Origin of the sequence: Adhaeribacter rhizoryzae (assembly GCF_008629685.1) — a bacterium.
Lineage (GTDB): Bacteria > Bacteroidota > Bacteroidia > Cytophagales > Hymenobacteraceae > Adhaeribacter > Adhaeribacter rhizoryzae.
In genome coordinates, this window is sequence record NZ_VWSF01000003.1 from 160,795 (window position 1) to 276,137 (window position 115,343).

Here is a 115,343-nt window from a genome sequence, read left to right on the forward strand (position 1 = left end):
GGCTTTAATGTAATAGGTACCACTAACACTTACCGCAGCCGGATTCACCAATGCTGTAGTCGCAGCCGCATTCGTCCAATAAGTAAGTGTTGTATTGGCTGGTAAAGTACTGCCCGCCGTTACTGCTGCCAACGTTAGGTTCACTGTGCCTGGTGCACAGACTGCCGCCGGATTCGTAATTACCAATACAGGCGTTGGATTGACCGTAACTGTAACCGGTTCAATGTCAACACAAGCTGGGCTGCTGTTGGTAGCGGCTTTGATATAATAGGTACCACTGGTGGTTACCGCACCAGGATTAGCTAGCGCTGTAGTCGCGGCCGCATTTGTCCAGTAACTCAATGTTGTACCTGTGGGCAAGGTGCTGCCCGCTGTTACCGCTGCTAACGTCAGGTTCACGGTGCCTGGTGCACAAACCGCCGCCGGACTGGTGACAATTAAGGAAGGTGCGGGATTGATCGTAACCGTAACAGGTTTGATGTCGGTGCAAGCCGGAGTACTGTTGGTAGCGGCTTTAATGTAATAGGTACCACTAACACTTACCGCAGCCGGATTCACCAATGCTGTAGTCGCAGCCGCATTCGTCCAATAAGTAAGTGTTGTATTGGCTGGTAAAGTACTGCCCGCCGTTACTGCTGCCAACGTTAGGTTCACTGTGCCTGGTGCACAGACTGCCGCCGGATTCGTAATTACCAATACAGGCGTTGGATTGACCGTAACTGTAACCGGTTCAATGTCAACACAAGCTGGGCTGCTGTTGGTAGCGGCTTTGATATAATAGGTACCACTGGTGGTTACCGCACCAGGATTAGCTAGCGCTGTAGTCGCGGCCGCATTTGTCCAGTAACTCAATGTTGTACCTGTGGGCAAGGTGCTGCCCGCTGTTACCGCTGCTAACGTCAGGTTCACGGTGCCTGGTGCACAAACCGCTGTTGGGTTCGTAATTACCAGAGTTGGCGACGGATTAAAGGAGACCGTACTAGATCCTGAATTCGAGCAGGTACCTCCCCCAATGCCCTGGCCAGACACCACAACAGAATAGGTACCGGTAACATTTACCGTAATACTAGATGTTCCTTGCCCTGAAACAATGCCGGGTCCGGACCATACGTAACTTAAGGGAGCAATGCCACCTTGTACTGCGGCAGTTAAGGAGGCACTTCCGCAGGCACTCGAAGGAGTTACTGTTACCTGTGGTCGTACGTTAAAGGCGCCGCTACTAAAATCTTCCAGCACAGAAGTAACTGAAAAAGAAGCCCGGGTCTCGACGATAAAAGATGAAAAGCAAGCATTGGTCTGACCGAGCCCCGCCAAGTCTATAAAGCCCTCAAAAAAGGTGATAGGCGGCATGGTGTTGGCTGGAGAGCTTTTTGCCTGGTGCGTCCACGGAGTAGTTTCGGCATTCGCATTCACAACGGCACCTAAGTTAGTATTAGATTGAGTAGCAAGTGTTTGCAGGGTTCTGCCGCTGCTGGGCACATCGCCTTGGTTCGTACCTACCCACTTGTAGGCGGCAATGTTACCTACAGCACCTCCTTGTGATATTTCGGCCACCACTAAAATATCACCCACTGCATGATTTCCTGTAAACTTGCCCGCAGCTGGGGCTACCTGATCCTGCAAAAACCAGAACCCAATGTTGGTAGAACCATCTGCCGAAAACCGGTTGCCAAAAAAGTAAATCTTGCTGCCAATTAAGATCGCGCCAGCCTGTTGAATATTGGTTTTATCGCTGGATGTGCCGGGTTTATTTAACCAACTGGGTATATCAATGTGGTCTTTGGTGTTCCCACCCGAGTAAATCAGCTCGGTGCCGGTATCATCCCGAATCAAGGTGGTGGAGATGCTGTTGGCCGGCAGGTTGGTGCCATTATAAATATCTACCCAGTCTAAGTTGCTGGTGGTATTAGTTGGGTTGAGCACATTGCCATCTAAAAAGCCGTAAGGATGCTGCCCTAGTACGGTAACATTCGCTAGCAACATTAATATCCCTACTATCCAGGCGGACCGCAACAATGGATGGCTGCTCCAGGTTTCCTTTGCTTGGTTTGTATATTTAGAATTGTTTAGGCTTAAAATAATTAAGCTTGGATTAAAGGGTAAATATTTATCCTTTAATCTATTAAATAGAACCTTTAACACCTTTTTACAATGCTCGCTTGCATTTAGGCCCATGATTTGGTTTAAATAAAAGAAGAACTGCTTCATAAATGGATTTTGTTTGAGTGGGTAGAACTGGAAAGAAACTGTAATGGACAGAGGAACTACTTAATTAAAAAAGCAACCAATTAGGTATTTAGACCAACAACAGACACAGGTGGTATTTACACCAGCCGAAAATACATCACCAACATATTTACTTAAACCCAAATAGGCACGCGTAATAATTAAATCAGTGGAGCGTCAGAAGAAATATTACTTTTAGTTGGTAGTAAAAGGCTTTTAACCTTTAAGCAGATAGAAAACAATGATTTAAACAGCCTAAATTCTAATTTTAGGGTTGGCTGCTTCTGAGAAAATGAAATGCTAAGCCTTGATGCTTTAAAACAATCTTAAATAAATATACAAAAATATTTTACTGAAAGCAACAGAATTCTAATAATTTTTATCAGATTTATCTAATTAATTATTTATAAATTTATAAAAATTGGACTTTATAACTAATACTAAAAAACGTGGCAACTTGGTTTAAACCTGCATTGGTTAAAAACCTGTTGTGTAAGCGCAAAAACGATATTATTTTAATTATATAAGTTGCCATAGAGCTTCCTTAGTAGCAGCTAATAGTTGCCCATAAAAAAGAGAATAGAACTTTTTAAATAAACTATTAATTTAAGGCAATCAAATATTTAGGAATAGTTGCTTCTAATTAAGAAATTTAAGGTAAGCCGTATTGCCAAAGAATATTTCTAGCAATACCCCATTAATTTATAAATAATAAAGCCGCTAATCTCGTGCAACAATTTATGCCAGCCAGCTAAGGCACTTTCGTCGGGAATAAAAGCTTCGGGGCGCAGCCGGCGATCAGTGGAGTTGAAGTCGGAGGGAAAAACATCGTGGGCAACGCCGGCCTTGATAAAGCAACCCGTGGAGCGCCGCATGTGAAAAGCTGAAGTAATAACGATAAAACGCTGGAGACTGGGATACTGCGCTAACATTTTTTTGGTATACTGCGCGTTTTCGTAAGTATTGCGGCTTTTATCTTCCAGCAAAATATCCGCCGCAGGTACGCCCGATAATAGCAGCAGATTCTTTACTGCTTGGGCCTCGGAAGTATACGTTTTGCGCAAAGCACCCGAGCCGCCGGTTACCAGCACCTTATTTATATAACCTTTTTTGTACAGCATTACCGTGTGCAAAAGGCGGTCGGCACCTTTGTTTGTGTAAACCCGGTCGTGCGGTGATTTTTCGAGCGATGTAAAACCGGTTAATAAAATGCCGGCGTCGTACTGTTTAATATTTTTTAGCGGCACCGGCTCGTATTCCCATAATAGCCAGGCCTCGTTTACCAATAACGGGTTAGAGAATAACAGCAACAAACTTAAACTCAGCCACAAGCTAATACGCCCCCTTTTCTGATTTTTAGTAAGCAGCCCAAATAAAAACAGCCCCAAAATCCAGATAATTGGCATAATGAGGTAAAATAATATTTTTGATAAAATAAAAAACATAAAGCGTTAAGAAAACCGATAAAGTACCAGCAGCAATACAGCCATTACTAAAAAAGCCATAATAGCTTTATAGCGCTTCACTTGCGTGGGTAATATTTAAAAACCGGCGGCAAGTTAAAAACTTATGTGCTTGCATGAAATCGTTTAGTTTTCTTCCAGCATCATTTGCTTAATATATTTTACGGGAGCACTGCCGAAGCTCAAAAACTGCTCATGAAAGGCTTTTAAATTAAAATCTGCGCCTTGGTCTTTTTTCAGCTCTTCGCGCAAATCATAAATTTCGGTGTAACCGGTAAAGTAACTCGATAGTTGTACCTGGGTTAATGTAGCTCTTTTCCATTTTTCGCGGGCTTCTGCTTCTTCCTGAAATCCTTCTGTTGTTAATAATTTCAGGGCATCGGCCTGGCTCATATTTAAGGCGTGCACGCTGTAATCCAGAATGGCATTAAGGGTTACCCGTAAATTCCACTTGTACCACATCAGCCACATTTCGGGGCTGTTTTGGCCGTAGCCGTTTTCCAGCATCATGCGCTCGGCGTAAACGGCCCAGCCTTCAACGGTAGCGCCGTTGCCCAAAATGGCTTTAATTATTGAGGGGGACCGATTGCTGTAAATTAATTGGGTATAATGCCCCGGTATGGCTTCATGAATATTTAATATCTGAAGCATATACCGGTTATATTCCCGCAGGTAACTTTCGGCTTGTTCAGGGGTATATTTATCTAAAGGTATAACATTATAATACGTGGGCGCGGCTTTGTCGTAAGGGCCAGGCGACGAAATAGAGGCAATGGCTATTCCTTGCATATAAGCGGGCGTGGGCCGAACCACTAAGGGCTTGGTTGGATCTTGCGTGAGCAAATTTTTAGCATCCACAAATTTTATGAGGGCAGGAATTTGGCTTCGAATGGCAGTTAAGAAAGAATCGCGGGGTACGTGGTTTTCCGAAAGGCGGCCAATCAGTTGTTTAACGGCGGTTAAACCTTCGGGCATGGCTTGGTCCGGGAAATATTTCGGCCACAACTGGCGCGTTACCTGCTGCATTTGCTTATGCAACTCTTGTTTGCGCAATTGGGCTTTTTGGTAGACTTCCTGAGCGGTATAACCCGATTCAATATCGTACCGGAATTTTTGCTCAAATTGCTCGCGGCCAATCCGGAAAGTGCGCCCTTTGCCCCTTTGCAACTTAGGTAGTTCGGTATCTTGTAAATATTGTACGTAACTTTCTATAGCCAGGCGGGTGGTTTCGATGCGCTGCTGCAAAAGCATTTTTTCGGTATCCGGCAAACCCGATTTTGCTACCGAATCGGCCAGGGCCGGCTGAAATACCGAAAGCGCGCCTAAATTCTGGGCAATTGCCAATTGGGTATGTTCCAGCGTTGGCTGGCGCAAGTTTTTAATAGCCGCTTCGTAATAATCTACGCTGCCCGCTAATTTTTCAGATATAGACTGCAAACGTTTGTTTAAATTGGTGTAGCGCCCGTTCAGGATTTCGGCAACACTATTACCCAAATTATATTCCGAAGGGTCCCACTCATAAGATTTAAATTCCTGCAGGCGCCAAATACCCCCCGCTAAAAAGTTTTGCAGCATGAGGTAATCAGTCTGATTATTTTGGGATAGCTGCTGCAGCGGAAATGATTCTAATTCTTTGGTAAAAGCTTTGTAAGACCGGATTTCGGCTTCGCGGCGCTCCGGCGTAGGAATAATTAAAACGTGATCGTATTTATGAAAACCTTGGGTACTGGCCCAATCAGGGTGCAGTTTCCAGAATTTTAAGACCAGGCGATCTTTAAACGCCTGAAACCGGGTATCTTCTGCCGAAAGTTGTTGCTTGGTTTTTTCCTGATTTCGGCAGGCAGAAGTGGAAAATAAGAGTAAAGCAAGGAGGCAATTTAAAAAGAGTAAATATTTTCTCATATTGGGCTGGCGTGGCATAACTTACTTAGCCCGATACGGAAACCCCCTAGGAAAGATTAGCTTAAAATAAACGCCGGATTACCCACCACAACACACTCATAAAAATGCTCACCAACAGCATACTCACAATAGGCGCGTAAAATTTAAAATTGCTCCGTTCTATCCGGATATCGCCGGGCAAATTGCCAAACCAGTTTAGCTTATTGCCGAACAGCCATATAATTAAACCTACCAATGCCATTCCTATGCCGGCTATCACTAATATTTTCCCGATTATTTGCATAAAAAATAAAGCAATTTTAAATATTGCACTAATTACCTGCTAATAAGCCAAAACTTATCTATCAGCTGCCCACGCTTTTTCACTTATTTTTCCTTTGTTCCGGATGTTCAAAATAATTTCCATCTTTTTATTGAATAACTGTTCTTCCAGGCCAACCGGATACAAATGCGGATTAAGAAGACGCCGAATTGACTCGTGTAATTGCGTTACTTGTTGCCGGGCACGCGTCTGAATGGCGGGCAAATCCGGTTCTTCGTAAACAGGTTTACCATCCCGGAAAATAGGTACTAATAAATTCTCGAAAGTTTCGTTGGCCGAGAGCGTTTTACGGCGGGTTACATCGGCCGGGTCTATAATGGTGGCAGCGCCGGATATGGGTTGTTCTTCGGAATAAATCATATCGGCTACAAACCCTTGCGTATTTGTATACCGCCGAACCTGCAGAATGCCCGGCGTAGATATTTTTACCAGTTGCTCCGATAATTTAAGTTTATATTCCCATTGGCCATCGGTTTTGCGCAGGGCAGCTAGTTTGTAAACCCCACCCAAAGCGGGTTGGTCGTAAGCCGTAACCAGCTTGGTACCAATGCCCCAGGTATCAATGCGGGCACCTTGCAATTTTAAGCTTTGAATTAAATATTCGTCTAGGTCGTTACTAGCCAGAATCGAAACATCGGGTAAACCTGCCTCGTCCAACAGCCGTCTAGCTTCTTTGCTCAGGTAAGCCAAATCGCCGGAATCGAGCCGGATGCCAAGCAATTCCGTTCCTTTTTCCCGAAGCTGTTTTGCGACCGCAATGGCTTTCCGGACGCCTTGCAAAGTATTATAGGTATCGACCAGGAAAACCGAATCGTAAGGAAAAACACTGGCGTAAGCGGCAAATGCATCTTGTTCTTCCGGAAACGACATAACCCAGCTATGCGCGTGGGTACCCTTAACCGGAATATTAAAATAGCGCCCCGCCAGCATGTTGGAGGTAGCGCCAATGCCGCCAATAAAGGCGGCCCGGGCAGCCGATAAAGCACCATCTGCGCCCTGTGCCCGGCGCATCCCAAATTCAATAATGCGGTCGCCCTGCGCAGCATCGGTCAGGCGGGCGGCTTTGGTGGCAATTAAGGTTTGAAAATTCAGGATGGTGAGCAAAGGCGTTTCGAGTAGCTGGCATTGCAATATTGGGCCCTGAATCCGGAGTAAAGGCTCATTCGGAAAAACCACGGTACCTTCGGGTATGGCATCTATCTGGCAGGTTAAAGTTAAATCTTGTAAATAAGTCAGGAAGTCTTTTTCGAATAATGGCTGCTGTTGGCTACCTTTCAGGCTGCCCAGGTAAGCAATATCTTCTTCAGAAAAACTAAATTCTTTTATATAATCAATGGCATCGGCCAAACCGGCACAAACGGTATAACCGCCGTTAAACGGGTGCTTCCGGAAATACAAATGAAATACCGCTTCCTGTTCGGCCATGTTATTTTTCCAGTAAGCCTGGGCCATGGTAAGTTGGTACATATCGGTAAATAAGGCGAGCGAAGTAGCGTAACGGCTGGTAAATTTCATAGTAATAATATTTGTATCGGACCGAAAGTAATATTTTAAAACTGGTTGCTGGCTAAAATAATCAATCCTTTATTCGGTGCACAAACGAAAAAAGCCCGGTTTAAGATGTGTTTTCTACAAACCAAGCCTTTACGAAATACCTGATACCCGGAAACACATAAAAAAAACCTCTCCAATTAGGTGGAGAGGTTTTAATCCCAAACTATTCAAAACTAATTATTGCTCTTTAAAGAAATTTGCCTGGGCATTGTTTTCGAAAGTGTTAACGGTAGCTACATTCGCGTTAATGGTACTGCCTCTTTTAACAAATATTCCGTAGCCGGCACTATTTTTAATAATAGAGTTCGTAACGGTAGCCGTACCGCGCACGCCCACGCTGGTTAAATCGCCGTAACCATTTAAGTTGCTGCTGCCGGCCCGGTTTATTCCCACAAAATTAAGTTGGTTTTGGGTGCTGTTCGATTCTATGCTAATGCCTTTCCAAGGTCCGGTTTTGCCACTAAAAACCAATAAACCAGGATTGCCGCTGCCCTGGGCGTTGAGGTAGCCATTATTTTTCACGTACAATCCTTTATCGGCCGCAAAAGCAAAACCCGCCAGGTTGTTCCGGTGATTACGTATTTTAACCCCGGATTGAAATATTAAATCATCATTTACCTGGTAATTTGCGCCATCGTTAAAAATTGGCCAGGTTACTTCTGCGCTTTGCGAAACCGTACCCGCTGTTTCCAGGCCATTATAGCCGTTGTTATCGTTTAACCGGGAAGCAGCATCGAGTTTATGTACCTGATTGGCATAGACAAAAAGCGCAGCGCCGGTGTTCTGACTAAAACTGTTATTGGCAAAGCTTTGTAAATGGGCTAAATTCGCATCGACGTACAGGCCGTAGCCGCCGCTGTGGGAAAAAGTAGAATTAGTAACTTTTAAATAACCGGGTACACCGTTTCCAAACTTGCCGTAAACCAGCACATTGGTTTTTAAGTTAGCCGGCATATTAGTTAGAGAACTACTACCGCCGTAAGATACATCTACATAATCTAGTTGGTTTTCGTATTTAGAGGCCGCAAACAATATACCTTTCCAGTAACCTTTGGTTTTGTTTAAGCCCGTAAAGGTAATTCTTTGGCCAGGAGTTCCTTTAGCCGCTAAGTAGCCACTATTACCCCGCACGTACAAACCTTTATCGGCTACAAAATTAATAGTAACGCCCGGCGAAATGGTTACGCCGCCTTCAAATATTAAATTGTCTAAAGCCAGGTAGTGGGTACCATCGGCCAAAGCTGGCCAGGTAACTTCGTAATTATAAGGAATAGAGCCTCCAATGCCAATAGCTTTCCGGATTTCACCAGAATTGTAAGAAGAGGCGGCATCCAGTTTATGTACTTGCGTGGCGGTAATATATAGCGGCAAAGAGGCATTATCGCGGAAAGTATTTTGAGCGAACGCCATTAAATTGCCGGACACATACATACCGTAACCACCCCCACCTACAAAAGACGAATTGGTAATTTTTGTAACCGCCAAGCCTCCCACCCCTACGTTGGTTTTAACATTAGGATGAAATTGCTGCATTGGGCTGCTGCCGGCATAAGCTACTTCTACGTAATCCAGTTCGTTCGTCTGGTGTCCCGAGCCGATCAGCAATCCTTTCCAAAAGCCCCTTTGCTTGGTTTTGCCGGTAAATACAATTTTTTGCATAGCGGTACCTTTGGCAATAATGGCACCTCGCAGGTATAATTCGGTATCTGCCTCAAACTCGATTACCACACCGGGTTCAATGGTTAATTTCCCGAATACCTCGGTATTATGCGGCACAAAGTAATCAGGCTGGTTCGGGTCAGCCACAATATTGGTCAGGGTTCGGTCATTAGGAATATATCTTTCCAGCACCACCGGAGCCGCATTGTTGGTAACCGTAACCATAATTTTATCTTTGCTTTGCCCGTTTTCACTGGAAACAGTAACTTCTAGCTCGTACGCCCCTACCACATCTACATTAAAAGTTGGTTTTACCTGGTTTGGATTTGTTAAGTAGCTTGCATGGCTGTTTTCAGGTTGCCGGATAAGTGCCCACGCAAAAGTTAGCGGTTTATTTTGGCTGTCTTTAGAAGCGCTGGCATCCAGGTTCAGGACTCCCTGGCTCAACGGAATGGTTACATCGGGCCCGGCCTGAGCCGTAACAGAACCTTTCTCCGGAAGCGGCTTAGGAATTTCGGTTTCGGGTTCTTCGCAACTGGCCAGGGTTATACAAAATGCCAGGAAAAGGAACCAAAGCTTTCGGGTAAGATCTAGTGGAATATTAAATTTAAAGGCCGGTAGCCCGGTAGCCGGTTTTGGTTTGGCTGATAAACCAGATAAAAAGGTTGATTTTGGTGTTTTCATAGTTTTATTAGGTTAGGATGTGGTTTGGTTCGGAACTTAAATTTTAAGCTGCGGAGGTTTTAATGGTACTCCTGCGGAATTGTTTACCTGCTGCGGGTTATGATTTTGTCTTAAAGTTTTATGTTGCGCCATTGTATTTTTGCTGAATTTAATCTTTGCCGCTAAGACAAGGTGGCTTACTGAAGGGTTGCCCGGAGAAGAAAATATTTTATAAATATTAGTGGAATTTTCCGAATGAATATTAAGATGGGTTGGCAATATCCAGAAAAGGGAAAAGCAGCAATATTTATCTGAAATGCTATGAATATTTTTTAACTAAATATTGCCGGTCTAATTTGAGAAAGAGAGGGGAAGGCGAAATAGGTAGATTAAAAAACTTTACTTTATTCCAGAATCCGGCAGATTCCTTTATTTAGAAGCTTATTAATATTTCTGCTTCGAACAATCTGGTGCCGATGAAGATATTATCACCATGAGCATGCAGGCTAAGAAATATTTTATGTTTGCTCGCGCCAGCTTGTAGCTGGTTTGTTTTGATGAGAGGAAGTTTCCAACTTCCGGCCAGTTGAAAACTGGCCTCTATTAATAGGCACAAGTTACGCTTCGCTAAACTTGCGCCAGCACACTGGTAGCCTACCAGCAAGGGCAACCTTTTCATCCATTTTATAGAATGTTAAGCAGCTTCTTGTTTTAAACAGAATCACAAAGTTTGTAGGTAATATTTAAAGAAGTTCAGTAAATCAGGCAGAATTATTCAGCAACCTGTTTACCAACCCAGTCTTTTTCTTCCAACGCTATTAAATCAGCTAACAAATTAAGCGTAACCGCACCCGGTTTGCCAGTGCCAATATTTTTGTCATCGATCTGCACAATGGGCAATATTCTTTTGGTGGTACTGGTCAGAAAAGCTTCTTTCGCTGCGAAAATATCAGTTAACGTAACTGGCCCTTCCACTGCTTTATATTTTTCTTTAGCTAGATGGAGTACATTTTTACGGGTTATACCCAGTAACACATTATTCAGCGGGGTTACAACCGTATTATCCTGCTTTACAATAAAGAAATTACAGCGTGGGAATTCTGAAACTATGCCCTCCTGGTGGTACAAAACATCTTCGGCCAGGCTGTCTTTTATTCTCTGAATTAATCGGATTCCTATGGTGTAGTTAATGGTTTTGGCAGTTGGCAATTCCCGCACGTATTCGTGGGTAATTATTTTAATTCCGGTATTGTACTGCGCCTGGGTAGGTAGCGAAAATGGTTGCTGGGTAATTATTAAGTTAGGTGTTCCGGGCTGATAACCATCCGCAGAATAGCCGCCGGTCAGAATCATTTTTATGCCTGATTCTACTAAATTATTTTTTGCTATTAATTCCCGGATAACTGTTTTTAAAGCTTCCGGCGCTAACGGAATATTTAATTGCATTTGTGCCGCTGAATTGTCAAAACGCTTTAAATAATCGTCTAAAAAATAGGCATGTTCGTTATTAACTTTAAAAAAATCAAAAATGCCGTAACCTCTTTGTATGGCCAAATCGCTGATATGCAAATAAGCTTCTGATACAGGAACAATCTGGCTATTTACAAAAGCAAACAAATCTTTATTAACGGGCAATTGGTTATTAGTGGGCATAGCAGGACGATTTATAAACTGGTAAACTTGTGTTACGAAAAATAGTTTGGGTTCTTGCCAATAGTGATAATAACTGATGTTAACCAAATATTAAAAAAACAGGTTTAAGCAATTCACTCGTGTCATTCAGGAGGAACCTATTTAGCAGGTAGCCAAATAGTTTCCTCCCGGAATACTTTTATTCCCAGAATGATAGTTGTGGGCTCCTTAGCCTTCTTTATAAACTGTTTACAAGAAAATTTACGTAACATCAGTAATAGATAAAGTTTAAGTGCCGGCTAATTATTCTATCAAGTCCGGCTTAATAAAGGTAAAAGTGCTTTATACTTTTTTTATTGCCAGCCGGTTTAAAAATGAAAAAGCCCGCAGTAAATATACTGCGGGCTTTTTGCTGTTCGCTATATCGTTTAAGAAATTCCTTTAAAAGGCTCTTGCTCGCTAAACGGCTGATTGCGCAATCGTTTTTTAGTGGCTTTAAATATAGCATTGGCTACGGCCGCTCCGGTTGGTGGCAAAGCTGGCTCGCCTAAGCCGGTTGGGTCTATGCCGTTATCTACAAAATGAACTTCAATTTCGGGCACTTCTTTTAACCGAATCAGGCGGTAATTATGGAAATTATTTTGTTGCGGCGCACCTTCTTTAAAAGTTAGGTTACCATACATGGCGTGGCCAATTCCATCTACAATGCCACCCATCATTTGCTGGCGGGCACCGCTTAAATTTACCACCACGCCGCAATCGCCGGCGGCGTATATTTTGCTTAGCACCGGTTTGCCTTTGGTCATAACCACCTCGCCAATTTGGGCTACATAAGAAGCATGAGAAAAATAAACACTAAAGCCTTGGAATACGCCTTTCTTTTTACCCCATCCGGCTTTTTCAGCGGCTAAAGTAATAACACCTTTCATGCGGTCAATGTCGTACTTAATATCACCCACGGGCGCTTTTTTAGCTTTATCCAGCAATTCTAACCGGAATTGTACGGGGTCTTTGCCGGCGGCCTGGGCTACTTCATCCAGGAATGATTGCTCGGCAAAAGCTAAAAAGTTGGTAATGGGGGCGCGCCACGGCGCGGTGCTAATCGGCGATTTATATTCTACTGAGTCTATTAATAAGTTATCGACGGCACCCGACGGGAAATTATGTTCGCGGGTAGAGTTGCCGGTATTCATACCTACGCCGCGCAACTTATAACCAATTAAATTGCCTTTCGCATCCAGGGCGGCCTCGAAGCGGTAACGCACGGCTGGCCTATAATAACCGCCGGTTAGGTCGTCTTCGCGGGTCCAGATAAGCTTTACGGGGGCTTTTACCAGTTTAGAAACTTCTACGGCTTCAGCTACATAATCGGCCATTAACCTACGACCAAACGCACCGCCCATCCGGGTTAGCTGCACCGTAATTTTATCGTTCGGAATGCCGGTAATTTTAGAAGCGGTATTGCGGGCCTGGTCCGGGGTTTGCGTAGGTCCTACTAGTTCCACACTATCTTCTTTTACGTGCGCAAAAAAGTTCATGGGTTCCAGCGGGCTGTGCGGTAAAAACGGACATTGGTATTCGCTCTTAATTACCTTAGCGGCATTTTTAAAAGCAGTCTCCACGTCGCCGTCTTTGCGGCGCACGGTGGCATCCGGTTTGTTCATTAACTTCAGAAACACCCGATCGTGATCCGAGGTGCTCTCAATATTGCCGTCTTTTTCGTATTCTATTTTTAAAGCGTCTTTGGCTTTTTTAACCTGCCAGGTAGATTTTCCGACTACGGCCACGTTATTGTTAAACGTAACCACATCTACTATTCCGGGCATATTTTTAATGGCAGCCGTATCTACAGATTTCAGCTTCATGCCGAAAGCTTTGGGACGCTGCACCATGGCAAACAACATGCCTTCGCGGTAAAAATCAATACCATAAAGCGGTTTGCCGGTTAATATTTCTTTGTTGTCTACGTTCCGGACGGCTTTGCCAATCAGTTTAAAATCTTTGCGATCTTTTAGTTTTACTTCGGCCGGAGCCTTCAACTTAGAGGCATCTACCGCTAAATCGCCGTAGCTAATTTTTTTACCGCTTGCGGCGTGTATAACCGTGCCTTTATCGGTGGTTAATTCCGAAGCCGGTACTTTTAAGCGGTTAGCCGCCGCTTCTATTAATAAATGGCGCGCTGTGGCGCCAGCGTTGCGCAGGCGTTTCCAGGAATGCGGCACGGCTCCACTCCCACCGGTTAGTTGCCGCTCAAACTTTTTATTATCTAAAGCCGCCTGCACTACTTTTATCTTCGACCAGTCGGCATCCAATTCCTCCGCTACAATCATCGGGAAAGAGGTTTTAATATTCTGGCCAATTTCGGGGTTAGGCGAAAAAATCGTGATTACGCCATCAGCACCAATAGATAAGTAGCTGTTAAAATCTACGCCACCGGCGGCTGCCGTAGCAGCACTATCCAACACGGCGGTTCCGGCTGCTTGGGCGCTGGTCCAGTTAAAACCCAGCAATAAACCACCACCCGCTAAGGCACCTATTTTCAGGAAACTTCGTCTGCTGTTATTCTTTATCGTAGACATAGCTTAAGACATTTTAGTGGAGGCTAATTTTACAGCTTCGCGGATACGGTGGTAAGTACCGCAACGGCAAATATTCCCATTCATAGCGTTATCAATTTCGGCTGCACTTGGTTTTGGGTTCTTTTTGAGTAAAGCCGCCGCCGTCATCATCTGGCCGGCCTGGCAATAGCCGCATTGGGCTACATCCACTTCGTCCCAGGCAACCTGTACCGGGTGCGTGCCTTTTTCCGATAAACCTTCTACGGTAGTAATTTTAGCAGCCGCTACTGCCGATACGGGCAATACACAGGAACGGGTAGCTTCGCCGTTTATATGCACGGTACAAGCGCCGCACTGGGCTATACCGCAACCGTATTTGGTTCCAACCAAACCAAGGTTATCGCGCAATACCCACAACAGCGGGGTATCGGGCTCTACATCGGCCTGGTAAGTCCGGCCATTGATTTGTAATTTATACTGGGCCATAATTTATGAGGTGGTTTTGTTTTAGCTAAATTATAAAAAAATATAAATAAAATGCGGTTTTACAGATTAAAATAGATGATAAGTAGTAAATAATTAAATTAGTTAAAAATACTGAACTCCTACTTATTGTCCAAACAACAATAAACCAAGTAATTAAATTTAGCTAAATTAAATTTTTAGCTACTTTTTTTTAAAGCTACTAAGTTGAAGCTATTGAATAGGCCTGTTTTTTACATCATGTGGTGCCATTGGTGTTATTATCAACACCAAAACAAAAGCTGGTTTCTTCTTAAATAATACCATTAAATGCATACTGCGCTTTTAAATAAAGTAAATGCTAAACCTCCCACCGTGGTCATTCTGCAGAATTCGAAGAATTCCAAAAGAATCTAACCAGCAAGTAGCCAATAAGATTCTTCCAGAATGACCCTGGTGAGTGGATATTTGGTTATAATTAATTTATTGCTTTTAAAACGCTATTCCTATCTAATAAACTAATTAAAATTAAAAATTCTGCCCCGAAAAGTTAATTTTGGCAGATAAATGAACAACTTGTGGCGGTTTATCTTTAGCTTTTAAGTTTAAATATTATATCTCTTTTATGCACCTCAAAAAATTAATTCCGGCATTAGGATTATCGGTATTATTAACCGGCCTGGCTTTGCTCCCAAGCTACGGACAGGCTACGAAAGAATTAAAAAAAGAAAAAGCTAGTACCAAGAAAAGCTTTTCCGGCAACCCGGTTTTCCCGGGCTGGTACGCCGACCCCGAAGGTATTATATTTAAGAAGCAATATTGGATTTACCCCACCTACTCGGCACCTTATAAACAGCAGGTTTTTATGGATGCTTTTTCGTCGCCGGACTTGGTTAACTGGACCAAGCACAGCCGGATTATTGATACCACCCAAGTAAAATGGGCCAAAATAGCCATGTGGGCTCCGTCCATTATAGAAAAAGACAAAAAATATTATTTATTTTTCGGGGCTAACGATATTCAGAACGACCAGCAACTGGGCGGTATTGGCGTTGCAGTGGCCGATAATCCGGCCGGGCCTTTTAAAGATTTGCTGGGTAAACCGCTCGTCGATAAATTTCACAACGGGGCGCAGCCCATCGATCAGTTTGTGTTTAAAGACAAAGACGGGCAATATTATTTAATTTACGGCGGCTGGCGGCACTGCAATATTGCCAAACTGAAAAACGATTTTACTGGCTTTGTGCCGTTTGAAGACGGTAAAATCTTCAAGGAAATTACCCCAGCTAATTATGTAGAAGGCCCAATAATGTTTATCCGCAATAATAAATATTATTTTATGTGGTCGGAAGGCGGCTGGACCGGGCCTAATTACTCGGTGGCTTATGCCGTAGCCGATTCACCATTTGGCCCTTTCGAGCGGGTTGGCAAAGTATTGCAGCAAGATCCGCAGATTGCTACCGGCGCGGGCCACCACTCGGTTATTCAAACACCCGGCAAAGACGACTGGTATATGGTGTACCACCGGCGGCCCCTCGGCGAAACCGACGCTAATCACCGGGTTACCTGCATCGATAAAATGTATTTTGATGAAAAAGGCTTGATTAAACCTATTAAAATAACCAACGAAGGCGTTGCCCGGAAGCCTTTGAAGTAAATTGACTAGTGTTTACTTGCTTACAAAAGCACCAGCTTTGCTTAATTCAGTAATTAAAAATACGGCGGCCGTTTAGCCGGCAATATTTTATAAATATTGCCGGCTAAACGGCCGCCGTGTTAAATTAATGCCGTGTTAAACTAATTCTATTCTCCTAGTAATTAGTATTCTAAGCTGCCAAATAATTATTTAAAAGCAATAACCGCACTGGTAGAGCCCGCTAGCGGCAATTTAGCCGTAATCCGGAAACCAGCTTCGGTAACCCATTCTTTAAAATCGGCAAAACTGTAATCAAAGCCACCGTCGGTTTCAATGAGCATATTCAAAGACATGAGCAGCCCGGTCGCATTGGTTCTGCGCTCGTCGTCGATGATGTTTTCGATTACGATAAAAGCGCCATTGGGCGGCAAAGCCTCATAAGCCTTCCAGATTAAAAGTTTCTTGGTTTTTAAGTCCCAGTCGTGCAAGATATTGCCCATGGTAATAATATCTACTTTAGGAAAATCATCAAACATAAAATCTAGGTTAGCCACCTGAATTTGGTTTGCTAAACCATGGCGTTTAATATTTTCTTCGGCTACTGGCGCTACTACGGGTAAATCGGCGGAAGTAATTGCCAGGTGCGGATGCTGACGTGCTACCGAAATAGCCAGCATGCCACTCGCGCCACCAATATCGCACAATGAATTATAATCCTGAAAATCGAACCGCTTGGCTAAAGCCATAAAGTTTCCCATTTGAATGCCGGCCATTGCATTTAGAAATTGTTTTAACCGGTCCGGATCGGCATAAACGGCATCGAACAAAGATTTGCCGGTATATTTTGCTTCGTTCTGCGGCTTGCCGGTAATCAGCGCTTCGTCTAAATCGGCCCAGAAACGGTAAAGCCGGTCGTTGCACATTTCCAGAATGCCGCCCATGTAAGAGGGTTTGTTTTTATTCAGGTAGAAGGTTGTTTCGGGGGTATTGGCATAAACGGCGGTTTCTTTAATGCCTTCTCGTTCCAGAAAACCTAAACTTACCAGCGCATCTAAAAAATCGTACAAGCTTCGGGGGTGTAAATTTAAATGGCGGCCAATATTTTCGCCGCTTAAGAAATTATCGCCTAACAAAGTAAATAATTCGAGTTTTACGGCGGCTAAAACGGTTCGGGAAGCCCAAAAACCAGAGCCAACCTGCACAATGTGGTCGGGGGTTAAGGCTTTTTCCTGGGTAATTTCGAGTGTTTCCATTTTTATTAGGTTAGGTATTTTTCAGAAATTAAACAGTAACAGATTCGGGTTGAAAAACTGGCGCATATTCCCGCACAAAAGCAGCATAACTCCGGGGAGCCCGGCCTAATACGTGGGTGAGTAGTTGTAAATCGCTGGCGGTAGCAACCAGGCCTTTTTCCTGGAAAAACTGATACATCTGAACCCAATCATCCACTATCCAGGCGGGCAATATTAATTTGGCCTGAGCGGCCCAGGCTGCCAAATCGTTACCGCCATAATTTACTTTAAAGCCTAATTCTTCGCTCAGAATAGCTGCTGTATCCTCGCCAGTCAGGGCTTCGGGGCCGGCTAACGGAATAGACAAACCATCGTACTCGGAATTAAACAGGGCTTTTACGGCAGCTTCGGCAATATCGCGCACATCTACCCGGCTCAGGCCCGCCTCTCCATAAGGCTGCGGATAAATTCCGTAAGCCGAAACAGCATCTTTAAACCAGAAATCATTCTGATAAAAATTGTTCGGACAAACAAACGTATAATTCAGGCCAGAGGCCATAATAGCTTCTTCAATGGCAATTTTGGTTTGGAAATGCGGAATGTGGGCGCCTTGCCTAACCCGATGAATGCTTTGGTACACAATTTTACTTACGCCTGCCTTTTGGGCCGCATTTACCGCATTAATAGCTTGTTCTACTTCGGTGTGGCCCTGCGGATTTAAAAGGAAAACTTTATCAATACCTACAAAAGCTTTAGTCAGCGTTTCCGGCTCATCCAGGTTTGCGACATAAGGATCTACATAAACCGGTAGTCGGGCCGCTTTATGCACCGATGTGGTAAGTAAGCGAATGGGCTGTTTGGCTTGCAGCATATATTTTACAACTTGAGTGCCTACGGTTCCGGTGCCGCCAATAATTAATGTTTTCATAGTTTTAATAATATTTGTTTATACAATAAAGATATAGTGGCATGAAAGTGAATGGCGGTAAATAAAAATGAATGCCAGAAAATAGGGCTTGAAGCAGGATAATTTCGGCCTGAACAAATATCTTAATCACCAGATAATCAACGCAAAACCAATAATACAACTGAATAAATTCTGGCAAGCCGGTAAAAGCGGGTTTATTTTATAGCTTGTAAATTCCTGCTTTTTAGTGGCTAAAGATTATAGAAGAAGCCGAATGGATTATTAACTGGATTTTGGTAAAATAAAAAAACTAAAAACCGGCTAGAATGCGCAGTTTTATCTTAAACCTTTGGCTGCAATAACCATCCAATAGCCAAATACCACGCTCATTAATCTTAATTCTATGCGCACCAAAATTCTACCCTTGTTTTGCTTATTTAACCTTTGGGCAGCTGTTACTTTTGCCCAATCGGGTAAATCTGGACACAACCGGTTTAACCGCGAAATGCGCGCGGAACTGAAAGCTTATGTTCAGAAAAATATTACGCCGGTAATGCAGCAGCAACGCCAGAAACTGGAGCAACAGCTTTCCTCCCAGGATAAAACCAAAATACGAGAACTAAGAATAGCGGCAGCAACGGCCCGGAAACAAGCCGCAATATTCCGGCAAAACTTGCGGGCGCAGCCACAACCCGGCAACCGCCACCTAACCGAAGAACAGAAAACGCAACTGCAAAACCTTCGGGCCGAAAACCAGAAAATCAGAACAGAAGCCCGCACTCTAGCCCAGCAATACAATACTCAAATTCAGGCTTTGTATAAAGAAGTAGCTGCGCCTGCTCAAACCTGGCGGCAGGAAATGGCGGCCATTGTGCGTAAATACACCCAAAATACGGCACCGGCGGCACCACCAAAGCAGGCGCGCCAAAGAATGTTGCACGGAGCTAACCGTTATTTAAGCGAATATTTCCGGCCGGTAGCTTTCTTACTTTGGGAAGTAAACCAACCCATCAACAACAATTTTACGGATTCAGCTATTGAAAACCGTTTGTATCCTAACCCAGTTACGGCAAAAGCTACCCTGGAATACGTAGTAAAAGAAAAAGGCAAGGTTACCATTGATTTACTGGACGAACAAGGAAAAATTATCCGGAACCTGCTGACCAGCAACCAGGAGCTGGGGCAATATTTTTTAGATTTAGATTTAAGTACGTTCAAGAACGGCCTTTATATTTATAAAATTACGACCGATTCTGGCACCGTAACCGCGCGTTTCCTGAAAAAATAATAATTCCTGTTTTCTTAATTGTTTAAAGCCGGTTGCTTAAGTAGCCGGCTTTTTTCGTGGCGTAAGCCCCAAAACGAACCACCCGGTTTAGCGTTTAAGTATAACTGGCAGGTTACAGCGCCTATTGGTCCTGTTTAGCGCAGTAGCATACCCCCAAATAAGTCTAAAAAACGCTTTAAGAGTGTTATTTTCTTTCTGAGGGCATTAACTAATTTGCTCATAACTTGTTGTTCTGAATACTTTTAAAACCCTTATGAAAAACCCGGAAACCCGTTTACCTTTTAAAACTTTTCCCTTTCAGACTTCTTTAAGTTTTGTACCGTTAATCCGGTATTGGGAAACCAAAATAAACGACGATAACCGGGGTATTTCGCTTTTTGCCAAAGCCATTACCAAGCAACTCGAAAAATCGCCGGAGTTACGCAAGCCTATTCAGGACCCAAGCTTCCTGAAAGACCACGAAGATTTAATCGAAATAATAATGACTGCGGTATTCCCGCCGGCAACCTGGGAAACTGATATTAGCGGGGCGCTGACACCTTTTTTAAATTCTAGTTTTTACCAAACCCCCAAGTTCCGCGAAATATTTATCAGCGAAAACGATAAGTTAAAACGCCCGCTTAACCTGGATAAGCAAAAAATGCTGTATCTGAATATCCGGCAGGCTTTTTTATTTATTTTAAATAAATGCTACCACATTCCTGTTCCTGTAGAAGAAGCTTTAATTTTTACCGTTCCGGATTACGCGCTGGGTTTATACCGCCATTACCGGGTATCGTTAAACAACAGCTTTTTACAGGTAAAGCATAACGGCCCGCTCCCACCGCTTTCCGCAACCGACATCCGGCTTTTATTAACCAACATGGAAAACCTGGAATTGTGGCGGCAATATATTCTGCCGGACAATTTTGCGTTTGAAGGTTTTTACGTGATGGAACTGGTAGATGTAACCGAGCAGGAAACCTTATCGTCGATTAAACTGGACTTGCTGGAAAAAGATGTTTTAACCGCGCCCGACCGGTTTGAGCAGTTGCAGGAAAAAATAAGAATATTTTTTAACCGGCCGCACTTGCAATTAGGTTTAGCGGCCTTTAATAACCGGAAAAAAACCTTTGTTAATTTCGGCCGGAAAATAAATCACAGCTTTTTAATTCCGCAAACCGATGCCTCCACCAATTCAGTAACTTTTAAAGCTGTTTACGATAAGCTGCTGGAAGACGGCGACCCGTTAGTGGTGGAAGATGTAGAAACGGCCTCGTTGCCGGAAGGAGTAGGTGCCGAAATATCGAATATTGGCATCCGCAGCATTATTCTGGCTTTATTGCGCTACCAAAACCAGGTATTTGGTATTATTGAATTGGGTTCGCCTTTTGCCGGCGATTTAAACAGTTTTTCCTTAGCCAGAATGCAGCAATTTCTACCCCATTTCGAGGCGGCCGTAAAACGCAACGCTGAAGATTTGGAAAGCCGCATTCAGGGCGTTATAAAAGAAAAATTTACGGCGATTCACCCGGTAATGGAATGGCGCTTTAAAGAGGCGGCTTTAAATTTACTGGAACTACAGGAAAGCGGCCTTCAACCCGAAATAGAGCCTATTGTGTTTCAGGATGTTTACCCTCTGTTTGCGGTTTCGGATATCCGGAGTTCTTCTACCGAACGCAACAAAGCCATTCAGGGCGATTTAATAGAACACCTGCGCATGGTAGAAAAAGTGCTGAAGAAAGCCATTGATTTGCAGGCGCTGCCCATTCTGGAAGAACTCAAATTTTACATTACCAAAAGTCTGCGGAAACTGCGCCGGGGCGTTTTATCGGAAGACGAAGCCGCCATTTTTGAAGTAATAAAAACCCACGTAGAGCCTATTTTTGAATATTTAAAAAGTCATAATCCGTCGCTGCAGTCGGTTATTCAGGCTTACTACGCAGCCATGGACCCGCAGTTAGGCGTGTTGTACAAGCGCCGGAAAGATTTTGAAACCAGCTTAACGCTCATTAACGAAACTATTTCGGATTATTTGGAGGCCGAAGAAGCCAAAGCCCAGCAAATGTACCCGCATTATTTCGAGAAATATAAAACCGATGGCGTAGAATTTAATATTTACGTAGGCGCTTCTATAGCCGAAAACCGGCCTTTCGATTTGGTATTTCTCCGGAATTTGCGCTTGTGGCAACTCATGACTGTTTGCGGCATTGCCCGCAAAGCCGCCGAGTTAAAACCTTCGCTGCCCATGCCCCTGGAAACCACCCAACTCATCCTGATTTACAGCCAACCGTTGGCTATTCGGTTCCGGCGCGATGAGCGAAAATTTGATGTGGACGGCGCCTATAATATTCGCTATGAGATTATTAAAAAACGCATCGATAAAGCCACCGTAGTGGGTACCCGCGAACGCCTGACCCAGCCCGGCACCATTGCTATTGTATATTCCCAGGGTCGTGAAGCCAACGAATACAAAGATTATATTGATTACCTCCAGAATATTAACCTGCTAACCCGCGAAGTAGAATATTTAGATCTGGAAGAAATGCAAGGTGTAAGCGGCCTGAAAGCCATTCGGGTTAAGGTAAAATTTGATGAGAGCAATTAGTGGTTAGTTATTAGTGTAAAATAATATTTAAGGTTAAACATCTTTCCGGCTATTATTTTCTTCGGTAGTATCTTCCTGCATTACTTCGGTGGCTTTGCGGGCATAGGCGGGCTCAAACTTGCGTAAAACCAGTAATGCAATAATTAAAAATATTAGCCCCGCCGACCACCCGGCCAGTACATCGCTGGCGTAGTGCACGTTCAGGTAAACCCGGCTGTAGCCAATTAAAATTATCCAAAAGCAAAGCAACAAGGTAAAAACCCACCGCCATAAAACCGATTTTACATTGGTCCAGACGAGGTAAATAAAAAGGCCGTAAAAGGCGCCGCCAATCATGGCGTGGCCGCTCGGAAAGCTAAAACCGGATTGTTCGTAAAAGGCAGTTTCGGGTCGGGGCCGGTCGAACCAGAATTTGAGAACTTGGTTTAAAAGCGAACTGCCAGCGGCAATAACCGGAATTTTAACGGCATACCAGCGGTGCTTTTTTATGAAAAAGAAAATAAACGCCAGGGTTAAAGAACCGTAAATCAGGAAATCTTTGGAAGCAAAAAAGGTAACAAACTGCATAAAAGCCGTAACGGCCGGCGATGTTTGTTTTTTGGCAAAAGCAAAAGCGGCCATATCAAAGGTTTGATTCTGGTCTAGAAAAACCAGCTTGGCCATTAGCAAAAACAAGAAGATACAAACAAACGCAATCCCGCCCAGCATTATTAGTTCGGCCCCAATCAGGGCAAAGAGCGCCAATATTTTTTTCACCAGATTAGACATTCCTGCAAAACTAACAGTTTAGCCTAATACTTAATTTGTAACAATTTTGATTTAATTGTAAAAATGCACGATGGTTTAGGTAGCCTATCTTTGTAAATTATACCAAATAGTAAACAGCAGTTTGCATAGCAGAAAAGAATAGCTAATCTCACCTATCTGGGTCATTCGGGAAGAATTTTCTGATTAGGTAACGCAGAAGATTCTTTTGGAATTCTTCGAATTCTATAGAATGACCGAGTTGAGCAGGAGGCAAAAATATCCTTTATCTATGGCAGGTTGTTCATGCTATTGGGTATTATAGCCTAATATTTTCTACCTAAAACCTTGAATATTTAATATTTAAGAAAATAATTTACCGGCATTTCAGCGCTTTATTGCTGCTAGCGGACGCTTTTTGTTTGCGCCATGTCTTGGTGCCCACCCCGTAACACTCAGGCTAAGGAATATTTTAGAATATTTACGTTTGCTCGCGCTAGCTTGTAGCTGGTGTGTTTTTAGGAAAGGAATTTTTGGACAGCCGGCCAGTTGAAAACTGGCCGTTAATAGTAAGCACAAGTTACGCTTCGCTGAACTTGCGCCAGCTAAAGCTTATTTATGGTTTAAGGCATTAGTGTTTGGTGCGTGCCAATTCCTGATTTTGTTTTTTCAGGTACTCTACCACTGCTTTGGTGAGGTGTTTTAATTCGGTGGCTTCAGCAGTGCCCGGAATAGCTCCGGCTATTATTTCGAGCCTGGCTGCGGCAGTTTTATATTCATCCTCCGATTCAATTTCACAACTTTTCATCACACTAAACTTAATGCATAACTATTTTATTCTAAATTATTTACCGAAGATGAAGATTAAATGAAATTAGGGGCGGCAATTATACTTTAATCAGATTATCAGATAAAATATGGCGCTTCTTTCCTAGTATTTGCTTTGAAGATAATTCTCTGGGGTAACTAAGTAAAACAACCAAGTAAGCAGCAGCCTGGTTAACAGAACAGATAAATTAAAGGCGGGTTAGAGCAAATGAGGTTGATTAAATAAAATTTTTATAATGCGTTGAATTTTCATTTAACTCCAACATGCGTTTGCGCAAGAGTTCCATGCGGGCATTAATCAAATTCTTTTCTATGGTTCGGTCTTCTCTAAATTGCAGATACCGGAAAATAAGCAACAACTCATAACATTCGTCAAAAGTCATGTTTTCCAGTTCCTTCTCGTCGAAATTTTTAGCTTTTTTATATAGGGGCATATTGTAATTTAATTTACGTGAGATATTTAAATTATCGCAGCCTCAAGTGCATTCGGCGCAAGCTACTAAATAGCTTTATAAGCTTACTAATAAAATAAAATTTACCGCTAATAAATAAGAACTTTTATAACAACGATAATATAATTAAATCGTTGCCCATTCTGAAACCTGGTAACCGCTTGAGCTAAATTTTACCCAAAACAAACCCTTTGAATACTGGCTTCCTAAATAAAATAGCCCCTTTACAAGCTGCAAAGGGGCTATCTTGTTGGTAAAGTGCGCACGGGGAGACTCGAACTCCCACGGGACAACTCCCACAGGCTTCTGAGACCTGCACGTCTACCAGTTCCGCCACGTGCGCATTTTCTGGTAAAATCAAACCCGGCATACCGCGTCTGACAATCGGGACACAAATGTAGCAGAATAAGTTTTAATATTACAACTCCGCTATCAATATTTTTTCAGGTGGATTCCTCTACTATGGGGGCAATATTGCGGCGGGAATAGCGCTCGATGCGGCGTAAAACGTATACCGCTATAATAACCCACAACAAGCCGGCGGCAAAACCCGCCAATACATCGCTGGCATAGTGCACGTGCAAATACACCCGGCTAAAACCAATAAGCAAAATAAATAAAGCCAGCGCCACCACCAAGGCCCAGCGCCCCAGCGGGTTCTTTACGTTTACCCATACCAGGTAAATTAATAAGCCGTAAAAAGAAGCGCTAATCATGGCGTGCCCGCTCGGGAAACTTAACCCATACGATTTTACCAGGTGCGGAATAATAGGTCGCTCGCGATCGAAAAGAAATTTAAGAATAAGGTTTAACGAAATACTGCCTAAGGCAATTACCGGCACTTTAATAGAATACCACTTGTGCCGGCGAATAAATAAAAAATAAAATATTAACATGAGCGAGGCACCGGTAATAAAATCGCGGGAGGCGAAAAAAGTAATATTTTTCATAAAGCCATCGAAAGCCGGATTATACAGGCTATCGGCAAAGGCAAAAGCGCGCATGTCAAAGTTTATTTCCTGACCCTGCAGAATTTCACGGGCTAAAAACAAAAATAACAGTAAACAACTAATAAAAACCGTCCAGATAAACAGTAGTTCTACCGTAAATAAGGCAAAAAATGCCAGCGCTTTCTTAAATATCCTCTTCATACAGAAATTCCTATACGCATAAATATTGTTCTCAGATATTCTGGTGATCTGCTTTTGGCTTAAATCATTTTTTACCTGATTCGCGTTAAAAATTACTGACATAAGCAGCAGAAAAGATATGCGGTTATTTATTGCGGCACCTTTACCCGAAAATGTACTAACGGCTTTACAAACCCAACAGGCGCTTTACGCCCAAGATGGCGTGCGTTTGGTGCCCGCTGCTAACCTGCACCTCACCTTGCATTTTTTAGGCGAAACCCCGGCAGCCTTATTACCCACTTTAAGCCAGACTTTAGAAAATATTGCCGCAGAATTACCGGCTTTTACGCTTACGTTTAAAGAAATTGCCCCCGGCCCCAAACCTAAATCGCCCCGATTAATTTGGGCGCGCTTTCACCAACATCCGGCCTTTACCCAGTTAGCCCGCATTATTCAGGAAAAACTAAATTCTTCTTCGGATCATCCCGGCGAATATATTCCGCACATAACAATAGCCCGCTTAAAGAAAGACCTAACTCAACGCTTAGCGCTTCCTACTATTCAGAACATTAATTTTCCGGAATATTTGGTTAGTAGTTTTTGTATCTGGCAATCGGAACTGGCCAGCCCGCACCCGCGCTATAATATTGTAAAAGAATTTGCCTTGCAGCCGGCTAACGATTAAGAAACAACCCTGTTGTTAAAACCAGAGTAAAAGCAAGGAGTTTAACAAAACCAAATTCTTACATGAACGAATCTGATTTATCGCGGCTGGCCTTTAAACTAAAAGATAAAAACATGACCATTGCCTTTGCCGAAAGCATTACCGGCGGCATGTTAATATCGGAATTTGTGAAAGCCAAAGGCACCAGCGATGTATTGCTGGGCAGCATTGTAACTTATGCCGAAGAAGTAAAACAAAAAGTGCTGGGCGTTAAAAAACAAACATTAAAATTATATACGGCCGAGTCGCAGCAGGTAACCAACGAGATGGTAATGGGTTTGTATAAATTACTGAAAGCCGATATTTGTGTGGCGGTTACGGGTTTGTGCGGTGCCGGCGCTTCGGAGAACAAAGAAAAACCCGTAGGAACCGTGTTCTTTTCTATTTTGTGCCGGAATAAAGTAGAAGAATACCGGGAATTATTCGACGGCAACAGCGAGGGCATTCGTAAAAAAGCGGCCGAGTTTATCTTCCAGAAAATAGAAGCTACCCTCGACCGCCATTTTGAACACGCTTAATATTTTAGCGGGCTATTAGCTGGGCTGCTGCTCTTTCAGAAACAGGTAAAGCGCTTTAATTTCAGTTTCGGTAAATTCTTTAGCCATAGGCCAGGGCATATATTTCGGGTCCAGTTTTTTTCCTTCGGGCGTAACGCCGGTCCGTAAGGTATTAATAAATTGGGCTTCGGTCCATTTAGCCAAGCTACCTTTACCTGTAATATTTGGCACATCCGGCGAGCCCGGAATTATTGGTTTACCACCCTGATAATTATTTCCGTGGCAACCCTGGCAAGAAACAGCCATGTATTTGCCGTAAGTTACCGAAACTGCCGGGTGTACTTCTTCTTCCAGCGGAGCCGTGTGGTTAACTTTTTCGGCCACAATTAAGGGCAATTTATCGAAATTAGCCAACGCGTAACCTACTGGTCCTAAGGTAACTCCCGGCATTTCTTTATCTACAGCCGGGCGGGTTTTTAAGTAAGCAATTAAAGCGGCTAAATCTTTTTTAGATAAAGGCTGATACTCATAAGACGGCATTAATTTAAGTGATTTTCCTTCTTTGTCCAGGCCATGCCGAATGGCGCGTACATAGTCTTCGTCGGTAAAATTGCCGCGGCGGGAGCTTAAACCGCCCTTGCCCATGGTAATATTAGGGGCAGGCAGCAACCCAAGGGCCGGATCGTCGATAACAATATTGCCGCCAAAATCTTTTCCGTGACAATCTGTACAGCCCTTAATGGCTGCGATGTGCTCGCCCAAGGCAATAGAAGCTGAATCGGTGGGGATAGTAATTGATTGGACGGCTACTTCGTACTTTTTGTTAAATCGGCTTTGCACACTAAAATAAATAATAGCGAAGCCAATGAGTAAAAGTACAATTACAGAACCCAGGACAATGCCTGTCCACTTAAAAAATTTTTTCATAATTAAAATGGTGTGTGTGTGGTTGGAATATAAACCCTTAACAATCAAGGGGAATCGGATTAAATGTAAAAAAAAATTATTAAAGTAAATATATTACAGGTTAAATATTTTGAGGTATAATTTTAAATTTTTTAATGGTAAAATTATATATAATATAATTTAATCTTTTTTAACTAGTATTTACAGGCGGCAAATGGCGTTTTAAGTATAATTTTATTTAGGTATAAAATTCAGGATTAAAGCTACTCCTGCTAAACTTTAAGCAGGTAAACTTTTCAGATAGAGGTAGATAGCTTTTAACTCATCGTCGGTCATGTCTTTGGTCATGGTCCAGGGCATAAATTTAGGATTCAGCTTTTTACCTTCGGGGGTAACGCCAGTGCGCAACACTTGCTTAAATTGTGCTTCCGACCATTTACCTAAATTTCCGCCAGGGGTAATATTCGCAATGCGCGGCGAGCCCTCGCCATGCGGTTCGCCGCCTTTAAAATTAGTGCCATGGCAACCGCTGCACGTGGTAGTCAGGTATTTACCGTACTCCGCCGATACACTCGGCAACACTACTTCCTGGATGGGAGCCTGGTGATCAATTCTTTCGAAAGGCAGTAACGGAATTACATTAAACGTTAGCAGGGTGCGGGCGAGTGGTTTTAAATTAGACTCGGGTAAATTGCTGTTCACCTTTGGCAATGCTTTCAGGTAAGCAATCATGTTTCCTAAATCCTGGTTAGAGATAGAATAAAATACCTCCGATGGCATAATTTTCAGGGGTTTACCTTCTTTGTTCAGGCCATGCCGAATGGCGCGCACCCAATCCAGATTGGTATAGGTAGCTGTGGGGCTTCCCTTACCGCCCGTTAAGTTAGGCGCTACTACCCGCCCCAAAGCCGGATCTTCAATAAAAACCTTGCCTTCAAAATGCTCGTTGTGGCAGCCCGTACAATCCCGCATTTTAACTACTCTTTCGCCGGCAGCAACCGCTTCCGGTCCGCTAGGAACTTTAACCGGCTTTACAGCAAGCACATGGGTGGTATTTAAACGGCTTTCTGACATAAAATAAATTACCACATAAGCCAGCAGCAGCACCACTGCCAGTGAGCCCAGCACAATCCCGAACCATTTAATAACTTTTTTCATATTTTTAGCTTTTATAAGGTATTTAGGTCTTAGAGAACAAAACAAAATTACATCAGAATCCTATAAATTATCATTATAGTTCAATATAAACTATTGAATGGCTGTTTTCGGGGAGTGAATGACTTAAATTGATGCTTAAACCCGGCTTTGATCTGATAGCGCCTTACTATGACTTTTTAGCCGGACTGGTTTTTGGCCGAACGCTTAAAAAGGCGCAGCTTACTTTTCTGGATAATATTCCGGAGCAGGCCCGCATTTTAATTATTGGCGGCGGCAGCGGCTGGTTGTTACCCGAAATATTTGCCCGGACTTCGACCTGCCAGATTGTATATTTAGAAGCTTCGGCCAACATGTTAAACCAGGCCAAACAAAAAATCAAAGACCCGGCCCAGGCAGCGTGTGTTGAATTCCGGTTTGGTACCGAAAATAATATACAACCGGAAGAAGAATTTGAAGTAGTAATAAGTTTTTTCTTTTTAGACCTATTTCTGCCGGCAGAATTAGAAAATATTACCCATATTCTGTTCCGGCACCTGCAACCCGGCGGTTTATGGCTGGTAACCGATTTTGTACAAACGCACAATGCAGGCCTTTGGCAAATCTGGACGAAAATATTAACCCAGAGTATGTACCGGTTCTTCCGGGTGGTAAGTGGTATTAGCGCTACTACCCTACCCGATTGGCAAAATATCCTCGCCCACTATAACCTGGCTCCCCAAAAATCAGCTTATTTTTACCACAACCTGATAAAATCTGTTCTTTATCAGAAAAAGTAAGTAAACTTATTTGCTTGTTGCCTTAGTTAAAATAACCAGTATAAATTCCCGATGCTTTTACCTCGTTTCTTTTTTGCTTTAATATTTTCTTTACTGCAACTGGCGGCTGCGGCCCAGCAACCTATTACATATACTTTATCGTTCCCGAACGCGGTACACCACGAAGCCGACATAAAAGTAGTTTTCGCAGAATTGCCGGCCGGCCTTTTTTCTGTGCGCATGGCCCGATCTTCGCCGGGCCGTTATGCTTTGCACGAGTTTGCCAAAAATATTTACAAAGTAAAGGCTTACAACAGTGTTGGTCAGGAAATAACCTTAACCCGACCCAATCCGCACCAATGGGATATTCCCAGCCACGACGGTACGGTTACCATTACCTACACTTTATTCGGCGACCGGGCCGATGGCACGTATAATGGCATTAGCGAAGAACACGTGCATTTAAATATGCCGGCCACTTTAATGTATGGCTTAGGGTTAGATAATCGGGCGCGTTTGGTGCAGTTTAATTTACCGGCCGGTAAAAACTGGCAGATAGCCACGCAGCTTAAAAAAGAAACTACCCCAAACACGTACACGGCCCCGCACCTGCAATACCTCATGGATAGCCCGGTGGAAATTAGTGATTTAAAATTTTCGGAATGGCAACTGCCGGCGCAAAACAAAACAATCCGGATTGCGCTGCACACCCAAGCAGGTGATAAAGCTTTTGCCGACTACACCACCAAAGCTAAAAAAGTGGTAGCCGAGGCCGGTGCGGTTTTCGGGCAATTTCCGGATTATGATTTTAACAGCTACACCTTTCTGGCCTGTTACGGTCCGCAAGCCGTTGGCGACGGCATGGAACACCGCAACTCCACTTTTATTACCAGCAGCCAACCCTTGGAAAATAATGTAAACACGCACCTCAGCACCTTTTCGCACGAATATTTTCATTCCTGGAACGTAGAGCGCATCCGCCCTAAATCGCTGGAGCCGTTTAATTATGCCGAAGCCAATATGTCGGGGGAGTTATGGTTTGCCGAAGGTTTTACCAATTATTACGGCGATTTGGTGCTATGCCGGAGCGGGGTAAATACCGTAACTGAGTATGCCCAAAATATTTCGGCGGAGCTAAACCACGTACTTAACTCGCCAGGGCACCAATATTTTTCGCCGGTGCAAATGAGTTACCAAGCGCCTTTTGTAGATGCCGCCCAATCCATCGACCCGGTAAACCGCGTGAACACGTATATTTCTTATTATCCTTTCGGCAGTGTTATTGGGCTGGCTTTAGACCTTACGTTACGTACCCGGTTCAAAATTATTACCCTCGATACGTATATGCAGGCTATCTGGCGCAAGCACGGGCAACCCGAAATTCCTTATACCCTAACAGATTTAGAAAATATACTAGGCAGTGTTACCCGCGATCCTGAATTTGCGCAAGCTTTTTTTCAGCAGCATATTTACGGGCTAAAATTGGCCGATTACAAGTTCTTGCTGGCGCAGGCCGGCTTTTTATTACGGCCCGTTAACCCCAATAAAGCCAGCCTGGGTTTAACGCTCCTAAATTTCCGCAACAACGCGGCCGTTATTCAAACAGGTACCTTAGTTGGCAGCCCTTTGTACCAGGCCGGCCTCGACCGCGAAGATGTAATCCAGACTATTGCGGGCAAAAAAATAAATTCTTACAACGATTTAGCGGCTGCTTTAGCTGCCCACAAACCCGGCGATCGGGTAAATATTACGTATACGCCACGGGTAGGCGCCAGTAAAGAAACAATCGTTACCTTAATTCCCGATCCGCAACTCGAAGCGGTTCCTTACGAAACGGCCGGCTTACCCTTAACCAAACAAATGAAGGCTTTCCGGGCAAGTTGGCTAAGTTCAAAAGTAAAATCCGGCAGAAAATAGCATAAATTAAAATAATTAGGCTATCGCAGTTTACCATTATTTAACTAATCGCGTAATATTTAAAAAAGAATTTTTCGTGCGCCAAAATACTATTGCAGCAAATTAAAGGTTTAATATTTAGTCTTAACCAGCACAATTTTGTAAATTTAACCGGCTACCCAATGGGGCGGTACAATTTTAGCTTTAGATAAATTATGATAAAAAATATATTGGCAATGGCTTTTCTGCTGAGCGTTGGTTTTAGCAGTATGGCCCAAACTACCGACGGAACGGCCGGCGAACTAAGCAGCACGCCCCCGGCGTTGGCTCCGGGTACCGCCATAACCCCGCAAACACCGGCTTCAGACGTAACTACCCCAAAAGCACCCCGAAAAATCAGTTACGGATTATCGGCCGGCACGCAATTTAGCCGGCTGTATGGCACCGCCACTTTTTTAGAGCCCAGCGTTATGTTTCCGGTTACCAAACGGTTTAGCGGGTTTGCCAGCGTAAATATGATTACTACTTTTGGCTCTAACCCTTACTTGTTTGGCAACGATAATTTTAATTCTAGCTACGCGCCCATGCGCAACCAGCGGTTTATTTTAAATGCCGGCGGTAATTATCTGGTTACCGATCGGCTGAATGTAACCGGTAGTGTGTGGCGCGATTTATCGAAAAACCCGCTGCCTTTAAACTTATACATGCCGGGCGGCACCAATGGCATGTCGTTACGGGCCAATTACAAAGTAACCGAAAACTTCTCGGTATCGGGTGGTATCCGGTACTCCAACGGTAACGCTTATAATAATATGTATTACAATCCGGGCTCGTCGTGGGGCTATTAATATTTAGGAAGTATAAAAACAAAACGGCCTGGTTATTTTAATAGCCGGGCCGTTTTGTTTGGGGACAATTTTCACTTATGCCATTATTAAACAGGCCCTGCGCTTAAGTGTACATTATTGGTCATCCTGAGCTTGTCGAAGGATCTATTAAAACTATGAAAAAGTAGATTCAGCTATTTCGAAAGGCTCAACAGGACCGCTATATTTTAAGCATAGTACCCTACTAATAGTGGTAATATAATGCTGTTATAGATCCTTCGACAAGCTCAGGATGACCGTAATATTTTAAGCGCAATACCCCAATAATATTGGTATAAATATTTCTTCTGAACTGGGATAACCCAAATGCGTATGAAGCACCAAAAAGAAACCACCGTGCAAGCAGAATATTTGCAGAACCCCCAACTGAAAACCCTAAAAGAAAACTGGCCCGGCAATAAAATTATAAATGGCATGTTTGCCAACGGCGACGAATTATACCTGCCTTCGTTTTTAAATGTGCTAAAATGGAAATTGGCCGAAAATCCGCAGAAAAAAGAAAAAGAAGCTGATACTTATGCCCCGCCGGTAAACGAAAACCAGGATTTATTTAACTCAGATAAAGATGCCTTGGTTTGGCTTGGGCACGCTACGTTTTTGCTCCGGCTAAATAATTTTACTTTTATAATCGACCCGGTTTTCTTTGATTTACCGCTGCTTAAAAGAAGAACCGCTTTGCCTTTTCCGACCAGCCGATTGCGCAACTTGGATTTTTTGCTTTTGTCGCACGGCCACCGCGACCACTTCGACGAAAAATCAATTAAACTGGTTTGGCAGCAAAACCCTGGTTTACAAGCCATGATTCCGCTGCGCATGGGCAAATTATTAAACAAAATGGCGCCCGGCTTAACTTACCAGGAAGCCGGCTGGTACCAGCAATTTACCTTGCCCAACGAGGCGGGTGCAGAAATTATTTATTTACCGGCCGGCCACTGGCACCGCCGCGGCCTAAACGACATGAACAAAGTTTTGTGGGGCAGTTTTTTAATCCGGACGCCTGAAAAAAGCATTTACTTTGCCGGTGACTCCGGCTATAAAGAACATTTTGCCGAAATACAGGCGCTTTTGGGCGCACCCGATTTTTGCATCTTGCCCATTGGTGCCTACAAACCCGCCTTTATGATGGAGCAAAGCCACCTGAACCCCGGCGAAGCCGTGCAAGCTTTTAACGATTTAGGCGGCCGGTTTCTGCTACCCATGCATTTTGGCACCTTCGATTTATCGGATGAACCTGCCGGCGAACCCATCCGGTTGTTACAACAGTACGCGGCCGCCGGTAAAGTAAACGGCCAATTAATTACACCCGCCATTGGCGAAGTGCTTTATATGTGAGTGCTACACGGCCATTTCGAGCACCGGATTATATTTGCTGCGATATTGCACCGGCGAAAGCCCGGTAATACGTTTAAAAGTAGTCCGGAACGCTTTGGGGTCGGTGTAGCCTACGTTGTACATTACTTCATTTACGTTTTCGCGCGAGCTTTCCAGGCTCATTTTAGCGGCTTCAATTTTTACCCGCTGTACGTATTCCACTATAGAATTAGAAGTAGCTTTTTTAAAGCGGCGCTCCAGGTTCCGGCGACTCAAAGCCAAATTATCGGCTAACTGGTCTACGGTTATTTTTTCCTGCACATTGTTCTCAATAAATTCCTGCGCTTTTTTAACCAGCTCGTCGTCGTGGTCTTTCTGGCCGTTAAAAATTACAAACGGCGACTGGCTGCGGCGCTCAATATCTATCTGAAAAGCTTTGGACATAAATACTGCTACCTCACGCCCGGCATATTTTTCGATTATATATAATATTAAATTCAGGTAAGAAAAAGCCCCTCCGCTGGAATAAATGCCGTGTTCGTCGGTAATAATCCGGTCTTCTACCAATTGTACCTCCGGATACATTTTCCGGAAATCGTTAGCGGCCATCCAGTGGGTAGCGCATTTGCGGCCAGTTACCAGCCCTGTGGCGGCCAGCAGAAAAGCCCCTACGCACAGGCTCCCTACTTCTGCACCGGCTTTATATTGTTTTACAATCCAGGGCACAAACGCCTGGTTATTCTCCAAAACCTTGGTCATTTCTCCGTCCAGGGCCGGTATAATAATTAAATCGGTTTTAGCAATGGCGCTAATGTCGTTATCGGTAAATACAGTATAAAGACCGCCAGCTACGGGAACCTCTTTGGTTAGGCCGGCCAACTGCACTTTAAACAAAGCTGGTTTACCCATACTTTTAAGCAATTTGTTTACTTCGGTAAATACCTGGCGGGGGCCTTCTATGCTGCCTAAGATAGCTCCTTTGGGAACCAGAATGGTGATGTTTTTCATAGTAATATAAGGTTATAAGTTACTAAATGGACTTACGCATGCGCATTTTACTAAAAATATTGGGTATATTGATTTAAAAATTTAGCATTTTTTTCTTTCATATATTCTAATTGCCAATATAATTAGAAAAATTGTCGTAATTAACCCCTTTTTTTGCCGGAAATACACCCGCTTTGTTTTTGTATTTACCTGTATGTTTGCATAGTACAAGGCTTAAAACGCAAAAGGCTTAATACCTTTATTACTTTATTTCGCCGGAAAACTTAATACCGGCTAATCATATACAAACCAATTAATTAAAAGGCTTTAGGCAACCAAAAGCAAAGTAGCCTGGCCGGCTGGTTAAAAAAATATTATTTTACTGCATCCGCTTAAATTTATGTTTAACCTTAAAAATTTACTAACATGAACGCAGAAATTCAAACCTTAAAAAAATCAATTCAGATTAATGCACCTAAAGAAAAAGTTTGGGAAGTATTGCTCCAGGATAATTATACCCGCATTTGGTACGCCGAATTTAGCGAAGGCACCCACGGTGAAACAGACTGGCAACTGGGCAGCAAAGCAAAGTTTATGGATAGTAATAATGATGGGTTAGTAGGCACCGTAGTCGTAAACCGGCCCAACGAGGTTATTTCGATAAAATACGATGGCTTTATAAGCGGCGGTAAAGAAGATTACGAGAGCGAAGGCGCCCAAGCCATGAAAGGAACCCGCGAAACTTACCGGCTAACCGAAAATAATGGCATAACGCAACTAGCCATTGAACTAGACACCGCCGAAGAATATTACCTGTATATGTCGTCGGCTTGGAATAAGGCTTTAGAAAAAATTAAAGTACTGGCCGAACAGAACTAAAAAATTACTACAACCTAAATATTAAAACCTAACAAAAATGAAAGTACTGGCAAAAATATTAATAGGTATAGCCGGCTTTATTGCCTTAATACTAATTGTGGCCTTGTTTGTAAAAAAAGAATATACCGTGGAACGGGAAATTACCATAAATAAACCCCGCACCGAAGTATTTAACTACATCAGGCACCTGAAAAACCAGGATAATTACAGCAAATGGGTAAGAACCGACCCTAATATGAAAAAAGCTTACCGGGGCACCGATGGCAACGTGGGCTTTGTATATGCCTGGGACGGCAACGAGAAAGCCGGCCAGGGCGAACAGGAAATTAAAAACCTGACCGAAGGTGAGAAACTAGAAATAGAGGTACGGTTTATACGGCCTTTTGCCAGTACCGCCTACGCCCCCATGTCTACGGAAGCGGTATCTCCTACCCAAACCAAAGTAAAATGGGGCATGACGGGCGGCAATCCTTACCCGCTTAACCTGATGCATTTATTTATAGATGCTGTATTGGGCCCGGATTTAGAAACCAGCTTGGGTACCTTAAAAAATATTCTGGAGAAAAGCTAAGTTGGCGCCCTTAGCTCCCGCCAGCCTAATATTCTGTTGCGTTAGAAAACTTTGCGGCCCGGCTTATATTTCCGGCTATATTTTACCGCACCAGGAGGCAATAAGCGCAATATCAAACAATAATAAAATATAAAATAATTATTACTAACCTTTAAATATAAAAAAATGGCTACTAAAATATTCGTGAATTTACCGGTTAAAGACCTTAACAAATCTGTTGAATTTTTTACCAAACTCGGTTTTAGTTTTAACGCGCAGTTTACCAACGAAGACGCTACCTGCATGATTATTAGCGAGGATATTTATGTAATGCTGCTGGTAGAACCATTCTTCAGAACGTTTACTAAAAAAGATATTGCCGATACCAGCCGGACTACCGAAGTAATTACTTGCTTATCGGCAGATAGCCGGGCGCAGGTAGATGAACTGGTTGACAAAGCGTTTGCCGCCGGTGCCACCGAATCTAATTTTACTACCGACCAAGGCTTTATGTACGGCCGGAGTTTTCAGGATATAGACGGCCACTTGTGGGAAATAATGTACATGGATATGACCGCCATGCAGCAAGGCTAAACCCCACCAAATATTTTATTATACTTAAGAAAAGGTACCAAAATGGTAGAAGTTTTTAAAACAAATGTGGAAAATCCGAACCAGGCCAATATGCTGCTCGACCAGATTCACCGCCATTTTAGAAATTACAAAGCCAATTTCGACCTGGACGATTGTGATAAAATATTGCGGGTAAAAAGCGATTTGGAATTTATTCAACCGGCTGCTTTAATAAATTTATTGCAGGACTTGGGCTTTAAAGCCGAAGTCCTGCCTGATGAATAATACCAAGTAATATATTATGTTCTATTGCTCATAGCGGCAATATTTATTAAAGACCGAACTTACTTACCTTTAGTGTTCAGTCGTCTAAACCTTTTCCTGCCAATATTTTGGGAATGTATTTTTCAATTCTGCTTTCTCTTGTTTTGGGTTGTTTGGCCGCTGAAAAATATAACAAATAGCCCCTTTGCCGGCCTGGAGTTAAGCTGTTGAAAGCTAATTCTATTTCTTTATCGGTTTGGAGCAGTTTCTCAAATTCTTCGGGCCTATTAAATTCTGCGGTGTTTTTAAACGCTACTTTTACACCAGATTGCTCAATTTTAATAGCTTCTTTAACGTAGTCTTTAATTAACGTTTTAAGTTTTACAATATCATCCAGGCTTGTAAACCTCATTTGCCGCCGGTCTTGCACATTTTCGGTTTGCTGAATTAATAGGCCAGCTTTATCAGTAATTAAAACCCCTTTAAAGAAAAGAAGCGCACAATAATCTTTAAAGCCGTGAATTAATACTATGTTATTATTCTGGTAAGTATAGCATGGATGCATCCATTTAATTTGTTCATTTAGTTTACAGTCGAGCACAATTTCCCGCAGCAAAAACATTTCTTCGCGCCATTTTTTGGCTTTACTTAAGAACATATCAACTTCCGGATTCATAAATATTGCATTAATAACTTAACATAACTTTCCGGCTATCTGGTCTGAAATACCAGGAAACAACTGTTAAAACGAGTAATAATGTTGGTCCAAAATATTCCGCAATATTATCTCTAACGGCCAGGTGGGTAAAGATGGCGCCGGACATTAAAAAGAAGAAACCGGCATAAGCCCATTCTTTTATTAAAGGTAATTTAGGAATTAGAATAGCCACTACGCCTAATATTTTCCATACCCCAATAATTGTCAGAAAATACATAGGATAACCCAAGGCGTTCATTTTTTGCGCTTCTTCTTCCAGATGAATTAGTTGCACTACTCCGGTAGAAATCATTCCCAAAGAAAGCCAACTGGTAGCAACCCAATAAATAATTTTGTTTCGTTTTGCCATAATGGTAATTATTTTAACTGAAGTAGAATTTCCTGGAGCCGGTTATGCGCCATGTTAATGCCCTGGGCAAAAGGTAGTTTAAGCATATTATCGCGGTCATTTACCGACTTGTACACAATGTGCATGGTTAGTTTACTCTGCTCTTTGGTGAGTGGCTCAAAGGTTAAGAATTCAAGCTGCACCGGAAACGGGGTGTTTTCCATTTCAAAAGTCCGGGTAATTTTTTGGTTGGGTTCAAACTCGTGAATGGTGCCGTTAAAAAAGTGTTTATTGCCTTTGGGGTCGGTGGTTTCAAACAAATAACTACCGTGTTTCTTTGATTCCAGTTTAAGCACCTTGGTACCCATCCATTGTTCCAGAATTTCGGGTTCGGTATAGGCTTTAAACAACAGGGCTACCGGCAGTTCAAACGTTCGGGTTACTACAATTTCTTGTTTACCGTTTTCGGCTGAAACTTTTGTTTTTTGTTACACAGCTTTCTATTCTTTTGGTTTGTACGATTGCATTATTTGTTCCAGTTTATTAAACCTGCTCTCCCAAAGGTTACGGAACGGTTCCAGAAAGTCGGCTACTTCTTTCATTTTAACAGCATTCAGGTGATAATATATTTCTCTGCCGTTCTGTTCTTGTTTAAGCAATTCACATGCGGTAAGTATTTGTAAATGCTTGGAAACGGTGGGCCGGGCGGTATCGAAGTTTGCCGCAATGGCTCCGGCCGTCATTGATTGTGCGGCAACCAACAGCAGAATAGCCCTTCTGGTTGGGTCGGCAATGGCCTGGAATACGTCACGTCTTAAATTCATTATGTAGCTAATTGGCTTCAAATATAAATGTAGTTATTTAGCTACGCAATATTTTTCTTAAATATTATTTACAAAACGCTCACCATAATTGGGGATGGAGCAAAAAACCTGTATTGCATAACTTTGGGTAACTAGCAACCAGAGACTTATGTTAACTTTTCTACTAACCCTCGGCCTTATCTTTCTCTCCATTTCGGCTTATGGCCAGATAATTATTAAGGGCAGTGTGCAAGCTACTGACGGGCAACCCTTAGCTTATGCGAATGCGCTATTACTAAACCCCAACGATTCGTCATTGGTGAAAGGAGCGGTAGTTAATGCGTCGGGCTATTACACCTTTGAACAGGTAAGCCCTGGCTATTACCTGATTGCTGCCAGTATGGTGGGGTATGAAACAAGCTACTCTAAACCTTTTAACCTCATTTCCGCTACCACCGGTACGCACCACATGCAGCTATTAGTAGTAGCAACCAACGAAAAGCAACTGCAAGAAATAACGGTTACAGCTAGTAAGCCGCTTTATGAACAGCAAATAGATAAGCTGGTAATAAATGTGCAGAGCAGCATTACCGCTGCCGGATCAACTGCCTTGGAAGTATTAGAACGCTCGCCGGGAATTGGTATAAACCGACAAGAAAATAGTTTAACAATGAGTGGCAAGGAAGGCGTAGTAGTGATGCTGAACGGAAAAACAAGCAGAATACCAATGGCTACCCTAATGCAAATGCTTTCTGGGATGAATACCAATACCATAGAAAGAATAGAGCTTGTTTCTACGCCTTCTGCTAAGTATGATGCGGAAGGAAATGCCGGTGTAATTAATATTGTTTTGAAAAAAAGCTCAGCTATAGGTACCAATGGTTCTTATTCGGCAACGCTGGGGTATGGTTGGTATGAAAAGCCAGGTACTTCCTTTAATCTAAATCATCGGAGGCAAAAATTAAACCTATATGGCAATGGCTCTTTTCTGTGGGATCATGGCAGGAGTGAGATTACCAGCAATCGCAGCGTGGTTAATCAACCGGATGTTATACACACAGCTACTACCACAAACCGGGAATTACACAATATTAATTATACTGCTCGCCTTGGATTTGATTATTTACTTAATGAACATACTACCATAAGCGGGCTTTTAAATGGTTTTAATAATAGATCCGAACAGTTTGCTCGCAATCAAACTCAAATTCATCGTTCAGACCAGTTAGATAAGCGTATTCAAATGACGGATCATGAAGTAAATCAATGGCGCAACTTTATGGCGAATATTAATTTGAATCATATTTTCAGTAACAAAGGAGAATTAAATATTGATGCAGATTATTTATTTTATCACCACAACAATCCGCACGCTTATAAAATTAATTATTTTTTTGAGGAGGACACTCCTGATAAGCAAGAACAAATGCATAATACTAAAAGCACGCCTATTCAAATCTGGATTGGTAAAGTTGATTATAGTAAAAATGTAAGTGCGCAAACAAGGCTGGAAACTGGCATAAAAAGAACTAAATTCAATTTGAACAATGATGTTCTTTTTGAAAGATTTATTGGAGAAACATGGAAAGCTGATGAAGAATTTAATCAGAATGTAACAATGCAAGAAAACATAAGTGCCGCCTTCTTCAATGTAAACCATCAGTTTAACAGCAAAACCAACCTACAGACAGGATTACGCTGGGAATTTACAAGCACCAGTCTTAACGCTAGGCAAGGTGCCAATATATTAAACCGTAACTATCATAATTTATTTCCAAGCGTATTTATTTCGAGGGAATTGGCTAACCAGAATAAAGCACAGTTTTCTTATAGCCGCCGGATTACCAGGCCAACTTATACCGATCTTGCGCCGGCATTTACCTTTTTAGATCCTTATACCTACGGTTATGGCAATTCTGCTTTGCTGGCTACCCTTACGCATGCATTGCAAGCAGCCTACCAATTCAAAAAAAGCTACATGCTTACCTTACAATACAGCCACGACAAGAATGCTGTTTCCAGGCTTCCTGTTGTAACGCCTCAGACGAACAGGCAAATTTTAATTAAGGCTAATATAGCCAGTACAAACACCTTGGCTTTAGTACTGAATATTCCGCTCACAATAACTTACTGGTGGCAAATACAAAATAACCTGATTGGAAGCTGGCAGCAATCAAAAGCTGATTATTCAGGAGAAAAAATGGCTGCGGATGCCCGGTTTACCCAAATTAATTCTATCCATAATTTTAAACTTCCGGACAATTATTTTATTGAACTATCGGGCTTTTACAAGTCAAGGGCACTACATGGAATTTGGGAACTGCATCCAAGTGGTTCTCTTAACATAGGCATACAAAAGAAATTAAACCAGGAGAAAGGAACGCTGGCTTTTAATATAACCGATGTTTTCTGGACAAGCCAGTTTAAAGTTAGTGCCAACTACCCTGCTTCAAATCTTGATGCATTATTATTATTTAAGTATGAGCCCAGAGTAGTGCGGCTTACCTATTCGCGCAATTTTGGCAATAAAAATGTGAAAGCAATTAAACAACGGGTAACTGGTTCAGAAGAAGAGCGTAAGCGGGTCGGGAATTAATGCTTGAACTTAACCAATAGCAGTAAACGGCAAACTTGCGTTTTATTATAATAGAAATAAAAGCTGTTTCGTATTTCTGTTTCCAGAAGAATTCCGCGCCATTGGTGGTGTTTGCTGCCAACGCTAAAGCTTTGGCCAGACTACTTGCTGGTGCCTCCACACCAAAGGCAGCGGTTTTGGCCATTTTATAAAATGCTAAACAGCTTCATCTTTAAGGCTCCCTATATTTAAACACAGAAAATTAAGGTTTTTAATTAACCGTTTAACCTTGCAATTGTTGAAAGCAGTAAGTAAACGTCGATTTGCTATTCACAAATAATACTTATAATCTTTTGATAATCAATAGCATTTGCTTATTTTTCTTTACCTAATTCTTCCTTTTTTGTCAAGCTGATGCGCTACCTTTTCTTCGTTGTACTTTGGTGTGTATGGTTGCCGGCATTGAGCGAGCCGGTACTGACAATTACAGATACCCGAGAACCTATCCGGATAGCTCCTTACAGCTATGTTCTGGAAGACTTTGGCGGGAAACTCACCTATGCGCAAGTTTTACAAATGCCAAGAAGCTCTTTCGGGCTATTATTAAAAGAAGGTGTAAAAGGGCTTTTAAACCCACCAAAAACAATCTGGTTGCGATTAGAGCTAAAAAATAAAACAAGCAGCGAATTATTTTTGCTTTCTAAACAGCGGAGTTATCAGCGTTTAGATGTTTACGTGCTGGATGAAACAGGTAAGCTGACTATACAGCAGGTAGGCAATGCGCATCCCATGCGTAACCGGCTGGCACCTTTAGCCAATCCATTTATTTCGTTGGGTCATCATCCCAAAAAAATTCATGTGGCTATGTATCCTAATGATGTATACCGAGATTATATGGAGATTGCTGACCTGGGAAAATCTATTCAACATCAAAAACACCTGGGCTTTTGGCAAGGCATTGTGCTGGGTATTTATCTGCTGCTGCTGGTTTATGCAATTATTTTTGGTATTCGGTTGCGTTTGCCCATTTTAGGTTGGTATGCCCTTTTCCTGTTTACCAACACCCATTGGTTTCTGCATAGGAGCGGCTACTTCGATGAGTTTTGGGGTAATTCATCGCTTTACACACAGTTTATTAAATATTATCCTTTACGTTTCATGGTAGTTTCTTGCTGGGCTATTTTTCATATCAAGTTCCTGCATCTTAAGCAATATAGTAAGTTCCTGTACTACTTGCTTGTGGGCTGGCTTGGGCTGGAACTCATAAACCACCTGTGTTTAGTTATTTCTCAATATTTTGGGGCGGCCTTTGCCCCCCTCGATATGCCACTCTCCTGGCTGGGGCTCGACTGGGCAGCTAAAATTATTATTGCGCTTTTATTCATGCTGATTAGTGTAATATACGTATGGCGCAAAAACTTTCAGGAGGTACGTTTATACGCACTAGGTTTGGGCATAGGTATTACCGCTATGTTACTCAGTATAGTTACGCTCTATCATATATCCTGGCTTCCTTTTTATCCTTACAATTATACTTTCGTTTTTGGGTCGGTGGCTGAAATAATTATTTTTGCCTATGCCGTGGCCGAACAACACTGGCGGCGACAAACGCAAACCCAGCGCGAGCTTATTGCACAGCTAAGAGAGAACGTGCACCAGCGGGACAAATTACTGCGCATCCGCGACGAGATTGCCCGTGACCTGCACGACGAAGTAGGCGCCACCCTCACCAGTATTTCCATATCAACTAAACTCGTACAAAAGAAAGTAGGACTTCAACAAACCGATATTGAACCAATTCTGGCCCAGATAAACGCTGACTCGGAAGATACCATTCACAGCATACGCGACACCATCTGGGCATTAAATTCAGACAACGATGCGCCCGCAAAATTCCAGGAGCGGCTACGCACAGTAGCGCTGCAAATGCTAGCCAACCAGAACATAACGCTAACTTTCGACAGTGATGTAGCATTGGAAACTTTGCCCCCGTTTTCGATGGAACTGCGCCGCAATATTTACTTAGTTTACAAAGAAGCGCTGCACAATATTGTTAAACACGCGCAGGCGAATAAGGTAAGCATTCAAATCAGGCAGGCAGCGGGGCACTTACAAATTAATATTTCCGATAACGGAAGCGGCTTCGATACTGCGTCTCCTACCGAAGGTAATGGCCTGTTAAACTTTAAAAAACGAGCGCAAGAGGGTGGGTTTAAGGTTGGAGTACAATCAAAAGCCGGTACCGGTACAACCATATCCTTACAAGTATCTATTCAGGAGGCCGCTGCTATCACCATAAATCAGCCAATTAACTTATGATTTCGGTTTTGCTCTTTGAAGATAACAAAAGTCTGTGCCAAAGCTTAACCAGATATTTTAACAGCACCGACCGGGTAACAGTATTGGGTGCCTACCAAAATGCCAATGATGCGGTGGCCAAAGTGCGCAACCACAAGCCCGATGTAGTTCTAATGGATATTCAAATGCCGGGCTTGTCGGGTATTGAGGCGCTGCAAGGCATAAAAGCGGTTTACCCGCAAACCAAAGTACTCATTCATACGGTTTTTGAAGATGAACACCGCATTTTCTCGGCTATCTGTGCGGGAGCGTCTGGGTACGTGCTGAAGAGTCCGGACCCAGATGAAATATTGCAGGCTATTGAGGAGGTAAATAGCGGCGGAGCCCACATGTCGCCGAGCATTGCGGTTAAAGTATTGCAGATGTTTCAAAATCAGTTTGTACAGGCTCAACCGGTTTACGTGGCGCTTACGGCCCGCGAGCGGGAAATACTCACCTGCATGGTAAAAGGTATGAGCTACAAAATGATTGCGGACGCTTGTGTAATTAGTTTCAACACCGTTCATTCCCACATTAAAAACATTTACGAAAAACTGCACGTCAATTCGGCCCCGGAAGCGGTAGCCAAAGCAATAGCGCAAAAGTTGGTATAATGTAATTTATTAGGGAGCGAAATGCCGCCGGTTCCCCATCAGGTAAAATCTCACTTAAATATTCAGCCCACACACACACCTGACCTTAGGAAAATATTGAGAGTAAAGATAGGTAGACAAATTTAACGGCTAGGCTAAAAAGCGTGCAAGGCCGTCGGCCGTAGCATGCTGTTTATACAATATTAGGCGGCGTTTTTCTCAAATCTCCTTATGTTTTCCAACTCATGCTGCTTGTTATTTTTTTCTTCTTCTAAGTCGTAGTCGTCCTGCAGCCCGAGCCAAAACTTAGGAGAGTTTCCGAAGTAATAACTTAGCCTGAGTGCGGTGTCTGCCGTGATTCTTCTGTTCCCCTTTAATATCTCTGATATTCTGGTTTGCGGAATACTAATGTCTTTGGCAAGTCGATAAGCTGTAATGCTTAGAGGTACAAGAAATTCTTCCTGTAGAATTTCTCCCGGGTGTATATTAGGTAGTTTTTCCATATTCTTTAGTGGTAGTCAATAATTTCTACTTCTGAGGCCTGTCCGTTGTTCCATTGGAAGATGATTCTCCATTGGTCGTTTATCCGGATGCTGTAGAATGCTTTTAAGTTCCCGGATAGCTTTTCCAATCGGTTTGAGGGAGGAATCCGCAAGTCGGCTATGTTCTGCGAGTTGTTAAGCATCCTCAACTTACGCCTGCCAATCGTCTGCATTTCCCTTGGGAGCTTAGCGACCATCTCACCGTTCCAAATCTTTTCTGTTTCTTTTGAGCCAAAAGATATTATCATACTCCTGATTTACGGTAGTAACGCCAAAAGTAAGCAAATTGTTTGATTTTTAATATCTTGGGGAGAAGTTTTTTAAATGCCGCCTAACGGTCTCGTATAAACACCGTGCTAGGCCGTCGGCCGTAGCATGGTGTTTATGCAATGTTGGCTGTTGGCTTTTTATTTTCCAGGATTGTCTTTCACTAAGGTTAATGCTCTTGGATTACGTCTATCTAATATGTTTTGGATTCTTTTTTCAGCATTTCCTTGTCTCCCATCACCATCATTTATTTCCCTTCCATGAACTACATCAATAGTAGTCATTATATTAACGCAGGCATAATGTTGCTCAACTCCAGTATCTTTTTCAAGTTTGCCAAAGTTTCTTTCAGCTGTTTTTTTATAACCATAGTTTAGAAAAGTTTCAATTGTAGCCTCTGGAAATTTGTTCTTCAAGTTTAACAAAGATGTTTCAATCAATTGCATTACAGTATCAGCAAAGGCAATAGTCTCTTGTCTATTGGGTATATAGCCTTTATGAATGACCGAATTCCTGAATGGAACCTCTTTATTGGTATTTAGCAATAAAGGCTCTTCTCCAAATGCTTGGCTATATAAAAATATATAAGCACCAAGTTGTCTTTCAGATTGATTGGATACATTTTTCCAAATTTTATCAATTTTATCAAACTCATTACTAGATGACTTTAATATGGACTTGATAAAGAATTCATAATACCTTTCCATTGAAGCAGTTAAAGTAGAAACTGCTTCCCTAAAGTAACCGTCAGCAATAGCATTAAGTCCATATTCATAAAGTATTTCAAAGTCAATATTGTCTATAACAGTTTTGGATTTATGACCTTTACTACAATTAACTTCATAAACACCTGTATTATTAACCTGCTCGAATGGTGTCATAATTGGCTCTCCTATATTTGACTCTGGAGCACCATTTTTAACTTGTTCCATTATACAATCAAAGCATATTAGGTCTAAAAGCATCATTGTTTTATAGTTTTAAGCTTGCAGCCAACTAGCTGCTAAACGGAGTTCGTTCCGGTTATCACACCCCCGTTAGCTGGCTAAACGGAACTAGACTAACGAATATACTATATATAAATATAATTATAAATTAAATTAAAATTATTGCTGATATTCCTTATCTGAGGCGTTATGCTCAACAGCTTTCTTGCTATTGCTAAATAATTCATGTTTTAAAATATTTAAACTACCAGTAAATCTAACAACGGGAAAGTTTGCGGGATAAAAGTACCTAAGGCATTTTAACTATATTTGTACATTAAGTATAGTTACCTAACGCTGCTGTATGTCGCCTACTTTAGTTATTAGCATAATTGCCGTTTATTTTTGTTTGCTGGTGTTTATTTCTTTTTTAACCAGCAGCAAAAAAGATAATACCGAAAGCTTTTTTTTGGCTAACCGCAAGTCGCCGTGGTTTGTGGTGGCCTTTGGCATGATTGGCACTTCGCTTTCCGGGGTTACGTTTATTTCTATTCCGGGCATGGTAGCCAAAGCCCAGTTCTCGTATCTGCAATTGGTTTTCGGGTATTTATTAGGTTACTTGGTTATTGCCACTATTTTAATGCCGCTGTATTACCGGCTCAACCTGGTTTCTATTTATACTTACCTGGAGCAGCGGTTTGGCTTTTGGTCGTATAAAACGGGGGCTTTTTACTTTTTGCTGGCCCGCACCATTGGCGCGGCTTTGCGTTTGTACGTGGTAGCGGGCGTATTGCAGTTAGCGGTTTTCGATGCACTGGGCGTGCCGTTCTGGGCTTCGGTATTTATTACCATTCTGTTAATTTGGGTGTATACGTTCCGGGGCGGCATGAAAACCATTATCTGGACCGATACTTTCCAGACGCTGGCTATGCTGGTTTGCGTAGGCTGCAGCATTGTAATGATATCGCAGGAGTTAAACCTTTCTTTCCAGGGCTTAGTCGATACCATCGACCAAAGTGCTTACTCACAGGTATTTTTCTGGGATTTTAAAGATTCCCGTTATTTTGTAAAACAATTTTTCTCGGGCGCTTTTATTGCCATTGTCATGACTGGGCTGGACCAGGACATGATGCAAAAAAACTTAACTTGTAAGACCCTGGGCGATGCGCAGAAAAATATGTTCTGGTTTAGCATTATCCTGGTTTTTGTAAATATTTTGTTTTTATCGCTAGGGGCGCTGCTTTACATTTATGCTAATTCTAAAGGCATTGCCCTACCCGAAAAAGGCGACGACGTTTTCCCGTTCCTGGCACTTAATTATTTTTCATCGTTTTTGGGTATTGTGTTTATTCTGGGCATTGTGGCCATTACGTATGCCAGCGCCGATTCGGCTTTAACCGCCCTTACCACTTCTTTCTGCGTCGATTTTCTGGATTTTGACAAACGCACCGAGCAGGAACGCAGCCGCTACCGCTACTTCGTGCACATTGGCTTTTCGTTGCTGCTCATGCTGGTTATTATTATTTTCCGGATTATTAACGACGAAAGTGTGGTAACCGCGGTATTTAAAATTGCCGGCTATACCTACGGTCCGCTGCTGGGGTTGTATACTTTTGGGGTATTTTTTAAACGCCAGGTGCGCGATAACCTGGTGCCTTTTATTTGCATTTTGTCGCCGCTGGTTACCTATATGTTTAACCTTAACTCCAAAGACTGGTTCTGGGGCTACGAGTTTGGTTTTGAAGTTTTAATCCTGAACGGATTCTTAACCCTGCTGGGCTTACTGGCCATTTCGGTAAGTAAAAACAGGAAACCCATACCAGCCATTTAATTTAAAGCCACCGGCTAATACCGGGTGGTTTTTCTTTGGGCAACCCTACTATAAAATAACCGCCGATAAACTTATCTGCGATTGGGTTTGTTTAAAATTTAGCTATCGCAAAAGAATCATCCTTTAATTTCCAGGATTACGTAACTTTGCCGGTAGTAATAAAAGCCCGGGAACCGGGTTTTTTCATCAAGACTTAGAGAATATTCGTTAATGGCAAGACGCGGATCCGGCATTAATACCGAAACCACTCCCGGAACAGAAACAAAAAAACGCATCAGCAAAGAAAGCTTTAAACAAGGAAGCCGCATTTTCAGTTACGTTAAACCTTACCGGTTTAAATTTATTATCGGCCTTATTTTCCTGGCCCTCTCCAGCAGCACTTTCATGGTTTTCCCGGCCCTAACCGGCCAACTCGTCGATAGTGCTACCGGCCAAGCCTCCCGGTTACTGAAAGATATTAACCTGATTGCCCTGGGATTATTTGGGGTGATATTATTACAGGGTATATTTTCGTTTTTCCGGATTTACTTTTTTGCCCAGGTCAGCGAAAATGCGGTGGCCGATATTAGGCGGTCGCTTTACGCCAAATTTGTGGTATTACCCATTCCTTTTTATGAGCAACGCCGGGTTGGCGAAATTACCAGCCGCATTACTTCCGATGTAGCGCAACTGCAAGATACCCTTTCGATTACCCTGGCCGAGCTTTTCCGGCAATTAGTTACCTTAATTGTGGGGGTTATTATTATAATGGTTACCTCGGTTAAGCTTTCGCTGTTTATGCTGGCTACTTTTCCGGTGCTGGTATTAATGGCCTTTATTTTTGGCAAAAGAATTAAAAAACTTTCCAGAGCTACCCAGGAAGAAATTGCCAAAACCAACGTAATTGTAGAAGAAACGCTGCAAGCCATAAACGTGGTAAAAGCTTTTACGAACGAATTATTCGAGATTGGCCGGTACAACCGTTCGCTTTCTAACGCTGTGCGCAACGCCTTGCAGGCTTCTTATTTCCGGGGGGCTTTTGTGTCGTTTATTATTGTGGGCTTGTTTGGCGGCATTATTCTGGTGCTTTGGTACGGGGCTTCCCTCGTAGAAGCCGGCGAACTGACCATCGGCGATCTGGTACAATTTATTATTTATACTACTTTTATTGGCGCTTCGGTAGGCGGTTTAGGCGATATGTACGGCAAAGTGCAATCGTCGTTGGGTGCTGCCGATCGGGTACTGGAAATATTAGACGAGCCGGTAGAACCCACGCACCTGCCCACTAACCCAGCCGAGCAGAACCTTACTATTGCCGGCAATATTGCATACCAAAACGTGGCTTTCTCCTACCCTACCCGCCCCGATATTGCGGTGTTAAAAGATATTTCGTTTGGGATTAGAGCTGGCGAAAAAATTGCCTTGGTTGGGCCCAGCGGTGCTGGTAAATCTACCATTGTATCGTTGCTGATGAAGTTCTACGAGCTGAGTTCGGGCAAAATATTAGTAGATGGCCGCGATATAAATACCTTAAACTTAACCCAGTTGCGCCAGCACATTGGCATTGTGCCGCAGGAAGTATTGTTGTTTGGCGGTTCTATCCGCGAAAATATTGCCTACGGCCGGCCCAACGCTACCGACGAAGAAATAGTTACCGCTGCCCGTAAAGCCAATGCTTACGATTTTATTCAATCTTTCCCCGAAGGGCTGGATACTTTGGTAGGGGAACGCGGAATTAAATTATCGGGTGGTCAGCGCCAGCGCATTGCCATTGCCCGAGCCATTCTCAAAAACCCGGCAATTCTTATCCTCGATGAAGCAACGAGTTCTTTGGACTCTGAATCGGAAAAGCTGGTGCAGGCGGCCATGGACGAGCTCATGAAAAACCGGACCAGCATTATTATTGCGCACCGCTTATCTACCATCCGGAAAGCCGATAAAATATTGGTTATCGAAAACGGCCGGATTGTAGAACAAGGCACCCACGAAGATTTATCTTTAAACGAAAACGGCTTATACGCGCACTTATTAAAGCTACAGTTTGAGCTAAGTTAAATAGTTAAGTAACTAACAGCAAGGTAATTATATTGCCTGATGCGTAAAGCAGCAGTTTTTCCGGACGGAAAGCTTCTTTTTACGTATCAGGCAATATTTATTTTGTGCTAACTTTACCCGTATTCCAAAACCAACCCAATGCGAATTCCGGCTCTTGCTTTTTTATTTACATTGCTTTTCCCTTCCCTGCTGCTGGCCCAGGAACCCCGGATGCGTTACCGGGCAAAAAAAGCTATTTATTTAGACGTTGGTGGCAGCGGCGGCATTACCGCTAACTTCGATTACCTCACCATGGAGATCGATAATATTAAAACCAGTATTCGGTTAGGCGGCGGATTATACCCTTACAAAGTAAACGGCGAAAGTAAATTAATGCCGGTCGTGCCACTCGAATTTTTAGGGTTTGTAGGCCAGAAAGCCGGCAACCTGGAACTGGGCCTGGGTTATACCCACCGCTTTTCAAATGAACCCTCGCAACCCGATTACCACCTAACGGGCCGGGTTGGCTTCCGGTACCAGCAGCCCCGCGGCGGGTTGGTTTTCCGGCTGGGCTACATTCCGTTGCTGTACAAAGATCCCGAAAGTATCCGGCGCAATTATGTACTATCGCCGGCTTTTGCCTTAAGTGTTGGGGCCAGCTTTTAATTTTCTTTTATTGGGGTTTTCAGGTAGCTTTTCCTAATTTTACAACTGATTCTGGTTTAAATAAAAGAACAGTAAATTACGTATTATGAGAAGAAGAGGAACCATTTTTACCTTTGTAATAGCCCTGGCAATATTTTGTAGCCAGCAGGTTATGGCCCAGTTAACTATTCCGGCCGCTAGCTCCCCAGCAACCGTAACCCAGCGGGTTGGTCTAACCGACATTACCGTTAAATATTCCCGCCCGAGTTTGAAAGGCCGCAAAATGTTCGGCGAAACCTTGCCTTACGGCCAGCCTTGGCGGGCCGGTGCTAATAATTCTACCGTTATTGAGTTTAAAGACCCGGTAACTTTACAAGGCACACCCGTACCCGCCGGCGAATACGCTATTTACACCATACCCGGCGAAACCGAATGGACGGTAATTTTTAACAAAAACACCAAACTGGGCGGTAATACCAAAGATTACAAAAAAGAAGAAGACGTAGCCCGGTTTAAAGTAAAACCTTTAAAAACACCAACCAAAACTGAAACCCTGACCATTAATTTTGCCGATGTAACCCCCTCTACCGCTAACCTGGAAATATTATGGGAGAACACCTCGGTTAAAGTAAAAATTATTGCCGAAGTAGAAAGCAAAGTAATGGCCCAGATTCAGGAGCAGGTAATTAATGGCAAAGATGTGAAGCCGGATTTATACGCCGCCGCTGCCGTTTATTACCTCGACACGAACAAAGATCCTAAATTGGCGCTGGAATGGATTAAAAAAGCCAACGAGAAAGATCCTAAATTCTGGAACATGCACACCCAGGCCAAACTACACGCCAAAAATAAAGATTACAAAGGTGCTATTGCCTCTGCCGAAAAGTCGATTGCCCTGGCCAAAGAAGCCAAAAACGACGACTATGTGCGTATGAACGAGAAAGCTATTGCCGAGTGGAAGAAAATGTAAGCTGATTTACTAAAAATAAATATTAAATAAAAAAGCCACCTACACGGTGGCTTTTTTATTTAGTGGCTGAAGTCTTTTTTAGCTCCACTTTCTCCAACTTTGTTCAACCAACGCAATTATGTCTTGTGGCGGTTTAGAGCATAATTTTCCGTAGGCTAGATAAAAAGCTTATCAATCATGTCGCCAAGATCGCTCACTTCTAACGTAAACATGATTATAATTATGCCCAGTACAATTTTTACCAATATTTGAATAGAGAAACCTGTCTTTTTTGGAGAAGTACATTTACTGACGGAAAATAAACAAAATAAAGCAGCAGCAGAAAGGCGCCAAAACCAGGGTTGTTCCCCATTTAAGCAATATTCCGTGATTTCCATTTTGTTGCAAATAAATTATAATAGAAGCTGTTTAGTATTTCGGTTTTAAACAGAATAAGCTGCCATTGGTGGTGTTATCACCGCCAATTCTAAAACTTACGGCAACTACTTGCTGGTGACAACACGCAGCAAGGGCACCAGTTTTCTCCAATTATCCAAATGCTAAACAGCTGCATATTAAAACTTGTGGATTTAATATTTTGCTCTTGAAAATTAAGATTAGCATATTTAAAAACAAACTATCAGAAATTATTCTATAGATACTTTCACCATCCCCACCATAAGCACCTAATAGAAGCTAATTTATTAATTTCAGGAAAAATTCGGCTAATTCTTAAAGATAGAAGTCCGGTAGGACAGGTTTATCTGGAGGCTATACGATTTTATGGTTCCGGTAGAGGTATAAGCTCCCGGTTCAGAAACCTTTTCGCCGGTTAGCTTCTTAAAAGGCATGGCATACGCGGCAGATAAAGCAAATTGCTTATATTTTAAGCCAATTTCCGGCACGATACCTAATCCGCTGGATTTATAATCGGGAAACAGTTCACTTTCCACATTATTGGTTAACCTCAACGGAATATCGCCCAGTTCCAGTTCCGATATAAAAAATCCAGCGCCTAATTTGGCATAAGGCTGTAAACCATTCCTGGCAGGCGCATACGTTATGTTCAATAACAAATTTGTGTTTTCCAGCGCTCCTGCCTTCAGGTACCCGTTTATTTGTTCGCCGTTTATGATGGCGTTTTTTATAAAACGGGCTTTGCCATAGCTGCCATTAAAACCTACCCCTGCATATAAATCTGGTGTGAGGGCATAATCAAGGGAAACAAAATAACTGAAGCCCAAGCCAAATTCCGGGCTGTATTCTGCCTGTGAATAAGAAACATTTTTTTCAGCTAAGACTGGCAAATAATACCCTAACCCAGCCGAAATGCTGTATTTATTGTTTCGTGCAACGAGCGCTGTTGGTGCAGGTTGGTTGTTATTTGTGCCGGTTGCCATGCTGTTTTCTGTTTGCGCGTGCGCAGCAAAGGCCAGCAGGAACAAAATTCCGGTTAAAGTAAGTCTTGATCTCATCTTTTGCTTTTTAAACAAACCACTGTATTGTAGCAGTACGCCGAAATTTTACAAGCGATACAAATTTTGAGATTACTGTACGGAAAAAAAAGAAAGTGACGTTTGTGTAAAGCCCTAAAACAGCCCGAATTGTGGTATTAAAGCACATATGCCTTGCCCCAACATCATCTTTCCCGGTATGCATTATAACCCCGACAGCCACACTTAACAGAATTCCGGTTTGCCGTGAACCTGATTTAAAGATGCGATGCATTTACAGCAAAATTCGGGTATTCATTTAGTAGTAGATACAGGAAAAAACTGCTATTTCAAGCGTAAATTGGTCAGGCACCGGCTGTTACCTCTTCTGCGGCAGTACAACCTGAAAGAAATAACCAAATCCGATTACCAGTAAACAACCAATTGGGTTAAGCCATAAAAAGCCAACTTCAGTAGTTGTATAGGTTAAAATAACCAATGCCTCGGCTACCACGGCCGCCCAGAAAACCGCATTAGCTTTAATATATTTAAGGTAAAACCCGACGACAAATATTCCCAAGATGGTACCATAAAAAAGCGAACCCAGAATATTTACTGCTTGAATCAGGTTATCGAGCTGCGAGGCCAGCGTGGCAAAAAGAATGGCAAATAAACCCCAGCCAATGGTAAACAGCTTGGAAGCTTGCAAATAATGGGTATCCGAAGCCTGGGTGCGGAAAGACCGCTTGTACATATCAATAACCGTAGTTGAGGCCAGCGCATTTAACTCCGAAGAGGTAGACGACATGGAAGCGCAAAATATTACCGCCAGCAGCAACCCAATAATACCGGTAGGCATGTACTGCATTACAAAAGAAATAAATACGTAATCGGTGTCCTTTACTTCGGCCTTGGGGTTGGCTTTTTGCAACAAGCTTTTTACTTCGTTACGAATAGCTTTTCCTTCGGCTTCAATGCCGTTAAGTTCTGCGCGGGCGCTGTTAATGGCCGTTTGGTCTTCGGCCTGAATGCCGCGCAGCATGTCTTTTACAACCCTGGTTTTCTCTTTAAAGTTGGCATTGTGCTCGGTTTCGAGTTGTATTAAGTTGCCGGCGTAAGAGGTTTCGTAGAGTCTTTCTTTTACTACTTTGTTAAAAAATACCGGCGGCTGCACAAACTGGTAAAACACAAAAACCATTACCCCAATAAACAAAATAATAAACTGCATGGGTATTTTCAGGAGCCCGTTAAAGAGCAATCCCAGGCGGCTTTCGGTAATAGACTTACCAGATAAATACCGGGCCACCTGCGATTGGTCGGTACCGAAATAAGACATAAATAAAAACAAGCCGCCCGTTACCCCCGACCACACATTGTACCGATCGTTCCAGTCGAAGGAAAAATTAATCAGGTTGAGTTTATCCATTTTGCCGGCTACCTGCACAGCATCGTAAAACGAAACATCTGGTGGCAGCATGTTAATTACAATAATGCCGGCCACAATCATGCCGCCCATCATTACGGCCATTTGCTGCTTTTGGGTAACACTTACCGCCCGGGTACCGCCCGTAACCGTATATAAAACAACTACCAGGCCCAATATTATATTGGTGGTATTTACATTCCAGCCCAGAATAGAAGATAAAATAATAGCCGGCGCGTAAATGGTAATACCCGCAGCCAAACCCCGTTGCACCAGAAACAAAAAAGCGGCCAGCGACCGGGTTTTTAAATCAAAGCGGCTTTCTAAAAATTCGTAGGCCGTATAAACCTTCAGGCGGTAATAAATGGGAATAAACGATACGGAAATAATTACCATGGCAATGGGCAGGCCAAAGTAAAACTGCAAAAAGCGCATGCCATCTTCGTAAGCCTGGCCCGGCGTAGACAAAAAAGTAATGGCGCTGGCTTGGGTAGCCATAATCGACAAACAGATCGTCCACCATTTTTCGGAATTATTGCCTTTTAAATAGCCTTCAATATTCTGGCTGCCCCGCGTTTTCCACATGCCATACAGGGCAATAAAAGCCAGGGTACCTACCAAAACCCCCCAATCGAGATAACTCATTCGAAATATTGGGTTATGGCGTAAAACACAACAATCTGCAAAATAAGCGTGCCGATTACCATATAATAAAACGGACGCCAGGATTTAAAAAAAGGAGGTTTATGATTATCAGTTGAACTTTCTTGATCCATGAATTATTTGTTTTTACCAGTAGAAATCAGGTTGGTAAACAGGCGGTAAGCGCCCGGAACCCCTGCCGGTAATTGCCTAAAAAAAGCGTACCCGGTATAAATGTAATAGCCTTTGCCGTGTTTGGCTACCAGCAAACCGCCTTCCCGGGCTGGCTCGCCGGGGTCGTTAGAAGATAAAATTGCTTCGTATTGGTTATCCCATTTATTTGCAAAATACAAGCCCCGCTCCTGCACCCAGTTGTTAAAATCGGCAGCAGTTATTTTGTTAGGATAACTAAGTACCGGGTGATTAGGTTTTAAAAACTTGACCGGTGCATCTTCTACAGCTACCCGGTCGCGGGAAAGTTGGAATGGGTAAGGCCCAAGTTTATCGGTAACCAACCCGGAATTAACGTTGTATTGCACCACCAGCGTACCGCCTTGTGCTACATAATCGAGTAAAGCGGCCTGGGCAAATTTTAAATAATTATCGGTATTGTAAGCCCGTACGCCAATTACCACCGCATCAAAGCGTTTTAATTCTGAGGTAGTTAAGTTGTGATCGCTTAATAACGTAACCTGGTACCCAATCTGGCTCAGGCTGGCGGGCACCTCGTCACCGGGGCCCATTAAATAACCAATCTGAGAGCCGCTTTTTTTCAGGTCGAGGCGGGTAACTTTGGCAGTAGCTTCCGGAAATAATTGCAAAGCCGGAATATGGCGGTAATCAATATTTACCAAACTTTGGTTATACGATTGTCCGTTGGCTTGTACCACGGCGCGCAAAGTACCTTCGCTTTGGGTACTGGTTGGGTAAACCTGGAAAACAAAGCTTTTTTCTTCTTCTTTCACCGGCAAGGTAAAAGCGGCCGAAGCGGGTTCAACGCGCCAACCCATTGGTACTTCCAGCGTAACCCGGCCGCTGGTATTTTCCTTGCCAGCTTTAACGGTTACCGTCATTTGCTTGGGTTTATCATCAGCAAACACCAAAACCTTATCGGTCAGGTTTACGAAAACCGGCGGTGTAACCGAAAAGGGCTTGTATATTTCTCCTTCTACGGGGTCAACGCGCTTGTAAACCACTGGTACGGTAAAGGTAAAAGGCTCCTGGTTAATTAACACGGTGTATTCAGCCGCTAAAGCCGATGGGTTTTCAGGCAAGCCAATCAGTTGCTGGTCGTTTACCGCGTACATACCCAAAGTGCCTTCTTGTTTTAACCAGTAAGGCTGCGAAGTTGGCATTTGGGCCGGTAAGGTTAGCGCCACTTTAGCCGAAACCAGGTTTTGCTGCAAAGATTTATTCTGGTTTATTACTTGGCCAGTTACCGGAAAAGTTATTTTCTGAAGTTCTACGGGCACCGTTGAGCGGCTAACCGCGATGGCATTAACGCTAATTTGTTCGCCGGGGGTAGCAGAACTTTGGGCCGCGGTAGCTTCTAAAAACAGGCCGAGGCAAGATTTTATTAATTCCTGCAAATCGGCTTGCTTCTGGGCTTTGTACGGGTTTTCGGGTAAATTATTGATGGCCGATTTTACCTGCAATAATAAGGGAACACTGGCCGACGGATTAGCCGGATTATATTGGGCAATGGTTTGCTGCAGCAATTTAGCTACTTTCTCTCCGCCTTTTACCCGGTTCCAGGTAAGGTTAATGCCCTCGAATAAATCGGTTTTGGTTTCAGTACCTTTGGTGTGCACTAAATATTCGGTTACTTTGCCGTAATTGCTGCCGCTGCCGAAACCCTGGCTTTTGTGCATACTACGGCTGGCGGCGGCTATTTCGGGGTAAGATTTGCCAAGAATGGGGTTAAAAGTACTTATTTCAATGGCTAGTTTGCCAGTGGGGTCGAACTGGTTTTCGCCGCCGTAAAAAAACGAGGAAGTATTCCACAACAACCGTTTGGGTTGCCACACCGCAACAAATTTTAATTGCTCCGGATAACGTTTAGGGTCGGCGGCCGCTTCAAAAGCTTCGGAAGCCAGAATGGCCGAGGTGGTATGGTGGCCGTGCGTGCCACCGGGTTCCGGCGAAAAACGGGTAACCATTACATCGGGCTTAAATTTCCGGATGGTCCAAACCATGTCGGCCAAAACTTTTTCTTTATCCCATATTTTAAGGGTTTCCTGGTAATCTTTCGAAAAACCAAAGTCATTGGCGCGGGTAAAAAATTGCTGGCCACCATCGAGTCGCCGAGCTTGTAATAATTCGTGTGTCCGGATTAGGCCCAGCCGCTCGCGTATTTCCGGACCAATCAGGTTTTGCCCTCCATCGCCGCGGGTCAGCGATAAATAACCGGTTTGCACCATTTTTTCGTTCGCCAGCCAGGCAATCAGCGCCGTATTTTCATCATCGGGGTGCGCAGCCACGTAAAGGGCGCTGCCCACCACATTTAATTTTTTTAACCGGAGCAGAATATCGGCAGCATCGGGCTTAACGGGGGCCTGGGCTTTTAAGTCCGGCTTATGAATAGCTAAAAAAAAGAGGAATAACCCAGAAAAAAGAAAAAGCTTCCGCATTTGTTAAAATTAATCGGCTGTTAATTTGCCCTTACAACGAATAATAAATATTGCTGGTATTTAGGTACCCTGGCGAATTCTATAAACTTGATGAAAGCCCTAAAATAGACAAATATTTTTATTCTGTAGCTTAATAAAACCAGCTGGCTTTTAATATATATACTTATTGACAGATTGGATTATGCGACGGCTGAGTTGCCGTATAGATGTGGTTAGACCAATATTATTCTAAACTATTCATAATTTCTTCCTTAACAGGAGGTAGAATTTGATATTCAGCTATTATTAACCGCTTTTCCAGCATTATATTGGAATAGTTTTCTAAGAAACTACTAAACAGATTATTAATTTCTTTTTCTCTTTCTAATTCTGACAACTTGCTTTCTAGGTTAAATAGATTTTCAAATTCTTTAGGTTCTCTTCTGAAAATATCGCCAATATCTCTAACAAGTTCTTTTGAGATAGAATGACTTTGACCAAAGATGTCCTTGATATATGTTTTAATATTTAAATAATAAAAGTTGCTAAAATTGGATTTTTGAAGGCTTAGAACTAAAATGGAATCCTCAGACTCTTTAAACCAAGCAGAATAAACATACTTGAACCCATTTGCCTTAGCTACCTTGTTAAAAATATTTTTAAATTGTTTATTGTCCATAATTTCGTCTATCTAATAAATAAATACACCTGTCTCATACAGGCATTCATTAGCATTATCAGATTATTCCCAAGCTACATTTTCTTTTAGCACCCGGGCAGGTACACCGCCGGCGAGGCACCGGGCTGGAATATTTTTATTAACTACCGCTCCGGCCGCAATAATGGCACCATCACCAATGGTAACGCCTTTCAGAATAGTTACATTCATGCCAATCCAGACGTGGTTACCAATGGTTATGGGCAGGGTGGGCTGATGTCCGGCGGCTAATATTTGGTGATCATCTGAATCTCTAATGGTAACGTTTTCCGAAATAGCTACATCATGCCCAATCTCGATGCGTTCGAAACAATTTAAATTAAGGCTATGGTTAATGTAGCCGCTTCCTAATACCAGTCGTGCATTTTTGTTTACCACCAACCGGGTTCCTGAATAAATTTTAAATTCGCCGTTAACCTGTAAAGTGGCGTTCTCATGAATACTCAACATACCCGGAAAATTATCTTTGTGCCACCAATATTCATTAAAATGGAACGAAGCACCGTTTTGCACCTGCAGGTTACCGGTTGGTTTTAACAATAAAGTCGAATTTCGATTAATAAAAACAAACCCATTGCCTTTGTTTTTTAACTGAGCTTTAATTGAATTGCCTACGCTTAAATGATTTATATTTTTTACTAAGCTTTTAAAATAACCAATACTCAACCTCCCGTACATATACTTTCTTTTAACCCGATAACTCTTTTGTAAATTATAGCCTAGCCGACTTAATGACTTAGCGGCTCCAAATCCAAAAAACCGCTTTCAAATATATTAAATATTTAATATAAAATTAAAGATTAAAAAGACAGAAAGTAGGTTATTGGATAAACGCCCCTTACCAATTGCAAAAAGCTTAATATTCAGGAGGGGAATTGGAGAATTTTACTGATGGGGATTAAACACAAGTAAATATTTAATTACTTATTGACTGCTATTTGGCAGGGCTTAAAAAAGAAGTTTAAGCAAACCACCTTTGTTATTCAGGTGGAACCTATTTGGCAGGTAACTAAATAGGTTCCTCCTGAATGACAGGGATGAGTTCCTTAGACTAACAAACTGATTTTGTATTGCATCTGCTTAATATTTGTATTTCATCTGCTAAATAAAAAACCCACCTTGATTGTACCAAAGTGGGTTTTCTGTAGGGGAAAAGTTTAGGTTAATTATCGGCTTATTATTCCGAAGGTGTTTAGCAAAGCAGGAGAACTTCCAATCTGGGTTACTTGCTCTTGCGGATATAAATATTACCGTTAAAGTTTTTGAACAGGATTTCGGGGCCGCCGCCGTTTATTTTACCGGTAAGCCACTTATCGAGGTAAATGCGGGTGCCGGGCCGGGCATCGTTGCCCCGGAAATTATTGGGCGGTACTACGCCTTCGGTTTTGCCGCCTTTTTCCAGCGCCATGTCAAAATCGGTAAAAACTTCGCCGTTATCAGATTTTAGCTTGGCGTTAAACTTGGCCGATGGCGGCAGCGTAACATCTATTTTGCCGTTGAGGCTGCTAAAGGCCATGGGCATATTGGGGGTAACTTTTTTAAAGCTAGCTATAATATCGCCGTTTAAGGTAGAGGCCGAGGCGCTGCCCGCTACGTTGCGCAAGGTAATATTGCCGTTCAGGTTATCTACGTCCAGTTCGCCGTTTACATCTTCTACCAGTAATACGCCATCGTTCAGCGTTTTTAATTTCACCGAAAAATCGTAAGGCACCTGAATTTGCAAGTCTACGGCGCGGTTAAAAGCATCGGTTTTAACGGTAACGGTATTATTCTCTTCCCGAACTTCTAATCCGGTAGTGGAGGTTTGTATCCGGCGCATGCCTTGTGATTCGTCGTTGTCGCGCGGTTTGTTTTTGCTTTTACCATCGCGGGCGCTGTAAGTAACCACTACATCTTTGCCTTTGTGCCCCGTAACCATTATAGAGCCATTGAGCAGGTTGGCCCGCAGGGTACCGGGTTTGTTGGGTTGGCTAAGCGGTATTTGTATTTTTTCGGAATCGTTGTTTTGCGCTATAGCTGCCGTTAGGGTATTCATCAGCAGGCAAACCACTACCGGCAAACTCTTTAAATAAGTTTTCATATTTATAATCAGTAAAAATATTTCAGGATTTAATTTAAGCTTAGGATTCTTTTTTCTTCAGGTAAATATTGCCGTTCAGGGTTTCGAAGCGCAAGGCCGGTCCACCTTTGCCTACTTGGTAATTTTGCTTTTTATCTATTTTGTATACCGTGCCGGAGCCCCGTCCTTCGCTATTTTTAATTACTTGCACCGGCATCATTTCTACGTCGTTCAGGTCGGTGTAAAATTGACCGTTCAACGATTTAAAAGAAACCGTAGCGTTCAGGTTAGGCGCATAATGCACATTAATATTGCCGTTAACGGTTTTAAACTCTGAATCGGCAGGAGGATTGCCGGCGTAAAATATATCGATACGGCCGTTTACGGTACTGGCATCGGTTTTACCCGCCACGTTGGTAAGTTTAAGCGGGCCGTTTACGTTCCGAATTTTCAAATCGCCGGTAACACCCGTAACCGTTACGTCGCCCTCCGTTACTGTAGATAACGCTAGGTTAATTTTGGCCGGTACACGCAACGTCATATCTACCTGGTATTTATATTTAATATCATCCAGGTTAATATTCATGTTCCGGCCCCGGCTTTTTTTCCGGAAAATAAATGGGGCATCGAGGTACACGTAAATGCTGTCGGCAGTTTCTATTAATTTTACTTGTACCTCTTGCATGCCTTTGGCCACTTCCTGCTGGTTATTGGCTTTAATTTCTTTTTCGGCTACCAGCTCTACGGTATTGCCGTTGTAAGCCTCTACGTGCACAAAGCCATGAATATTTTCGACGGATAACACCTTAGCGCCGCCGGCATTTTTAAAGCCGGCAGTTTTATTAATGGTTTCGGTTTGGGATTGCGCCCAAGCTAAGGTGGCCAGGCTCCACAACATTATTAGTAATAGATGCTTTTTCATAAGTTTTACATTTTATCAGATCAAAACCTGGATGCTTTCTTTCACTTTGGCCTTAACAGATTCGTTTAAATCTTCCTGCTCTAAAAGCTGTTTTAGTTGTTTCACCGCATTTTTATCCTGCATTGCCACCACCACATCGGCCAGGGCCAGTTGCACCAGCGGCGAATCTTGCTTGGTAATAGCGCTCACCAGACCTTCTCGGGCAACCGGGTTACCCGCATGCTGGTAAAGCGCTTCGATGGCGGCCAGCCGCACGTTCACGCTGGGGTCCGCGTTTAGGGTTTGTAGCAACGATTTTATTACTTTGTCGTCGGCTTGTTCCATGTCGCTGGTCAGGTTTACCGCCTTTAGCCGGTCGGTTGCCGAAGGTTGCTCCAGCAGCGTGAGCATCATCATTTTTTTCATTTGCTGCATTTCAGTGGTTAAAGCCACCAGTTTTTCGTCACCGGCGCTTTGTTTCCGGCTAAACTGCAGCCCCAGCATAACGCCCAACGCCAGTATTACAAAGCTGTAAGCTAATTGGCCCAGGGTAAATTCCTGCCGCAAACGATCGGTTAAATTGGTAAGCCATTGCGGCATTTTTACCCCGGCTTTTTCTTTCCGTTTCTCCTCGGCCAGCATCTGGTAAAAGTTGCTCCGCAAACATTCACTCGGTTCGGGCAAGGTTACTGCGGTCAGCCGGTTAGTAAATTGCGTGAGCTCGTTTACTTTGTCCAGGTTCAGTTCGCCGGCCGTAATTGCCGCTTCCATTTCGGCTTTTTCAGCTTCGGTCTGGTTCTGGGCCAGAAAACCCGCAATTAATTTTTCAAATTTCTCGTCCATTAAGCTATCTCCTGCTTTTCCAGTTTTAAATAAATGGCTTTTAGTTCATCCAGAGCCCGGAAGGCCCGCACCTTTATAGCACCCTCGGTGCAGCCGTACAACTCGGCTATTTCTTTGTACTTTAACCCCTGAAACCGGCTCAACACCAACACTTCCCGTTTTTCTACATCCAGGCAATTTAAAGCGGTTTGCAGCAACTGCATTTCTTCGTTTTGCCGCGTTTGTTCTTCCACCGTAAAATCATCGCGCAGTTTGTTCTCCAAATTTGTAAAGTCATCGGCAAAGCCTAAGCGCTTGTTTTTTTGGTAATGGTCGGCGTGTACGTTGCGGGCCAAGTGGTACATCCAGGTTTTAAATTCCCCTTCGCCCGTGTAAGTATGCCGGTATTTCAGCATCCGCAGAAAAACATTTTGCACTAAATCTTCGCTCACCTCACTGCTGCTGGTAAGCCGGTAAAAAAAACTGTACAAGGCCCGGTGGTAGCGTTCGAACAACAAACCTAACCGGTCGGTATCGCCGGCTTTTACTTTCAGCATCAGGGCATTATCGGTAACTGCTTCCAAGCGTTCAGGTGGTTAGGATTTCTAAAAGCAAACAGGGAAACTGCGGGTTGGTAGAATAGTTACAGTAATTTAATATTATTTTTTAGAAAATGCATGATGGAGGTTTGCGTGGCAGTTAGCAAACTCGTAAGCGTCTTTTTTATGATAACATTTTTGGCACTGGAAAGAGAGATAAACTAGAAAGTAAAATTTATACCTTTTGTGTATACTTACATCTATATATAGTATATAGGTTAGTCCTGTTCTAATTATCTGCAACTCTCCGTATAATGCAGATAATTAGATTGCCTCAACATATTTTGTATTTATTTCCATTCAATTTTATCCCTATAGAAAAATATAGAATGCATGAGATTTTGATTAATTCATTTGAAGACTATCATAATGAAGTATCATCATGGCCCTCTCAGACTAGATATTATTTTAGAGGAATGTCAAGAAGTTATTATGAATTACGTCCATCTTTAGGAAGAAGCGTTGATAGCACAGGTTATTATGACGAGAAAAGATTGCTTACTGAATTTAAGAATCAAAGCTTGGCTTATAATAAAAATATACCAGATAACGATTGGGAATGGCTAGCATTAGCCCAACATCATGGTCTTCCAACAAGATTGTTAGATTGGACTACAAACCCTTTAGTAGCATTATACTTTGCAGTAAAAGACAATTTATACTTAGAAGAAGAGAAGAAAATTAGGCCTGATTATGATGGAAGTAGTGTTGTGTACTTTTTAATATTTAAATCTCTCCCAATTAATATAATAGAAGCTAACTCCCCATTTGAATATTCTGAACCTACTATTTTTTGGCCTCCTCATACAACTCCAAGAATCAAAGCACAGTCAGGAGTATTAACAATACAACCAGATCCTTATATGAATTTTAATTTTGGAAGCAGATTAACAAAGCTTGTAATCCCCTATGGCATTCGCTTAAAATTAAGAAGCATTTTAAATAGTTATGGAATTCACGACTCGTCAATGTTTCCTGATTTAGATGGATTAGCTAAGCATTTGAAAAATATAAGAGAAGGCCATTATTGTTCATGGGATAGGGAATGAGATAAAGCTAAAACTAAATTTGAATTCCAATTGGCTTGTTTTCTAAGTTTACCAACTTACCCTTCATAATCTATAATAAGTATTCACCCCCTATAAGTAAATATTCCGGCCACTGTTTAGCCGTTAACGGGCATTGCTAAATACGGCACTACAACGACAGACCAGACAAAATGAAAATTGAACCCCATATTTTTAACAACATACAAATTGCCGAAGTAACTTCGGATAGCATAATCATAAACAAAAACGAAGACGGCTTAGACTTATTAGGGAATTTATACTACCAGGGGTTCGACAAGATTGTGCTTTACGAAAAAGACATCACGCCTGATTTTTTTGACCTTAAAACTGGTATGGCGGGCGAAATACTGCAAAAATTTTCAACTTATCGGGTGCGGCTGGCTATAGTCGGAGATTTTTCGAAGTACCAAAGCAAGAGTTTAAACCATTTCATATACGAAAGCAACAAAAGCAGGAATATCAATTTTGTAGCTTCAACTACAGAAGCATTAGAAATTTTTGCGGGAGAATAAATTAGCGTAAAAATCAAATCTTAAATATTACCATTTCCCACTTCTAGAATGTTTGCAATGCCTTATTAAGTTGGCTGGCAGAAAGTTTAGTATTGGTGGTGATAACACCACCTATGGCTCTAATACCCTTATCAAATGAATACTGCGATTTTAAATAAAGCTAAGGCTATACCTCCCATCGCGGTCATTCTGAAAGAATCTTACCAGCAAGTAGCCAATAAGATTCTTTCAGAATGACCGCGATGAGGGGATATTTGGTTGTAATTATTTTATTGTTTTTAAAACGCAATTTCTGTTTAATATGGTTCTAAGTTCTTTTATATATTTAAATACGAAACAGTTTCAGGAATAAAAAAAAGCCACTACTGGAGAGTGGCTTGGTAACAGGTTTATTTATACGGAAGCAGTTCTGGTCCGGTAATATTTAGCTTAAAGTAAAAAGCTTTCAATCAAAATAAAGTTGTATAAATATACTATTCGGGGTATTAGTTTTCGAGAACTTTAACCGGGTCGTGGCCCAGGTTCATGAGGGCATAGCGCCAGGTAGATACCAAAATATCATCGGTGGGTTTATGGCTATACAGCTTGCTTACATGATTTACCACTTTATCCATAAACTCGTAATCGCCTTTGGTAAGCATAAATTTACGCTTCAGTAATATTTTAATCAGCTTACGCGAAAACTTTTTATCAATTACCAGTTCCGATTCGCACGTATCCTGCGCAGGCGTTTGGGAAGTTTTGGTTTCGAGCCAGTTTTCCAGTTCCAACGGCGACATATTAACCAAGGTACTAAATTCAGCGTAAATATCTTCACGGGTTCTTACCCCTGTCTGGGCCTTTTTTAATAAATGAAGCATAGTAATCGTAAATTTAAGGTCAAACGGGTAATTAATATTTAGTTGCTATTAAGCTTTACTGCTTCTGGCTTATTTTGTTTAAGCAATATTGGCTTATTCAAATATTTTATACCCTAAAACGTAAAATAAAAGGGTTTATAGCTGATTTTGGCTTTAAAAGTACTATTTTACTTTGGTAACAGTGCCTTTAAATTCTTTATCGGTGTAAGTAATTACGTAATAGTACACCCCTTCGCTTACGCTGTTACCGTCCCATTTAAAGGTGCGGTCGGTGCTTTTGTAAACCAGGCTGCCCCAGCGGTTGTAAATTTTAATATCCGAGAAAATACTTTCGCAAAAGTCGGGCGGCAAGGTAGGCATTTGAAAATAATCGTTCAGGCCATCGTTGTTAGGCGTAAAAATATTGGCCGGAATAAAAGCTACGGGCACTTCATAGCCAATATTTATTTCGATGGTGGTGGTACTGGTTACGGGTACGCCGCATTTAATGGTAGTGGCCGTAAAATCCAAAATATAGGTGGGCTGACTTAGCGCGGCGCAATCGATGCGCCAGGAAAAAGGACTCGTGACATTGCCGTTACCGGTTTTAGGCGCAAATGTTATAGGCAGCGTTGCCAGGTCAAAATTACGGCCTTTCAGGTTTAGTTTTATTTCGTCGTTTTCGGCATCGGTGCCTGTTACGTCAAAGGCAATTAAATCGCCTACTTTGGGCGTAAGTTGGCTGGCGGGGGCGGTGGTAGCAATTAACGGCGGGGTATCCGGCTCGGGTACAAACACAAACGATACCCGCACGGTATCTTTCTTGGGCAAACTACAGCCGTCATCCGAAACAATAAAATCTACAATAAATGGTTTGCCCTGCGAATCGAGGCAGGTTTTAAAACAGGCCGAAGAAGTTAAGGTATCTAGGAGACCGTTCCGGTTAACTATGCCGCTGGAAACGCTTAATATTTTTTCGGTTAATTTAAAGTTTACGCCTTTAGCTTCTACCGTTAAATTTTCGTTGGCATCCGGGTCGGTCATAAAAAAGTCGAAACACCGGTTGTCGTTGGGGCGAATGGTAATAACATCGCCTTCCTGGTAATACGTAGTGGCGCCGCCGGCTTTCATTTTTATACCGGGTTTTTCGTTGCGCGGACAATTTAAAACCAGCAGTTGGTAATCGCGCCTTACTTCGCCAATTTTTACTTTATTCCGGTATTCAGAACAACGAATGCCAAAAACAAACAAACCTAGCTGCGTAGGTTGCACCTGAATTTGGCCGGTATGCTGGTTAATGGTTAAGGTAGGACTGCCGGGAATCTGGTTGCTGGTACTTAAACCGGCCGTCCATTGCACCGGTACGTAAGGCCCCGGCAAAGCCATAGGCGCCGGATCTAGTTGGTTGCTGTAACCGTTTAAAGGCGTAACAACTTCGTAAACCAGCGAATCGCCATCGGGGTCTTGCCCGCCAAATTCGTAGTAAAATAATTCGTTTATACAGGCATAGTCGCTTACCGGCTGAAATAATTCGGCCGAGGAATTAACAAACGCCTGGTTGTTGCGGGTTACGGCCGGAAACTCCAGGTAAAAAGTTTGCCCGGCGGCCCCCGGATTAATAATATTATTGATAACGCCGTTACGGCAGCACCTTTCCCAAACCAAATAATACCCGTTGGGGTTGTTAAAAACCGAAGGCGAAAGCGTAATATCTTCTACGTACACAATTTTATCGGTGCTGAGCGAACCGCTTGTGCACACAATAGAGGTATACTTAACCGGCGTTATCTTCGGGCTGCTCATGTTAATATTTACCATGCGCCGATTGGTAACTTTTTCGAAAATACTAACCGTAATAACCGGGTCTATAGCTCCCGGATTACCGTTTATCTTATCGAAATACATATTAAGGGTTATCTGGTAATCGGCGCCGGCAATGTGCCTTAACTGGAACTCCCCTCCTACAATATGCGTGGCCCAACCAGGTAAAAGCCACAAAAAGAACAGCAAGAAAAGTAAAAGTTTTTTCATATTACGTTGGCAGCAGTAAAGTATTAACCGGCGAAACAAAGTTCTTATCCTTTAAATTATCCTGAATATAATAAATATTTCAATAAACTTTAACTACTAACATAATCTGGTTAATTACCGAAATATTGCTTTAAATTTCAGCATAAAAGCCTGGCATTTGCAGAAAATAAATATTGCGGATTTACAAAAATTTACGTACCCTTAGCTTTTTTGCCTTGCCTGCGTTCCTGCTTAATATTTTTAAATATTGCGAATGCAGCAATATTAATTTAACCAATATTTGGCAGCTTAACTACTACCAATTAAGCTTAATTTTTACCCAAATTACTTTTGCCGGAATATTGTGCCGGAAAATGCAGAAAAAAATTTAATTTGATTACTGATTTCTAAGCCCAGCGTAAATTTCTACTCTTATTTGGTATGCGCCCTGTATTCCTTTTTATGTTGCTGTTATTCTTTTTTACCAGCGTTAAGGCCAATGAGCCGGTAAAAGGTAAGGCTATAGCATTTATTCAGAATAAAAATCAGTGGCAGCAGCAAATATTGTTTACCGCTAATTTGCCGCAGGGCTGGTTATTTCTGGAGCAAAACCAACTCACCTACAACTTTTTAGAGCCCGCCTATTTTAATATAGAAGATAACCCTGCTGAAATTTCTGCTAAAAAAGAGTCATTTAAAGGCCACGCTTTCAGAATTAAGTTTGTGGGTGCAAATCCGCAGGCAAAGGTTACGGCAGCAAGCAAACTACCGGGTTACCGCAATTATTTTATTGGTCGGGAGGCCGCAACCTGGGCCACCGGGGTACCAGCCTTCGAAGAAATTACTTACGCGGGTTTGTTCCCGAATATTGATTTGCACCTTTACCAGGCCGGCAATAATTTAAAATATGATTACGTGGTGGCGCCCCGGGGGCAAATTTCCTTAATCCGAATGCAGTACGACGGTGTAAATAAACTGGCTTTACAAAACGGCCGCCTAAATATCCAGACCTCGGTTAACGAAATAATAGAAGAAAAGCCTTATGCGTACCAAATAATCAATGGCATTAAAAAGGAGATACCCTGCGTATTTACCTTAGCCCAAAACACCGTTGGGTTTAAAGTTACCGGCCCTTACAACCCAAATCTGCCTTTAATTATTGATCCGGAAGTAATATTTGTGACTTATGCCGGCGCCAGCAGCGGCTTATCGGCGAACTGCGCTACCGGCGATGCGGCAGGTAATGTTTATTTTGCGAGCCGTACCCTGGGGCTCATTTATCCGGTATCGCCGGGCGCTTACCAGACCCAAAGGCGGGGTAACAACAACGCTATTACTAAATTAACCCCCGATGGTAAAACCCTGGTTTACGCCACGTATTTGGGCGGTTCCGGCAACGACGAGTACCCGCTCTCGCTGGTTGTTAATCCGCAAAACGAATTAATTATTTTGGGCCACACCAGTTCTTTTGATTTTCCGGTTTCAGCTACGGCTTTAGATAAAACTTTAGGCGGAGCCCGTGATTATTTTGTATCTAGGTTATCGGCCGATGGTACAACCTTAGTAGCCAGCACCTTATTAGGCGGCGGCGAAGAAGAAGGCGGCGTGATTGGCAGTACTCCCGCTAAATTAGCCTTAGACGGAACCGGTAATATTTACGTGGGCGGGTGCACCCAATCTTTCGATTTCCGGATTGTGAACGGGTTCCAGAGTGCCCGCAAGGGCGGCGTAGACGGCATTGTTTGTAAATTAAACAGTTCTTTAACTACGCTTATATGGTCTACGTTTATTGGCGGCGAAGCCGAAGATTTAATATACGATATTAAAGTGGGCAGCGCGGGTAATATTTACGTGGCCGGCGGTACTACCAGCGCCGAATTCCCGACCACCAACGGGGTAGTACAAAAAACCCGGCTGAGCCAGCGCGACGGATTTCTGGCTATAATTGGGCCTACCGGTAATCAGTTGCAAGCGGCCACTTATTTAGGCACCCGGCAAAACGATTTCGTGAAAGCTTTGGATATTGATAAAGATGGCAATATTTACGCCGCCGGTTATACAAACGGTTCTTACCCGATTACGCCCGGCACCTACGGCACGGCCAACAGCACGGGCGGGTATTTTATTCATAAACTAAACGGCACGCTTACCGGCACCGCTTTTTCTACCCACCTGGGCAGCAATAATACTTTCGTCGAGAAAGCCCCGACCGCTTTCCGGGTAAATGCCTGCGGTAATATTTACCTGGCCGGCTACGGCTTAACGGCTGCTCCTTTATCCGCCGATGCCCTGGAACAAACCAGCAAAACCATGTCCGTTTGTCACCTCGATACCGACGCGAAAAGACTGGTTTACGGCAGTTACCTGGGCGGCACCGAAACCCAGGCCCACACCCATTTGGCCAATTCCAGCTTAATTACCGAAGACGGCGTGCTTTACCAGATAGAATGCACCTATTCCCGCGATCAGCCGGTTACGGCCGGCGCCTACGATGGTACTTATTTTAGCTCGCCGGATGGTGCCGTTACTAAATTTAAGTTTACGCCGGTTTTAATTAACCAGGTAAAAGCGCTGGCTGAGGCACCGCCGGTTTCGTGTGCGCCGTACACCGTTTCTTTTAAAAATAACTCTGAGCACGGCCTTACCTACACCTGGAATTTTAACGATAACAGCCCCAATAGCAACGAGGCAAATCCTTCCCATACCTTTCAACAACCGGGCAATTACCGGGTTAAGCTCCTGGCTCTTAACCCGGCCAGTTGTATTCCCCGGGATTCTGTTTTTATAAATGTGGTGGTGGCAGAACCGCTTACCCCCGCCCTACCCCAAGAAGTACTTTACTTGTGTAACCAACAACTTACCTTAGATGCAGGCAATCCTGGTTTTAATTATTTATGGTCTACGGGGGCAACTACCCAAAATATTACCGTAGCCGAACCTGGTACTTACACAGTTAAAATTAGTTTGGGCGCGTGCCAAATAACCGATAGCATTACCGTAGCCAGCCCTTTACCAAAGTTAGAAGTACCTACTATTTTTACCCCTAACCAAGATGGCCGGAACGATTATTTTGTAATCCGGAACAGTGGGGTAAATACCAAACTTAAAATATATAACCGCTGGGGGCACCTGGTTTACCAAAGCAATAATTACCAGAACGATTGGGATGGGCGCAATGTAACCCAAGGCACTTACTTTTACCACGTTGAAAGCGCCGAAAACTGTACCACTAAAAAAGGATGGCTCGAAATTGTGTGGTAAATCACAAAAATCAGCCCTTAAACTAAGTATCTAGACAAATTAAAGTAAGTATGAGGACATAATTAGTTCAAATAATCTTTATTTATATCAGGCTGTATATCATGACATTGTCTCAATGATATTATAAGATAAATTTGTCACTATACTTATATATAATTAAAGGTGCTGGAAACTCCCCGCCTGTTTTAGGAGGGGCAGGGGTGGTAAATATTTACTTGTTAATTTTTTGCATCCATATTTTTGTCCTGGTACTTACTTGAAATTAAAGTTACGCCTATAACACAAATCCGGCTGCAGCGGTTAAATTTGCAGCTACACCAAAACAAACACTATGAAAACCCGCATTACTGTTAACGATAATGGTTCGCTTAAAATAGAAGGCGATTTTGAAATTGTAGATAAAACCGGCAACCCTTACGACTTAGGCGGCCGCACTGTGGTATCTTTATGTCGTTGCGGCATGTCGAAGAATAAACCCTTTTGCGATGCTTCGCACAAAGGCCACTTCGAACACAACGCCGTAGCTTTTGCTTTACCTCCCAAAAAAGCTTAACAGCAAACCTGATTATTTTGCTTTGTTTTAATAGCACACCTGTTATGCTGCCTATATAATTATTATCCAGGATGACAGGTGTTGCTAACAAAGTCTAAATATGTAAGTTCTTATACCATTATTTAACGGAACTTGCGCTTAAGGGCAAATTATTGGTCATCCTGAGCTTGCCGAAGGATCTAATACCGTTATGAAAAATTAAATTCAGCTATTTCGACAGGCCCAACATGATCGCAATATTTTAAGCTAAGCAATAGCACCCTGATAACTGATAACCCCTCCCTCCTTTTTACTTTTAAAATCAAAAGATAGCCAGACAATCCAGATGTTGCCTTAATTCATGGAAAACTTGTTAAAAATTAGCCAGATTAATATTTACCCCATAAAATCATTAGGTGGAATTTCGGTGGAAGCCGCTACGGTGGAGCCCCGCGGCCTGCAACACGACCGCAGGTGGTTGCTGGTAGACGAAAACGGTAAATTTTTAACCCAACGTACTTTTGCCGAAATGGCTTTGCTCCAGGTTTCGCTGGTTCCGGATGGGTTGGCCGTAAAACACAAAACCAACAATATTGCGCCACTGTTTATTCCGTTTAAACCCACTACCAATAATATTCTGGAGGTTCAGATTTGGGATGATAGCTGCCAGGCCGTAGAAGTTAGCCCTGCGGCCAACAAGTGGTTTTCGGCAACACTCGGTCGGTTTTGCCGCCTGGTTTACATGCCCGATACTACCCAAAGGCAAGCCGATCTGGATTATGCCCATCCGGGTGATATTGTAAGTTTTGCCGATAGTTACCCGCTGTTATTTATTGGGGAAAGTTCTTTAAACGATTTAAATAGCCGGCTTCCCGAAGCAGTACCCATGAACCGTTTTCGGCCCAGTGTGGTATTTACCGGCGGGCTGCCCTTTGCTGAAGATACCTGGGCGCACTTTCAAATCGGCAACCTTTCGTTCCGAGGCGTAAAGCCTTGTGCCCGCTGTGTTCTTACCACCATCGATCAGGCTTCGGCTCAGAAAAGCCCGGAACCTTTGCGGACATTGGCTACTTACCGCACAGCGCCGGGTAAAAACAAGGTATTATTTGGCCAGAATGTTATTCCGGATAATTTTTATAGTCAGCTAAAAGTTGGCGATTATATAACGGTTAAAAAAATTGTTTCGGCACCTGTTTAAATTGCGCACCCATGCATCTATTTAACATAAAACCCGCAACACCAGACAATATACCAGCTATTCAGGAAATAATTGCGGAAACCTGGGAGCCTGCTTACCGGGAAATATTATCGCTGGAGCAAATCCGGTTTATGCAGGCAGAAATTTACCAGACCGAAGCCTTGCAACAACAAATGGCCGCCGGTCAGCAATTTTTTATATTATACGAAAATGAAATACCGTCCGGCTTTGCTTCCTACTCGCCCTACCAGGACCACACTTTTAAATTAAATAAATTATACGTAAAGCCTGCTTACCAAGGAAAAGGTTACGGCAGTTTGCTTATTCGCCACATAGAGCAGGAAGTTCTAGACCAAGGCGGCGAATATTTAATCTTAAATGTAAACCGCTACAACCAAGCCCGTCAAAAATATGAACGCGTTGGTTTTATAGTTATAAAAGAAGAAGATATCCCCATTGGCCCTTACTGGATGAACGATTATGTCATGCAGAAAGCCTTAACAGCCAGGAAATAATACCATATTCCTTGAAGGTGGTGTTAGTACCATAACCATCAGGCTAAGAAATATTTGAGAATAATTTCCATCTGCTCGCGCCAGCTAAAGTATTCGTCTAATCTAAAGTTTTTACCAGACTAAATGCTGGAACCTCTGCAGCAAGGGTAACAGTTTCAGCCATTATAGAAAACGCTAAACAGCTTCGCACTTAAAACTTATAGAGCAGTGGCTGGAATAATAAACTGCTAATAAACTAAATTGGGATATCGCTAATTAAGTTGCGTTTGGGCACGCGTACGTATTTCCGGAAAATTGGCAGGGTAATAAAATAAACCAACGCGGTTATGGGAATACTTAAAAGCAGCCACACTGCCACACCCAATAAATTAGCGAGCCAAACCTTTTCTAAAGCGTCCAGCCAGTCTTCCTTAAACATAATTAATAATTGTTCAAAAGTCATCCGGAATTCATCAGCGCCAAAAATTAAGATACCCATCCGGATGAATGGCAGGTAAAGCAGCAGATGAATTGGCGCTACTAAATAACAAATAAGCAATAGCGCCGGAATATTTAACCGGAACCGTAAACCCAATAACGTACAAAGCAAGGTTGCCAGGCCAAACAACGGCATAATACCCACCACAACCCCAAAGGCCACTGTTAAAGCTAATTTTTGCGGCGTTATGCCCATCGTAAGCAAAGCCAGCAACGGGTTAATTATTCTGCGTCGGAAATAAGAATGGGGACGGGGGTGTTTCAAAATACCATTTTTAAAAGGGCATTACGTTGGCTATTTACTTAAAATATACCCGTATAAACCCAACACTGCCGGCTTCTATGCCGATAATACTTAATATTATAAGTTTCTGAATTAAAGCTACTAAAATAAATAAAAAAAGGCTGCATTTTAAAATGCAGCCTTTTTAAATAATGGTTAGTATTCTTTATAAATGAGCAATCGGGTCTTTTTGGCCATCCGGATCATTATTTACATAGCCCAGAATGGTAAAACTTTTCCCTTTCAGCAACAAAACGCCAGCCATGTGCGGCGTAGCCATAGACGTACCGCTAATAGTATTATAGGCGCCATTTAGCCAGGTAGAATTTATATAAACGCCAGGCATGCAATAATCTACCGGCGGATTGCCGTAGTTAGAAAAAGAAGCCCAGTTATTGTAGCTATCCATAGCCGAAACAGTAAAAATATTAGCACCATTTACACGGGCCGGTGAGGAATAAGCAGCATTAGATCCAGAATTTCCGGCTGCAATGGCAAACAGAATACCTGCATTCGAAGCACGCAATACCGCATCATCAATGGCTTGCATGGCGCTGCCGCCTAAACTCATATTAGCCACATCGCCAGGTTTTCCATTAGCTGCTACGTAATCTATACCGGCAATTACACCCGACGCGGTTCCGTTACCAGATGCATCCAATACGCGCACTGCCACCACAGAAGCATTAGCGGCAACGCCAACTACGCCATAAGTATTATTTTTAGCGGCAATAGTGCCGGCTACGTGGGTACCGTGTCCGTTGGCATCATCGGCTGAATAAGAACCTGATATAAAAGACCGGCTACGCGTAACATCTACGTTTAAATCCGGGTGGTCTAAATCAATACCAGAATCTATAACCCAGGCAGTTTTGCCGGTACCGTCGCCGTAGCCCACCCGGTAAATGCCGTACGGAATTACTTGGGTGCTATTAACAGGATCTGGCGTAGGTTCTGGCGTAGGTGCCGGCTCGGTTGGCTTAGGGCCTTTCGGGCTTTTAAGGGGCTTTCCTAAAGAAATAATCTGATCTTGTTCTACGTAAGCCACCCGTTCGTCTTTCCGCAGCAAAGCGGCTTCGGCCGGAGTAAATGCGCCGGCAAATCCTTTAATGGCCTTACCGTAGGCTACTTTAATTTTTTCAGAACCAATACCTTTTCTTTTGAGTAAGGCCTGTCCGTAATTTTTAACCTTCCCGGTACGCTCTTCATAAGTAGTACCAGGCGTAAAACCTAAAGAAGCATCTTCTTCTTTTAAAACTACAATATACTGGCCGGTAATTCCCTGTTCCGCTCGCGCTTCGTTGGTGGCGTTCAGGTTTTCGGTAGGTGCTATTGTATCAGTAGCTTTGTCGGAGCAGGCTACAAACAAGCCGGAAGATGCTCCGAGAAAGGTAGTAAAGGCCGCCACACGGGCGGTGCTAAGAAAGTTTTTGTTCTTCATTTTAAATAATAAATATCCTAAATATTTAATAGTGAGATAGTTAAACCGGCGCAAAACTATAAATAACTTTTAGGATTGCAAATCGCTTAGTACAATGGCAGAACCCTTTAAGAAGGTAATTTATAAATTAAATTAAATCAGTTATTATACTATATTCAGACTACCCATATTTTATAATTTCAAATTATAACCTGAATATTTATAAGATTATACCTATATAAGCAGAAAACAAGCTGTTTTCTTATCTTTACCCAAAACTTTACCGGAGCCTTATGTTGCGTAAAAAACCTGTATATATTCCATTATTTTTTTTGCTGATTTTTTTTTCGTTAGGAGCTTGTAACAATAAAAAGGCCGTGGCACCTTTACCACCGCTCACAAACGAAAACGTACGCGAAGAGCTATTAAAATATGGTAAAGAAAACCCCGAAACTGTGGTTTTGCTAAGTACCAGCGTGGGCGAAATTAAATTGAAATTATATAAAGAAACGCCGCTGCACCGCGCTAATTTTATTCGTTTGGCCAATGCCGGCTATTACAATGGCACCGTTTTTCACCGGGTAATTAAAGGCCACATGGTACAAGGCGGCGACTCCCGCGAGCCCAAAAGAGATATTGGAAAATACGGCGTACCCACGGAAGTAAACCCGGCTTTTATTCACGTGCGCGGCGCACTAGCCATGGCCCGCTACGACGATGAATTTAACCCGACCAAAGCTTCCTCGCCGGACAATTTTTACATGGTGCAGGGCTCTAAAGTTTCGGAAGCCGAATTGCAGCAGGTTGGTCAGAAAAATAATATAAATTATACGCCTGAGCAGAGAAAAACCTACTTAACCAAAGGGGGCGTACCTACCCTTGATATGAAATATACCGTTTTTGGCGAAGTGCTGGAAGGCATGGACGTAGTAGATAAAATTGCCCGGGTACCGGTAGATACCCACGATTGGCCCAGTCAGGAAATATATATTACCATGCAGGTACTCGAATAATATTCTCCTGATTTATACGCAATCACCTCCGAAAAATAAATTTTAGCGGAGTAAAGCAAAATATTAAAACCTTATTTACCAATACTTTTTGTTATGGTAACTTTACGTAACCCGCATTTACTAAAATACGGTACACGTTAATTTTAAACAGTAACTTAATTTTGACAGAAACTTTAGATATAATAATAGTAGGTGCCGGGCCCATTGGTTTAGCCTGCGGCATTGCCGCCCAAAATGCCGGTTTAAGTTACCTGATTCTGGAAAAGGGTTGTTTGGTAAATTCGCTGTACAATTATCCGCTGAATATGACGTTTTTTTCCACGGCCGATCGCCTGGAAATTGGGGGCTTACCTTTTCCGTCTATTCACCCCAAACCCAATCGTTCCGAAGCGTTGGAATATTACCGCCGGGTAGCAGATGCCAAACATTTAAATATTAATTTATTTGAAGAAGTTAGTGGCATTACTTCCGCAGGTGAATTGTACCGGGTGCAAACCAATAAAGGAACGTACCAGGCCTACCACGTAATTATTGCGGTGGGTTTTTACGATATTCCTAATTTGCTTAATGTTCCGGGCGAGGAACTGCCCAAAGTAAGGCATTATTATTTCGACCCGCATTATTATTACCGCCAGAAGGTTTTGGTAGTGGGCGCCAACAACTCTTCCGCGGATGTTGCCCTGGAAACCTGGCGCAAAGGCGCTGAAGTAACCATGGTTATCCGGGAAGCGGACCTCGGCCGCATTAAATACTGGACCAAACCCGATTTACAAAACCGCATTGCCGAAGGCTCGATTAAAGCTTATTTCAACGCCAAGCTTACCGCCATCCGGGAAACAGAAGCAGATATTCTTACGCCCGAAGGTGCGCTAACGATTGATAACGATTACGTTATGGCCATGACCGGGTACCAGCCTAACTTTAACTTTCTGCGGAAAATTGGGGTAGACCTAAGTCCGGATTTTAAACGCTACCCTTTTTACAACTCCGAAACCATGGAAACTAACCTGAAAAATATTTTTCTGGCGGGTGTTATTTGCGGTGGTATGGATACCCACGTTTGGTTCATTGAAAACTCCCGCGTACACGCCGACCAGATAATTACTACCATTATGGCCCGCCGGACTGCTCTAGTTTAGATTTTAAGTAAGTGGAAAGTAATAAGTTATAAGTTTTAAGTGTATAGACTATTGAAATATTCCATGCTATTGAAATTTGTATATCAAAGTAATTATGTCCTCTTGCTTATACTTAAATACCAGACTATTGATTGTTTAAATATTCAAACTTGTACCAAATAGTAAAAAACAGTTTGCCTAGCGGAAAAGAATAGCTAATCTCACCTATCTGGGTCATTCTGGAAGAATCTTCTGATTAGGTAACGCAGAAGATTCTTTCAGAATGACCGAGTTGAGCAGGAGGCAAAAATATCCTGCATCTATGGCAGATTGTTCATGCTATTGGCTATTAATATTTATAAAAAATAAACCCGACGGAAAGTAATTTCCGTTGAGTTTATTTTTGTAAGTTTTAATAATCCTGATATTCAACCAAATTTCATTAATTACAAAATAGCGGTTTAATACCTATATTAAGTGGATAATGCGCCAGCTACAGGCGTCATGTTGAGCTTGTCGAAATAGCTGAATCTTTTTTTACATAACTGTGATAGATCCTTCGGGAAGCTCAGGATGACCAATAGTGTACACTTATGCGCAATAACTAATTAATAATAGTATTTTATATTTACTGCAGCACAATTTTCCGTTGAATTATTCCTTGCTGGGTCTGGAGGTGCAATACATGTACCCCCTTTAGCTGATTTGCCAGGTTTAACTTTTCGGCAACGCGTCCGTTCCGGACCGGCAGCATTTGCCGGAATACCACCTGCCCCAGGTTATTATAAAGAACAGCGGCTACGCTTTGCTCCTGGTTTAAACCGTTTAAACTAACCTGCAAAAATCCTTTTACCGGATTAGGATAAACCGCTACTGTATTTGCTGCTTCTTTTACCGAAATATTATCTGGCGTAAAATGGATAAAAAAGCGGTTAGTAGTCTCCGGGCTGCTCAGGTTAAAGTTATAAACCGGATTCTCCCGCAAATTCTGAAAGATGCCGGTTTCGCGGTCCTCCAGGAAAATAAATAAGTTTGGAGCAAAGTTTAATAACAGCCTGGCCTGTAACGTAATCTCCTCGCCTTCCTTCCCGCTTACTCCCATTGGAATTACAACCGCCTGACCAGCCTCTAAATTAGCCAACCCGTTAATTGCTAACTTTTCGTTCTCAGACTGAGAGTACACCATTGGGTCGGTTGCATTAACGGCAGGTAATTTATAGGCATCGTAACGGCTATCCGGCTGCGCAGTAGCACCGGCTTCGAAATAAATAATAGTAACATCTTTTTTAGCACCGGCCGCAATTTGTAAATGTAGCTGCGACCGGTTTTCAGTCTGAACTGGCGTTGGGCTTTCCACGGCATTTGCTAACTGGTTTGGATTGAAGCGGAAATTAACGGGGCCTTCCTGTACCCGCACAAAAAAACCGTTCATGGGTTGAATTAAGGGTTCTTGCGCATTGGTACTGAACCCATTTACATAACTGTTGTAATTTCCGGATTCACCTAGGGTATACAGCGCGTGGCCCATGCCGGCGGGCACTTCTATCCGGCGCCAATCGAGTGGTGCTGCGTAAGGGTTACCCAATAAATGCCAGCCACTTTGCCGACCAGTGCTCCGGGTTAAACCACTAACTTCTACTGCCTGGTTTTGGAGCGTACCTGTAATCATGATGGTTTGGCCTTGTTCACTTTTCGCCCGAATGGCCAGACCAGCCTGCAAAGGGGCATTAAAGTTTGTAATTGGCTGCCAACCTTGTTCAAAATTGTTTACCGAGTTATCGGCAGTACGAACTTCATTATATGCAAATGGCTGCACCAATGCCTGGTTCTCGGGTAATTCAGCCCCAAAAAAATCCTGCATAGAAGCACTGGTAAAAGGCGTAGCTAATATTTCGTAGCCCGTAGTAGGGGAAGTTTCGGCAGCAAATTTGCGCTGCATGGTTACCAACCCTGCTATATTACCTTTATCTAAGCCAGTTACCTGAGCGGTTCCTGCCGGACCAGCCAAAAGAATGAGCGGGAAATTATTGGTATACAGGGTACCGTTTAGCGAAAGTTTATTTTTAATATTTATTGGTCCGGCTAACTCCAGGCCCGCTGCCCCAACTTGCAGGTTCTGAACTTCCAGGGTTTTAGTACCACCTAAGGTTTGCCGCTGCACCCCAGTAAAAGTTAATTCACCAACATTGCTTTGAATTAAAGTACCTTCATTCCTTAAATAGCCTTGTAATTGTAAAGCCCCTTCCTGTACCGCTAAGCTGGCGCCTTCGGCAATTTTTATATTATTTACAGCTTGAACATCGGTAATAATTGGGTCATGAGGCGTACCAGCCGGAATAATAACATCCGAAGTAGCAGTAGGCACGGCCTCTTCCTGCCAGTTACTTGCTTCTCCCCACTCCGCAGATAAAGTTCCTATCCAGGTGCGGTCAAATTCGGGCGGAGCCGGTAAACCAACGTAACGGGTATCGGTGATATTTCCGTCAAAAATATTATCCCGAATCACGCCTGAACTGCCCGGCGTGTTGCCCCGGCCAAAATATTCATCGGTTAAATTGCCCTGGTCGCCGTCGGTGGTGGTAAGGGCATTATAAGGCAAGTGGCCAGCCTGCATTTGTATAGCCACATCGCAGCCCGACACTGTGTTATTTAGCACCTGCATATTGTTACCTTCTACCACAATGCCGAAACCATCGCTGGCACTGGCTTGCCGGTAACCCAATACGGTATTTTGTTTTAACACCACGCCTTGCGGAATATCTAAGTTAGCCGCCGTCCAGTTGCGGCGGTAAACCGCAATACCAGCCAAATCGCGCAGTTCGGTAGCGGCAATGGGCAGAGTACGTTCTACCCGGTTATTCATCAGCAAAATACTGCCGTCGCCGGTTTCCTGGCCATTACCCGCTGGCAATTTTACTTCAATGCCAAACCGGCCATTGTTGGTTAAGGTGTTGCCGGTTATCAGGTTAGCCCCGGCCCCAGCCGATAAACCCACCAGCGACATACCCGAATCTTTGTTATTCTGAATAATATTATCTGTAATGGTAATTCCGGAAGCGGTTCCGTCTTGGAGTTCTAAGCCGGCCAGGTTGTTGTTACTAATGGTGCAGTTCGAAATAGTTATGCGTTCTTTTAACCCGTTCCAGATAACAATGCCGCGGGTGCTGTTGTATTGCGCATCAATATTCTGTAACGTTATATCGGCAATTGGCCCGTTCAGGTGAATACCGGCTTCGGCACTGGAACCGCCTAAATTCTGATAAACCTGTACCTGCTGGATGCGTAGGTTATTGTTTCTGCCGCTGCCGTAAATACCGCTTCCTCCCCCAAAGGCCTGCACCCGCAAATCTTTAATAGTAATATTGGCAACGCCTGCGGCCAACGTAATGCCCCGGCCACTTAAAGCCGGCGCGTTACCGGTAATAATGCTGTGCACATTTGGGTTAGTACCGGCACCAGCGCCTTGTAAGGTAATGGGTTTGTTAATAGTCGCTTTTTGGTTGTAAGTACCTGGTGCCAACTGCACTACATCGCCGGCACTAGCTACTTGTATGGCATAATTTAAGGTAGCACAAGGGCTGCCCACCGGACAGTTTCCCGCATCGGTACCAGCAGGAGCTACATAGCGGACGGTTTGCGCCTGTGATTCAAGGGTAGCATTTATCAGTAAACTTAAAAAAAGCACCGGTAAAAACTGGTGTAAATGTATTTTCATACAGGGTTAATTAAACTTTAATATAATTTTATAAATAAGGCTTAAACAATAATATTAAAACAATTCTTGTTTGATGACATAAATATATTATAATTTTATTTGTTTAAATCAACTCGCCAAAATATTATTTTTCACAATGAATTATCTTATCAATAAATATTACTTTACCGGTATAAAGTAAGCAATAAAGCCAATAATATTTAGTCATGCACTACTATATCTTAAGAATATTATTCCGCATTTATGTGCTATACATAATTTATATCTCATAATATTAACAAATATTCAATAGTTTACATATTATAAGTCCACAAAGAAAATCAAGATTAACCTAACTATACTATTTACAAATAATATGATTAATCGTCTCTTATCAATAAAAATGCACAATATTTGAGAGCAAAATTTAATATTCATAAATATGGAATTAATTATAAATATCATTATTAATAATACTAAACATTAAATTCCCACAAATATTGCATTACCAATTTATTATTCATTCTGCTTACTGAAATGCTGATTAAAACCAAATCGTTAATCCATCCGGATTTTATTCTTAATCGAAAACGATTTTTTACCTGGAGATTAATAATTATAAATGATTAAAATTTTTCTGGTAATTATTGTAACTTAAAACATTAGTTTACAATAGCTTAATTAATAGCTGCTATGATAACTGTAAGCCCTAGAAAATCGACACCAACGTTCCGGGTACCTGTATTGGAAAACCCCAATCGCATTAGTTCTATTGATTTTTTGCGCGGATTGGTTATGATAATTATGGTTTTGGATCATGTGCGGGCTTTCTTTCATGCAGATGCCCATGGAGCAGACCCCATGAATATGGAAACAACTACCCCTCTTTTGTTTTTTACACGGTGGATTACCCACTTTTGTGCCCCAACTTTTGTGTTTCTCTCGGGTATTTCGGCGTATAAAGCCGGGGAAAAGCTCCAGACTACAAAAGCACTTTCTTTGTTTTTACTATCGCGGGGGCTTTGGCTTATCTTCCTGGAAGTTACCTTAATCACCTTTGGCTTAACTTTCGATATTTATTACCGCATGATGGTTTTGCAGGTAATTTGGGCCATTGGAGTAAGTATGGTGGTGTTGGCGGGCTTAGTATTTTTGCCGCGGGCTGCTATTCTAACTTTTGGAATATTGCTGGTAATCGGTCATAATCTTCTCGATTCGGTTCAGGTAACTGCTCCACCTTTAAACTTTTTATGGTCGGCTTTGCACGTACCGGGTATGCTGCATCCAGACCCGGATTTTACAATTTTTATGATTTACCCGGTTTTGCCTTGGATAGGATTAATGGCGCTGGGATTTTACGCGGGCAAATTATACCGGAATAATTTTGAAGCAACTACTCGTAGGAGCATATTGGTACTGGCGGGGCTTGGTTGTATAGCGCTTTTTCTGTCGCTAAGGTTTACGCAGGCTTACGGCGATGGTCAGTTGTTTGAACACCAATCCGTTATCTGGAAATCAGTATATGATTTTTTAAACACCACCAAGTACCCACCTTCGTTTCATTTTTTATTGATGACGATTGGTCCGGCTTTGTTGCTCCTGGCCATTTCGGAGAACTTTCGATTTGAAGTGGCTTCAGTGCTGGTTACGGTGGGGCGGGTACCTTTATTCTTTTACGTGCTGCATATTTACCTTATTCATGCAACGGCCTATTTTGCGGCTTTAGCTTTGGGGTACACGTGGCACGATATTCAAACTTCGCAAAATTTTGGCTCATTGCCGACTGGTTTTGGTTTTAGCCTGGGCGTAGTTTATGTGTTCTGGATATTGGTACTTTTAATATTGTATCCGCTCTGTAAATGGTTTGCGCAGTATAAAGCCCGGCACCGGAATAACCCTTTTCTGAGTTACTTGTAAAATATTAAATATTAATAAAGTTCTTTCAAACGCGACTTAAAGTTCTAAATATCCCGGTATTCTCAAGAATACAGGCTGTTGTTTTCGGAATCAGGCCAATATTTAAACCAAATAGTATAAAAAGCTTTCCCTAGATACGCTCTCTGTCATTTTGAAAAAATCTATTGTTTAGATGTTCTTACAGGCAACTAGCGTTAAAAGGTATATTACCTTCTTGATTTTCTAACCAAAAGGTCCTTCCAGGATGACAAAAATAAAGGTGTGTTTTATGGAAGGTAATATTTACTATTTGGTATTAAGCCTGGTTTAATTAAAGACTTTAATCAGCAAGGTTAAGCAGTTAATAATATTGGGGCGAAATATAAAGGATAAAATATACAAGGTAGCAGTAGCTACAAAAGCTCTTTGGCTGGGTCCCAGAAAAGTTTATCGAAATTTACTACCCGATCGTCTTTTACCTCAATGCCTTCCTGCTCCAGACTTTCCTGCATAGCGGTAGGAGTGGCAAAATGCTGCTTGCCGGTAAGCAAGCCATTGCGGTTTACTACGCGGTAAGCCGGCACATTTACATTTTGCTGGTGCGAGCTTATAAGGGCCCACCCTACCATCCGGGCCGAACCTTTGCTGCCCAGGTAAGCTGCAATTGCTCCGTAAGAGGTAACCCGGCCCACCGGAATAAGTTTTACCACCTCAAAAACATTCTCAAAAAAACTATAATCTTCTTTTCCGGCCGGCATAGGTGAAATAAAGTTGCTTTAAAAAACACACAGCAGACGCAATAAAGGCCAGGGTTCTTAGCTAAACCCTGGCCATTTTTAGACTTATAAATTAATATTACCCGCTATTTCTTTTAAAGAAATTTCGGCGAGTTTGGCTTGGTACATGGCCGTGCTTAAACGCACCTGGGCAGCCACCAGGTTTAATTGGGCTTCCCGGAGTTCGATGGGTGCAATACTACCTATTCTAAATTTATCGAGGGTAATATCTAAGTTGCGCTGGGCAATATCTTGATTTTTGGATTCTAAATTTACCAGCGCCAGGTTAGTAGAATACGTTTGGTAAGCGGCGGCTAACTGGGCTTTAATATTCTGGTTAATTTTGTTCAAGTTTAGTTGAGAATTATCGATCCTGACAGCGGCATTGCGCTCGTTCTGACGTTGCAGAAAACCATTAAAAATATTAAGCGAAGCGGTAACGCCGTAAGTAAAGCCCCGGCCCGTATTTTGGGTAGCAAACCCCAGCGCAGCCTGCGATTGGTTAAAATTATAACCAGTATTAAGGCCAATCCGGGGAAAACGGGCTGCCCGAACTGCCTTTTGATCCAACTCGGCAATTCGCCGGCTCACCAAAGCCGCCTGTAAGGACGGGTTCTGTTGTATGGCCCGCTCCGACATTTGCGCCAACGTTAAATTATTATCAATAATAACCGTATCGGCTACTTTAAAGGCAATATTTACATCGCGGGCCAATAGTTCGTTCAACAAAATTTGGGTATTCCGGTAAAGGTCTTGCTGCCGCAAATAATTGGTAGTATCGGTATTTAAATCTACTTGCGCATTTAATACTTCTAAGCGGGCAGCTTTACCAATCTCAAAACGGCTTTGGGCGGTTTTTACCCGAAACCGCGAAATATCGATAGCGGTTAAGTTTGCCTGTAGTTGTTGTTGCTGTTGTACCAGCGCAAAATAATTGGTAATAACATCGGCTACCCGCCCCAGTATGGTTAGTTGCAACTCAGCTTCGCCCAGCCGTTGAAATTCCTGTAACTGGTTGTAGCGGGCAAACATACCAAACCCGTCAAAAATATTCCAGGTTAAACCTACGCCGTAGTTCAGGTTAGAACTGCGCGCATTGTTTCGCTCTTGCACTTCGCCGTCGGCCCGCACCTGCCGGCTGTTCTGAATGCTGTTGTTGTTGGTTAAAGTACCCGTAACGGCCGGCAGTATACCGGCATTCGCCAGGTTTACATTATTTTTATCAATCCGGAGATCGTTGGCCGAAAGCTTAATATCATAATTATTTTCCAGGGTAATTTTAACGGCGTCTTCCAGGGTTAAGAGTTCCTGGGCCTGACTTTTATTAACCACTCCTGCGGTTAATAAAAGCAGACTGCACAGGAAAGCAAATTTTTGCTTCATATTATATTGAATGGATGGTAAGCTACAGATTTAAATATTGGTTTAGTGTACCAGTTCTTTTTCAAAAGCTTCGGCTTGGGCCAGCTCCGGATTAGGTTTGTACTCGCGCGACCACATGGCGTAAAATGCCGGAATCACAAACAAGGTCAGGATTAACGAAAACATGGTTCCGCCTACAATTACAATACCCATCCCCATTCGGCTTTGCGCAGCCGCGCCTAAGGCCATAGCAATAGGCAAGGCCCCCAGCGCAATCGCCAAACTGGTCATTAAAATAGGCCGCAAACGCGCTTCGGAAGCTTCCAGAATAGCTTCGGCTTTAGATTTACCCTGTTCTTTCAAATGGTTGGCAAATTCCACAATCAAGATACCGTTTTTCGTAACCAAACCAATGAGCATGATGGTACCAATCTGGCTGAAAATATTCCAGGTCTGGCCAAACAACCACAGCGATAACATGGCACCGGCCACCGCCATCGGAACGGTAATAATAATAATCAACGGGTCGATAAAGCTTTCGAACTGGGCCGCCAGAATCAGGTAAATTAACAATAAGGCTAAACCAAAGGCGAAGGCGGTGTTGGAACTACTTTCGACAAAGTCGCGCGACTCCCCACCCAAATCCGTGGTAAAAGTAGGATCAAGTACTTTGGCGGCAATTTCGTCCATGGCTTCAATGCCATCGCCAATACTTTTACCCGGGGCTAAACCCGCCGAAATGGTAGCCGACATATACCGGTTGTTGTGGTATAATTGCGGCGGACTGCTGCGTTCTTCTAACTCAACCAGGTTATCTAACTGAATAAGCTGGCCGCTGCTGCTCCGGACAAACAACGAAGTTAAATCCATGGGGTCGTCCCGATCAGGCCGATCGAACTGTCCCATTACCTGGTATTGCCGTCCGTTCATAATAAAATAACCAAACCGCTGGCCACTGAGCGATAATTGCAAGGTCTGGGCCACATCAATCACCGAAACGCCTAAACTTTGAGCTTTTTCGCGGTCAATGGTAATATTTATTTCGGGTTTGTTAAACTTCAGGTTTACATCGGGGTTAGATAAGGCCGGATGCTTACTGGCTTCTTCTAAAAATTCCGGTATTTTTTCTTCCAGCTTTTTAAATGTTTGTGCCTGAATAATGTACTGAATAGGCTGGCCGCCCCGGCGGTTTACCGAGATAGTAGGTTGCTGGGTTACCGTAGTCCGGGCTTGCGAATAACGCCGCGTCATTTTAGTTAGGTGGTCTGCCACATCTTTTTGCGAACGTTCCCGCTCACTCAGGTCTTTCAGCGTTAAGCGCATCATACCGTTGTTAACCGAGCCGGCCCCGCCAAAGCCCGGCGACGTAATTACCAAGTTTACTTTTTTCTCCGGAATAGAATCGTTTACCAATTGGGTTAATTCTTCCATAAACCGATCGGTATATTCAAAAGAAGAGCCTTCGGGAGCGGTTACCATTACCCGTAACATACTGCGGTCATCGTAAGGCGCGGTTTCTTTTTGCAGCGTAATATAAAACAAAACAATTATGCCAATACATATACCTACAATCGGGAAACTGAGCCATTTGCGTTTCATAAAGCTAGCCAGCGACTCTGCATAACCTGTATTCAGCTTCTGAAAATAAGGTTCGGTAAACTCATAAAACCTCGATTTTTTGTGGCCGCCCTTTTTCATCAGGTAGGCATTTAGCATGGGGGTTAAGGTTAAAGACACAAACGCCGATATTAATACCGCGGCCCCAATTACTACCCCAAATTCCCGGAATAAACGGCCCACAAAACCTTCGAGAAAAATTACTGGTAAAAATACCGCCGCCAGGGTAATAGAAATAGAGATAACCGCCAGGAATATTTCGTTCGAGCCTTTAATGGCCGCTTCAATCGGCGACATGCCTTCTTCTACCTTTTTAAAGATATTTTCGGTAACTACAATTCCATCGTCCACCACCAAACCGGTAGCCAGTACAATTGCCAGCAGCGTAAGCACGTTTACCGAGAACCCGGCCAGGTACATTATAAAGAAGGTCGCAATTAAAGAAACCGGAATATCTATTAAAGGGCGGAAAGCAATACTCCAATCGCGGAAGAACAGGTAAATAATCATAATTACCAGAATCAGGGCAATTATAATGGTTTCGGCCACCTCAATTACCGAACGCTTAATGAATAAGGTATTATCCATTACAATATCCAGTTGCAAATCCTGCGGCAAATCACCTTTCAGCTTTTCGAACTGGTCGTAGAAGTTACCGGCAATTTCGAGGTAGTTGGTGCCGGGCTGCGGCACGAGGGCTAAACCCACCATGGGTACCCCCGATTCGGTCATTTTGGTTTCCAGGTTTTCAGGCCCCAGTTCGGCCCGGCCCAAATCGCTAAAACGAATAATGCGATCGCCTTCGGATTTTACAATCAAATTATTAAACTGCTCTTCCGTAGACATGTTGCCCAAGGTTTTAACCATTAGCTCGGTGTTGGCGCCGCTTACTTTACCCGAAGGCAATTCTACGTTCTGGCGGTTTAAGGCGGTACGCACATCGGCTACGGTTAAGCCGTAAGAAGCCAGCTTCATGGGGTCGAGCCACAGGCGCATGGCAAAACGCTTTTGCCCCCAAATTTGCACACTACTTACGCCCGGAATGGTTTGTAAACGCTGCGAAATTACGTTTTCGGCGTAATCACTTAATTCCATCTGGTTGCGGGTCTGGCTCCTTACCGTCATGGTAATAATAGGTTCAGAGTCCGCATCAGCTTTAGAAACTACCGGCGGCGCATCAATATCCTGCGGCAAATTACGGATAGCCTGCGACACTTTGTCGCGCACATCGTTGGCCGCTTCTTCCAGGTTTTTCTCCAGGTTAAACTCAATATTAATATTGCTCCGGCCCTGGTTACTCGTAGAAGAAATATTCCGGATACCATCGATGGAGTTAATGGCTTTCTCCAGCGGTTCGGTAATCTGGGATTCAATAATATCGGCGTTAGCACCGGAGTAACTGGTGCTCACCGACACAATAGCCGGGTCGATAGACGGATATTCCCGGACACCCAGGAACGTATAACCAATAATGCCGAATAAAATCAGCATCAGGTTAATTACTATCGTAAAAACCGGCCGCTTGATACTGGTGGTTGATAAACTCATATATCAGATAAATACTAAATAGAATTACATGTTAGTCACTTTAACTTTTACCGGGGCATCCGGTTTCAGGGTCATGATACCCGTGGTTAGCACGGTATCGCCGGCTTTTAAGCCAGAGGTAATTAATATATCTTTTTCGGTGCGGGTTGAGGCTTCTACCATTACTTCTTTGGCTTTACCGTTTTCGGTTACAAATACTTTTTTACCGTTTTGCACCGGCACAATGGCTTGCGTTGGCACAAGCAGGGCATCGTTTATGGTAGTTAAAGGCAACAGCACATTGGCAAATGAGCCTGGCCGTAAGGTGCCTTTGGGGTTTGCTGCCCTGGCTCTTAATTGTAAAGTACGGGTAGTTGCTTCTATACCGGGTTCAATGGCGTAAACTTTGGCGGTATATTTTTCGGTTGTACCGGCCACTGTAAAGGTAATTTCAGTATTATTTTTAACCTGGTTGGCATATTTTTCGGGTACCGAAAAAGTAAGTTTTATTGGGTCGGTATTAACCAGGTTGGCTATTATGGTTTCGGGAGTAAGGTAGCCGCCCGCTGATACATTACGCAAGCCAATGCGGCCCGAAAAAGGTGCCCGAATAGTGGTTTTGGCTAACTGCGCCTGGATTAATTGGGTTTGCGCCTGCAACGATTTTAATTCAGCCGCCGCTACATCAAGTTCTTCGCGGCTGATAGCTTCTTTTTGCAATAGCAACTGCGCCCGGCGGGCATTTTCGGCGGCCAGACTTTGGCGGGTTAACGCTTGCGACAGTTGGGCCCGCAATTCGGTATCGTCTACTTTTACCAGTACCTGGCCTTTTTTAACCAAACTACCTTCGTCAAAAGTAATACTCTGAATAATACCGGCTACCTGGCCCCGCATTTCTACTTGCTCGTTGGCTTCGATAGATCCGGTAACGGCTAAGGTATTGGCAAATTCCTGGGGCTGTACCACTATGCCACTAACGCGCATGGCCATACCGCCGCCTTTGCCACCCGGTCCACCTCCCCCACGGGCACCGCCACCACCGCCGGGGCCGCCAGCACCACCCGTTGCTGCCTGGGTTTTGTTTTTATTAATCCGATAGACTACCAACGAACAAAAACCAACCAGGAGTAAGGTGTAAATAATATATTTTAATTTCATAACTAATTAAAGGTGTTTTACTTATATATAGGCTAACGAAAAGAATCAAAAACAATAACAAAGAAAACGGAAGCTTGTTCGTATCCTGGCGTTTCTAGTAGGGCTTCAATATATTGTTCCGGAGGCTAAATTTAGATGCTATAACTTATAAAACTAAATTTTTTGACCCTTATTCCGGGTAAATTATTGAATAATTATGGCGCTGCGAAGTTACCCCCTACTATTAGATCTTGTTTAGACTATTGTGATAGTAATTGGTTTAATCGGGCTTGCTTTTTATTTCACTTGCCTAAATATTACCGGTTTGGCTAATTATTTAAACCGTTATTACCATAAAGAAAATAACTTACCGGAACAGGCTGGTTAATTTTTAGGAGCAGGCTATTAAAGAGTTTTTCAGCGGAATAATATTTAAACCTACCAGAAAGCCGGCGCGCCAGCAATCTAAAATGTAGCGGAGAGGAAATAATAGCAACCAGTTAATTAACCAGACTATGCGGCAGGAATACGGTAGAAACAAAAAAACTGTTAAAGCTAAAGCCAAACTTTAACCTCAACAGTTTAACTGTTAAAAGCAGGAAAAAATCTAGCTGATAATGCCTTTGCCTATGGCATATTTTATAAGTGCGGCAGTATTTTTAGCTTTTGTTTTTTCAATAATATTTTGCCGGTGGGTTTCTACGGTTCGTTTGCTGGTAAAAATTTTATCGGCAATTTCGGCGTTGGTTAAGCCATCGGCTATTAATTTCAAAATTTCAATTTCGCGTTGCGATAAATCGCGGGTTTGTTTTTCTTCGGTATTTTCGGCGGGCTTAAAGCTGGGGCTCTTAAGTTTGTTTAAAAGGTTAAAGCCTATTTCGGAGCAAAGATAACGGCCACCTTTGGCTACAATTCTAATAGCACACACCATTTCTTCGCGGCCCGTATTTTTAAGCAGGTAACCATTGGCACCGGCATCAAATACTTTAGCAATGTAGCTTTCGTGGTCCAGCATCGAGAGCACCAGCACTTTTACCTGCGGAAATCTTTCCTGGATATAACTGGTAGCTTCAAAGCCATCCATTTCGGGCATGTTTATATCCATCAAAATTACATCGGCTTCTAAGGTTGGCAGCAGATCGATTAATTCCCGGCCGTTACCCGCCTCACCTACCACACTTACCCCATCGCTCTCGCGGAGCAATGCTTTTATACCATCCCGAATAATGGTGTGATCATCTACCAAAACTACCTTAATCAGATCTTGCTCCTGCATTGTTTCTGCCATAGCACTACTATTTTGAAAATACCAACCTAAAAATTAAAATTACAGAAAGGCCCCTAAATTATTCTGCCAAACGCTTAGCGCTTATTTAAGTTCCTTAAAAAATTAATTAAGTATAGAAGATAAAATATTAAGGGGCAACTTCTTATTGGTATCTAATCTAAAATTACGCGGTTCTACGTAGTTGCCGGTTATATATACGCATAATTATACGTTTGCAGCTAACCAAAACCAGTAAATAATACATTTCAAAGGAAAAATAGTAATAGTATCTTTGGTAAGACCTAGGTTAGGCAAGGTAATTCCGCTTTTTGTTACTTTTTGGTCTGAAATTTAATTTCATTTTTATATGAAAGTAGCAGTACACGAGGATTTGCAAAGCTTTGTAATAAAACCTTTCGGCAATTTTGAGGATGGCGATTGCCAAATGCTACAGGCCGTACTGGAGCAGGGCGCAAAAAGCCTTCGGCAACATATATTTATTGATTTAAAAGACCTGCACAATATTACAACTTCGGGCCAACGCATGTTACTGGCTTACTCCGGGCAACTGGCAGCTTTGCACCGCCTGCTGGTGTTGTTTAGCGTAAATCAGCAAATTATGCAGGCTTTTGAAGCATCTGGTCTGGCCAAAGTAATAAATATTGCGGCCAGTCTGCAAGAAGCGAAAACGCTAACCCTCACCCGAAAGTAATACCCATCTGCTTTCACCTATATAGTTGCAATTTTATTAACTAATTGATATATTGTTAGTTACCAAAACGAGACAAATAAAATATATTAGGCTTCTTACTTGTTATTAAAAGCTTTTTAAAATAATCAGCAATCAATTATTAATCTGTGAATATCTGCCTTTATGTACGTAAATAGTGAGAGAACACCCGATAGCTTTGTAATTAGCATTGAAGGCGATATTGATGCAACTACCTCTATTCTGGTAGATAATGAAATAAGCAAAATATATGATTTGCCGTTAAAAAACCTTTGGATTGATTGCTGCCAGGTAAAATATATTTCATCGGCCGGAGTGGGCGTTTTTATCTCGCATTTGCAAAAGCTGAAGAAGCACAAAATTAACATGACTTTATACGGTCTCAAGCCGAAACTAAAATCTATTTTTAAAGTACTCGGATTAGAGCATTATCTTTCTTTACAACCCGAGTTTAAAGATTTAGCCGACCAGACCGTAGAAGATTTAGATTAACACAAAACAAATGGAGCTATACCACGAAATAAAAGCGCAGGCTTATGTCCTTATTTTATCGGGCAACCTGGATGAGCACAATGCCGGCGAAATAGATAACCTCTTAAAAAAAGCCATTAAGAGCCGGAAAAAAAACTTGCTGATTGATTGCCGTAATCTTAATTATATTTCATCGGCTGGGTTAGGAATATTCTTGTCGAACTTGCCCGAGTTAAAAGAAAAAGAAATCAGCCTTATATTCTTCGGCATGAAGCCGGGCGTACGCCAGGTATTTTCGTTCCTGGGCCTGGATGCCGTTTTGACGATAAAAGATAACCTGGAAGAAGAACAATACGATGAAACCCTAATTTAACTTAAACGACTGGTAATAATATGGTTATTAACAATAAAAAAAGGTAAGAGCGCTTGAAAAAAGCGCTCTTACCTTTTTTTATTGTTAATTATCGATCTTAATCATATTATACCAATATTAAGTAGGAATTGCGTTTTAAGAACAATAAAATAATTACAACCACATATCCACCCACCGCGGTCATTCTGGAAGAATCTTATTGGCTGGCTACTAATAAGATTCTTCCAGAATGACCGCGGTGAGTGGTACAGACTTTACTTTGTTTAAAAGCGCAGTATGCATTTGATAAGGGTATTATTAAGTGAGTTAAGCGCTTACATTATTATAGTCACGTTGCGCTTGTCGAAATAGGTGAATCTACTTTACTGTAATAGATCCTTCGGCAACCTCAGGATGCCCCAGTAGTAAACAATTAAGCGCAAGTTTCGTTTTGTAGGGAAATAAATAATGACATGCTAAAACGTTAATGAAAGAATATTCTATTAACTAACAATCGCCATTCTACATGCAACAAACCGTTGTTAAGCTGCCTTAATTCTAATATCTAAAATTAAATATTTCCTTTCCAGATTAGTATGGCCCGGCGAATTTTACTTTAATCAAAACAATTTACTTACTTTGGAGTCTAATAATTTATTCGGGTCATAGATTAGCCTTATTTAATTAGACCTTCGTACAAATAGTACACTTTAACGTTTTCCTGCATTCATGAATATAGGTATTGTTTGTTACCCCACCTTTGGCGGCAGTGGTGTGGTAGCCACCGAACTCGGAAAAGAACTGGCTTTAAAAGGCCACCGGGTACATTTTATAACATACAGCCAGCCCGCCCGGCTCGATTTTTTTAACGAAAACCTTTTTTACCACGAAGTTATAGTTCCCTCCTACCCGCTGTTTCAGTACGACCCGTACGAACTGGCTCTGGCGAGTAAAATGGTAGATATAGTACAGTTCGAAAAGCTGGATGTGCTGCACGTGCATTATGCTATTCCGCACGCCTCGGCGGCCTTTATGGCCAAACAAATATTAAAAACCAAAGGCATTCAGATTCCGGTAATTACCACCTTACATGGTACCGATATTACGCTGGTCGGTAAAGATCCTTCGTTTGAGCCGGTGGTAACCTTTAGCATTAACCAGTCCGATGGCGTTACGGCTGTTTCGGCGGACCTCCGCACCGAAACCTACAACCATTTCCGCATCGAAAAAGACATTGAAGTAATTCCGAACTTTATTAACCTGGAGCGTTTTCAGCGGCAGCGCAAAGAACATTTCAAAACCGCCATTAGTCCGTTTGGCGAAAAATTGCTGGTGCATACTTCTAACTTCCGCAGCGTAAAGCGCGTGCAGGATGTAATTAAAATATTTTACAAAGTGCGCCAGCAAATTCCCAGCAAGTTGCTGATGGTAGGCGACGGACCAGACCGCATTAAAGCCGAAAAACTTTGCCGCAAACTCGATGTATGCAGCGATGTCCGTTTTTTAGGTAAGCTCGAAGCCGTAGAAGAAGTACTTTCGGTAGCCGATTTGTTTTTAATGCCTTCAGAAAAAGAAAGCTTTGGTTTGGCTGCCCTCGAAGCTATGGCCTGCCAGGTACCGGTAATTTCGTCTAACGCCGGCGGCATACCCGAATTAAATATTCATGGCGTAACCGGATTTTCGAGCCCCGTAGGCGATGTAGCCGATATGGTAAAGAATGCCCTTTTTATACTGGATGATGCCAACTTGCCCCAGTTTAAAGCCAATGCGCTGGCTCGCGCCAAAGACTTTGAAACCAGTAAGATTGTGCCATTGTACGAACAGTTTTACCAGAAAATAAAAGACGCCCAAATGGTAACCGTTTAAAACCGGTATCTTTCTTATTCTAATATGTAAAATAAAATCCTGCCCGCAACGGCAGGATTTTTAATTTTGGCCCGCAAAAGTTTCGGATTTTGATTCTTAATCAAGCTGCAGGGGGTGTTTACTTAAAATTTTGAATAATTTATCCTGATGTTTAGATAAATTATAAAAAATACAGAACTTAGCGGCTCCATAGCTACTCCAACATTCTATTATTTTATGAGCAAAGACAAATATTTTATTATAGACTTTGACAGTACCTTTACCCAGGTTGAAGCATTAGATGAATTGTGTGAGATTGCTTTACACGACGACGAAAATAAAGACCAAATATTGCAGGAAATTAAAAACCTGACCAACAGCGCCATGGAAGGTAAAAGTTCTTTTACCGAAGGCCTGACCAAACGCATTGCTTTACTGAAAGCTCATAAAAAGCATTTAGCGCCACTTATTTCCCGGCTCAACACCAAAGTATCGGAATCTATTAAGCGCAATCCCGAATTTTTTAACCAGTACGCCGACAATATTTTTATTGTATCGAGCGGCTTTAAAGAATTTATTACCCCTATTGTTACGCAGTACGGCATTAAAGAAGAAAATATTTACGCCAACACTTTTGAGTACGACGAGCAGGGCAATATTATTGGTTTCGACCAGGAAAACGTGCTTAGCCTGGATAAAGGTAAAATAAAGTTGCTGGAGAGCCTGGCCTTGCAGGGCGATGTTTACGTGCTGGGCGATGGCTACACCGATTACGAAATAAAAGAAGCCGGATTGGCCAATAAGTTTTATGCTTTCACCGAAAATATTACCCGCGACAATGTAGTGGCCAAGGCCGAACACATTGCCCCCAGCCTGGATGAATTTTTATACCAGAACAAATTACCGATGGCTATTTCTTATCCTAAAAACCGCATCAGCGTGTTGCTGCTCGAAAATATTCACCCTAAAGCGGTAGAATTATTTAAACAGGAAGGCTACCAGGTAGAATCCATGACCGGAGCCATGAACGAAGAAGAACTGTGCGAGCGAATTAAGAACGTATCTATTCTGGGTATCCGGTCTAAAACGCAGGTAACCGCAAAAGTACTGGCCAACGCCAATAAATTAATGAGCGTAGGCGCTTTCTGCATAGGTACCAACCAAATAGACCTGAATACCTGTGTGCAGTCGGGCATTGCCGTATTTAACGCGCCTTACAGCAACACCCGCAGCGTGGTTGAGCTAGCCATTGGCCAAATAATTATGCTGGCCCGTAATATTTTCCCAAAAAGCGAAAAAATGCACCAGGGCGAATGGGACAAATCGGCTACCGGCAGTTTTGAAGTGCGGGGCAAAAAATTAGGCCTTGTGGGTTACGGCAATATTGGCGCGCAATTATCGGTTATAGCCGAAGCGTTGGGCATGGAGGTATATTATTACGATGTGGTAGAGAAACTGCAACTAGGAAATGCCCGCAAATGTAATACCTTAAAAGAATTATTAGGCTTAGCCGATTTTGTATCGCTGCACGTAGACGGTCGCGCCAGCAATAAAAATATGTTTGGCGCTGCCGAGTTCGAAGCCATGAAAGACGGGGCTATTTTCCTGAATTTAAGCCGTGGCCACATTGTAGATATTCCGGCCCTGGTACAAAACCTGAAATCCGGCAAAATAAAAGGTGCCGCCGTAGACGTGTTCCCGTACGAACCGAAAAATAATGCCGAAGAGTTTGTGAATGAATTACGTGGTTTACCCAACGTAATATTAACGCCGCACATTGGCGGCAGCACTTCCGAAGCCCAGGAAAATATTGCCAATTTCGTACCCAACCGGATTATGCAATATATTAATACCGGCAATACGTACCAGAGCGTAAACTTCCCGAATATTCAGTTGCCTGCCTTGGTAAATGCCCACCGACTAATTCACATTCACGAGAACGTGCCAGGCGTTCTGGCCAATATTAATAATGTGCTGGCCGGCAATCACGTTAATATTCTGGGCCAATATTTAAAAACCAACGAACACATTGGTTATGTAATTACCGACATTGATAAAGAATACGACAAGAACCTGATTGCGGACCTGAAAAGCGTACCCCATACCATTAAATTCCGGATTCTTTACTAGACATTAGTAGCAGGTATCTGGTAGCAGGATTAAATAAATATAAGTCCTGCTACCAGATACCAACTTCCAGATACCATTCAAAACTATGAACAACAAGGTATATTTTACCCCTGGTCCTTCTGAATTATACCCCACGGTACCGCAACACATGCAGGCGGCCATGGCGAATAAAATAGGCAGTATTTCGCACCGCAGTCAGCAGTTTAAAGATATTTACGCCCACGCCGAAAAAGGCTTACGCGAATTGTTACAGTTACCGCAGAACTGGGAAATATTGTTTTTGGCCTCAGCCAACGAAATTTGGGAACGCGCCATTCAGAACTGCGTGGAAAAAGAAAGTTTTCATTTGGTAAACGGTTCTTTTTCCAAGCGTTTTTTTCAGATTTCCGAAGAGCTAGGCCGCAAAGCCACGAAACACGAAGTGCCTTTTGGTGAAGGCTTCCAGGCCGATAACATTAATATTCCAGCTTTGGCGGAGTTGATTGCCTTGGTGCAGAATGAAACCAGTTCGGGTGCCAGCCTGCCGGTAGCGGAAATAAATAAATTCCGGGCAAAGGCTGGTGCCGACGCATTAATATTTGTGGATGCTGTTTCGTCTATGCCGCACCCGGCTTTTGATTACAACTTAGTAGATTCTATTTATTTTTCGGTGCAGAAATGCTTTGGTTTGCCGGCCGGCTTAGGCGTTTGGTTGGTAAACGAGCGGTGCATTGCTAAAGCCGAAGCATTGCAGGCCAAAGGTTTTTCTATAGGTTCGTACCACAGCATTCCTTCTTTGCTGAGTAAAGCCAAAACTTTCCAAAACCCTGAAACACCTAATGTGCTGAATATTTATTTACTGGGCCACGTGGCCGAAGAAATGAATAAAAAAGGCATCCAGACCATTCGGGAAGAAACCGAAACCAAAGCTCAACTTATTTACGATTACTTAGCCGCTAGTCAGAATTTTGACATTGCGATGCAGGAGCCCGGCCACCGTTCGGTAACTACTATTATTGCCAACACCAAAATACCGGCTTCGGAGGTTATTAAAAAATTAACGCCTTTTGACATGGTTATCGGCAGCGGCTACGGCAACTACAAAGAAACCCAAATCCGGATTGCCAACTTCCCGACACATTCCGTCAGCCAAGTGCAAGCGCTGGTTTATAAGCTCAAAGAATTAATCGGCTAAAAACCGTTTCGCATCAATATATAAAAAAAGCAGGAAAGTGTATTTCCTGCTTTTTTATTATTGCTCTTATGCAAGTTGGGCTATTTACATTTTGCTAGTGTACCGGCTGTTGGGCCCACTTTTGTCATTCAGGAGGAAACTTTTTGGCTGCCTGCTACATAGTTTCCTCCTGAATGACAGGGGTGGATTTCTTGAACTTCTATTCTTGTATTGATTATGAAATTATAATTCTCCATTCAGAATAGTGAGCTATTTAACCTTTCACGGTTTCTAACCAAGCCTGCGACATTAAGCGGGCACCCGCCAGACTGGGATGCACCCCATCGTACGTCCAGTAAACGCCGGGGGCAGATTTTTGGGCTTTATCGAAAACAGTTTGGTACGGAATAAAAGTGGCGCCGTAAGCGTCGGCAATTTCGCGGGCGGCCTGCCGGTATTCGTTAAAAGCCGGATACCATTTTTCGTTCACGGCTTTAATACCAGTTACAGCAAAAGGCTCGCCAATAATCAGTTTTACTTCTGGCAGCCGCTGTTTGGTGTTATCCAGTAGTTTTTTAAAATCATCGCGGTAAGTCTGAATAGTGCCATCATAATTGCCATTAAGCTTATGCCAGAAATCGTTCACCCCAATCAAAATGCTGAGCACATCTGGTTTCAGGCCTAGTGCATCGTTCTCCCAACGTTCGGCCAGTTGGTAAACTTTGTTGCCGCTAATGCCTTTATTGTAAATCCGTAAATTTTTACCAGGGTGCTGCAGCAACAAATCCGAAGCAGCCAGAAAAGCATAGCCGCTACCCAATGCCGATGGGCTGTTGAAATCCATATTATCTTTCTTGCGACCGGCATCGGTAATAGAATCGCCCTGGAAAAGAATAACGGCATCTTGCTTCAGGGTTACTTTTTTTGGTTTATTTGCAGCAAAAGCCTCGGTTATAATTGCAGGAATTCCTACGGTCAGGAGCCCCCCCAAAGCAGCTTTTTTCAGAAAGCCCCGGCGGTCTGATGGGTTTGTGGTAGACATAGTTTTAATTTAGTATAATTAATTTATTAGCTTTTAATTATTTTAAACAGAATACATGCTGCCCGGTATTAACTTCATAAAGCAAAAATCTTTTCCATTAATACCCATTTTTCGCCAGGTTTAGCCCAGGCTAAGGGTTGCTGAAACGTAGCCATTAGGTTTTCCCAATCCTGTACTTTTGCGTTGGCGGCATCCATCGCGCTTTTTCTTTCAAACGAAAACGAATCTTCCGCTTCCATAATCATAAATAGCCGGTTGCCGGTGCGGAAAATTTCCATGCCGGTAATGCCGGCTTCCCGGATATGTTGCAGGTTTTCGGGCCAGGCATTTTCGCTTTTATGCCAATATTCGTATTCGGCAATTAGGGCCGGATCATCTTTTAAATCTAAAGCAAAGCAATATTTTTTCATGAATAAACCAGTATAAACATTAAAGTTAAACAGCACAACTTTCAGCTTAAAATTTGCCCGCCTATACTTGCTTGGGTTCTTCTGCGTGTAACGTTTCGTTTACCTTCTGAATAAATATATCGTTGATACTCGGGATTTTTTCGCGGAAAGCATGTACCTCAACGTGGGCAATCAGGTACCGCAGCAAATCGTTAGGGTTGGTATTATTTTTTAGCCGGATAGTGGCCCGGAAAAAGCCGTGATGTTCGGATTGCTCCAGCACTTCAAAATCTGGTGATAAAACAAGTAATTGGCCTTTGCCTTCTACCAAATAGGTGGCGGTTTTGTACAGGTTCTTAATATTCTGCACTGAGCCGTCCAATACTTTCCGCGAGCGGTTAATCAAAGCAATATTATCGCACAATTCTTCAACCGATTCCATGCGGTGCGTCGAAAAAATAATGGTGCTGCCTTTTTCGCGGAGTTCCAGAATTTCGTCCTTTACAATATTAGCATTAATGGGGTCGAAACCCGAAAAAGGCTCATCCAAAATAATTAATTCGGGTTGGTGGAGCACGGTGGCAATAAACTGCACTTTCTGTTGCATCCCTTTCGAGAGGTCCTCCACGTTTTTATTCATCCAGGAACCAATATCAAACTTAGTTGCCCAGCTTTTTATTTTAGCCGTGGCTTCGGCTTTGTTTATTCCTTTTAATTGCGACAGGTACAAAAGCTGCTCGCCCACTTTCATTTTTTTATACAGGCCGCGCTCTTCGGGCAAATAACCCATATTTTTTATATGATCCGGCCGTAATGGTTCACCTTTAAAAAATATTTCCCCGGTATCGGCACCCGTAATTTGGGTAATAATGCGAATGAGCGAAGTTTTACCGGCACCATTAGGGCCTAATAAGCCAAAAATACTTTGGGCGGGAATTTCAAAACTAATGTCCTGCAGGGCCTGGTGGTTTGCATATTGCTTCGACACACCAACTACTTTAAGAATACTCAAGGCTTATCGGGTTAAAAGAATCAAAATTACAGGATAAGTTAGCAACTGCAAGAATTACCTTTCTACAATCTGGTAATCTATTTTAAAAAAATTTATTAGAAATTTTGCGCTGGCTATATTTTCAACGGGATAAAACTTTTGATTTTTAGAGTTGTCAGGATTATTGAGAAAAGCCTTTGCCCGGGGTCATCCCAAGCTTGCCGAAGGATCTATTAGCACCCTTAGTAAAATATTTATTACTTCCGGTTGTTACTCATTTCTAAAAGGAAGGTAAGAATCAGAAGGATACTACAAGCTTATGACGTAGCTTTTATAATTCAGTTGGCTTTTAGTAATAGATCCCTCGACAGGCTCGGGATGACCCAGAGCAAAGGCAGATCTAAGTAAGTAGAGGTTAATGGTTAGTGAATGCCAATATCAAGTGGTTAATGCGCCAGCTACAGGCGTCATGTTGAGCTTGTCGAAACATCTAAATCTATTTTTATACGGTAGTAATTATTCCTTAGACAAACTCAGGATAACTAAACGTGTACACTTAAGCCAAATTACTTTTTGAAAGTAGTATTAGGTATTAAAAAGGCTTTTTTTGCCGTATTCTCTAAATATTAAAACCGGTGGTTCCTGCATTTATTTAATCTTGTTCATAGCTTGGGTTGTGCGCTTAGCAATATCTGTTTTTATTGCACAAATAATCAGGAAAACATTTTAAAACAAAAGCCCCCGGATTTTTCCGGGGGCCTTGTTAATTATTTCTAAGAGTTTGGCTATTAAGCAAAATATTCTTTCATCTTTTCGAAGAAGCCTTTTTCGTGCTTACCCGGATGTGGTGTAAAGTTATCGGAGCTGCGGAGTTTCTCCAGCATGGCCCGCTCTTCGTTGCTCACGTTTTTCGGTGTCCAGACATTAATATGAATTAGCTGGTCGCCTTTGCCGTAGCCGTTAATATCTTTAATACCCTTGCCCCGCAACCGCAATATTTTACCGCCCTGGGTACCCGGATCAATCTTAATTTTCACCTTGCCTTCAATGGTTGGTACTTCTATGTTCGCGCCTAAAGCAGCATCCACAAAACTAATATATTGATCGAAAACGACATTGTTGCCATCGCGTTTCAGGAATAGATGCGGTTCTTCTTCTATCTGAATGAGTAAATCACCGGCTACACCACCTCGCTCGGGTACGTTGCCTTTACCACTCATCGATAACTGCATGCCGTCGGCAACACCAGCCGGTACGTTAATCGAGATTACTTCTTCTTTTAGTTCGCGACCTTCACCGTGGCAGGCATCGCATTTCTGGGTTACTTTCTGGCCTTCGCCGTCGCAGGTTGGGCAGGTATTCGTAGAAACCATCTGGCCCAACATGGTATTTACCACTTTGCGTACCTGGCCGGAACCCTGGCAAGTATTACAGGTTTGCAGCGACGCACCGTTTTTAGAGCCGTTACCACCGCATATGTTACAAGCTACATAACGCTTAACCTTTATTTTTTTCTCAACGCCGTTGGCTACTTCTTCCAGATTTAGTTTAAGCTTAATGCGCAGGTTAGAACCTTTACGCACCCGCCGACCACCGGAACGGCCGCCACCAAAGAAATCGCCAAACGGACTGCCTTGGCCACCGCCAAAAATATCGCCGAACTGCGAGAAAATATCCTCCATGTTCATGCCACCGCCGCCAAAGCCGCCACCGTTTACACCCTGGTGACCAAAACGGTCGTAGCGGGCGCGTTTGTCCTGATCGCTCAAGACTTCGTAGGCCTCGGCTGCTTCTTTAAATTTATCTTCGGCCGTCGGGTCGTCAGGGTTTTTATCCGGGTGAAACTTGATCGCTATTTTGCGGTAAGCTTTTTTGATTTCGTCGGCACCGGCACCTTTCTCAACCCCTAATATCTCGTAATAATCTCTTTTCGCCATGACCTAAGCTCCAATTACAACTTTTGCAAACCGGATAACTTTGTCGTGCAAATAATATCCTTTTTCAACTTCATCAATTATTTTACCCTTTTGGCTTTCGTCGGGTGCCGGAATTTGCGTAATGGCTTCGTGTACATCCGCATCAAACGATGAACCTACGGCTTCCATTGGCTTCAGGCCTTTTTGCTGCAGAATGCTAAATAATTTATTATAAATTAAATCAACACCTTCTTTTACAGCCGCCACATCCTGGGCTTGATCCATCGCCTGCCGGGCCCGTTCAAAATCATCGATTACGGGCAATAAAGCCACTACCATTTCCTGGTTAGCGGTTTTTAGCATATCCAGGCGTTCTTTAGATGTCCGGCGCTTATAATTATCAAACTCCGAATAAAGACGCAGGTACTTATCTTTCATGTCACTTAACTCCTCTTCCAGCTTTGCCGCCGGATCGGCAATCGCTTCGGCGTGGTCAGGCAATCCCTGTTCTTCTACGGTCGAGGTTTCGGTTGGCGATGCGTTATTTTCCTGCTGTTCTTCTTCTGGTAAATTATTTTTATCTGCTGACATAGCTTATCTTATTCTCAGTTATTCTTGCCAATCTTACTAATCAATTTGTTTGCCAAACCCTTTTTTGTGACAAACTGACATTTATTTAATGTGCTAATTAGTTAATGTGCTGATGTGCTAATTGTTTAATGGGATAATTCGGTAATGTGAGAATTTTCGAATTCATTTAATTTTCGAATTTCCACATTAAATAATCAGCACATTAGCACATTACCCAATTAGCACATTAAACTATTCTGCATTTAAAGTTTGCCAGATAAGGTCTTTTAGCTGCATGATATTTTTTTGCGTGATGCTGGAAATAAAAACGGTAGGCAAATCTTTGGGTAAAGTTTTGCGCATTTCTTTTTCCAGTTCATCGTCTATCAGGTCTGTTTTCGTGATGGCTAACAAACGTTGCTTACTTAGTAGTTCCGGATTAAAGGTTTGCAGCTCATTTAATAATACCCGGTATTCGTCGGCTATGTCTGCACTTTCTACCGAAATCATAAACAACAAAATAGAGTTGCGTTCAATGTGTTTCAGAAACCGGATACCTAAACCCTTACCTTCCGAGGCGCCTTCGATAATTCCGGGAATATCGGCCATCACAAACGATTTATAATCGCGGTAAGGCACCACGCCCAGGTTAGGCACCAGCGTAGTAAAAGGATAATTGGCAATTTTGGGTTTGGCCGCCGATACCACCGATAACAAAGTAGATTTACCGGCATTCGGGAAACCAACTAAGCCTACATCGGCCAGCAGTTTTAACTCCAGAATCACCCATTCTTCTATACCGGGTTCGCCGGGCTGCGCATAACGCGGGGTCTGGTTCGTGGGCGATTTAAAATGGGCATTGCCCAAACCGCCCCGACCGCCCGGCGTTAATATTACCGTTTGGCCATCTTCTATTATTTCGGCCATTTTCTCGCCGGTTTCAACATTCCGGGCAATGGTCCCAATGGGCACTTCCAGAATCACGTCTTCGCCTTCCGCCCCCGAAGAATGGCTGGAACCACCCGATTCGCCGGGCTTGGCAATCACGTGCTTTTGGTATTGCAAGTGCAGCAGGGTCCAGAGCTGTTTATTTCCTTTGAGAATTATATGCCCGCCGCGGCCGCCGTCGCCGCCATCCGGACCGCCTTTGGCGTTTTTCTTATCGCGGTGTAAATGCGAAGAGCCAGGGCCACCGTGACCGGAGCGGCAACAAATTTTTACGTAATCAATAAAGTTGGATGAAGCCATCTTGTGCTGAAAAATAGTAAAAGAAAAAGTATTGTCTTTTTTACTCCTTTTACTATTTTGGGTTAAAAATAAAACCAGCCTTAAAATTCAGGCTGGCTATAACTTATATAGTTTTTGGTTGCGTAAGGTAGCTATCTATAATAGAACAGGTTTGGTTAAATATTTCGTCTATTTCGCCAATGCCATTTACCGCGTGGTATTTGCCTTGCTGGGCGTAAAAACCGGCTACCGGCGCGGTTTTGGTATTATATTCCTGCACGCGCTTGCGCACCAGGCTTTCGTCCTGGTCATCGGGGCGGCCCGAAGTTTGTCCGCGCAGCAACAAACGCTTAGTCAGTTCTTCTTCGCTTACTTCCAGGGCAATCATGCAGGTAATGGCAGTATTATTTTGAGCCATTAGCTCGTCCAATCCTTCAGCTTGCGGTACGGTGCGCGGAAAGCCATCGAAAATGAAACCGGCTGCCGATTTATTTTCTTTTAATTTGCTGTCAATCATGCCAATTACAACTTCATCGGGCACCAGCAAACCTTGGTCCATCAGGGTTTTGGCCCGTAAACCCAATTCTGTACCGGCCGCAATCTGCGACCGCAACAAATCGCCGGTAGATAAATGAATTAACTGATAAGTATCTATTAACTTCTGGCTTTGGGTGCCTTTGCCTGCTCCCGGAGGTCCGAACAATACAATATTTAGCATATAGTTTAATAAATAAGCAGTAAAAATAAGACTTATCGGTAAGTTTTACTATTATTTAGCTTAATCTTTTGAAATTTTGAAATATATAGCTACAATACTTTATAAATATTGCGCAGATTACGGCCCAGGCCATTATAATCTAACCCATAGCCCACCACAAAATCATTAGGGATGGTTAAGCCAATATATTTTACCTGCAGTGGATGTTGTACACAATCGGGTTTTAACAGTAAAGCCGCTATTTCAATAGAAGCTGGTTCCCGTGCAATCAGGTTCTGCAGCAACGCGTAAACTGTTTGGCCGGTATCTACAATATCTTCCAGAATAACAATGTGCCGGCCTTTAATATCTTCCTTCAAACCTATTACTTCACTTACCTGCCCGGTGCTGTGCATGTCCTGGTAAGATGATACCCGCAGAAAAGAAATTTCACAATCCAGGTTGGTTTCCTTCATTAAATCGGAGGCAAACATAAAGGCTCCGTTCAGAATAGCCAGAAAAAGCGGTTTTTTGTCTTTGTAATCGGCGTTTATCCCGGCTGCCACTTGCCGAATGGCCGCCAGAATTTCTTTTTCCGGAATATTTATTTCGAAAGACTTGTCGTGGAGCGAAATGCGGTTGGGAGCCATAATGGTAAGTTAAAAACGGAAAGTTATACCTTAAAACTTGCAAATAAAAACCACAGTAGCAATTGCCAAGTAAAAACAAGCAAAAGAAAAGCCCTTCCGTTTCCAGAAGGGCTTTTCTTTTGGTTTTAAAACTTAGCGCGCTGAGCGGGCTGTAATTAATTCTATTGTTGCCGGTAAGCTTTCAGGCTGAACCGAAACCTGTTCTATCTGAATTTTATTTTCCGGAATAGCTGGCATTTGCGTAGTGCCGGCGGTATCGGGTACGGCAATGTGCGGCGCAATTACCAGCGACACAATCGACATTAATTTAATCAGAATATTCATAGAGGGGCCGGAAGTATCTTTAAAAGGATCGCCAACGGTATCGCCGGTTACGGAAGCTTTGTGGGCATCTGAACCTTTGTACTCCATTTTGCCATTAATCATTACCCCTTTTTCGAAAGATTTTTTCGCGTTATCCCAAGCACCACCGGCATTAGACTGGAACATAGCCATTAAAACACCCGAAACGGTAACACCGGCTAAAACCCCACCCAGAACTTCCGGGCCCATGGTATAACCCACAATAATAGGAACAATTAGAGCAATAGCGCCCGGCAACATCATTTCGCGGATAGCTGCTTTCGTAGAAATAGCCACGCACTTGTCGTATTCCGGTTTGCCGGTGCCTTCCATAATACCCGGTATTTCGCGGAACTGCCGGCGTACTTCCTCTACCATCGCCATAGCGGCCCGGCCTACCGCCGAAATAGCCAAAGCCGAAAAAATAAACGGAATCATGCCGCCCACAAAAAGGCCGGCTAATACCCGGGCGTTGCTAATATCTATTACGGTAATATTGGCGGTACCCATAAAAGCGGCAAATAAGGCAAGCGAAGTAAGCGCCGCCGAAGCAATGGCAAAACCCTTACCCGTAGCGGCGGTGGTATTACCTACAGCATCCAGAATATCGGTCCGTTCGCGTACTTCTTTGGGCAATTCGCTCATTTCGGCAATACCGCCGGCGTTATCGGCAATCGGACCGAAGGCATCAATGGCCAACTGCATGGCGGTGGTGGCCATCATACCGGCAGCTGCAATCGCAACCCCGTACAAACCGGCTACTTCATAAGAAAATATTATACCGGCAGCCAGCACTATAATCGGCATCACCGTCGATTCCATACCTACAGCTAACCCGCCAATAACGGTAGTAGCATGACCGGTGCTGCTTTGGCGAACAATGCTGTTAACCGGCCGCCGGCCCATGGCGGTATAATATTCGGTAATAATACTCATAAGCGTACCCACAATTAACCCGATGATAATTGCCCAGAAAACACCCATGCGGGTGAAGTCGAAGCCACGCAGGCTTAAGGTTTCTGGTAACATCCAGTTAACCAGAAAATAAGAAGCAATAGCGGTTAATACCACCGAGGACCAGTTACCTAAGTTTAAAGCGGCCTGCACATTACCTCCTTCTTTTACGCGCACAAACAAAGTACCAATCATGGAGAAAATAATGCCCATACCCGCAATTACCATGGGTAATAATATCGGCGAAATACCGCCAAAATTATCCTGCACGGTAATTTCCCGGCCCAATACCATGGTTGCCAGAATCGTAGCCACGTAAGAACCAAATAAGTCGGCACCCATACCGGCTACGTCGCCTACGTTATCACCTACGTTGTCGGCAATAGTGGCGGGGTTGCGGGGGTCATCTTCCGGAATTCCGGCTTCTACTTTACCTACCAAGTCAGCGCCTACGTCGGCGGCTTTGGTGTAAATACCGCCGCCTACCCGGGCAAATAAGGCAATACTTTCGGCCCCTAACGAAAAGCCCGTTAATACCTCCAGGGCAATTTCCATGTCTTCGGCATTGTAAGTATCGCCTACAAAAATGGCTTTAAATACAATAAATAAACTGCCTAAACCCAGCACCGCCAGGCCGGCAACACCCATGCCCATTACCGAACCACCGCCAAACGACACATCCAAGGCTTTCGATAAACTGGTTTTAGCAGCTTGCGCGGTGCGCACATTGGCTTTGGTAGCGATGCGCATGCCAATAAAACCGGCCAAAGCCGAAAATACGGCGCCTATTAAAAAAGAAACGACAATTAGTGGATGAGAATTTTCGCCTACTGTACCCAGGTACCCTAAAAACAAACAGGCGATAACTGCAAAATAAGTAAGTACTTTATATTCGGCTTTGAGAAAAGCCATGGCGCCCTCGGCAATAAAACGGGCAATTGTTGACATTTTTTCACTCCCGGCATCTTGCCTGGTTACCCAGGCAGACTTCACGGCGGTGTACAGCAAGGCAACGATTCCGAAAGCAGGAATTAGGTAAATAATGTTTTCCATTTAAAGCTTTTTATGGTTGTGGATTTAAAAATTTGTAGTGGACGTTTTTAACCTATAATGGGCGTAACATACAAATTAAAATCTTAAAAACAATAGCTCTAATAGCTGCCAGATAGCTTTTTTATGCTGCTGTTGAGTCCTTTCTATTTTCAGGTTTGGGGGTACGAGGGGGCTACTATATTGTATATTCAATATTAAGTCTAAAACATTAAAGTTCTTTCATCAACACCCGGTATAAAGCCACCATATTTTCAATATCTTTTTTATGCACAATTTCGTCCGGCGAATGCACATTATCTTCGGGTGCGCCTACAAAACACCAATCCCACGGAATACTGCCGCGCTGCAATTCCTTGGCATCGCTGCCGCCTGCACTTTCTACTTCTAATTGGTAAGGTATGCCAGCTTCTTTGGCAATAGCAACAAGTTTCTGCACAAAACTGCGCCGCGGAATTAAGCTGTCGCGCAACGATATGGCCGGTCCCTGGCCGGGGAATACGCCTTCGGTAACCCAGGTAATGTCGGAGATGAGCGCCTGGTTTACGCCGTATTTTTCGTAAATATATTTGGCCAGGTAAGCCACCGAGCCGCCGCCGTGCTCCTCCCAGCAGCTAAAAGCAATAATTCCGTCTTCCAAAGTTTCTGCCACCCGCAAAGCATTCCACACGCCCAATCGGTTATCGAGGTAACACGATTGCACCGTATTCTCGGTCTCGCGGAAATCGCACTTAAATACCAACTCTGTACCTCGCTCAATTTCCCGGTGGTAGGCGTAACTTAGTTGTCTGTTTTCTTCCGAAACTTCCAGGGTACATTCAATTTCACCTTGTTCGTCGCGGCCTACCAATTGGTAACCCGTTTCGGTATCTGGTCCGCCAATTTTAATTAGTTGCTTGCCGTACCGCACCATAAACCCAATAGAATCGAGGTGAGCAAAAATAGCGGTACGCGGCTTCCCGAAAACCAGCAGAATGCAATCCTGGAACTCGCGGCCGGTAATTACTTCGGGCATAACTTTCCAGGTATGTTTATTATTTTGAATATAATCCAGTAAAAAGTTAGTCAGTTGGGTTTCGTTGCCCGAAGGCGCATGCACCCGGCACAGTTGTTCGAGTAGTTTCATAGTTTTATAATTCTATTATTTTAGCGTCATGGTAAGTTAAGTACAAGTACAAAAATAAGAAGGCACAAAATAACAGGTAAATTTTTACCGCCCCTGCCCGTCTTAAAACATGAGGGGAGTTTCCAGCAACTTTTTTGCTGTTGTAAAATTAAAATCCTTTAAAAAATAAAAGCCAACCACCAGGTACAACATACCCAAATGCGGCTTTAGTACCGTTACGAAGGCCAGCAACAAACCCGATAAGAGCAATAATTTAGTGGAAGGCCGGTTTAAATACGAGTAAAAGCAGTAAGCAAAAAATATTAACAAACCAACCGATAAACTATCGGGCAATACAATAATACTATAAAACGAAACTGTCCAACTAAGCAAACATAAAAGATAAGTCAGGTAAAACATAGTCCGGCTAGCCATTATCCGGCCGACTAAAAGTGCCAAAACAACAATGCTTATTGCCTCTGTACCAAGTTGCACCAACAGCACCATGAAATCGGCGAACGCAACATTTAAAAATTGCCGAAAAAATAGGTATAACAAACTAAAATGCGGTAAGCGCCCGGCGTACACGTTTTCTTTACCATTAAAAAAATAATACGTACCGGACTGGATATAATTCTCCATTGCCGCATGGTACGAAAAATAGTCGTGGCCCCGGATTACTAACTCGTCGAGGTGATAACCAAGGGGAGCGCAGCTAAGCAGGTACCGCAGAAAAACAGCCGTCAGAAACTTCAGGGTAAATGCCAATAAAAATAAAGCAATCAGTTTTCTTCTACCGGGGTAAGGCTTCATAAAATATTCCTAAACTAAAAATAAGTGCGCTGGAGCAGCCGCCTAATGAACTTTTAAAATTAAAATTCTCGTTTAAAATAGGTAACATTTATTTTCTGCTTTCAGAATATATAAAATATTAATATTTAACTTAATTTAGAATTCCCTTTTTTTCAGCCTCCTGGGGTTAATATTTAACTATGAAGAAGTTGTATCTTTGTCCCGGCATTTAATAAAATGAAAAAAACTTTTTTACTTTTTTTCCCCTTATTTTTCCTGGCTATCGTGTCCCGGGCCCAAACCACCGACCCCAAGCAACAAGCAGCTATCGATTCGGTTATTCGCCACATGGTAATCGACTCGGTTGATGTTACGCCCGAGGTTATTGACACCGATGGCTGGTTATTATTAGACGAAAGCATTAAAAACGAATTATCCGGAGCCGTAGATAATCTCTACAACTTCAAGTACGCCCGAGCTGAACGGCAATTCCGTTCGTTGCGCCGACGTTACCCCGAGCACCCCATGCCTTATTTTTTAATGGGCTTGAGTCAATGGTGGAAAATAGTGCCAACTAATATTTTAAGCAAGCAATACGATAATGCTTTTTTCGCCTACATGGATACAACCATTACGTACGGCGAGAAATTATTAGTTAAGAAAAAGAATAATTACGAAGCCGCCTTTTTCCTGGCGGCGGCCCACGGTTTTGCGGCCCGCCTGCATTCCGAGCGCAAAAACTGGCGCAAAGCTACCGTTCATAGCCGGCACGCCCTAAATTTTATGAACAAAGCCAAAGAAGCCAACGGCCTGAGCCCGGAGTTTATGTTTGGCGAAGCGCTCTATAATTATTACGCCGTCTGGATTGGGCAGAATTACCCCTTGCTCCGTCCGGTATTGCTTTTCTTCCCCGACGGCAACAAACAACTGGGCCTTACCCAATTGAAGCAAGTAGCCGACAATGGCTTTTATACCGGCCTCGAAGCCAAATTCTTCCTGATGAAAATATTGGCCAACGAAGAAAATAACCAGATGGGCGCCTACCCTATCTCTCGCTTCCTGGCTACCAAATATCCCGATAATGCCTACTTTCAGCGATTCTACGCCCGCTTATCCTTTGTTATTGGCAATCTTTCTGAAACTGAACGAATGTCCCTGCAAATCCTGGATAAGCTTAACCGCAAAATGCCGGGTTACGAATCTATTAGTGGCCGTTATGCCGCCTACTTTTTAGGCTACATCAACCAAAACCGGAAAAACATACCCAAGGCCAAAGAATATTACCAGCAAGCCATTACCTTCGCCGAACAAACCGACGAAACCAAATCAGGCTACGCCGTACACGCCTACCTCAATCTAGCCCGCATGAGCCACGAAGAAAACAACATTAAGCAAGCCAAACAATACTACGAAATGGTAAAAGATCTGGCCGATGATGATAAGCGGGCGGAGAAGGAAGCGAAGCAGTATTTAAAAAAGTACCGGAAGGTTTAATAAAATCGATACTTTAATTAATATTCACATTTAAAAACTTTAATAGTTTGGGAGTTAGCGATTTACTTCTTGTTCCATTGTACTTGCTACTTATTTACGGCTTAGCTGCCGGAGTAAGGAAAAGTGTTACGAATAGATTTACGAGAAGATATTTCATGCCCGCCCTTACTGTAAAATTGGTTGGAGCGATAGCATTAGGTATAATTTTTCAATTTTATTATGGCCGAGGCTCAATGCCCAGTGGTGACACTGGTAATTATTATAAACAAAGCCGGATAGTAATGCAGGCATTTTACGATTCTCCGGCTACTGGTATTAAACTGCTTCTTTCTAAGGGCGAATACAATTCAAGCACCGTCAGGTACGCAAGCCGTATGTACTGGTATACATCCTCCACTGAATTCTTTGTAATTAAAGTAGCTAGCTTTTTTGGCATAATAGGATTAGGTAGTTATGCCGTTATAGCTTTGTTCTTCGCATTTACCAGTTTTAGCGGTATGTGGTCAATGTACCTTACTTTTCTTAAACTATATCCAAATCTACACAAGCAATTAGCTATAGCCATCTTTTTCCTACCTTCGGTTTTTTTCTGGGGCTCAGGCCTGATGAAAGATTCTATAACCATAGGGGCTTTAGGGTGGTTGTTTTATGGGTTTCATACCTTTGCTATTGAAAAGAAATCATTATTGAAAGCAGCATTTATTATTTTTATTTCCGCTTATGTACTATATACAGTGAAAGTATATATTTTATTAGCGTTCCTACCACCTGCCTTGTTCTGGATTTTTATTGAAAACAATCGCAAAATCAGAAACACTTTACTTCGCAATTTAGCTAAGCCGTTTTTTATTTTAATAGGTTTAGGAGTTGCTTATTTGGGGGCTACTAATCTAACAGAAGGTGATTCAAAATATGACATAGATAACATAGGTGAACGCACTAAAATAAATGCTATCTATTTAACTGAACAAGTAGCTACAGGCTCAGCCTATAATATAGGTATATTTGATGGTAGTTTAAGTAGTATGATTACAGTTGGGCCGCAAGCCATCGTAGTTGCCCTCTACCGACCTTTTCTTTGGGAAGTACGTAATCCGGTAATGCTGCTTTCGGCTATTGAAGCCACAATCTTTATCTATCTTACTTTAACTTTGTTTTACAAAACAGGTTTCTTTAAAAGCATAAAACTTATTACCTCTACACCTATTTTATTATTCAGTATACTATTTTCGATTGTTCTGGCATTTGCGGTGGGCACTAACAGTGGCAATTTCGGGACTTTGGTTCGTTATAAAATTCCCTTGATGCCTTTTTACTTGTCTGCCTTATATATTATGCGTTATCATTACTTGGTAAAAAGACCTAAGAAATTAGTACGATTAGCAACAACAGCGTAACATTTATCTACTTTCTCTTTAGCAGCCGTTCCCAATTTTGCTCGTAAAACCGAGTCTACTATTAATTGTTCCAAATGGTAATACCATTCTTCCGGAGAAGAACACACGTAGCCGTTATTACCGTTTTCTACTACTTCTACATTCATACCAATCGGTGATACTACTGGCGGTATACCCAATGACATGTATTGTAATGCTTTAAAGGCGCACTTCCCTTTAGCCCAAGGATCATCTTCTAATGGCATTAGGCCCACATTAAACTTAAGCAAGTCTTCAATTTCAGTTTCTTTCTGCCAAGGTTTATAAACTAATGATCTTAGATCAAATTCAGGAGGTTTGTTTGAAATCACTAAAAATTCAAAAGCATATTTCTCCTCTAAATTTTGTAAAACCGGTAAAATCATTTCCAGGTACTTCAAAGTGGAGTGCGTACCGGTCCAGCCAATTACCACTTTGCTTGTATTTTGTACTTTAAGTTTATTATGATGATTAATGGTATCGATAGTGGTAGGATTTACGATAGCATGAGAATTAAACTTACCTGCATAAGCCTGTAAATAGCTATTACCACAACTAACTTTTGTAGCCCATCTACAAATTTGTCCTACCTTCTGGCTCCAACGAAGTCCGGCTACTAATTTATTGTTAGCAGACGTACTCGGAATCCAAATAGCATCATCAAAATCGTAAATAATTTTTTTCTTCAGTATCCTAGCCAATATCCACTCTACCCAAGGTGGGCCGACCGGAGTAGCTTCGCGATGAATAAAAATTAAATCAAATTTACTGGCTCGGAAGAGCAATAAGAACCGGTGCCCGAAACCCTTGATAGTTCCTGTTATTTTTTTAAATGTATGTCCGGGTTTATATAAAATTTCCCATGTTGCATCATCCAGAAATGATGCAACCTGATAAGAGAAACCAGCCTCCTTCAATATATCAAAATATTGCTCAAACCGAAATCGTTGCGACGGTGCTTTACCTAATGGATACGGTACAACAAAAAGAATATTTTTTTTTAATTGCATAATATAAATAAAGCAGAAACATCATTTATAATGTTACTGCTGGTAGCGTGCCTTTAAGGCATCTAATTCCTGGCGTTGGTATCTCGGTCTTGTTTTGGCAAATAATCGTAACACTTCAACTTGTTTCTTCCACTCACCTGCCGAATTAAAAGTTCGCCACCTAGCAATATGCTCCTCCATTTCTGGAGCAATTTCCTTCTCCATGCTGTTGATTATTTTAATAACTTTATCTGGTTGGAAGGTATTTTCTAAGTGGTACTCAAACCGTTCCAAAAACTTAATTCGAAAAGCTTTGTTATCTAATAATTTGTTAAATAACTGACCTAGCCCTTTTTTATTTAATAAGTAGTTTAACATATTATATGAAGCTGGCCTTTCAGCTCCAAAAGCAATATCGGTATCATACAAAGCCCACCGCCACCGACCATCTTTAAACGATTTTTCTTCTTTATTTTTCCCGCTATTGTATCTCCACAAATTAATGTTGTTATGGGGCCAATCCGGATTTGAACAGTAAACTTCTGCAATTATATAATCAATGAAATTATCCACGTCCATTTCTGACTCTACTACTTTGTAATTCTCCGGAATAGCCATATTATTTTTTGAAACGAAATTTAAGAGTTTAACAAAAGATGCACTATCGGCTGGTTTTCCATATTCCACAGCCATATTAACTCCCAAAATAGATAAGCTATCCAGGGGAATATTATACTTGTGCGAGAAGTAGAATTCATCTACACGCTGACGAATGTCATGTATTCCCCAATATTCGCCGTTAATAAATAAAATACTAGGCCTGTAGTTCTGTAAATCTAAAGTAGTATTGCCTTTTAATATTTGCTGCATTAGGGCATCTCGCATCCGCGCCTTATACATATCTTGTCCGGAGTTTCTTAACAAAAAGGTATTCTGCTGTTGTAAACTTCCGGGACCAAAAAGGGGATAATTCAATAAGGCATCGCCATACTTTTGATTGATATAGAATTTTAAAGATTTTTGCGGACGCTCCCGTGTAGCATTGCCATGTATCCGAACACCAGCATTTATTTTAAATCCAAGATTACTTGCACCTTCAAAAAAATCCAGCACTACTGGCCGCTCCCAACGCTCGCCCCGTCTTTTATAATTAGTAGGAAAGCCTTTTCGGTAATCTTCAATGCTGATGTTATTTTTCAAATAATAATCTTTATCATCGGTGGTAGCGCCATTTATATAAATTCCATTCTTATACCCAAATAAATTTTCTTCGTCAGTTACTAACGAAAATACTGGTAAAGAATACCTACTTCTACCAGTTGGGTGAATAAAGTAACTGGCCACCGTTTCTTGGCTTTTTATTGAATCATTAACAACCGTAATAGCCCGCACTATGCAGCCTTTAAAAACACGGCTTATCGGATAAAAGAAAACGGGCGAATTCTTAATTTCGGAGAGTTTATTCGGCTCATCAGCCCGCGAGGAGATTTGAATTGGCTCTTGATATAAATCCGAATCAATTGTGGGTTTCGTACCATCGGTAGTAAAATAGATTTTAGCTTGCGGATTACTGGAAGTTAAGCTAAGAAAAAAAGAGCTGGTGTAAAACCCCGATGGCTGGGATAATTGCGGTTCCGCAATTACATTATTCACAATTAACGCACGTTCTGCCTTAGGCTTCTTTAAGAAAGCATACCCCGAAAGACAAAAAACAAAAGCAATCAGCAACACTATCACTGCCTGTACTCTAACTTGTTTCTTCTTTCTATTTGAGCTCCTTTCTAGGATTGCTTTCATAAAGTAAAATAATTACAAAAAGAGGCGTTCTAACCCTTGCACATACTTAGAACTCTTGGTTAAAGGAAAAGGGAATAAAGCCGATACTTCTCTGGCTTCCTGATCAGCCCCGTGGGCATACTTTAACTCCATAATTAGGGTATTACGATCATGAGAATTTTCCAGAAATAATGGATTATGATAACTAATTCGATGGTAATTCATTTTTTGATCAATGGTTATTCTGAACTTTCTATCGAATGACAAGTAGTAGTGCCGATGGTATTGGTTTAAAATTGCAGGTTGCAACGAAGCGAGGTCCTTTTTGATCTGGACCGGCACATCATTACGGTTTAAAGCATCTAAAATAGAATCTTTAGAAAAATTTTTATCTAATACAAAAGGATTTAATTTGTAAGATTTCTTAATGCCTAACAATCCCTCCTTAATTTTTAATTCCAGAACAGGCTTTTTTATCTCACCAAACAAATTGCCGTACCATCTTATACGCACCTTTAAACGTTGCTGATTTCCCTCTACATTATCGGCGTAATGCTTAAAGCCAAAAGTATCAAAATAAATGTTGTTTATGGTCCTGGGATGGAAAACAGGCCTAAAGCCTTTGGGATGTAACTGGCAAGCTAACTTCACTTCAGCAAAAGAAATTCCTTCTATCAAATACTTCCGCTCATATCTAAATTTATCTAAACCCAACTTTTTATTAACCGACTTCATCTATATAATCAATTAAAAGTCGCGGGTAGTATCAACAAAGGTAAGGTTTAAATGCGGGTACTGGCTTTTTAATGATGAACGGGCTTTTTCCAAGGCTTGATAATCTTCTACATCCACTACAAACGAAGCTTCTAAAGTATCCTCGGTTTCATCCAACCTTTTTAACTTAACTCCCTGAACACAAGAACGCAGAATTTGTACAACTTGATTTAAATCTGGCATTTGCCCGTTGTTGTTTGAAATGGTAAAATATAAATTTTGATTATCCAATGGTTTCTGTGAACGGTTTCTAAACCAGATTACAATCATAAACCCAGCAAAGGCTATAATAGTTAAGATGGTTAAACCCGCACCGCAACCTAAACCAATAGCAATAGTCAAAAACAAATAGGTAAGTTCTTCCGGCTCTTTGATAGCAGAACGGAAGCGAACAATTGAAAGTGCCCCTACCAATCCTAAGGATAAAGCTAAAGATGTTTTAACTACCGAGATAATGAACATGGTGGTAAGAGCCAAAATAACAAAGTTCCGGGAAAACACCTTACGATTAGATAATGCATGACCGTATTTGGTATACATTTTACCTAATAAAAAGGCTAATATAGCACAAACTAAAAAGCTAAAAATAAAATTTGGAAT

97 protein-coding genes, 1 tRNA gene and 1 pseudogene (1 of these 99 running past the window's edge) are annotated in these 115,343 nt (G+C 42.6%); 37 read left to right on the plus strand and 62 right to left on the minus strand.

Annotated elements, in window-relative coordinates; all coding sequences use genetic code 11:
• The 10 genes and pseudogenes from F0145_RS05715 to F0145_RS05755 all read right to left on the minus strand — a co-directional run.
• Positions 1-1,983, minus strand: a pseudogene (locus F0145_RS05715) (hypothetical protein); the annotation flags it as partial.
• Between the two features lie 926 nt (positions 1,984-2,909).
• On the minus strand, positions 2,910-3,632 hold the full coding sequence (locus F0145_RS05720) for a YdcF family protein (RefSeq protein ID WP_223815831.1): 723 nt from the start codon (positions 3,630-3,632) through the stop codon (positions 2,910-2,912).
• A gap of 183 nt (positions 3,633-3,815) precedes the next feature.
• Positions 3,816-5,591 (minus strand): DUF885 domain-containing protein, encoded by a 1,776-nt coding sequence (locus F0145_RS05725; RefSeq protein WP_150087358.1) that lies wholly within the window; start codon positions 5,589-5,591, stop codon positions 3,816-3,818.
• 61 nt (positions 5,592-5,652) lie between these two features.
• Positions 5,653-5,874, minus strand: coding sequence for a DUF2905 domain-containing protein (locus tag F0145_RS05730; protein WP_150087359.1), 222 nt, complete (start codon positions 5,872-5,874; stop codon positions 5,653-5,655).
• A gap of 54 nt (positions 5,875-5,928) precedes the next feature.
• A complete protein-coding gene (locus F0145_RS05735; protein WP_150087360.1) occupies positions 5,929-7,428 on the minus strand; it encodes a nicotinate phosphoribosyltransferase in 1,500 nt (499 codons plus the stop codon).
• A 216-nt stretch (positions 7,429-7,644) separates the two neighbouring features.
• Positions 7,645-9,810 carry a PKD domain-containing protein gene (locus tag F0145_RS05740; protein WP_150087361.1) on the minus strand — a complete coding sequence of 722 codons (2,166 nt, stop codon included), beginning with the start codon at positions 9,808-9,810 and terminating at the stop codon, positions 7,645-7,647.
• A 412-nt stretch (positions 9,811-10,222) separates the two neighbouring features.
• The gene (locus F0145_RS26500; RefSeq protein ID WP_223815832.1) at positions 10,223-10,468 is read right to left on the minus strand and encodes a hypothetical protein; all 246 of its coding nucleotides are present in this window, start codon (positions 10,466-10,468) and stop codon (positions 10,223-10,225) included.
• Positions 10,469-10,560: 92 nt separating this feature from the next.
• The gene (locus F0145_RS05745; RefSeq protein WP_150087362.1) at positions 10,561-11,442 is read right to left on the minus strand and encodes an aminotransferase class IV; all 882 of its coding nucleotides are present in this window, start codon (positions 11,440-11,442) and stop codon (positions 10,561-10,563) included.
• 407 nt (positions 11,443-11,849) lie between these two features.
• Positions 11,850-14,000, minus strand: coding sequence for a xanthine dehydrogenase family protein molybdopterin-binding subunit (locus tag F0145_RS05750; RefSeq protein ID WP_150087363.1), 2,151 nt, complete (start codon positions 13,998-14,000; stop codon positions 11,850-11,852).
• Positions 14,001-14,003: 3 nt separating this feature from the next.
• Positions 14,004-14,465 carry a (2Fe-2S)-binding protein gene (locus tag F0145_RS05755; RefSeq protein WP_150087364.1) on the minus strand — a complete coding sequence of 154 codons (462 nt, stop codon included), beginning with the start codon at positions 14,463-14,465 and terminating at the stop codon, positions 14,004-14,006.
• A gap of 601 nt (positions 14,466-15,066) precedes the next feature.
• On the opposite strand from F0145_RS05755, the gene F0145_RS05760 reads away from it, so the two are divergent.
• Entirely contained in the window at positions 15,067-16,098 is a 1,032-nt protein-coding gene (locus F0145_RS05760) for a glycoside hydrolase family 43 protein (protein ID WP_150087365.1), read from the plus strand.
• A gap of 185 nt (positions 16,099-16,283) precedes the next feature.
• Here F0145_RS05760 and F0145_RS05765 read toward each other — a convergent pair whose 3' ends face one another.
• Both F0145_RS05765 and F0145_RS05770 read right to left on the minus strand, forming a co-directional pair.
• A complete protein-coding gene (locus tag F0145_RS05765) occupies positions 16,284-17,330 on the minus strand; it encodes a methyltransferase (RefSeq protein ID WP_150087366.1) in 1,047 nt (348 codons plus the stop codon).
• Between the two features lie 28 nt (positions 17,331-17,358).
• Entirely contained in the window at positions 17,359-18,237 is an 879-nt protein-coding gene (locus F0145_RS05770; protein ID WP_150087367.1) for an SDR family oxidoreductase, read from the minus strand.
• A gap of 382 nt (positions 18,238-18,619) precedes the next feature.
• On the opposite strand from F0145_RS05770, the gene F0145_RS05775 reads away from it, so the two are divergent.
• Entirely contained in the window at positions 18,620-19,504 is an 885-nt protein-coding gene (locus tag F0145_RS05775) for a T9SS type A sorting domain-containing protein (protein ID WP_150087368.1), read from the plus strand.
• 253 nt (positions 19,505-19,757) lie between these two features.
• The gene (locus F0145_RS05780; protein ID WP_150087369.1) at positions 19,758-22,091 is read left to right on the plus strand and encodes a GAF domain-containing protein; all 2,334 of its coding nucleotides are present in this window, start codon (positions 19,758-19,760) and stop codon (positions 22,089-22,091) included.
• Positions 22,092-22,124: 33 nt separating this feature from the next.
• On the opposite strand, the gene F0145_RS05785 is transcribed toward F0145_RS05780, so the two are convergent.
• The 5 genes from F0145_RS05785 to F0145_RS05800 all read right to left on the minus strand — a co-directional run bounded on the left by F0145_RS05785 (position 22,125) and on the right by F0145_RS05800 (position 25,266).
• The gene (locus F0145_RS05785) at positions 22,125-22,859 is read right to left on the minus strand and encodes a phosphatase PAP2 family protein (RefSeq protein WP_150087370.1); all 735 of its coding nucleotides are present in this window, start codon (positions 22,857-22,859) and stop codon (positions 22,125-22,127) included.
• Between the two features lie 607 nt (positions 22,860-23,466).
• Positions 23,467-23,643, minus strand: a complete 177-nt coding sequence (locus F0145_RS26110; protein ID WP_190277478.1) for a hypothetical protein — start codon at positions 23,641-23,643, stop codon at positions 23,467-23,469.
• 238 nt (positions 23,644-23,881) lie between these two features.
• The gene (locus tag F0145_RS05790; RefSeq protein WP_150087371.1) at positions 23,882-24,097 is read right to left on the minus strand and encodes a hypothetical protein; all 216 of its coding nucleotides are present in this window, start codon (positions 24,095-24,097) and stop codon (positions 23,882-23,884) included.
• A 277-nt stretch (positions 24,098-24,374) separates the two neighbouring features.
• Positions 24,375-24,458: transfer RNA gene (locus F0145_RS05795), tRNA-Leu, on the minus strand.
• A gap of 100 nt (positions 24,459-24,558) precedes the next feature.
• Positions 24,559-25,266, minus strand: coding sequence for a phosphatase PAP2 family protein (locus F0145_RS05800; RefSeq protein ID WP_150087372.1), 708 nt, complete (start codon positions 25,264-25,266; stop codon positions 24,559-24,561).
• A gap of 118 nt (positions 25,267-25,384) precedes the next feature.
• On the opposite strand from F0145_RS05800, the gene thpR reads away from it, so the two are divergent.
• Together thpR and F0145_RS05810 are read left to right on the plus strand one after the other, a co-directional pair.
• Positions 25,385-25,930: an RNA 2',3'-cyclic phosphodiesterase gene (thpR, locus tag F0145_RS05805; protein ID WP_150087373.1), complete on the plus strand. Its 546-nt coding sequence runs from the start codon at positions 25,385-25,387 to the stop codon at positions 25,928-25,930.
• Positions 25,931-25,992: 62 nt separating this feature from the next.
• Positions 25,993-26,487 carry a CinA family protein gene (locus F0145_RS05810; protein WP_150087374.1) on the plus strand — a complete coding sequence of 165 codons (495 nt, stop codon included), beginning with the start codon at positions 25,993-25,995 and terminating at the stop codon, positions 26,485-26,487.
• A 15-nt stretch (positions 26,488-26,502) separates the two neighbouring features.
• Here the strand turns inward: F0145_RS05810 and F0145_RS05815 are convergent, their stop codons facing one another.
• Positions 26,503-27,393 (minus strand): cytochrome c4, encoded by an 891-nt coding sequence (locus F0145_RS05815; protein WP_150087375.1) that lies wholly within the window; start codon positions 27,391-27,393, stop codon positions 26,503-26,505.
• Positions 27,394-27,651: 258 nt separating this feature from the next.
• The gene (locus tag F0145_RS05820) at positions 27,652-28,530 is read right to left on the minus strand and encodes a c-type cytochrome (protein WP_150087376.1); all 879 of its coding nucleotides are present in this window, start codon (positions 28,528-28,530) and stop codon (positions 27,652-27,654) included.
• A gap of 131 nt (positions 28,531-28,661) precedes the next feature.
• Here F0145_RS05820 and F0145_RS05825 point away from each other — a divergent pair, with 131 nt between their 5' ends.
• From F0145_RS05825 to F0145_RS05840, 4 genes are all read left to right on the plus strand, one after another.
• Positions 28,662-29,306: a class I SAM-dependent methyltransferase gene (locus tag F0145_RS05825; protein ID WP_223815860.1), complete on the plus strand. Its 645-nt coding sequence runs from the start codon at positions 28,662-28,664 to the stop codon at positions 29,304-29,306.
• A 51-nt stretch (positions 29,307-29,357) separates the two neighbouring features.
• Entirely contained in the window at positions 29,358-31,202 is a 1,845-nt protein-coding gene (locus F0145_RS05830; protein WP_223815833.1) for a M61 family metallopeptidase, read from the plus strand.
• Positions 31,203-31,396: 194 nt separating this feature from the next.
• Positions 31,397-32,029, plus strand: coding sequence for a hypothetical protein (locus F0145_RS05835; protein ID WP_150087378.1), 633 nt, complete (start codon positions 31,397-31,399; stop codon positions 32,027-32,029).
• 351 nt (positions 32,030-32,380) lie between these two features.
• Positions 32,381-33,400: an MBL fold metallo-hydrolase gene (locus tag F0145_RS05840; protein WP_223815835.1), complete on the plus strand. Its 1,020-nt coding sequence runs from the start codon at positions 32,381-32,383 to the stop codon at positions 33,398-33,400.
• A 3-nt stretch (positions 33,401-33,403) separates the two neighbouring features.
• Here F0145_RS05840 and F0145_RS05845 read toward each other — a convergent pair whose 3' ends face one another.
• Positions 33,404-34,387 carry a GlxA family transcriptional regulator gene (locus F0145_RS05845; RefSeq protein ID WP_150087380.1) on the minus strand — a complete coding sequence of 328 codons (984 nt, stop codon included), beginning with the start codon at positions 34,385-34,387 and terminating at the stop codon, positions 33,404-33,406.
• 405 nt (positions 34,388-34,792) lie between these two features.
• On the opposite strand from F0145_RS05845, the gene F0145_RS05850 reads away from it, so the two are divergent.
• From F0145_RS05850 to F0145_RS05865, 4 genes are all read left to right on the plus strand, one after another.
• Positions 34,793-35,245 carry an SRPBCC family protein gene (locus F0145_RS05850; protein ID WP_223815837.1) on the plus strand — a complete coding sequence of 151 codons (453 nt, stop codon included), beginning with the start codon at positions 34,793-34,795 and terminating at the stop codon, positions 35,243-35,245.
• A gap of 37 nt (positions 35,246-35,282) precedes the next feature.
• A complete protein-coding gene (locus F0145_RS05855) occupies positions 35,283-35,816 on the plus strand; it encodes an SRPBCC family protein (RefSeq protein WP_150087381.1) in 534 nt (177 codons plus the stop codon).
• A 165-nt stretch (positions 35,817-35,981) separates the two neighbouring features.
• Positions 35,982-36,389 carry a VOC family protein gene (locus F0145_RS05860; protein ID WP_150087382.1) on the plus strand — a complete coding sequence of 136 codons (408 nt, stop codon included), beginning with the start codon at positions 35,982-35,984 and terminating at the stop codon, positions 36,387-36,389.
• A gap of 42 nt (positions 36,390-36,431) precedes the next feature.
• Positions 36,432-36,653, plus strand: coding sequence for a hypothetical protein (locus tag F0145_RS05865; RefSeq protein ID WP_150087383.1), 222 nt, complete (start codon positions 36,432-36,434; stop codon positions 36,651-36,653).
• A 76-nt stretch (positions 36,654-36,729) separates the two neighbouring features.
• Here F0145_RS05865 and F0145_RS05870 read toward each other — a convergent pair whose 3' ends face one another.
• From F0145_RS05870 to F0145_RS05885, 4 genes are read right to left on the minus strand one after another with little or no spacing between them, the layout of a single operon-like run.
• Positions 36,730-37,308, minus strand: coding sequence for a YdeI/OmpD-associated family protein (locus F0145_RS05870; RefSeq protein ID WP_150087384.1), 579 nt, complete (start codon positions 37,306-37,308; stop codon positions 36,730-36,732).
• 10 nt (positions 37,309-37,318) lie between these two features.
• A complete protein-coding gene (locus tag F0145_RS05875; RefSeq protein WP_150087385.1) occupies positions 37,319-37,699 on the minus strand; it encodes a DoxX family protein in 381 nt (126 codons plus the stop codon).
• Between the two features lie 8 nt (positions 37,700-37,707).
• The gene (locus F0145_RS05880; RefSeq protein WP_223815862.1) at positions 37,708-38,127 is read right to left on the minus strand and encodes an SRPBCC domain-containing protein; all 420 of its coding nucleotides are present in this window, start codon (positions 38,125-38,127) and stop codon (positions 37,708-37,710) included.
• A 51-nt stretch (positions 38,128-38,178) separates the two neighbouring features.
• A complete protein-coding gene (locus F0145_RS05885; RefSeq protein ID WP_150087386.1) occupies positions 38,179-38,502 on the minus strand; it encodes an ArsR/SmtB family transcription factor in 324 nt (107 codons plus the stop codon).
• A 148-nt stretch (positions 38,503-38,650) separates the two neighbouring features.
• Between F0145_RS05885 and F0145_RS05890 the strand changes: the two genes are divergently transcribed.
• The 3 genes from F0145_RS05890 (at position 38,651) to F0145_RS05900 (ending at position 44,007) form a co-directional block, all read left to right on the plus strand.
• Positions 38,651-41,077, plus strand: a complete 2,427-nt coding sequence (locus F0145_RS05890; protein ID WP_150087387.1) for an outer membrane beta-barrel protein — start codon at positions 38,651-38,653, stop codon at positions 41,075-41,077.
• A gap of 393 nt (positions 41,078-41,470) precedes the next feature.
• The gene (locus F0145_RS05895) at positions 41,471-43,375 is read left to right on the plus strand and encodes a sensor histidine kinase (RefSeq protein ID WP_150087388.1); all 1,905 of its coding nucleotides are present in this window, start codon (positions 41,471-41,473) and stop codon (positions 43,373-43,375) included.
• Positions 43,372-44,007, plus strand: coding sequence for a response regulator transcription factor (locus F0145_RS05900; RefSeq protein WP_150087389.1), 636 nt, complete (start codon positions 43,372-43,374; stop codon positions 44,005-44,007). The genes F0145_RS05895 and F0145_RS05900 overlap by 4 nt, the downstream gene beginning before the upstream one ends.
• A 182-nt stretch (positions 44,008-44,189) precedes the next feature.
• On the opposite strand, the gene F0145_RS05905 is transcribed toward F0145_RS05900, so the two are convergent.
• The 3 genes from F0145_RS05905 to F0145_RS05915 form a co-directional block, all read right to left on the minus strand.
• On the minus strand, positions 44,190-44,489 hold the full coding sequence (locus tag F0145_RS05905) for a HigA family addiction module antitoxin (protein WP_150087390.1): 300 nt from the start codon (positions 44,487-44,489) through the stop codon (positions 44,190-44,192).
• 5 nt (positions 44,490-44,494) lie between these two features.
• A complete protein-coding gene (locus tag F0145_RS05910; RefSeq protein WP_150087391.1) occupies positions 44,495-44,776 on the minus strand; it encodes a type II toxin-antitoxin system RelE/ParE family toxin in 282 nt (93 codons plus the stop codon).
• Between the two features lie 159 nt (positions 44,777-44,935).
• Positions 44,936-45,763 (minus strand): hypothetical protein, encoded by an 828-nt coding sequence (locus F0145_RS05915; protein ID WP_150087392.1) that lies wholly within the window; start codon positions 45,761-45,763, stop codon positions 44,936-44,938.
• Positions 45,764-46,085: 322 nt separating this feature from the next.
• Here F0145_RS05915 and F0145_RS05920 point away from each other — a divergent pair, with 322 nt between their 5' ends.
• The 4 genes from F0145_RS05920 (at position 46,086) to F0145_RS05935 (ending at position 51,180) form a co-directional block, all read left to right on the plus strand.
• Positions 46,086-47,552, plus strand: coding sequence for a sodium:solute symporter (locus tag F0145_RS05920; RefSeq protein ID WP_150087393.1), 1,467 nt, complete (start codon positions 46,086-46,088; stop codon positions 47,550-47,552).
• A 210-nt stretch (positions 47,553-47,762) separates the two neighbouring features.
• Complete coding sequence (locus tag F0145_RS05925; RefSeq protein WP_150087394.1) at positions 47,763-49,586, plus strand: ABC transporter ATP-binding protein; 1,824 nt, start codon at positions 47,763-47,765, stop codon at positions 49,584-49,586.
• A gap of 138 nt (positions 49,587-49,724) precedes the next feature.
• Positions 49,725-50,231, plus strand: coding sequence for a hypothetical protein (locus tag F0145_RS05930; RefSeq protein WP_150087395.1), 507 nt, complete (start codon positions 49,725-49,727; stop codon positions 50,229-50,231).
• 85 nt (positions 50,232-50,316) lie between these two features.
• The gene (locus F0145_RS05935; RefSeq protein ID WP_150087396.1) at positions 50,317-51,180 is read left to right on the plus strand and encodes a DUF2911 domain-containing protein; all 864 of its coding nucleotides are present in this window, start codon (positions 50,317-50,319) and stop codon (positions 51,178-51,180) included.
• 155 nt (positions 51,181-51,335) lie between these two features.
• Here F0145_RS05935 and F0145_RS05940 read toward each other — a convergent pair whose 3' ends face one another.
• From F0145_RS05940 to F0145_RS05985, 10 genes are all read right to left on the minus strand, one after another.
• Positions 51,336-51,557, minus strand: coding sequence for a hypothetical protein (locus tag F0145_RS05940; RefSeq protein WP_150087397.1), 222 nt, complete (start codon positions 51,555-51,557; stop codon positions 51,336-51,338).
• 327 nt (positions 51,558-51,884) lie between these two features.
• Positions 51,885-52,634 (minus strand): hypothetical protein, encoded by a 750-nt coding sequence (locus F0145_RS05945; protein ID WP_150087398.1) that lies wholly within the window; start codon positions 52,632-52,634, stop codon positions 51,885-51,887.
• Between the two features lie 337 nt (positions 52,635-52,971).
• Positions 52,972-54,660: a sodium:solute symporter gene (locus tag F0145_RS05950; protein WP_150087399.1), complete on the minus strand. Its 1,689-nt coding sequence runs from the start codon at positions 54,658-54,660 to the stop codon at positions 52,972-52,974.
• A 134-nt stretch (positions 54,661-54,794) separates the two neighbouring features.
• Positions 54,795-57,287 (minus strand): PIG-L family deacetylase, encoded by a 2,493-nt coding sequence (locus F0145_RS05955; RefSeq protein WP_150087400.1) that lies wholly within the window; start codon positions 57,285-57,287, stop codon positions 54,795-54,797.
• Positions 57,288-57,510: 223 nt separating this feature from the next.
• Positions 57,511-57,945: a DUF4304 domain-containing protein gene (locus tag F0145_RS05960; RefSeq protein ID WP_150087401.1), complete on the minus strand. Its 435-nt coding sequence runs from the start codon at positions 57,943-57,945 to the stop codon at positions 57,511-57,513.
• Between the two features lie 63 nt (positions 57,946-58,008).
• Positions 58,009-58,524 (minus strand): acyltransferase, encoded by a 516-nt coding sequence (locus tag F0145_RS05965; protein WP_223815839.1) that lies wholly within the window; start codon positions 58,522-58,524, stop codon positions 58,009-58,011.
• A 682-nt stretch (positions 58,525-59,206) separates the two neighbouring features.
• Positions 59,207-60,064 (minus strand): DUF4097 family beta strand repeat-containing protein, encoded by an 858-nt coding sequence (locus F0145_RS05970; protein ID WP_150087403.1) that lies wholly within the window; start codon positions 60,062-60,064, stop codon positions 59,207-59,209.
• A gap of 40 nt (positions 60,065-60,104) precedes the next feature.
• Positions 60,105-60,965 carry a DUF4097 family beta strand repeat-containing protein gene (locus F0145_RS05975; protein WP_150087404.1) on the minus strand — a complete coding sequence of 287 codons (861 nt, stop codon included), beginning with the start codon at positions 60,963-60,965 and terminating at the stop codon, positions 60,105-60,107.
• 15 nt (positions 60,966-60,980) lie between these two features.
• Positions 60,981-61,787, minus strand: coding sequence for a HEAT repeat domain-containing protein (locus tag F0145_RS05980; RefSeq protein ID WP_150087405.1), 807 nt, complete (start codon positions 61,785-61,787; stop codon positions 60,981-60,983).
• Positions 61,787-62,350: an RNA polymerase sigma factor gene (locus F0145_RS05985; RefSeq protein WP_223815841.1), complete on the minus strand. Its 564-nt coding sequence runs from the start codon at positions 62,348-62,350 to the stop codon at positions 61,787-61,789. The genes F0145_RS05980 and F0145_RS05985 overlap by 1 nt, the downstream gene beginning before the upstream one ends.
• Before the next feature lie 269 nt (positions 62,351-62,619).
• Here F0145_RS05985 and F0145_RS05990 point away from each other — a divergent pair, with 269 nt between their 5' ends.
• Positions 62,620-63,414, plus strand: coding sequence for an FRG domain-containing protein (locus F0145_RS05990; protein WP_150087406.1), 795 nt, complete (start codon positions 62,620-62,622; stop codon positions 63,412-63,414).
• 170 nt (positions 63,415-63,584) lie between these two features.
• Positions 63,585-63,947: a DUF4180 domain-containing protein gene (locus tag F0145_RS05995; protein WP_150087407.1), complete on the plus strand. Its 363-nt coding sequence runs from the start codon at positions 63,585-63,587 to the stop codon at positions 63,945-63,947.
• A 485-nt stretch (positions 63,948-64,432) separates the two neighbouring features.
• On the opposite strand, the gene F0145_RS06000 is transcribed toward F0145_RS05995, so the two are convergent.
• Together F0145_RS06000 and F0145_RS06005 are read right to left on the minus strand one after the other, a co-directional pair.
• On the minus strand, positions 64,433-64,807 hold the full coding sequence (locus F0145_RS06000; protein WP_150087408.1) for a DUF3140 domain-containing protein: 375 nt from the start codon (positions 64,805-64,807) through the stop codon (positions 64,433-64,435).
• Positions 64,808-64,969: 162 nt separating this feature from the next.
• Positions 64,970-66,817, minus strand: coding sequence for a gliding motility-associated C-terminal domain-containing protein (locus F0145_RS06005; protein ID WP_150087409.1), 1,848 nt, complete (start codon positions 66,815-66,817; stop codon positions 64,970-64,972).
• Between the two features lie 420 nt (positions 66,818-67,237).
• Here F0145_RS06005 and F0145_RS06010 point away from each other — a divergent pair, with 420 nt between their 5' ends.
• From F0145_RS06010 to F0145_RS06025, 4 genes are all read left to right on the plus strand, one after another.
• Entirely contained in the window at positions 67,238-70,057 is a 2,820-nt protein-coding gene (locus tag F0145_RS06010) for a DUF7948 domain-containing protein (RefSeq protein ID WP_150087410.1), read from the plus strand.
• Positions 70,058-70,388: 331 nt separating this feature from the next.
• A complete protein-coding gene (locus tag F0145_RS06015) occupies positions 70,389-70,610 on the plus strand; it encodes a CDGSH iron-sulfur domain-containing protein (protein WP_150087411.1) in 222 nt (73 codons plus the stop codon).
• A gap of 340 nt (positions 70,611-70,950) precedes the next feature.
• The gene (locus F0145_RS06020) at positions 70,951-71,787 is read left to right on the plus strand and encodes an MOSC domain-containing protein (RefSeq protein WP_150087412.1); all 837 of its coding nucleotides are present in this window, start codon (positions 70,951-70,953) and stop codon (positions 71,785-71,787) included.
• Positions 71,788-71,798: 11 nt separating this feature from the next.
• Entirely contained in the window at positions 71,799-72,302 is a 504-nt protein-coding gene (locus F0145_RS06025; RefSeq protein ID WP_150087413.1) for a GNAT family N-acetyltransferase, read from the plus strand.
• Positions 72,303-72,537: 235 nt separating this feature from the next.
• Here F0145_RS06025 and F0145_RS06030 read toward each other — a convergent pair whose 3' ends face one another.
• Both F0145_RS06030 and F0145_RS06035 read right to left on the minus strand, forming a co-directional pair.
• The gene (locus F0145_RS06030; RefSeq protein WP_150087414.1) at positions 72,538-73,044 is read right to left on the minus strand and encodes a DUF2062 domain-containing protein; all 507 of its coding nucleotides are present in this window, start codon (positions 73,042-73,044) and stop codon (positions 72,538-72,540) included.
• A gap of 184 nt (positions 73,045-73,228) precedes the next feature.
• Positions 73,229-74,503: a S8 family serine peptidase gene (locus F0145_RS06035; RefSeq protein ID WP_150087415.1), complete on the minus strand. Its 1,275-nt coding sequence runs from the start codon at positions 74,501-74,503 to the stop codon at positions 73,229-73,231.
• Positions 74,504-74,859: 356 nt separating this feature from the next.
• Here F0145_RS06035 and F0145_RS06040 point away from each other — a divergent pair, with 356 nt between their 5' ends.
• Both F0145_RS06040 and F0145_RS06045 read left to right on the plus strand, forming a co-directional pair.
• The gene (locus F0145_RS06040; RefSeq protein WP_223815843.1) at positions 74,860-75,495 is read left to right on the plus strand and encodes a peptidylprolyl isomerase; all 636 of its coding nucleotides are present in this window, start codon (positions 74,860-74,862) and stop codon (positions 75,493-75,495) included.
• Positions 75,496-75,656: 161 nt separating this feature from the next.
• Positions 75,657-76,634 carry a YpdA family putative bacillithiol disulfide reductase gene (locus tag F0145_RS06045; protein WP_150087417.1) on the plus strand — a complete coding sequence of 326 codons (978 nt, stop codon included), beginning with the start codon at positions 75,657-75,659 and terminating at the stop codon, positions 76,632-76,634.
• Positions 76,635-77,241: 607 nt separating this feature from the next.
• On the opposite strand, the gene F0145_RS06050 is transcribed toward F0145_RS06045, so the two are convergent.
• Positions 77,242-80,328: a right-handed parallel beta-helix repeat-containing protein gene (locus F0145_RS06050; RefSeq protein WP_150087418.1), complete on the minus strand. Its 3,087-nt coding sequence runs from the start codon at positions 80,326-80,328 to the stop codon at positions 77,242-77,244.
• A 672-nt stretch (positions 80,329-81,000) separates the two neighbouring features.
• Here F0145_RS06050 and F0145_RS06055 point away from each other — a divergent pair.
• Positions 81,001-82,224, plus strand: coding sequence for a DUF1624 domain-containing protein (locus F0145_RS06055; RefSeq protein WP_150087419.1), 1,224 nt, complete (start codon positions 81,001-81,003; stop codon positions 82,222-82,224).
• Between the two features lie 392 nt (positions 82,225-82,616).
• Here F0145_RS06055 and F0145_RS06060 read toward each other — a convergent pair whose 3' ends face one another.
• The 5 genes from F0145_RS06060 to F0145_RS06080 all read right to left on the minus strand — a co-directional run bounded on the left by F0145_RS06060 (position 82,617) and on the right by F0145_RS06080 (position 89,910).
• On the minus strand, positions 82,617-82,961 hold the full coding sequence (locus F0145_RS06060) for an MGMT family protein (RefSeq protein WP_150087420.1): 345 nt from the start codon (positions 82,959-82,961) through the stop codon (positions 82,617-82,619).
• Between the two features lie 84 nt (positions 82,962-83,045).
• On the minus strand, positions 83,046-84,362 hold the full coding sequence (locus F0145_RS06065; RefSeq protein ID WP_150087421.1) for a TolC family protein: 1,317 nt from the start codon (positions 84,360-84,362) through the stop codon (positions 83,046-83,048).
• A 42-nt stretch (positions 84,363-84,404) separates the two neighbouring features.
• A complete protein-coding gene (locus F0145_RS06070) occupies positions 84,405-87,506 on the minus strand; it encodes an efflux RND transporter permease subunit (protein ID WP_150087422.1) in 3,102 nt (1,033 codons plus the stop codon).
• A gap of 24 nt (positions 87,507-87,530) precedes the next feature.
• Positions 87,531-88,643 (minus strand): efflux RND transporter periplasmic adaptor subunit, encoded by a 1,113-nt coding sequence (locus F0145_RS06075; protein WP_150087423.1) that lies wholly within the window; start codon positions 88,641-88,643, stop codon positions 87,531-87,533.
• Positions 88,644-89,229: 586 nt separating this feature from the next.
• Positions 89,230-89,910, minus strand: coding sequence for a response regulator transcription factor (locus F0145_RS06080; RefSeq protein ID WP_223815844.1), 681 nt, complete (start codon positions 89,908-89,910; stop codon positions 89,230-89,232).
• Positions 89,911-90,256: 346 nt separating this feature from the next.
• On the opposite strand from F0145_RS06080, the gene F0145_RS06085 reads away from it, so the two are divergent.
• The 6 genes from F0145_RS06085 to F0145_RS06110 all read left to right on the plus strand — a co-directional run bounded on the left by F0145_RS06085 (position 90,257) and on the right by F0145_RS06110 (position 96,591).
• The gene (locus F0145_RS06085) at positions 90,257-90,601 is read left to right on the plus strand and encodes an STAS domain-containing protein (protein WP_150087424.1); all 345 of its coding nucleotides are present in this window, start codon (positions 90,257-90,259) and stop codon (positions 90,599-90,601) included.
• Between the two features lie 162 nt (positions 90,602-90,763).
• The gene (locus F0145_RS06090; protein WP_150087425.1) at positions 90,764-91,111 is read left to right on the plus strand and encodes an STAS domain-containing protein; all 348 of its coding nucleotides are present in this window, start codon (positions 90,764-90,766) and stop codon (positions 91,109-91,111) included.
• A gap of 10 nt (positions 91,112-91,121) precedes the next feature.
• A complete protein-coding gene (locus F0145_RS06095; protein WP_150087426.1) occupies positions 91,122-91,463 on the plus strand; it encodes an STAS domain-containing protein in 342 nt (113 codons plus the stop codon).
• A 708-nt stretch (positions 91,464-92,171) separates the two neighbouring features.
• Complete coding sequence (gene bshA / locus F0145_RS06100) at positions 92,172-93,308, plus strand: N-acetyl-alpha-D-glucosaminyl L-malate synthase BshA (protein ID WP_150087427.1); 1,137 nt, start codon at positions 92,172-92,174, stop codon at positions 93,306-93,308.
• A 216-nt stretch (positions 93,309-93,524) separates the two neighbouring features.
• Positions 93,525-95,417, plus strand: a complete 1,893-nt coding sequence (serA, locus tag F0145_RS06105) for a phosphoglycerate dehydrogenase (RefSeq protein ID WP_150087428.1) — start codon at positions 93,525-93,527, stop codon at positions 95,415-95,417.
• A gap of 85 nt (positions 95,418-95,502) precedes the next feature.
• The gene (locus F0145_RS06110) at positions 95,503-96,591 is read left to right on the plus strand and encodes an aminotransferase class V-fold PLP-dependent enzyme (RefSeq protein WP_150087429.1); all 1,089 of its coding nucleotides are present in this window, start codon (positions 95,503-95,505) and stop codon (positions 96,589-96,591) included.
• A 253-nt stretch (positions 96,592-96,844) separates the two neighbouring features.
• On the opposite strand, the gene F0145_RS06115 is transcribed toward F0145_RS06110, so the two are convergent.
• From F0145_RS06115 to F0145_RS06165, 11 genes are all read right to left on the minus strand, one after another.
• A complete protein-coding gene (locus tag F0145_RS06115) occupies positions 96,845-97,612 on the minus strand; it encodes an SGNH/GDSL hydrolase family protein (protein WP_150087430.1) in 768 nt (255 codons plus the stop codon).
• 74 nt (positions 97,613-97,686) lie between these two features.
• A complete protein-coding gene (locus F0145_RS06120; protein WP_150087431.1) occupies positions 97,687-98,022 on the minus strand; it encodes an L-rhamnose mutarotase in 336 nt (111 codons plus the stop codon).
• 61 nt (positions 98,023-98,083) lie between these two features.
• Positions 98,084-99,013 carry an ABC transporter ATP-binding protein gene (locus tag F0145_RS06125; RefSeq protein WP_150087432.1) on the minus strand — a complete coding sequence of 310 codons (930 nt, stop codon included), beginning with the start codon at positions 99,011-99,013 and terminating at the stop codon, positions 98,084-98,086.
• Between the two features lie 767 nt (positions 99,014-99,780).
• On the minus strand, positions 99,781-100,929 hold the full coding sequence (dnaJ, locus tag F0145_RS06130; protein WP_150087433.1) for a molecular chaperone DnaJ: 1,149 nt from the start codon (positions 100,927-100,929) through the stop codon (positions 99,781-99,783).
• A 3-nt stretch (positions 100,930-100,932) separates the two neighbouring features.
• Positions 100,933-101,499 (minus strand): nucleotide exchange factor GrpE, encoded by a 567-nt coding sequence (gene grpE, locus F0145_RS06135; protein ID WP_150087434.1) that lies wholly within the window; start codon positions 101,497-101,499, stop codon positions 100,933-100,935.
• A 231-nt stretch (positions 101,500-101,730) separates the two neighbouring features.
• Complete coding sequence (gene obgE / locus F0145_RS06140; protein ID WP_150087435.1) at positions 101,731-102,726, minus strand: GTPase ObgE; 996 nt, start codon at positions 102,724-102,726, stop codon at positions 101,731-101,733.
• A 103-nt stretch (positions 102,727-102,829) separates the two neighbouring features.
• Positions 102,830-103,423 (minus strand): adenylate kinase, encoded by a 594-nt coding sequence (locus F0145_RS06145; protein WP_150087436.1) that lies wholly within the window; start codon positions 103,421-103,423, stop codon positions 102,830-102,832.
• Positions 103,424-103,512: 89 nt separating this feature from the next.
• Positions 103,513-104,052 carry a hypoxanthine phosphoribosyltransferase gene (gene hpt / locus F0145_RS06150; RefSeq protein WP_150087437.1) on the minus strand — a complete coding sequence of 180 codons (540 nt, stop codon included), beginning with the start codon at positions 104,050-104,052 and terminating at the stop codon, positions 103,513-103,515.
• A gap of 132 nt (positions 104,053-104,184) precedes the next feature.
• Positions 104,185-106,401 carry a sodium-translocating pyrophosphatase gene (locus tag F0145_RS06155; protein WP_150087438.1) on the minus strand — a complete coding sequence of 739 codons (2,217 nt, stop codon included), beginning with the start codon at positions 106,399-106,401 and terminating at the stop codon, positions 104,185-104,187.
• A 208-nt stretch (positions 106,402-106,609) separates the two neighbouring features.
• On the minus strand, positions 106,610-107,524 hold the full coding sequence (locus tag F0145_RS06160; protein ID WP_150087439.1) for a M20/M25/M40 family metallo-hydrolase: 915 nt from the start codon (positions 107,522-107,524) through the stop codon (positions 106,610-106,612).
• Between the two features lie 102 nt (positions 107,525-107,626).
• On the minus strand, positions 107,627-108,316 hold the full coding sequence (locus F0145_RS06165) for a glycosyltransferase family 39 protein (protein ID WP_150087440.1): 690 nt from the start codon (positions 108,314-108,316) through the stop codon (positions 107,627-107,629).
• Between the two features lie 216 nt (positions 108,317-108,532).
• Between F0145_RS06165 and F0145_RS06170 the strand changes: the two genes are divergently transcribed.
• Positions 108,533-109,789, plus strand: coding sequence for a tetratricopeptide repeat protein (locus tag F0145_RS06170; RefSeq protein WP_150087441.1), 1,257 nt, complete (start codon positions 108,533-108,535; stop codon positions 109,787-109,789).
• Between the two features lie 155 nt (positions 109,790-109,944).
• On the plus strand, positions 109,945-111,186 hold the full coding sequence (locus tag F0145_RS06175) for a hypothetical protein (protein WP_150087442.1): 1,242 nt from the start codon (positions 109,945-109,947) through the stop codon (positions 111,184-111,186).
• Here the strand turns inward: F0145_RS06175 and F0145_RS06180 are convergent.
• The 4 genes in view from F0145_RS06180 to F0145_RS06195 are tightly spaced (at most 33 nt apart) and all read right to left on the minus strand, a layout consistent with a single transcriptional unit that may run on beyond the window.
• Positions 111,135-112,214, minus strand: a complete 1,080-nt coding sequence (locus F0145_RS06180; RefSeq protein ID WP_150087443.1) for a glycosyltransferase — start codon at positions 112,212-112,214, stop codon at positions 111,135-111,137. The genes F0145_RS06175 and F0145_RS06180 overlap by 52 nt on opposite strands.
• 33 nt (positions 112,215-112,247) lie before the next feature.
• On the minus strand, positions 112,248-113,990 hold the full coding sequence (locus F0145_RS06185; protein WP_150087444.1) for a CotH kinase family protein: 1,743 nt from the start codon (positions 113,988-113,990) through the stop codon (positions 112,248-112,250).
• A 12-nt stretch (positions 113,991-114,002) separates the two neighbouring features.
• Positions 114,003-114,704, minus strand: coding sequence for a VTC domain-containing protein (locus tag F0145_RS06190; protein ID WP_150087445.1), 702 nt, complete (start codon positions 114,702-114,704; stop codon positions 114,003-114,005).
• Between the two features lie 12 nt (positions 114,705-114,716).
• Positions 114,717-115,343 carry the 3' portion of a DUF4956 domain-containing protein gene (locus F0145_RS06195; protein WP_150087446.1) on the minus strand. Its footprint extends 72 nt past the window's final position, so only the last 627 of its 699 coding nucleotides appear in the window; the start codon falls outside the window, past its right edge; the stop codon is at positions 114,717-114,719.

Bases quoted from the DNA above. Each gene is read 5' to 3' on its own strand.
- F0145_RS05720 (WP_223815831.1), bottom strand. From the start codon at position 3,632: ATGCCAATTATCTGGATTTTGGGGCTGTTTTTATTTGGGCTGCTTACT.
- F0145_RS05725 (WP_150087358.1), bottom strand. From the start codon at position 5,591: ATGAGAAAATATTTACTCTTTTTAAATTGCCTCCTTGCTTTACTCTTA.
- F0145_RS05730 (WP_150087359.1), bottom strand. From the start codon at position 5,874: ATGCAAATAATCGGGAAAATATTAGTGATAGCCGGCATAGGAATGGCA.
- F0145_RS05735 (WP_150087360.1), bottom strand. From the start codon at position 7,428: ATGAAATTTACCAGCCGTTACGCTACTTCGCTCGCCTTATTTACCGAT.
- F0145_RS05740 (WP_150087361.1), bottom strand. From the start codon at position 9,810: ATGAAAACACCAAAATCAACCTTTTTATCTGGTTTATCAGCCAAACCA.
- F0145_RS26500 (WP_223815832.1), bottom strand. From the start codon at position 10,468: ATGAAAAGGTTGCCCTTGCTGGTAGGCTACCAGTGTGCTGGCGCAAGT.
- F0145_RS05745 (WP_150087362.1), bottom strand. From the start codon at position 11,442: ATGCCCACTAATAACCAATTGCCCGTTAATAAAGATTTGTTTGCTTTT.
- F0145_RS05750 (WP_150087363.1), bottom strand. From the start codon at position 14,000: ATGTCTACGATAAAGAATAACAGCAGACGAAGTTTCCTGAAAATAGGT.
- F0145_RS05755 (WP_150087364.1), bottom strand. From the start codon at position 14,465: ATGGCCCAGTATAAATTACAAATCAATGGCCGGACTTACCAGGCCGAT.
- F0145_RS05760 (WP_150087365.1), top strand. From the start codon at position 15,067: ATGCACCTCAAAAAATTAATTCCGGCATTAGGATTATCGGTATTATTA.
- F0145_RS05765 (WP_150087366.1), bottom strand. From the start codon at position 17,330: ATGGAAACACTCGAAATTACCCAGGAAAAAGCCTTAACCCCCGACCAC.
- F0145_RS05770 (WP_150087367.1), bottom strand. From the start codon at position 18,237: ATGAAAACATTAATTATTGGCGGCACCGGAACCGTAGGCACTCAAGTT.
- F0145_RS05775 (WP_150087368.1), top strand. From the start codon at position 18,620: ATGCGCACCAAAATTCTACCCTTGTTTTGCTTATTTAACCTTTGGGCA.
- F0145_RS05780 (WP_150087369.1), top strand. From the start codon at position 19,758: ATGAAAAACCCGGAAACCCGTTTACCTTTTAAAACTTTTCCCTTTCAG.
- F0145_RS05785 (WP_150087370.1), bottom strand. From the start codon at position 22,859: ATGTCTAATCTGGTGAAAAAAATATTGGCGCTCTTTGCCCTGATTGGG.
- F0145_RS26110 (WP_190277478.1), bottom strand. From the start codon at position 23,643: ATGAAAAGTTGTGAAATTGAATCGGAGGATGAATATAAAACTGCCGCA.
- F0145_RS05790 (WP_150087371.1), bottom strand. From the start codon at position 24,097: ATGCCCCTATATAAAAAAGCTAAAAATTTCGACGAGAAGGAACTGGAA.
- F0145_RS05800 (WP_150087372.1), bottom strand. From the start codon at position 25,266: ATGAAGAGGATATTTAAGAAAGCGCTGGCATTTTTTGCCTTATTTACG.
- thpR (WP_150087373.1), top strand. From the start codon at position 25,385: ATGCGGTTATTTATTGCGGCACCTTTACCCGAAAATGTACTAACGGCT.
- F0145_RS05810 (WP_150087374.1), top strand. From the start codon at position 25,993: ATGAACGAATCTGATTTATCGCGGCTGGCCTTTAAACTAAAAGATAAA.
- F0145_RS05815 (WP_150087375.1), bottom strand. From the start codon at position 27,393: ATGAAAAAATTTTTTAAGTGGACAGGCATTGTCCTGGGTTCTGTAATT.
- F0145_RS05820 (WP_150087376.1), bottom strand. From the start codon at position 28,530: ATGAAAAAAGTTATTAAATGGTTCGGGATTGTGCTGGGCTCACTGGCA.
- F0145_RS05825 (WP_223815860.1), top strand. From the start codon at position 28,662: ATGCTTAAACCCGGCTTTGATCTGATAGCGCCTTACTATGACTTTTTA.
- F0145_RS05830 (WP_223815833.1), top strand. From the start codon at position 29,358: ATGCTTTTACCTCGTTTCTTTTTTGCTTTAATATTTTCTTTACTGCAA.
- F0145_RS05835 (WP_150087378.1), top strand. From the start codon at position 31,397: ATGATAAAAAATATATTGGCAATGGCTTTTCTGCTGAGCGTTGGTTTT.
- F0145_RS05840 (WP_223815835.1), top strand. From the start codon at position 32,381: ATGAAGCACCAAAAAGAAACCACCGTGCAAGCAGAATATTTGCAGAAC.
- F0145_RS05845 (WP_150087380.1), bottom strand. From the start codon at position 34,387: ATGAAAAACATCACCATTCTGGTTCCCAAAGGAGCTATCTTAGGCAGC.
- F0145_RS05850 (WP_223815837.1), top strand. From the start codon at position 34,793: ATGAACGCAGAAATTCAAACCTTAAAAAAATCAATTCAGATTAATGCA.
- F0145_RS05855 (WP_150087381.1), top strand. From the start codon at position 35,283: ATGAAAGTACTGGCAAAAATATTAATAGGTATAGCCGGCTTTATTGCC.
- F0145_RS05860 (WP_150087382.1), top strand. From the start codon at position 35,982: ATGGCTACTAAAATATTCGTGAATTTACCGGTTAAAGACCTTAACAAA.
- F0145_RS05865 (WP_150087383.1), top strand. From the start codon at position 36,432: ATGGTAGAAGTTTTTAAAACAAATGTGGAAAATCCGAACCAGGCCAAT.
- F0145_RS05870 (WP_150087384.1), bottom strand. From the start codon at position 37,308: ATGAATCCGGAAGTTGATATGTTCTTAAGTAAAGCCAAAAAATGGCGC.
- F0145_RS05875 (WP_150087385.1), bottom strand. From the start codon at position 37,699: ATGGCAAAACGAAACAAAATTATTTATTGGGTTGCTACCAGTTGGCTT.
- F0145_RS05885 (WP_150087386.1), bottom strand. From the start codon at position 38,502: ATGAATTTAAGACGTGACGTATTCCAGGCCATTGCCGACCCAACCAGA.
- F0145_RS05890 (WP_150087387.1), top strand. From the start codon at position 38,651: ATGTTAACTTTTCTACTAACCCTCGGCCTTATCTTTCTCTCCATTTCG.
- F0145_RS05895 (WP_150087388.1), top strand. From the start codon at position 41,471: ATGCGCTACCTTTTCTTCGTTGTACTTTGGTGTGTATGGTTGCCGGCA.
- F0145_RS05900 (WP_150087389.1), top strand. From the start codon at position 43,372: ATGATTTCGGTTTTGCTCTTTGAAGATAACAAAAGTCTGTGCCAAAGC.
- F0145_RS05905 (WP_150087390.1), bottom strand. From the start codon at position 44,489: ATGGAAAAACTACCTAATATACACCCGGGAGAAATTCTACAGGAAGAA.
- F0145_RS05910 (WP_150087391.1), bottom strand. From the start codon at position 44,776: ATGATAATATCTTTTGGCTCAAAAGAAACAGAAAAGATTTGGAACGGT.
- F0145_RS05915 (WP_150087392.1), bottom strand. From the start codon at position 45,763: ATGATGCTTTTAGACCTAATATGCTTTGATTGTATAATGGAACAAGTT.
- F0145_RS05920 (WP_150087393.1), top strand. From the start codon at position 46,086: ATGTCGCCTACTTTAGTTATTAGCATAATTGCCGTTTATTTTTGTTTG.
- F0145_RS05925 (WP_150087394.1), top strand. From the start codon at position 47,763: ATGGCAAGACGCGGATCCGGCATTAATACCGAAACCACTCCCGGAACA.
- F0145_RS05930 (WP_150087395.1), top strand. From the start codon at position 49,725: ATGCGAATTCCGGCTCTTGCTTTTTTATTTACATTGCTTTTCCCTTCC.
- F0145_RS05935 (WP_150087396.1), top strand. From the start codon at position 50,317: ATGAGAAGAAGAGGAACCATTTTTACCTTTGTAATAGCCCTGGCAATA.
- F0145_RS05940 (WP_150087397.1), bottom strand. From the start codon at position 51,557: ATGGAAATCACGGAATATTGCTTAAATGGGGAACAACCCTGGTTTTGG.
- F0145_RS05945 (WP_150087398.1), bottom strand. From the start codon at position 52,634: ATGAGATCAAGACTTACTTTAACCGGAATTTTGTTCCTGCTGGCCTTT.
- F0145_RS05950 (WP_150087399.1), bottom strand. From the start codon at position 54,660: ATGAGTTATCTCGATTGGGGGGTTTTGGTAGGTACCCTGGCTTTTATT.
- F0145_RS05955 (WP_150087400.1), bottom strand. From the start codon at position 57,287: ATGCGGAAGCTTTTTCTTTTTTCTGGGTTATTCCTCTTTTTTTTAGCT.
- F0145_RS05960 (WP_150087401.1), bottom strand. From the start codon at position 57,945: ATGGACAATAAACAATTTAAAAATATTTTTAACAAGGTAGCTAAGGCA.
- F0145_RS05970 (WP_150087403.1), bottom strand. From the start codon at position 60,064: ATGAAAACTTATTTAAAGAGTTTGCCGGTAGTGGTTTGCCTGCTGATG.
- F0145_RS05975 (WP_150087404.1), bottom strand. From the start codon at position 60,965: ATGAAAAAGCATCTATTACTAATAATGTTGTGGAGCCTGGCCACCTTA.
- F0145_RS05980 (WP_150087405.1), bottom strand. From the start codon at position 61,787: ATGGACGAGAAATTTGAAAAATTAATTGCGGGTTTTCTGGCCCAGAAC.
- F0145_RS05990 (WP_150087406.1), top strand. From the start codon at position 62,620: ATGCAGATAATTAGATTGCCTCAACATATTTTGTATTTATTTCCATTC.
- F0145_RS05995 (WP_150087407.1), top strand. From the start codon at position 63,585: ATGAAAATTGAACCCCATATTTTTAACAACATACAAATTGCCGAAGTA.
- F0145_RS06000 (WP_150087408.1), bottom strand. From the start codon at position 64,807: ATGCTTCATTTATTAAAAAAGGCCCAGACAGGGGTAAGAACCCGTGAA.
- F0145_RS06005 (WP_150087409.1), bottom strand. From the start codon at position 66,817: ATGAAAAAACTTTTACTTTTCTTGCTGTTCTTTTTGTGGCTTTTACCT.
- F0145_RS06010 (WP_150087410.1), top strand. From the start codon at position 67,238: ATGCGCCCTGTATTCCTTTTTATGTTGCTGTTATTCTTTTTTACCAGC.
- F0145_RS06015 (WP_150087411.1), top strand. From the start codon at position 70,389: ATGAAAACCCGCATTACTGTTAACGATAATGGTTCGCTTAAAATAGAA.
- F0145_RS06020 (WP_150087412.1), top strand. From the start codon at position 70,951: ATGGAAAACTTGTTAAAAATTAGCCAGATTAATATTTACCCCATAAAA.
- F0145_RS06025 (WP_150087413.1), top strand. From the start codon at position 71,799: ATGCATCTATTTAACATAAAACCCGCAACACCAGACAATATACCAGCT.
- F0145_RS06035 (WP_150087415.1), bottom strand. From the start codon at position 74,503: ATGAAGAACAAAAACTTTCTTAGCACCGCCCGTGTGGCGGCCTTTACT.
- F0145_RS06050 (WP_150087418.1), bottom strand. From the start codon at position 80,328: ATGAAAATACATTTACACCAGTTTTTACCGGTGCTTTTTTTAAGTTTA.
- F0145_RS06055 (WP_150087419.1), top strand. From the start codon at position 81,001: ATGATAACTGTAAGCCCTAGAAAATCGACACCAACGTTCCGGGTACCT.
- F0145_RS06060 (WP_150087420.1), bottom strand. From the start codon at position 82,961: ATGCCGGCCGGAAAAGAAGATTATAGTTTTTTTGAGAATGTTTTTGAG.
- F0145_RS06065 (WP_150087421.1), bottom strand. From the start codon at position 84,362: ATGAAGCAAAAATTTGCTTTCCTGTGCAGTCTGCTTTTATTAACCGCA.
- F0145_RS06070 (WP_150087422.1), bottom strand. From the start codon at position 87,506: ATGAGTTTATCAACCACCAGTATCAAGCGGCCGGTTTTTACGATAGTA.
- F0145_RS06075 (WP_150087423.1), bottom strand. From the start codon at position 88,643: ATGAAATTAAAATATATTATTTACACCTTACTCCTGGTTGGTTTTTGT.
- F0145_RS06080 (WP_223815844.1), bottom strand. From the start codon at position 89,910: ATGGCAGAAACAATGCAGGAGCAAGATCTGATTAAGGTAGTTTTGGTA.
- F0145_RS06085 (WP_150087424.1), top strand. From the start codon at position 90,257: ATGAAAGTAGCAGTACACGAGGATTTGCAAAGCTTTGTAATAAAACCT.
- F0145_RS06090 (WP_150087425.1), top strand. From the start codon at position 90,764: ATGTACGTAAATAGTGAGAGAACACCCGATAGCTTTGTAATTAGCATT.
- F0145_RS06095 (WP_150087426.1), top strand. From the start codon at position 91,122: ATGGAGCTATACCACGAAATAAAAGCGCAGGCTTATGTCCTTATTTTA.
- bshA (WP_150087427.1), top strand. From the start codon at position 92,172: ATGAATATAGGTATTGTTTGTTACCCCACCTTTGGCGGCAGTGGTGTG.
- serA (WP_150087428.1), top strand. From the start codon at position 93,525: ATGAGCAAAGACAAATATTTTATTATAGACTTTGACAGTACCTTTACC.
- F0145_RS06110 (WP_150087429.1), top strand. From the start codon at position 95,503: ATGAACAACAAGGTATATTTTACCCCTGGTCCTTCTGAATTATACCCC.
- F0145_RS06115 (WP_150087430.1), bottom strand. From the start codon at position 97,612: ATGTCTACCACAAACCCATCAGACCGCCGGGGCTTTCTGAAAAAAGCT.
- F0145_RS06120 (WP_150087431.1), bottom strand. From the start codon at position 98,022: ATGAAAAAATATTGCTTTGCTTTAGATTTAAAAGATGATCCGGCCCTA.
- dnaJ (WP_150087433.1), bottom strand. From the start codon at position 100,929: ATGGCGAAAAGAGATTATTACGAGATATTAGGGGTTGAGAAAGGTGCC.
- grpE (WP_150087434.1), bottom strand. From the start codon at position 101,499: ATGTCAGCAGATAAAAATAATTTACCAGAAGAAGAACAGCAGGAAAAT.
- obgE (WP_150087435.1), bottom strand. From the start codon at position 102,726: ATGGCTTCATCCAACTTTATTGATTACGTAAAAATTTGTTGCCGCTCC.
- F0145_RS06145 (WP_150087436.1), bottom strand. From the start codon at position 103,423: ATGCTAAATATTGTATTGTTCGGACCTCCGGGAGCAGGCAAAGGCACC.
- hpt (WP_150087437.1), bottom strand. From the start codon at position 104,052: ATGGCTCCCAACCGCATTTCGCTCCACGACAAGTCTTTCGAAATAAAT.
- F0145_RS06155 (WP_150087438.1), bottom strand. From the start codon at position 106,401: ATGGAAAACATTATTTACCTAATTCCTGCTTTCGGAATCGTTGCCTTG.
- F0145_RS06160 (WP_150087439.1), bottom strand. From the start codon at position 107,524: ATGAAACTACTCGAACAACTGTGCCGGGTGCATGCGCCTTCGGGCAAC.
- F0145_RS06165 (WP_150087440.1), bottom strand. From the start codon at position 108,316: ATGAAGCCTTACCCCGGTAGAAGAAAACTGATTGCTTTATTTTTATTG.
- F0145_RS06170 (WP_150087441.1), top strand. From the start codon at position 108,533: ATGAAAAAAACTTTTTTACTTTTTTTCCCCTTATTTTTCCTGGCTATC.
- F0145_RS06175 (WP_150087442.1), top strand. From the start codon at position 109,945: ATGCCCGCCCTTACTGTAAAATTGGTTGGAGCGATAGCATTAGGTATA.
- F0145_RS06180 (WP_150087443.1), bottom strand. From the start codon at position 112,214: ATGCAATTAAAAAAAAATATTCTTTTTGTTGTACCGTATCCATTAGGT.
- F0145_RS06185 (WP_150087444.1), bottom strand. From the start codon at position 113,990: ATGAAAGCAATCCTAGAAAGGAGCTCAAATAGAAAGAAGAAACAAGTT.
- F0145_RS06190 (WP_150087445.1), bottom strand. From the start codon at position 114,704: ATGAAGTCGGTTAATAAAAAGTTGGGTTTAGATAAATTTAGATATGAG.